The 115,343-nt window shown below is 43.0% G+C and carries 85 protein-coding genes and 1 tRNA gene (2 of these 86 running past the window's edge); 41 read left to right on the forward strand and 45 right to left on the reverse strand.

Going from position 1 to position 115,343, the window contains the following annotated elements; genetic code table 11:
- From ACP2AF_RS06460 to ACP2AF_RS06475, 4 genes are all read right to left on the reverse strand, one after another.
- Positions 1–2,775, reverse strand: partial view of a histidine kinase gene (locus ACP2AF_RS06460; protein ID WP_425235416.1) — the 5' portion only. 393 nt of this gene lie to the left of the window's left edge; 2,775 of the gene's 3,168 nt are visible here — the first part of the coding sequence; the start codon lies at positions 2,773–2,775; its stop codon lies beyond the left edge, outside the window.
- A 3-nt stretch (positions 2,776–2,778) separates the two neighbouring features.
- Positions 2,779–5,946, reverse strand: coding sequence for a histidine kinase (locus ACP2AF_RS06465; protein ID WP_425235417.1), 3,168 nt, complete (start codon positions 5,944–5,946; stop codon positions 2,779–2,781).
- A gap of 259 nt (positions 5,947–6,205) precedes the next feature.
- On the reverse strand, positions 6,206–6,850 hold the full coding sequence (locus ACP2AF_RS06470) for an HAD family hydrolase (RefSeq protein ID WP_425235418.1): 645 nt from the start codon (positions 6,848–6,850) through the stop codon (positions 6,206–6,208).
- 51 nt (positions 6,851–6,901) lie between these two features.
- On the reverse strand, positions 6,902–8,707 hold the full coding sequence (locus ACP2AF_RS06475; protein WP_425235419.1) for an alkaline phosphatase: 1,806 nt from the start codon (positions 8,705–8,707) through the stop codon (positions 6,902–6,904).
- Positions 8,708–9,274: 567 nt separating this feature from the next.
- Between ACP2AF_RS06475 and ACP2AF_RS06480 the strand changes: the two genes are divergently transcribed.
- The 12 genes from ACP2AF_RS06480 to iolG all read left to right on the forward strand — a co-directional run bounded on the left by ACP2AF_RS06480 (position 9,275) and on the right by iolG (position 27,950).
- On the forward strand, positions 9,275–12,253 hold the full coding sequence (locus tag ACP2AF_RS06480) for a SusC/RagA family TonB-linked outer membrane protein (RefSeq protein ID WP_425235420.1): 2,979 nt from the start codon (positions 9,275–9,277) through the stop codon (positions 12,251–12,253).
- 19 nt (positions 12,254–12,272) lie between these two features.
- Entirely contained in the window at positions 12,273–14,027 is a 1,755-nt protein-coding gene (locus ACP2AF_RS06485; protein ID WP_425235421.1) for a RagB/SusD family nutrient uptake outer membrane protein, read from the forward strand.
- 303 nt (positions 14,028–14,330) lie between these two features.
- A complete protein-coding gene (locus ACP2AF_RS06490; protein WP_425235422.1) occupies positions 14,331–16,646 on the forward strand; it encodes a GH92 family glycosyl hydrolase in 2,316 nt (771 codons plus the stop codon).
- A 197-nt stretch (positions 16,647–16,843) separates the two neighbouring features.
- On the forward strand, positions 16,844–17,899 hold the full coding sequence (locus tag ACP2AF_RS06495) for a LacI family DNA-binding transcriptional regulator (protein WP_425235423.1): 1,056 nt from the start codon (positions 16,844–16,846) through the stop codon (positions 17,897–17,899).
- A gap of 113 nt (positions 17,900–18,012) precedes the next feature.
- On the forward strand, positions 18,013–18,954 hold the full coding sequence (locus ACP2AF_RS06500; RefSeq protein WP_425235424.1) for a class II fructose-bisphosphate aldolase: 942 nt from the start codon (positions 18,013–18,015) through the stop codon (positions 18,952–18,954).
- 8 nt (positions 18,955–18,962) lie between these two features.
- On the forward strand, positions 18,963–19,835 hold the full coding sequence (gene iolB, locus ACP2AF_RS06505) for a 5-deoxy-glucuronate isomerase (RefSeq protein WP_425235425.1): 873 nt from the start codon (positions 18,963–18,965) through the stop codon (positions 19,833–19,835).
- 5 nt (positions 19,836–19,840) lie between these two features.
- Positions 19,841–20,854, forward strand: coding sequence for a 5-dehydro-2-deoxygluconokinase (gene iolC, locus ACP2AF_RS06510; protein WP_425235426.1), 1,014 nt, complete (start codon positions 19,841–19,843; stop codon positions 20,852–20,854).
- 12 nt (positions 20,855–20,866) lie between these two features.
- Positions 20,867–22,726 (forward strand): 3D-(3,5/4)-trihydroxycyclohexane-1,2-dione acylhydrolase (decyclizing), encoded by a 1,860-nt coding sequence (iolD, locus tag ACP2AF_RS06515; protein ID WP_425235427.1) that lies wholly within the window; start codon positions 20,867–20,869, stop codon positions 22,724–22,726.
- A 15-nt stretch (positions 22,727–22,741) separates the two neighbouring features.
- Positions 22,742–24,340: a solute:sodium symporter family transporter gene (locus tag ACP2AF_RS06520; protein ID WP_425235428.1), complete on the forward strand. Its 1,599-nt coding sequence runs from the start codon at positions 22,742–22,744 to the stop codon at positions 24,338–24,340.
- Between the two features lie 199 nt (positions 24,341–24,539).
- Positions 24,540–26,015 carry a CoA-acylating methylmalonate-semialdehyde dehydrogenase gene (locus ACP2AF_RS06525; RefSeq protein WP_425235429.1) on the forward strand — a complete coding sequence of 492 codons (1,476 nt, stop codon included), beginning with the start codon at positions 24,540–24,542 and terminating at the stop codon, positions 26,013–26,015.
- Positions 26,016–26,022: 7 nt separating this feature from the next.
- Positions 26,023–26,928, forward strand: a complete 906-nt coding sequence (locus ACP2AF_RS06530; protein ID WP_425235430.1) for a sugar phosphate isomerase/epimerase family protein — start codon at positions 26,023–26,025, stop codon at positions 26,926–26,928.
- Positions 26,929–26,942: 14 nt separating this feature from the next.
- Positions 26,943–27,950, forward strand: a complete 1,008-nt coding sequence (gene iolG / locus ACP2AF_RS06535) for an inositol 2-dehydrogenase (RefSeq protein ID WP_425235431.1) — start codon at positions 26,943–26,945, stop codon at positions 27,948–27,950.
- Positions 27,951–28,068: 118 nt separating this feature from the next.
- Here iolG and ACP2AF_RS06540 read toward each other — a convergent pair whose 3' ends face one another.
- Entirely contained in the window at positions 28,069–30,021 is a 1,953-nt protein-coding gene (locus tag ACP2AF_RS06540) for a metallophosphoesterase family protein (RefSeq protein WP_425235432.1), read from the reverse strand.
- A gap of 325 nt (positions 30,022–30,346) precedes the next feature.
- Here ACP2AF_RS06540 and ACP2AF_RS06545 point away from each other — a divergent pair, with 325 nt between their 5' ends.
- The 6 genes from ACP2AF_RS06545 (at position 30,347) to ACP2AF_RS06570 (ending at position 43,433) form a co-directional block, all read left to right on the forward strand.
- Positions 30,347–32,008, forward strand: a complete 1,662-nt coding sequence (locus ACP2AF_RS06545) for an L-lactate permease (protein ID WP_425235433.1) — start codon at positions 30,347–30,349, stop codon at positions 32,006–32,008.
- Between the two features lie 18 nt (positions 32,009–32,026).
- Entirely contained in the window at positions 32,027–34,897 is a 2,871-nt protein-coding gene (locus tag ACP2AF_RS06550) for an FAD-binding and (Fe-S)-binding domain-containing protein (RefSeq protein ID WP_425235434.1), read from the forward strand.
- 52 nt (positions 34,898–34,949) lie between these two features.
- Positions 34,950–36,065: a pyridoxal-phosphate-dependent aminotransferase family protein gene (locus ACP2AF_RS06555; protein ID WP_425235435.1), complete on the forward strand. Its 1,116-nt coding sequence runs from the start codon at positions 34,950–34,952 to the stop codon at positions 36,063–36,065.
- Positions 36,066–36,320: 255 nt separating this feature from the next.
- Complete coding sequence (locus ACP2AF_RS06560; RefSeq protein WP_425235436.1) at positions 36,321–37,946, forward strand: sodium:solute symporter; 1,626 nt, start codon at positions 36,321–36,323, stop codon at positions 37,944–37,946.
- 811 nt (positions 37,947–38,757) lie between these two features.
- A complete protein-coding gene (locus tag ACP2AF_RS06565) occupies positions 38,758–41,874 on the forward strand; it encodes a SusC/RagA family TonB-linked outer membrane protein (RefSeq protein ID WP_425235437.1) in 3,117 nt (1,038 codons plus the stop codon).
- Between the two features lie 14 nt (positions 41,875–41,888).
- The gene (locus ACP2AF_RS06570; RefSeq protein WP_425235438.1) at positions 41,889–43,433 is read left to right on the forward strand and encodes a RagB/SusD family nutrient uptake outer membrane protein; all 1,545 of its coding nucleotides are present in this window, start codon (positions 41,889–41,891) and stop codon (positions 43,431–43,433) included.
- Positions 43,434–43,753: 320 nt separating this feature from the next.
- Here ACP2AF_RS06570 and ACP2AF_RS06575 read toward each other — a convergent pair whose 3' ends face one another.
- Together ACP2AF_RS06575 and ACP2AF_RS06580 are read right to left on the reverse strand one after the other, a co-directional pair.
- Complete coding sequence (locus ACP2AF_RS06575; RefSeq protein WP_425235439.1) at positions 43,754–47,092, reverse strand: VCBS repeat-containing protein; 3,339 nt, start codon at positions 47,090–47,092, stop codon at positions 43,754–43,756.
- 139 nt (positions 47,093–47,231) lie between these two features.
- On the reverse strand, positions 47,232–48,497 hold the full coding sequence (locus tag ACP2AF_RS06580) for a multiheme c-type cytochrome (protein WP_425235440.1): 1,266 nt from the start codon (positions 48,495–48,497) through the stop codon (positions 47,232–47,234).
- A 247-nt stretch (positions 48,498–48,744) separates the two neighbouring features.
- Between ACP2AF_RS06580 and ACP2AF_RS06585 the strand changes: the two genes are divergently transcribed.
- Entirely contained in the window at positions 48,745–50,130 is a 1,386-nt protein-coding gene (locus ACP2AF_RS06585) for a sulfatase family protein (protein ID WP_425235441.1), read from the forward strand.
- A gap of 136 nt (positions 50,131–50,266) precedes the next feature.
- Complete coding sequence (locus ACP2AF_RS06590) at positions 50,267–50,923, forward strand: 3-keto-disaccharide hydrolase (RefSeq protein ID WP_425235442.1); 657 nt, start codon at positions 50,267–50,269, stop codon at positions 50,921–50,923.
- A gap of 105 nt (positions 50,924–51,028) precedes the next feature.
- Here the strand turns inward: ACP2AF_RS06590 and ACP2AF_RS06595 are convergent, their stop codons facing one another.
- Both ACP2AF_RS06595 and ACP2AF_RS06600 read right to left on the reverse strand, forming a co-directional pair.
- Positions 51,029–52,501, reverse strand: coding sequence for a DUF1501 domain-containing protein (locus tag ACP2AF_RS06595; protein WP_425235443.1), 1,473 nt, complete (start codon positions 52,499–52,501; stop codon positions 51,029–51,031).
- A 10-nt stretch (positions 52,502–52,511) separates the two neighbouring features.
- Entirely contained in the window at positions 52,512–55,055 is a 2,544-nt protein-coding gene (locus tag ACP2AF_RS06600; RefSeq protein WP_425235444.1) for a PSD1 and planctomycete cytochrome C domain-containing protein, read from the reverse strand.
- 226 nt (positions 55,056–55,281) lie between these two features.
- Here ACP2AF_RS06600 and ACP2AF_RS06605 point away from each other — a divergent pair, with 226 nt between their 5' ends.
- The 9 genes from ACP2AF_RS06605 (at position 55,282) to ACP2AF_RS06645 (ending at position 64,526) form a co-directional block, all read left to right on the forward strand.
- On the forward strand, positions 55,282–56,004 hold the full coding sequence (locus ACP2AF_RS06605; RefSeq protein ID WP_425235445.1) for a carbohydrate-binding family 9-like protein: 723 nt from the start codon (positions 55,282–55,284) through the stop codon (positions 56,002–56,004).
- Positions 56,005–56,170: 166 nt separating this feature from the next.
- Positions 56,171–57,937: a PQQ-dependent sugar dehydrogenase gene (locus ACP2AF_RS06610; protein WP_425235446.1), complete on the forward strand. Its 1,767-nt coding sequence runs from the start codon at positions 56,171–56,173 to the stop codon at positions 57,935–57,937.
- Between the two features lie 107 nt (positions 57,938–58,044).
- Positions 58,045–59,211 carry an amidohydrolase/deacetylase family metallohydrolase gene (locus ACP2AF_RS06615; RefSeq protein ID WP_425235447.1) on the forward strand — a complete coding sequence of 389 codons (1,167 nt, stop codon included), beginning with the start codon at positions 58,045–58,047 and terminating at the stop codon, positions 59,209–59,211.
- Positions 59,212–59,221: 10 nt separating this feature from the next.
- On the forward strand, positions 59,222–60,346 hold the full coding sequence (locus tag ACP2AF_RS06620) for a bile acid:sodium symporter family protein (protein WP_425235448.1): 1,125 nt from the start codon (positions 59,222–59,224) through the stop codon (positions 60,344–60,346).
- 6 nt (positions 60,347–60,352) lie between these two features.
- A complete protein-coding gene (locus ACP2AF_RS06625; protein ID WP_425235449.1) occupies positions 60,353–61,270 on the forward strand; it encodes an RraA family protein in 918 nt (305 codons plus the stop codon).
- 115 nt (positions 61,271–61,385) lie between these two features.
- A complete protein-coding gene (locus tag ACP2AF_RS06630; RefSeq protein ID WP_425235450.1) occupies positions 61,386–61,862 on the forward strand; it encodes a RidA family protein in 477 nt (158 codons plus the stop codon).
- 14 nt (positions 61,863–61,876) lie between these two features.
- A complete protein-coding gene (locus tag ACP2AF_RS06635; RefSeq protein ID WP_425235451.1) occupies positions 61,877–63,091 on the forward strand; it encodes an aminotransferase class V-fold PLP-dependent enzyme in 1,215 nt (404 codons plus the stop codon).
- A 23-nt stretch (positions 63,092–63,114) separates the two neighbouring features.
- Positions 63,115–63,693, forward strand: a complete 579-nt coding sequence (locus ACP2AF_RS06640; RefSeq protein WP_425235452.1) for a RidA family protein — start codon at positions 63,115–63,117, stop codon at positions 63,691–63,693.
- Positions 63,693–64,526 (forward strand): alpha/beta hydrolase, encoded by an 834-nt coding sequence (locus tag ACP2AF_RS06645; RefSeq protein ID WP_425238012.1) that lies wholly within the window; start codon positions 63,693–63,695, stop codon positions 64,524–64,526. The genes ACP2AF_RS06640 and ACP2AF_RS06645 overlap by 1 nt, the downstream gene beginning before the upstream one ends.
- A 1-nt stretch (position 64,527) precedes the next feature.
- On the opposite strand, the gene ACP2AF_RS06650 is transcribed toward ACP2AF_RS06645, so the two are convergent.
- The 5 genes from ACP2AF_RS06650 to ACP2AF_RS06670 form a co-directional block, all read right to left on the reverse strand.
- Positions 64,528–66,366 carry an FAD-dependent oxidoreductase gene (locus ACP2AF_RS06650; RefSeq protein ID WP_425235453.1) on the reverse strand — a complete coding sequence of 613 codons (1,839 nt, stop codon included), beginning with the start codon at positions 66,364–66,366 and terminating at the stop codon, positions 64,528–64,530.
- A gap of 29 nt (positions 66,367–66,395) precedes the next feature.
- Positions 66,396–67,757 carry a sulfatase family protein gene (locus ACP2AF_RS06655; RefSeq protein WP_425235454.1) on the reverse strand — a complete coding sequence of 454 codons (1,362 nt, stop codon included), beginning with the start codon at positions 67,755–67,757 and terminating at the stop codon, positions 66,396–66,398.
- Entirely contained in the window at positions 67,754–68,863 is a 1,110-nt protein-coding gene (locus ACP2AF_RS06660) for a glycoside hydrolase family 10 protein (RefSeq protein WP_425235455.1), read from the reverse strand. Before ACP2AF_RS06660 ends, ACP2AF_RS06655 begins: the two co-directional genes overlap by 4 nt.
- 64 nt (positions 68,864–68,927) lie before the next feature.
- A complete protein-coding gene (locus ACP2AF_RS06665) occupies positions 68,928–70,088 on the reverse strand; it encodes an AGE family epimerase/isomerase (RefSeq protein ID WP_425235456.1) in 1,161 nt (386 codons plus the stop codon).
- A 51-nt stretch (positions 70,089–70,139) separates the two neighbouring features.
- Entirely contained in the window at positions 70,140–71,069 is a 930-nt protein-coding gene (locus tag ACP2AF_RS06670) for a DUF4434 domain-containing protein (RefSeq protein WP_425235457.1), read from the reverse strand.
- Between the two features lie 182 nt (positions 71,070–71,251).
- Between ACP2AF_RS06670 and ACP2AF_RS06675 the strand changes: the two genes are divergently transcribed.
- Positions 71,252–72,223, forward strand: a complete 972-nt coding sequence (locus ACP2AF_RS06675; RefSeq protein ID WP_425235458.1) for a sugar phosphate isomerase/epimerase family protein — start codon at positions 71,252–71,254, stop codon at positions 72,221–72,223.
- Here ACP2AF_RS06675 and ACP2AF_RS06680 read toward each other — a convergent pair.
- Genes ACP2AF_RS06680 through ACP2AF_RS06700 form a run of 5 tightly spaced genes read right to left on the reverse strand, consistent with a single transcriptional unit; the run spans position 72,220 to position 77,804 of the window.
- On the reverse strand, positions 72,220–72,984 hold the full coding sequence (locus ACP2AF_RS06680; protein WP_425235459.1) for a glucosamine-6-phosphate deaminase: 765 nt from the start codon (positions 72,982–72,984) through the stop codon (positions 72,220–72,222). The two genes, ACP2AF_RS06675 and ACP2AF_RS06680, sit on opposite strands and share 4 nt — an antisense overlap.
- A gap of 9 nt (positions 72,985–72,993) precedes the next feature.
- Complete coding sequence (locus ACP2AF_RS06685; protein WP_425235460.1) at positions 72,994–74,235, reverse strand: Nramp family divalent metal transporter; 1,242 nt, start codon at positions 74,233–74,235, stop codon at positions 72,994–72,996.
- 3 nt (positions 74,236–74,238) lie between these two features.
- A complete protein-coding gene (locus ACP2AF_RS06690) occupies positions 74,239–75,450 on the reverse strand; it encodes an N-acetylglucosamine-6-phosphate deacetylase (RefSeq protein ID WP_425235461.1) in 1,212 nt (403 codons plus the stop codon).
- Positions 75,451–75,471: 21 nt separating this feature from the next.
- Complete coding sequence (locus ACP2AF_RS06695) at positions 75,472–76,443, reverse strand: Gfo/Idh/MocA family protein (RefSeq protein WP_425235462.1); 972 nt, start codon at positions 76,441–76,443, stop codon at positions 75,472–75,474.
- A gap of 17 nt (positions 76,444–76,460) precedes the next feature.
- Positions 76,461–77,804 (reverse strand): Gfo/Idh/MocA family protein, encoded by a 1,344-nt coding sequence (locus tag ACP2AF_RS06700; protein WP_425235463.1) that lies wholly within the window; start codon positions 77,802–77,804, stop codon positions 76,461–76,463.
- Between the two features lie 234 nt (positions 77,805–78,038).
- Here ACP2AF_RS06700 and ACP2AF_RS06705 point away from each other — a divergent pair.
- Positions 78,039–78,110, forward strand: a tRNA-Arg gene (locus ACP2AF_RS06705).
- Positions 78,111–78,726: 616 nt separating this feature from the next.
- On the opposite strand, the gene ACP2AF_RS06710 is transcribed toward ACP2AF_RS06705, so the two are convergent.
- The 5 genes from ACP2AF_RS06710 to ACP2AF_RS06730 form a co-directional block, all read right to left on the reverse strand.
- Entirely contained in the window at positions 78,727–79,257 is a 531-nt protein-coding gene (locus ACP2AF_RS06710; protein WP_425235464.1) for an SRPBCC family protein, read from the reverse strand.
- Positions 79,258–79,308: 51 nt separating this feature from the next.
- Positions 79,309–79,899 (reverse strand): carboxymuconolactone decarboxylase family protein, encoded by a 591-nt coding sequence (locus ACP2AF_RS06715; RefSeq protein WP_425235465.1) that lies wholly within the window; start codon positions 79,897–79,899, stop codon positions 79,309–79,311.
- Between the two features lie 5 nt (positions 79,900–79,904).
- A complete protein-coding gene (locus ACP2AF_RS06720; RefSeq protein WP_425235466.1) occupies positions 79,905–80,504 on the reverse strand; it encodes an SRPBCC family protein in 600 nt (199 codons plus the stop codon).
- A gap of 63 nt (positions 80,505–80,567) precedes the next feature.
- Positions 80,568–81,071 (reverse strand): SRPBCC family protein, encoded by a 504-nt coding sequence (locus ACP2AF_RS06725; RefSeq protein ID WP_425235467.1) that lies wholly within the window; start codon positions 81,069–81,071, stop codon positions 80,568–80,570.
- Positions 81,072–81,178: 107 nt separating this feature from the next.
- On the reverse strand, positions 81,179–82,051 hold the full coding sequence (locus ACP2AF_RS06730) for an RNA polymerase sigma factor (protein WP_425235468.1): 873 nt from the start codon (positions 82,049–82,051) through the stop codon (positions 81,179–81,181).
- A gap of 241 nt (positions 82,052–82,292) precedes the next feature.
- Here ACP2AF_RS06730 and ACP2AF_RS06735 point away from each other — a divergent pair, with 241 nt between their 5' ends.
- The 4 genes from ACP2AF_RS06735 (at position 82,293) to ACP2AF_RS06750 (ending at position 86,729) form a co-directional block, all read left to right on the forward strand.
- Positions 82,293–82,868, forward strand: coding sequence for an SRPBCC family protein (locus ACP2AF_RS06735; RefSeq protein WP_425235469.1), 576 nt, complete (start codon positions 82,293–82,295; stop codon positions 82,866–82,868).
- 10 nt (positions 82,869–82,878) lie between these two features.
- Positions 82,879–83,616 (forward strand): alpha/beta hydrolase, encoded by a 738-nt coding sequence (locus ACP2AF_RS06740; protein ID WP_425235470.1) that lies wholly within the window; start codon positions 82,879–82,881, stop codon positions 83,614–83,616.
- 500 nt (positions 83,617–84,116) lie between these two features.
- Positions 84,117–85,181: a DUF2652 domain-containing protein gene (locus ACP2AF_RS06745; RefSeq protein ID WP_425235471.1), complete on the forward strand. Its 1,065-nt coding sequence runs from the start codon at positions 84,117–84,119 to the stop codon at positions 85,179–85,181.
- 840 nt (positions 85,182–86,021) lie between these two features.
- Positions 86,022–86,729, forward strand: coding sequence for a sulfite exporter TauE/SafE family protein (locus ACP2AF_RS06750; protein ID WP_425235472.1), 708 nt, complete (start codon positions 86,022–86,024; stop codon positions 86,727–86,729).
- On the opposite strand, the gene ACP2AF_RS06755 is transcribed toward ACP2AF_RS06750, so the two are convergent.
- The 18 genes from ACP2AF_RS06755 to ACP2AF_RS06840 all read right to left on the reverse strand — a co-directional run bounded on the left by ACP2AF_RS06755 (position 86,726) and on the right by ACP2AF_RS06840 (position 106,876).
- The gene (locus ACP2AF_RS06755) at positions 86,726–87,820 is read right to left on the reverse strand and encodes a hypothetical protein (RefSeq protein ID WP_425235473.1); all 1,095 of its coding nucleotides are present in this window, start codon (positions 87,818–87,820) and stop codon (positions 86,726–86,728) included. The genes ACP2AF_RS06750 and ACP2AF_RS06755 overlap by 4 nt on opposite strands.
- A gap of 1 nt (position 87,821) precedes the next feature.
- On the reverse strand, positions 87,822–88,883 hold the full coding sequence (gene hypE, locus ACP2AF_RS06760) for a hydrogenase expression/formation protein HypE (protein WP_425235474.1): 1,062 nt from the start codon (positions 88,881–88,883) through the stop codon (positions 87,822–87,824).
- A gap of 10 nt (positions 88,884–88,893) precedes the next feature.
- The gene (gene hypD, locus ACP2AF_RS06765) at positions 88,894–89,988 is read right to left on the reverse strand and encodes a hydrogenase formation protein HypD (protein WP_425235475.1); all 1,095 of its coding nucleotides are present in this window, start codon (positions 89,986–89,988) and stop codon (positions 88,894–88,896) included.
- A gap of 2 nt (positions 89,989–89,990) precedes the next feature.
- The gene (locus tag ACP2AF_RS06770) at positions 89,991–90,266 is read right to left on the reverse strand and encodes a HypC/HybG/HupF family hydrogenase formation chaperone (RefSeq protein ID WP_425235476.1); all 276 of its coding nucleotides are present in this window, start codon (positions 90,264–90,266) and stop codon (positions 89,991–89,993) included.
- A 3-nt stretch (positions 90,267–90,269) separates the two neighbouring features.
- Positions 90,270–92,528, reverse strand: coding sequence for a carbamoyltransferase HypF (hypF, locus tag ACP2AF_RS06775; protein WP_425235477.1), 2,259 nt, complete (start codon positions 92,526–92,528; stop codon positions 90,270–90,272).
- 9 nt (positions 92,529–92,537) lie between these two features.
- Positions 92,538–93,233 (reverse strand): hydrogenase nickel incorporation protein HypB, encoded by a 696-nt coding sequence (hypB, locus tag ACP2AF_RS06780; RefSeq protein ID WP_425235478.1) that lies wholly within the window; start codon positions 93,231–93,233, stop codon positions 92,538–92,540.
- Positions 93,234–93,293: 60 nt separating this feature from the next.
- Positions 93,294–93,641: a hydrogenase maturation nickel metallochaperone HypA gene (locus ACP2AF_RS06785; RefSeq protein ID WP_425235479.1), complete on the reverse strand. Its 348-nt coding sequence runs from the start codon at positions 93,639–93,641 to the stop codon at positions 93,294–93,296.
- A complete protein-coding gene (locus ACP2AF_RS06790; RefSeq protein ID WP_425235480.1) occupies positions 93,641–95,122 on the reverse strand; it encodes a hypothetical protein in 1,482 nt (493 codons plus the stop codon). The genes ACP2AF_RS06785 and ACP2AF_RS06790 overlap by 1 nt, the downstream gene beginning before the upstream one ends.
- Entirely contained in the window at positions 95,097–95,354 is a 258-nt protein-coding gene (locus tag ACP2AF_RS06795) for a hypothetical protein (protein ID WP_425235481.1), read from the reverse strand. The genes ACP2AF_RS06790 and ACP2AF_RS06795 overlap by 26 nt, the downstream gene beginning before the upstream one ends.
- Positions 95,351–95,671, reverse strand: a complete 321-nt coding sequence (locus ACP2AF_RS06800) for a hypothetical protein (protein WP_425235482.1) — start codon at positions 95,669–95,671, stop codon at positions 95,351–95,353. The genes ACP2AF_RS06795 and ACP2AF_RS06800 overlap by 4 nt, the downstream gene beginning before the upstream one ends.
- Positions 95,668–96,147 carry a hydrogenase maturation protease gene (locus tag ACP2AF_RS06805; protein ID WP_425235483.1) on the reverse strand — a complete coding sequence of 160 codons (480 nt, stop codon included), beginning with the start codon at positions 96,145–96,147 and terminating at the stop codon, positions 95,668–95,670. The genes ACP2AF_RS06800 and ACP2AF_RS06805 overlap by 4 nt, the downstream gene beginning before the upstream one ends.
- A gap of 76 nt (positions 96,148–96,223) precedes the next feature.
- On the reverse strand, positions 96,224–97,816 hold the full coding sequence (locus ACP2AF_RS06810) for a nickel-dependent hydrogenase large subunit (RefSeq protein ID WP_425235484.1): 1,593 nt from the start codon (positions 97,814–97,816) through the stop codon (positions 96,224–96,226).
- 24 nt (positions 97,817–97,840) lie between these two features.
- Positions 97,841–98,803, reverse strand: coding sequence for a hypothetical protein (locus ACP2AF_RS06815; protein WP_425235485.1), 963 nt, complete (start codon positions 98,801–98,803; stop codon positions 97,841–97,843).
- Positions 98,804–99,189: 386 nt separating this feature from the next.
- Complete coding sequence (locus tag ACP2AF_RS06820; protein WP_425235486.1) at positions 99,190–100,605, reverse strand: c-type cytochrome domain-containing protein; 1,416 nt, start codon at positions 100,603–100,605, stop codon at positions 99,190–99,192.
- 6 nt (positions 100,606–100,611) lie between these two features.
- A complete protein-coding gene (locus ACP2AF_RS06825; protein WP_425235487.1) occupies positions 100,612–101,526 on the reverse strand; it encodes a hypothetical protein in 915 nt (304 codons plus the stop codon).
- 25 nt (positions 101,527–101,551) lie between these two features.
- Entirely contained in the window at positions 101,552–102,976 is a 1,425-nt protein-coding gene (locus ACP2AF_RS06830; RefSeq protein ID WP_425235488.1) for a DUF1501 domain-containing protein, read from the reverse strand.
- A 20-nt stretch (positions 102,977–102,996) separates the two neighbouring features.
- Positions 102,997–105,972: a PSD1 and planctomycete cytochrome C domain-containing protein gene (locus ACP2AF_RS06835; RefSeq protein WP_425235489.1), complete on the reverse strand. Its 2,976-nt coding sequence runs from the start codon at positions 105,970–105,972 to the stop codon at positions 102,997–102,999.
- Between the two features lie 202 nt (positions 105,973–106,174).
- Positions 106,175–106,876: a hypothetical protein gene (locus tag ACP2AF_RS06840; RefSeq protein WP_425235490.1), complete on the reverse strand. Its 702-nt coding sequence runs from the start codon at positions 106,874–106,876 to the stop codon at positions 106,175–106,177.
- 318 nt (positions 106,877–107,194) lie between these two features.
- Between ACP2AF_RS06840 and pta the strand changes: the two genes are divergently transcribed.
- The 3 genes from pta (at position 107,195) to ACP2AF_RS06855 (ending at position 111,045) form a co-directional block, all read left to right on the forward strand.
- Positions 107,195–109,288, forward strand: coding sequence for a phosphate acetyltransferase (gene pta, locus ACP2AF_RS06845; RefSeq protein ID WP_425235491.1), 2,094 nt, complete (start codon positions 107,195–107,197; stop codon positions 109,286–109,288).
- 77 nt (positions 109,289–109,365) lie between these two features.
- Positions 109,366–110,556, forward strand: coding sequence for an acetate/propionate family kinase (locus ACP2AF_RS06850; protein WP_425235492.1), 1,191 nt, complete (start codon positions 109,366–109,368; stop codon positions 110,554–110,556).
- Between the two features lie 183 nt (positions 110,557–110,739).
- Positions 110,740–111,045 (forward strand): hypothetical protein, encoded by a 306-nt coding sequence (locus ACP2AF_RS06855; protein WP_425235493.1) that lies wholly within the window; start codon positions 110,740–110,742, stop codon positions 111,043–111,045.
- Here the strand turns inward: ACP2AF_RS06855 and ACP2AF_RS06860 are convergent.
- A complete protein-coding gene (locus ACP2AF_RS06860; RefSeq protein WP_425235494.1) occupies positions 111,042–111,983 on the reverse strand; it encodes an NAD-dependent epimerase/dehydratase family protein in 942 nt (313 codons plus the stop codon). The genes ACP2AF_RS06855 and ACP2AF_RS06860 overlap by 4 nt on opposite strands.
- Positions 111,984–112,048: 65 nt before the next feature.
- Between ACP2AF_RS06860 and ACP2AF_RS06865 the strand changes: the two genes are divergently transcribed.
- The gene (locus ACP2AF_RS06865; RefSeq protein WP_425235495.1) at positions 112,049–112,546 is read left to right on the forward strand and encodes a hypothetical protein; all 498 of its coding nucleotides are present in this window, start codon (positions 112,049–112,051) and stop codon (positions 112,544–112,546) included.
- 43 nt (positions 112,547–112,589) lie between these two features.
- Positions 112,590–113,678 (forward strand): DUF2652 domain-containing protein, encoded by a 1,089-nt coding sequence (locus ACP2AF_RS06870; protein ID WP_425235496.1) that lies wholly within the window; start codon positions 112,590–112,592, stop codon positions 113,676–113,678.
- Between the two features lie 2 nt (positions 113,679–113,680).
- Here ACP2AF_RS06870 and ACP2AF_RS06875 read toward each other — a convergent pair whose 3' ends face one another.
- Together ACP2AF_RS06875 and ACP2AF_RS06880 are read right to left on the reverse strand one after the other, a co-directional pair.
- Entirely contained in the window at positions 113,681–114,004 is a 324-nt protein-coding gene (locus ACP2AF_RS06875) for an ArsR/SmtB family transcription factor (protein WP_425235497.1), read from the reverse strand.
- Positions 113,994–114,422: an SRPBCC family protein gene (locus tag ACP2AF_RS06880; protein ID WP_425235498.1), complete on the reverse strand. Its 429-nt coding sequence runs from the start codon at positions 114,420–114,422 to the stop codon at positions 113,994–113,996. The genes ACP2AF_RS06875 and ACP2AF_RS06880 overlap by 11 nt, the downstream gene beginning before the upstream one ends.
- Positions 114,423–114,683: 261 nt before the next feature.
- Between ACP2AF_RS06880 and ACP2AF_RS06885 the strand changes: the two genes are divergently transcribed.
- Positions 114,684–115,343 carry the start of a WD40/YVTN/BNR-like repeat-containing protein gene (locus ACP2AF_RS06885; protein WP_425235499.1) on the forward strand. Its footprint extends 2,574 nt past the window's final position, so only the first 660 of its 3,234 coding nucleotides appear in the window; the start codon lies at positions 114,684–114,686; its stop codon lies off the right edge, out of view.

Consider the following 115,343-nt stretch of genomic DNA (forward strand, 5'->3'; position numbering starts at 1 on the left):
GTGCTTGCTCTTGGTATTGGTAAGGGCCACATAGCTCTCGATGTAGCGTATTTCCTTGGAGAGCAGGATGTTCTCGTTCCGGGTGAGGTCCAGCGTCAACCGCATAAGGGAGGAGAAATTGGTGATATAGTCGTCCAGCTTGGATAGCTTGCCCTCCTTAACGGTCTTGCGTATCCCGTTCAGGGCATTGAATATAAAGTGCGGGTTCATCTGTGCCCTTAGGGTCTTGCGTTCCAGTTCCACCAGGGTAAGTCGCACTTCGTGTTTTTTCCGTTCCCTTTTCGAATGGTTGTACAAGATCAATACGACCAGGGCAAGGAGAAAGAGCACTGTAATGGCCTGGACCCAGGACCGTTTGTAAAAGACCTGGGCCACATGGATGTTATAGCGCAGTTCATTGGACGATTCGACTCCTGCCGGATTGGATCCCTTGATCCTCAGAACATGATCCCCGGGAGGCATGGACAACAGCTTTAAGGTGGTCTGGTTCCCCAGATCCACCCAATCATCGGTGACCCCATCCAACTTATAGACATATTTGTTGTTCTCGGTATTATAGCAGTCGTTGATGCTATAGGTTACCGAGAAGGAATTTTTGGCAAAAGGTAAACTGAAACTGTAATCGTCCTTGTTCAAAACCTCAAGTTCAACATCTTTTTTTTCATCCCTGTCATAGTATTCGAATTTGGTGGGAAATATCCGAAGGTCGTGGGATTGGACGGGATTATCAATATGGTCAAAAGCGACCAATCCCCTAACACCCCCAAAGAACAAGGTGTTGCTCGAGGTTTTGTAATACGCATTTTGATTGAAATCGTTAAAGGGAAGACCGTCTTCCACATAGAATGCGGTGACTTTTTTTAAATCCTTTTGGTACCGGTAAAGCCCGTCATAGGTGCTGAACCAGATATTTGCTTGGGCATCTTCCAAAATTCCCACCACGTTTAAATTGGTAAGTCCGTCCGCGCCATCCAGTACGGTTGTTTTTTTCAGGTCCTTATCAATATAAATCGCCCCTTTATCAGTACCCAGCCATACATTTTCCTCTTGGTCCGTGAGAATGGTATAGATTTTATTGGTGGGAAGTGTCAAACCTTTATTGATAGAATCATTGACTAGGTGCAAAAAGGTATTGGAATTCAAGTCTTGTATAAAAAGCCCATTTGCATCCGTGCCTATGTAGAGTTTGTCCCCTGTCCTATGGAGATCTCTAATGAAAAGTTTTCTGGCATTTTCAACAGGGGGAATGTTTAGTTCACGGAACTTTTTCTGTTTGAGGTTGAATTCCTGAAGACCAAAGTTGCTGGCAAGGAACAAGGTGGAGTCCGAGGGTTTTAGAATATCATAGTATCGCAATTGGCCCAACTCCCAATCTTTGTCAAAGTTGTACTGTCCGATAATCGTATTCTCCCTAAAATTTATTTCGCTTATCATTCTGTTCTCCCCGAGGCACCACGCCGTAGAATCGCTGGCTCTTACAAAAGACCTGAGGTAGGACAATTGAGGAAAAACATTTTCCGTAATGTATGGGCTTTGAATAAAATCATTTTCGGAAGGTGCAATCTTAAAAACCCCCGAATAAGTGGCTGCAAGCATCTCGTTATTGGGAAGCTCCAGCAATCCCCTTGTACTTATAACGCTCTTGCCGTTCCCGTATAGGATCCTGTCAAAATTATTCTTGCTGAACTTTATTTTACTGATCCGGTCATAGTTGCTGACATAGATGATATCGTTTTTATCGATTACAACGTCATCGATTACATTGGGGAATGGAATTTCATAGGTTTTTTTGAGATGAAGACTCCCGTTTATTTCTATTAGCTTGAATAGAATCAAATTTTTTTCAAGGCCATCGGTACTGATGAGGTCGGCGTAATTCTTTAGGATGGGATTGCTATCCTCGGTAATGGGGATCATCTCTTGCATGGGCAGATTAAGCACCTGTATATCCATATCTTTTATAAAATGGGTCTTAAATGTTTCTCCCTTATAGGTATACTGTGTCTCAATAGATTCCGGGAGGATGTCGCCGTTATCCGTAACCAGTAAGCCATCTCCGCCATTTAGGGGCCATTCGGGATAGAGGTAATCCGCCCAACTGTGTTTGATAGAGTCGGAATAGTCCGCAATGGGCGTTGTGGTTCCGTTATCAAAGATATAGAGCTTTCGCCCCTGTCGAACGAGAAATTTATCGCAGTCGATTCTTCGTTCAAAAAAAAGATAATTCCTTTTGTAATATCTATCTTCCAAGAATCTTGGTCCAATTCCCGGAACTTGATACTCTTTGACCTCGAAGAAGGAATCTACCTTTAAAATAATATTGTCCCCACTGTTATAAGCGATTATCCAAATGTTTCCATTGCAGTCCTCCAAAAAGGAGTTTGCCTCAAGTTCCTCTCCTTTTAATAATAGGTTGAACTTTATACGATTAAAACTATCGTCCAAGCTTTCGTTGGACACGAAAATTCCGGCCTGGGTGGAAACCCACATCCGCTGTCGGCTATCAATAAAAATTGTAAACCCTATTTTGGGAGGGTTATCTCCGTTTTCACCCATAAAGGGCGACAGTACATTGTGGGTCTCAAAATCCTTTACTACTCCATTGTATGTAGAGTACCATAGAAAGCCATCATTATCGATTTGTATGATATTAATGCCTTTATGGGATTCGCCATTGGGATTCATTTCAATATCCCGTATCGTATAATCCTGGGCACGTAATACACTGAAAACCAATGCATTTAAAATGATGATATATGTAATTATTTTATGCATTTACTACTTCTCATATGGAATTTTAATGGTAACCACGGCCCCTGTCCTTGTTCCGTCCATGATGTCCTTTATCGCAATCTCATAGCCATGGTCCTTTTTGCGGATCTGGTTCAGGAGCTTCAACCGCTCGTGCAAAATCTGGGTGGCATAGGACTGATGTCCCCGATCGGCCTCACTTTTCTTTTTCGCCCCCGAAATCCCTATCCCGTTGTCCTCGACAGTAAGCACTAGCTGTTTTGTTGCCTCGGACCTTTCGATTCTCAGAGTTATGGATTTTTCCCTTTGGCCGTCCGTAAAACCGTGTACGATGGAGTTCTCAACTACGGGCTGTAGGAGCATGGAGGGGATAAAGGTATTCTCCACATCGATGTCCGACCCATATTGGACTATGAGGTCTATTTTGTGTTCGCCCTTGGTATTGGTGAGGGCCACATAGTTCTGGATGTAACGTATCTCCTTTGAGAGCAGGATGTTCTCGTTCCGCGTAAGGTCCAGGGTCAACCGCATAAGGGATGAGAAATTGGTGATATAGTCGTCCAGTTTGGAGGGCTTGCCTTCCTTAACGGTCTTGCGTATACCGTTCAGGGCGTTGAATATGAAGTGGGGGTTCATCTGCGCCCTCAGGGTCTTGCGTTCCAGTTCCACCAGGGTAAGGCGCAGTTCATGTTTTTTCCGTTCTCTTTTCGAATGGTTGTACAAGACCATCGCCACTATCCCAAGGAGCAACAATAGGGTAAGGGCCTGTATCCAGGGGCGTTTGTAAAAGACCTGGGCCACATGGATGTCATAGTTCAGTTCGTTGGCGGATTCCACCCCTGCGGGATTGGATCCCTTGATTCTAAGCACATAGTCCCCCGGGGGTATGGACAGGAGCTTCAAGGTGGTCTGGCTTCCCAAGTTCACCCAGTCCTCGGTAAACCCGTCCAACTTGTAGGCATATTTGTTGGTCTCGGTATTGTAACAATCGTTGATGCTGTAGGTTACCGAGAAGGAATTTTTGGAATAGGGCAGGTCGAAACCGTACCGTCCTGTGTTTAGGGCGTCGAGCTCCACGTCCTTTTCCCTATCGGTATCGTAGTACTCGAATTTGGTGGGGAATATCCTGACATCTTGGAATCGGGAAGGATTATCGATACTGTCAAAGGCAATCAGGCCCCTGAGCCCTCCGAACAATAGGGTGTTGGTGGAGGTTCTGTAATTCGAGTACGGGTTGAAATCGTTAAAAGGCAGGCCATCCTCCACATAGAACGCGGTGATTTTTTTTGAGGTCTTTCCATACTGGTACAGCCCGTCATAGGTGCTGAACCACATGTTCCCATCGGCGTCCTCCAAAATCCCGACTACGTTCGAATCGGTAAGCCCGTCTGATGTATCTATCACTTCGGTCTTGTTAAGACCCTTGTCAATCTGTACGGCCCCCTTATCCGTGCCCAACCATATATTCTCGTATCGGTCTAAAAAAATGGTATGAATCTTATTGGTGGGGAGGGTCCAACTATCGTGGGCCTTTCTATTGCTTATGTGCACAAAACTATCGGAATTCAGATCTTGTATAAAAAGCCCGTTTGCATCAGTCCCTATATAGAGTTTGTCGCTAGTCCTATGAAGGTCTTGGATAAAAAGTTCCCTATTGTTTTCAACAGGGAGTATGGGTAATTCGCGGAACTTTTTCTGTATGTAATTGAATTCCTGTAGGCCAAAACTACTGGCCAACAATAGGGTGGAGTCCGAATGTTTTAGAATATCATTGTAATGCAGTTTGGCCAATCCCCAATGCGAGTTAAAGATGTGGATTTCTTCGATGGTATTCTTTAGAAAATCGATTTCCCAAAGCCCTTTGCTTCTTCCCAGACACCACATCTTGGAATCGCTGGTCTTTGCAAAAGCTTTAAGAAAATTAAGCGATGGAAAAATATTTTTAGTTTCATAGGGGCCTTCTCCATAGTCGGCGCCCTCATTGGGTGAAAGCTTAAAAATCCCAGAATTGGTCGCAGCAAGAATCTCCTCGTTAGGTAGCTCCAAAAACCCATAGGTATTCATGTCTTGTTTCTCGTAATGATTCAGGACCTTATCAACATTGCTGGTACTAAATTTTATTTTGCTGATGCGGTCATAGTTGCTTACATAGATTACGTCGTTCTTATCGATGACCAGGTCCTCGACCCAAAAGGGGAACGGAATTTCATAGGTCTTTTTTAGCTGGAAGTTCCCGTTGATTTCTATTAGTTTAAATAGGGATACATTTTTTCCAAGGCCATCGATACCAATAAGATCGGCATAATCCTTTAGTATCGGGTTACCCCTTTCCGTAATAGGAATCATTTCTTGAAAAGGTAGATTGGTAACTTGTATATCCAGGTCTTCAACAAAATGGCTTTCAAAGACTTTTCCTTCATAGGTATATTGAATTTCCTTGGATTTAGGCAGGAGTTCCCCATTAGACGTAATGAGGATTCCATCACCACCATTGAAGGTCCATTCCGGATGGAAATAACCCATCATTTCATAATTTTTTGTGGAAGTATAATCGGCAATTAAACGGATTTCCCCCTTTTCGAGAATAAACAGTTTGCGCCCTTGCCTACATAGGATTTTATCGCAGTCGATTATTTTTTCAAAAAACAAAAACTCCCGTTTGTAATAGTCAGATAGGGCATAGGTGGGCTTAAGAGCTTCAATTTGATATTTTTCTACCGCAAAGGAAGAGTCGACTTTTAAAATAACATTGTCCGCCCCAACGATCCAAATGTTTCCGTCACAATCTTCCATATAAGAATTTCCGGAAAGATTTTCTCCCCTTAAAAAAGGTTTGAATTTTATATGATTGAAACTATCGACCAAATTTTTGTCGGATACGAAAATTCCGGTCTGGGTGGAAACCCACATCCGCTGTTGGCTATCGATGAAAATTGTAAACCCTATTTTGGGCGGGTTCCCTCCGTCTTCATCCACAAAGGTAGAAAGCACACTGTGGGTTTCGAAGTCCTTTACTATTCCATTATAGGTAGAATACCACAGGAACCCCTCATAATCTACCTGTATTACGTTAATGTCCTTATGGGATTCTCCGTTGGTGTTGACCATTATATCCCGTATTGTATAGTCCTGGGCATATAACGCATTGAAAACAAATGCAATTAAAATGATAGAATAAGTAAGTATTTTACGCATTAATCCATAAACAAACGGGGGATAAAAAGTTGAAAATTTTAGACGTAAGCATTGGACAAATTAATCCAGGCCAACATCAAGTAAAGTATACGGAACTAAAATTAAGAAAAAACAGCCGGCCTTAAACAGAGCGAATAAAACAAATTTAAAGATTCTTTTTCACCAGATTTCTGAACTAAAAATGGTTGACCGAAGAACCTCGAGAAATATGGAGACCCTAGTTTTTTGCAAAGTTATTAGGGATTGCTTAAGTACGACATTATAAGGACTGGGAAAGCAGTGATTTCAATTCGCTCATATCTTGAAAGACAAAGGTCTCCTGCACCCCAACAGGGTAATCATGACTGTTTTTAGAGTATACAAAGACATCAAATCCTCCTGCCAAGGCTGCACGAATCCCAACGCTGCTATCTTCGATAACAGCGCATTCCTCTGGCCTAAAACCCATATGTTTAGCTGCATGAAGGAAAATATCCGGATTGGGTTTCCAACTTTGTATTTCATAGCAGCTAAACATTCTATTTTCAAATTTATCGATTAAACCGGTGGTCGCTAAATTGGCACGTATTTTTTCCAGAGGGCCGCTTGAAGCTACACAAAAGGGGATTTCAAGACTCTCGATAACTGAACGGACGCCCTCTATCGGCTTAAGCTCATTCTTAAAAGCTTTGAAGGTTTTTTTCCGATATTCGGATTCGAAGTCCGGGGGCAATCCCCCTTTGGTAAGCACATCGAGATATTGCATGATATCGTTTAAAGACTTTCCCAAAAACTCACCTACTACAAAGTCCAGGTCTATGTGCAATCCCAAATCTTTTCCCATTGCCACCAAAACCTTTGCGGTAATCAACTCGCTGTCTACCAGGACGCCATCGCAATCGAAAATAATACACTTGTATTTCATTTGGTGGGCCAATATTTATTTAAGCAAAATTACAAAGAAACCGTGCCCAACTCAATCTACCTTAATTTTGAGCACTTTTATGATTTTATCGTACACCTCGGTATTCTCATACACGCCTTGAAATTCTTGGGAATGTGGGCCGTATGCAAATATCGGTACCATGGTACCCGTATGATCATGGGTGGTAAAATCTCCTTCCACCATTCGTTTTTCAAGATTTCCCTGTGGCATACTAAATCCGGATGTTTCATGGTCTGCAGTGACAACCACAAGTGTATTGCCCGTTACATCCGCAAATTTCAGGGCTTCGGTTATGGCCCTGTCAAAATCTATTCCTTCCGAAACTATACCGGGTACATAGTTCTCATGGCCGTAACTATCTATTTTCGCACTTTCTACCATTAAGAAAAAGGGAGCGTTCTTGGTCTTTAAAAAAGCCAATCCATTTTTGGTCACCTCAGCCAATATCGCTCCACGGCCTTCAAGAATACCCGGAACACCGTCCTTTGAGATAAAATGTGCGACTCGTTTTTCTTTACTTTGGGCCATTCCACCCGTATTTTCCAGAATAGAAAAACCCATTTGATCAATTTCAGTTTCAAGGGCATTTGAACCTCCACCGACAAGCAGTGAAAGTTTACTTTTTGATAGATCCGAAATAATACCCGCTTCATCCGATCGATCTTTACGATGCGCATAAAAAGCAGCTGGCGTGGCACCTGTAATATCATCCGTTGTAATGCATCCAGAGTTAAAACCGTTTTCATTTAGGAGTTCAGCAATGTTTTTCAAGGAATTGCCCCTATCATCCATTCCTATTGCGCGATTGTTGGTTTTTGTCCCCGTGGCCAACGCTGTGCCTGCGGCCGCTGAATCGGTCGTGAAATCATCAGCGGATTGTGTTTTTATAAAGCCTATACTTTTTAATTGTGTAAGTGTCAAATCCCCGCCATTGGCCAAAACAGAGGACGAAATCTGTGTTAACCCGTTACCATCACCAATGAGTAGGATGACATTTTTAACAGGCCTGTCTTTCTGGTCCGATTCGAAGGTCGGGGTATAAACCTCTGATGAAACCGTATTGTAATAGACACGTTGCTCCATCGTATTTAAATAGGAAGCCGATGCATATGGCAAATCGGTATTGATAAAATCCACACCCATATCGCTAAATGCTTTCCAAGCGGTTTTGGAATCGGGCGCACCCCAAAATCGAAAAGGTTTACCATAGGAATGGGCTTTATCAATTATGGCCTTTACTTTCTTGTAATCCTCAGCTGTCAATCTTCCTTTTCCGTTCCAAGGCGAAAACTTTTTAAAGTTTAGGCTAATCAAAGCTACTTTGTCCCAAGTTTTATCACGCTGTATATCTTCTAGTTTTTGATAATCAAAATGAATGTATCCAGGATAATTCACATACTCATTTACTTTCGGCCGATTGCCGGATATTACAATGGAAATAGTTCTGTTGTTGGTAAGGGCCGGATAGTTTTCCAAGATGGATATCAGTTTTTCCAAGGTGGCATAGGGCTCTGATTTTATATCTACCAGTAACTGTAATTCTTGCGGCTGTCCTAATTTTAAATCCATAGCTTTTTGAATGGGTTGCAGATATAGATTCTCCAAGCTTCGGTCTTGTATAATTTCAGATTCCCCATGGGTAACGTAAAGCTTGTCATTCTTTAAAAAAACGTCCACTTCTATGGAGTTTAGGCCATTGGCATAGGCACTCCAAAAAGGGACTTTTTGAGCATAATCATTATGCGAGTGTATTTTTACCCGATCCACGGGTTGTGCCATTAAAGCGATGGTCGAAATGCAAAGTAGAAGAATTAGGAGGAGGTTTTTTTTGGACATGACAGGGATTTAACTTGTTAAACTATTGTTGTTCAAAAAAGGATTTAATTATAGAATTCCATTTGGATAGGTAAAATCGGGATTGGAATCATTATTTTTATACGAATATAGGACTCCTAAGGGGTAACGATAAGGAGAAGCTTATGCAAAGGTTTGCATAAGGAAGCCATAGGTGCCAAATAAAGAAGCATTGCCCCTCCTGTAAGGAGTTCTTACTATCGAGAAGAGTCTAAAAATCAGGAGTTTTGTCCGTACTTTGGGACAAGCTTGCCGAACAGTCTGCAGTTCCCCTTTTTCTTAGCGAATCATCCCTCTATACCTAAGGTTCACACCCAAATCATTTTCTCTAATTTTTTAAGAAATTCTTCCCAACATATTGCTTTTTTACCAGTTTTAAAAAGCCCTAAATAGTTATTTGGGAATAAGGTTCCCTAAAGTTTAAATAAGGCTTAAGTCCATGTAAATCAATGCAAACCTTTGCATAGACTTTTGGCTGCGAATAATTTTAGGCATCGCTTTTTTATTGTTATTTGGCTTAAGAATTAACTAACGCAAAAACAGCCAGATATGAAGAAAATTCGATTTTTAATGCTGATTTTCCTGCTCGGAATCGTTTCGGTTTCTTGGGCACAGACTACGGTGACAGGTACGGTCACCGATGATCTAAATGCTCCCCTTCCCGGGGCAAGTGTTATAGAGAAGGGAACGACCAATGGTACCACGACCGACTTTGACGGTAATTTTACGATAGAAGTCTCAGATCCAAATGCTATCCTAGAAGTTTCCTATTTGGGATACACTACTGCGGAAATACCCTTGGAAGGTCAAACTAACGTAACGGCTCAGTTGTCCGAAGATGCCACTCAGTTGGAAGATGTTGTAGTTGTAGGATATGGTGTTCAGAGAAAATCGGACATAACAGGAGCCATAGGATCCGTAAAAAGTGAAAACTTCAACCGGGGTGTTGTTGCAAACCCAGGTCAACTTGTACAAGGTAAGATAGCCGGTGTAAATGTCACCAATGTTAGTGGTGAACCCGGAGCTGCCCAGAATATAATTATTAGGGGTGTCGGAAGTCTTCGTGCGGGGACCACTCCTCTTTTTGTAGTGGATGGTTTTATAATTGACAATTCAAGCATTGGTGTTGCAGCTGGCGCTAACCCTCTAAACTTCATCAATCCACAGGATATAGAATCAATGGATGTTTTAAAGGATGCGTCCGCGACAGCGATCTATGGAGCACGTGCCGCCAATGGGGTTATCGTAATTACGACCAAAAAAGGAAAAGCCGGTAAGACAGAGATGAATTTATCGGTTTCCACTGCCGTATCTTCCATAGCAAATCCTATGGATGTGTTTAGCGCCAGTGAGTTTAGAAATCAAGTTCCCGCTGTAGGGGGAACATTGGCCGATGGCGGTGCAAATACCGACTGGCAGGATGAATTGACCAGAACCGGGATTTCCAAGAATGTTAATTTCTCCATGAGCGGTGGGGTTGTGGACAGGTCCTCCTATTTTGTGTCGGCCGGCGTGGATGATCAGGAAGGTACGTTGAACAACAGCTCCTTAACGCGATATTCCGGACGTGTAAATTTGAATCAAAAGGCACTTCAGGGAAGGTTTAACGTGGATTTTAATTTGACCGCTTCCCGTACCGTAAACGAAAGGCCGGACGCTAATGCTATTATTGTGGATATGTTGCAATTGAATCCCACCTTTCCCGTTTTTACAAATGGGGAGCCTACATTCTTTGATGAACGTTTAAATCCGGTTGTCCGTAACCAGATTTTTACGGATGAGGCCAACAGCAACAGGATTTTGGCCAATATTTCACCTTCTTTTGAAATCATTAAGGGATTGACCTATAAGTTGAATCTGGGGGTGGATTATGCTTCTACCACCCGCGATGTGCAAGAGACCCCATATACTTTGTTGGAAGGCTTTGAGCAAGGTACTTTGGACTCAAGGGCAACGATAAATACCAACACCTTGGTAGAAAATACGCTGACCTACACCTTTACTAAGGGCAAACATAACCTAACGGTTTTGGCGGCCCATTCCTACCAGGAAACAAAATTCGAGCAAAAAAGGTTTGAATTGGAAGGATTTGCCAATAATGGGATAGAGCCTAGATATCAAGATCAGATCAGTACCGAGACTTTCCCCACCACTTTAGGGTCCGAAGCTTTTATAAATGAGCTACAGTCTTATTTTGGTAGGGTAAACTACGGGTATGATGATAAGTATTTGTTGACGGCAACGATGCGGGCCGATGGTTCGTCCCGCTTCGGTGCGAACAACAAGTATGGCTATTTCCCGTCCGTAGCTTTGGGTTGGAATATAAGCAAGGAAGATTTTTTGGCCGATAATGCAGTGTTCAGTAACTTGAAGTTGCGTGCAAGCTGGGGTCAAACAGGTAATCAAGATGGAATTCCCAGCAAGGTTAGCTTGGCAAGTTTTATCGATTCCAGAACAGAAAATGATACCTATCCCATTAATGGAACAGAGGTTTCCCTAGGCGATTATCCATTTGGGACAGTTCCTGTCCGTACGGCGTTTCCAGATCTCAAATGGGAAGTTTCCACACAAACCAATATCGGTCTTGATTTTGGTTTGTTCGGCAATAGAATAACGGGTACTTTGGATTATTTCAACAAGGTGGTGACGGATGTGGTATTATTTGCAAATAGAATAGATCCCATTCAACCTACCGAAAAAGTTTGGACAAATATTCCCGACTTGGAAATTAAAAATACCGGTTTTGAACTTTCTCTTGATTATAGGGGCAATTTCACTGAGGACTTCACCTTTAATGTGGGAGGTAACATATCCTATACGGATAACAAGGTTTTGGATTCCCAATTTGCCGTTCTTACCTCCGGTGCTGCCGTAGGGGCTGGGCAAACAGGTGCTACTATTAATGGGTATATCAATGATGAGCCCATAGGCACCTTCTTCATGAAAGAATTTATTGGTATCGGGGCCGATGGGTTAAACCAGTTTAGGGATGTTAATGGGGATGGGGAGTCCTTGGATAATGACCGGATTGCAGTTGGTAGTGCACTCCCCGATATTATTTATGCCTTCTACTTGAATTTCAATTACAAAAACTGGGATTTAGGGCTTAACTTTAATGGGGTTTCCGGAAATAAGATTTATAATCATACGGCCATGACCATATTTTCCAATAGCCAATTGAGTAGAAATTTAAATACCACGGATTTTGCCGTTCAATTCCCAAATGAGGACCTGAGCAATTCCAACGAAGTTTCTACCCGTTATCTGGAAGATGGTAGTTTTTTGCGATTGAACAATGCCACCTTGGGGTATACCCTTGATCCAGCAGTACTTGGGCTAAGCGATTGGGTGAGCAATTTTCGCTTTACGTTAACGGGACAGAACCTATTTGTAATAACGGACTATTCGGGCTTTGATCCAGAAATCAATACTGGAAACGATATCGATGGAATCCAGACCTTTGGTATAGACCGTTTTACCTATCCGTCTCCAAGGACTTTATTATTAGGCTTAAACGTAACATTCTAATTAAAAAATTGTTTCAATCATGAAAAATAAAATTTTAATTCTAACATTTGCTTCTTGTACCTTGTTCAATTGGGGATGTACCGATTTGGAAGAGGAACGAATCGATGAAGCTGAATTTGGGGGTCAGGCAGAAACCATTAGTGGTGCCATTGCTCCGGCCTATGGTTATGTTTCCTGGACTTGGAGACATACACATTACTATGGAATGCAATTGGTAGCTTCGGATGAGGCCATCCTACCCTTTCGTGGGGGAACGGACTGGTTTGATGGGGGCAAGTATATAGCTACCCATGCACATACCATTACGCCAACCAATGATTTGATCGGTGATAGCTGGAATGAGCTCACGACCAATATTTCCAGAACTTTGGCGGCTATTGAAGTCTTGACTCCACTAGCGAACGGCGGTGACAATGAAGCACTTGGTGCCCTGCACGAAATGCGGGCGTTACGAGCTTATCTAAACATGTTGATGTTGGATAGTTGGGGAATGGTGCTTAGAAAGGAGTCTTCCGCCGAACTATCCGAGGTTTTAAGGACGCAAGAAGCCATAGATTACATAGAAAGTGAACTGTTGGCGGTTGTGGATGTCATCAACACGAATAGGGGCCCTGGTAGAATTACCCAGGCCGCCGTTTGGGGCTTTTTGGCCAGATTGTATTTAAATGCCGCAGTGTACAGAGATCCTTATGGTACGCCGAACTTTACCACCGAGGACATGGGCCGGGTAATACAGTATACGGACAACATTATCAATTCCGGTGCCTTTTCATTGTCCCCGGAGTACTTTGACTTGTTCAATGATGACAACAATGGCAATCCAGAGTTGATTTTTGCCTTGGATCAACGGGGGCAGTTACGAAGGGAGCACAGCAGATGGGCATATTGGCCTATTGCAGGTTCCATGTTTCCAAGACCGGAATTCCCAAGTGCGGATGGTACGGACGGGCCCGCTATTACATCGGATTTTTACCAGACTTGGGTAGATGCCTATGGTGCCGTGGATCCGGCCGAAGCAGATGCAAGGTTCTATCAAAGAAATACGTTAGTTCCCGATGCACAGCTACAGGACCTAGCAAATCGGGAGCCCTTACTGGCTACGGAAACCGAAGATAGCTATTACTGCGTTGAACCCACAGTCTTTGAAATGGATAGGGGAATTTTACGGGGGATTCAATGGGGCCCTAGAAAAGGTGATGACGGAGCTTTTTTAACCTGTGATGGTGGTGTTAGGATTTATCCCATACAACAAAGAAAAGGGAACGGACCGGATCGGGATGTGGGCTACGTAGACCATACCCTGGAAGTTGACTTTACCAATGAAGGTTCCTTGCACAACAAGGGTTATCGGCCCTCTAAGTATCAATTTAGCCGTACGTCGCCGAATGGCAACAACTTTAGCAGCGTGGATTTGGTATTACTACGTCTGGCAGAGGTGTATTTGATGCGAGCAGAGGCCAAATTGCGAAATGGGGATGATGCGGGTGCTTTGGCAGACGTTAACATCGTCAGGACCTCAAGAACCGCCCGTCCAGACCAAACCCCGGAAGCATGGACCGCAATTGACTTGGACATTCTATTCCGTGAGAGAGGTTTTGAACTGTACTGGGAAGGTTTTAGAAGAGGAGATCAAATTCGTTTTGGAAAATATGAGGATTCTTGGACCGATAAGACAGATGCCGATCCCAATAAAAGATTGTTCCCAATTCCGCAAAGCGCCGTTGATGCCGCTTCGGGAATTGATGGTTTCTTGCAACAGAATCCAGGGTATTAACGAATTGTATTTAGGGCGAGATCAATGTCATCATGATTCCGGCCCACCTGGTAATTCGTTTGGAAATAGAATACGACACTGGTAATAGTGTTGGTTATTCGTAATTAGTTTGTTTAAGTTTGAGTTAGTTTAGTAAAGGCAGGCAAATATTTGCTTGCCTTTATTTTTAAGAATTGGTATAAATTTTAATATCGACCGCCTATAGCTGTTAGCCCTAAATTGTTTGTGTAAACCGTATATTTATGCAGATAGTGGTATTTACATGGGAAAGGTAGGCCAATGAAGATTAATTTTCCAAATGGTATGAAACCAAATGAATCCTTTGTTTTAAGAGGTCTGGGAGTATTTCTAGTGTTTTTTTTGATAAGCTCATGTGATAGGGAACGGACAAGTTCTTCGAAGATGGTGGAATACGATACCTCTCCAGTAAACAAAGTGTATACCCAATTGGATACCGAAAACTCCCGCTGGTTTTTGTTTTCATCCGCATGTCGCCCTTTTGGCATGGTCAACCTCAGTCCCGACACGCAGGTTGGTGGCGCATGGGGTAGCGGATATCGGTACAAAACTGATACCATTAAAGGGTTCAGTCATATTCACGGCTGGCAGATTTCAGGGCTTTCTATAATGCCGGTCGCCATTTCGGAAGAGAACAAGCAAACTATTTTTACCGATTTTTATTCAAAGTTTTCCCACGATACGGAAAAGGCCGTTCCGGGATACCATGCATTGGAACTCGAGAAATATGGTGTTAAGGCTGAGTTGACCAGTACAAAACGCGTAGGGTTCCACAGATACTCCTTTCCATCCGAGGGGAAACCTGCCATATTGTTCAATTTAAATGGCGTGCTGGGCCCTTGTGAAAATAGGAACGGCACCTTATCAAAAGTTGGTGACAATGTACTTACGGGTGAGTTTGAGATGGCGCCTACCCATAGACGCCCCAAACCTTTCAAGGTATTTTTTCATGCGGAATTTGATTCAAAAATCGATTCTATCATTCAAGACGAGGGGACAAACAACCACCTTGTTTTTACGGATCAAAGTAAAAAAACCATAAAGCTAAAAGCTGGGATTTCATATACTTCGATTGAAAACGCAAAAAAGAATTCAACCACTGAACTGGATCATTGGGATTTTGAAAAGGTAGTCAGGGAATCCAAGGAGGAATGGAACAGCTTATTGGGAAGAATTAAGGTCAGCGGAGGTACCAAAACCCAACAACGTAGGTTTTACACTGATCTTTGGCATGCCCTGCAGGGGCGAAGGGCCATCAACGATGTTAGCGGCAGTTACCCGGACAACACGGGAGATAGCTTCAGGATAGGGCAATTGCCTTTGGATGTTAAAGGTAAACCCAAGTTCAACCATTATAATTCCGATTCTTTTTGGGGAGCGCAATGGACCTTGAACACACTTTGGGGTCTGGTCTATCCTGATATTAAAGAAGAATTTGTGCATTCCCTGCTGCAATATCATAAAGATGGTGGACTAGTCCCAAGAGGGCCTTCGGGAGGAAATTATACCTATGTAATGACAGGTGCATCAAGCACGCCTTTCATCATAAGCGCGATTCAAGAAGGAATAGTAAAGGATAGTTTGCTAAGCATCTACAACGCAGTAAGGAAAAACCATATGCCCAATGGTATTATGGAAAAGGCAGGCTATGAACACAACACAAATTTGGGTGGAGGGTTTAAACATTATCTGGAGAAAGGCTTTGTACCCTACCCCATTCCCGAAGGAAAATTTGGAGGTCATCAAGATGGGGCTAGTCTCACCTTGGAATATGCCTATCAAGATTGGACCTTGGCCCAACTTGCAAAAAAATTGGATCAGGAAGAGGACTATCGCTATTTTCTTGATCGATCAAACAATTACAAACTCCTTTTTGACCAACAATCCGGTTGGATTCGGCCAAAGAATTCCAATGGGGATTGGATGGAAAACTATGACCCCTATGTATATAAAAATGGATTTATAGAAAGTAACGGAGCACAATCCACTTGGTTCGTGCCCCATGATATAAAAGGTTTGGCCCAATTGATGGGTGGACCAGTTAAAGCCGCGGAAAAATTGAATACTCAATTTCAGGTTGCAGAGAAACTGGATTTCACCTCAGGGAACTCGCATGATGTTGAAATGCATCCGGAATATAGTCGCGTTCCGATCAATTACGGCAATCAACCTTCCATTCAAACAGCATTTGTTTTCAATCAACTCGGCAGACCAGATCTAACCCAATATTGGTCACGGAAAGTAGTAGACTCGGTTTTTAGCGGTTTAGACCCATCAACAGGGTATAATGGCGATGAGGATCAAGGACTTATGGGGAGTTTATCAGTCTTGTTAAAAATAGGATTGTTTCAAATGAACGGAGGTACGGAAGAAGACCCAGTATACCAATTGGGTAGCCCTATTTTCGATGAAATCAAAATCAGCCTGCATCCCGATTATTACCTAGGAGAGTATTTCATAATCCAGACCAAGAACAATAAAGAAGGCAATTGGGCCATAAAAAATACATTTCTAAATGGGGAAATGATTCAGAAAATGGCCATCCCGCATTCACAGATTATCAAGGGCGGGGAATTGGTCATGGAATTTAAAGAAAACTAAACATAGTTTATTTCGGTTCAATAAATTTTAGTTGTTCCTTTACGTGGCCACCTTCATTTTTTAAGGGATAAGATGGCAACGTTTTTTTTGTATTTTTCTAAGAGGGTTTCAATAGCATGTAAAGGTCGTGTACAGGATAGGATACTGCCATTGGATGTCGACAGATATATAATGAAAAGGATTCAAAATCGCCGATCATGAAAAAGGGTAGGGTTACGATTATCGATATTGCCCGTGAGTTAAGGATTGCTCCTTCCACGGTTTCCAGGGCCTTAAAGGATCATCCGGCCTTAAAGAAAGAGACCAAGGACGCCGTCCGGGCATTGGCCAAAAAGTTGGACTATCAGCCCAATTTGCTTGCCTTGAATCTTTTGCAAAAGAAATCGAATACCATTGGGGTAATTGTCCCGGAGATTACAAGCCACTTTTTTTCAGCCATAATAACCGGTATTCAAGATGTTATAGGGGACTCTGAATACAATATTATGATCTGTCTCTCTAACGAATCCTACGAAGAGGAGGCGGTAATCATCAAAAAACTACTGAAAATACAGGTAGATGGGGTTTTGGTATCCCCTACTTCAGAGACCAAGAATTTCGATCATTTTCGAACACTTCAAAAAAACGATATCCCTGTTGTTGTCTTTGATAGGGACTGCCCGGGATTGGAGGCGGACAAAGTTTTGGTCGATGATTATGCGGGAGCTTTTCAAGCAGTAGAATATCTTATTAAATCGGGCTGTACCAAAATTGCCCATCTAGGGGGGCCTTTAAATCTGAGTACCACAAAACATAGACTTCAGGGCTATTTGGATGCCCTGGAAAACGCTGATATTCCCATTAGAGAGGAGTACATTGAGCATGTTCCCGGGTTTTCCCATGATGATGGACTTAAACCTGCCGAAAGGCTGTTGAAACTTGGAGATTTACCTGATGCAATTTTTGCTATGAACGATAATATTGCGATTTCTGCCATGCATATCGCCAGAAAGATGGCTTTGAAAATACCAGATGATATTTCAATAGTAGGTTTTGATGATGAACCGCATTCTTCCTATTTTAGACCTTCTTTGTCCACGGTTTGGCAACCGGTTTACAGTTTGGGCATGCTCTCGGCGCGAATCATACTACATAGATTAAATGATGAGGTTCCGCAGAAGAATTTTCGACAAGAAGTCTTTAAACCGGAGCTTGTTATAAGGGCATCTTCAAAGGAATGTACATCTAAGATAAATGACAAAATAGAGTTGTAGGAAAATGCAAACCTTTGCATAGTATTTTAGTCCAGCATGCTTTTCAACATCGTTTTTTTATTGTTTTTTTATGATGTTAGGAGGTCCTAGCGATTTCCGTAGAATGAACTAATATGGTTGTTTCGCCAAAGGAACTCTTTACAAATTGCTACGGTAAATATGCGATTGCCGCTGTAAATGTATTTACCATGGAACAAGTGCATGCACTTTTTCGGGCCGGGGAGAAGGCCAAGGCACCTTTTTTAGTACAGATTACGCCAGTGGCACGGAATTATGCATATTCCGAGATGTTGTCGGCAATGGTCCAGGCTGCGTCCAAAATATATCCGAAAGCGGTTTACGCCGTCCATTTGGACCATGGTAACGAAGAACACGCTTTGGATGCTATAGCTTCCAATACATATAATTCGGTGATGATAGATGCGTCGCATGACAGTTTTGATAAGAACGTTGAAAGAACAAGGGCAATAGTAAAGGAAGCCCATAAAAAAAATGTCTTTGTGGAAGCGGAGTTGGGAGTACTTAGCGGAGTTGAGGATGATATCTCGGTCGATGAAAAAGAAGCAAGATATACAAAGCCTTCCGAAGTTGAAAAATTTGTACAATTGACCCAATGTGATAGTTTGGCCGTGGCAGTGGGCACAAGTCATGGAGCCTATAAGTTTTCTGGAGGTCAGGGCATACAGTTTGACATTCTGGAAGAGATACAAAAGCGTCTTCCCCATTTTCCAATAGTGCTCCACGGGGGTTCGGCAGTAAATAAAGAGGAGATTTCTAGAATAAATAGTAGCGGTGGTGCCTTGAGCGAAGGTACGGCCGGAGTTTCTCCGGAAGAAATAGTCAAATCGATTACTTATGGGGTATGCAAGATTAATATAGCCACGGACACCAGACTTCTTTGGGCAAGGGTGCACAGGGAGTTTTTTAAGGATACCCCAGAACTTTTTGACCCTATAATTCCGGGGAAAGAGTATATGAAGGCGAACGAAGCATTTATGCTGGAGAAATTTGAACTTTTAGGAGCCACGGGTAAAGCAAATCAATTCATCCAATAGATAACAGTATGGGAGCAAAATCTCCATTAGTAGTAAAGCCTAAAACAGGATCAAGGGTTTATCATAAAATAACCCCTGAATCGGCCCAGTGGGAATATCTTTCCTTTGAAGCTAGGGAAATGGTCCGGGACGAGACCTGGGAATGGAACACGCAGGAAAATGAGATGGTCATTGTATTGTTGAGCGGTAACTTCAAGGTAGATAGCGATAAAGGAAACTGGGAAACCTTGAATGGACGTAAAGATGTATTCAGCGGAGTGGCCCATACTCTATACTTGCCAAGGCATACAAAGTTTAGGTTGAAGGCTACCAGTGATGCCTTGGATATTGCCTATGGTTGGTGCAAGGCAGATGAGGATTTTCCGGCAAAGTTTGTTACACCTGAAGAGACTCCCGTAGTTATTTTTGGTGGGGACAATGCTACGCGGCAGTTCAATGATCTAGTGCCTCCAGGCTTTGGGTGCCATAGTATTGTTGTACGGGAAGTCTATACTCCTTCAGGTAATTGGAGTTCCTTCCCCGCGCATAAACATGATGAACGCATTCTTGCAGAGGATGGCACCGTTCTGGAACCCATTCAAGAGGAGACCTATTTCTATAAATTTCAGAAGCCCGAAGCGTATGCAATTCAGCAAGTTTATACCAAAGATCGGTCTTTGGATGAGATTGCGAGACCTCGGCATAATGATGTGGTTATGATACCAAGGGGTTTCCATCCGGTTGTAGCCGAACATGGTTTTCATTGCTACTACCTCAACTTTTTGGCGGGAACAGATCAATGCCTTGCCAATACCACCGATCCAGATCATGAATGGATTTACGATTCATGGACCTCAAAAGATAAAAGATTGCCTTTGGTAACGGCAGAAATGAATAAATAGGGAACATGGCCAACAAAAAATATGATGTAATTACCTTTGGAAGATCTTCCATAGATCTTTATTCCCAAAACATCGGTTCCACTTTCAACAATATTAAAGGGTTTGATGCCTTTGTGGGCGGCTCTCCGTTAAACATTGCTGTGGGCTGTGCACGATTGGGCGTTAACACCAGTCTTTTAACAGCTGTTGGAAATGATAAAGTAGGAGAGTTTATTGTAAACTTTCTAAACAAGGAAGGTGTCAATACACAATGCATTCCTGTAAAGAATTCCGCCCGTAGTAGTGCCGTTGTTCTGGGTATTGAACCTCCGGATAAGTTTCCATTGGTATTTTATAGGGACAATGCCGCGGATAGCCAAGTGGACATTGATGACGTGGACCGGGCCTGTATTCCGGATTACCGGATTTTATTGATCAACGGTACCGCCATGAATAGGGAACCCTCCAGAAGCGCTACTTTTTATGCTGCCGAAGTAGCTAACCAAAATAAGGTCGACGTAGTTCTTGATCTAGATTTTAGGGCAGATCAGTGGCACGACTATAGGGCTTATGGCATAACCATGCGTGCCGTGTTGCCCAAAGTAAAAACTGCCATAGGCACGGAGGAGGAAATATTAGCGGCGACTATGGTAAATACATCCCAGGTTACCATTAAGCATCAACAAATATCGGCCCCGGAAATTTCGGGAGATATTAACGAATCCATACAACGTTTGCTGGCTACGGGCATCGAGACCCTGATCGTAAAGAAGGGCAAAGATGGGGCAAGTATCTGTAGAAAGGATGGGTCTATGCAAGATGTTCCCGGATTCCCGGTAGAGGTGCTTAACATTCTAGGTGCCGGTGATGCCTTTGCCAGCGGATTCCTTTATGGCGTATTAAAGGGTTGGGATATGTACAAAGCCTGTCGTATGGGTAATGCCAGTGGGGCGCATGTGGTGACCCAAAAAGGATGCGCCAACTTTATGCCGACCTTGGAACAATCGTTGACTTTTATAGAAAAAAATGGAGGATTTTAAATTTTGATCAAGATGGAAGTAAAAAGACTTACAGTTGCACAGGCCACCATAGAATACCTAAAAAATCAATATGTGGAAAGGGATGGTATCCAAAACAAGTTTTTTGCGGGTTGTTTTGGGATTCTAGGGCATGGCAACGTTGCAGGAATCGGGCAGGCATTGCACCAAAATCCGGATTTTCCTTTTTACGTGGCACGAAACGAGCAGGCCATGGTACATACGGCCGCGGCCTTTGCCAAGGTTAAAAACCGATTGCAGACCTTTGTATGTACTTCCTCCATTGGTCCGGGAGCTACCAATATGGTTACAGGTGCCGCTGCGGCTACCATCAATAGGATTCCCGTTTTATTAATTCCAGGCGATATTTTCGCCACACGCCATGTTGCCCCCGTTCTACAGCAATTGGAATCTGCTTCGACCCAAGACATTTCGGTGAACGATTGCTTTAGGGCGGTATCCAAGTATTGGGACCGTATCAATCGTCCCGAACAACTGATCACGGCCTTGCCCGAAGTTATGCGTGTATTGACCTCTCAGGCTGAAACTGGGGCCGTCACCTTGAGTATTCCCCAAGACGTTCAGGCGGAGGCGTACGACTTTCCGCTAGACTTTTTCCAAAAAAAGGTATGGCATATCGGTAGAACAATGCCAGATCAAAACTTTTTGGCAAAGGCTATTGAACGGATAAAGGAAAGCAAAAGACCATTAATAGTTTCAGGTGGAGGTACCATTTATAGCGGTGCGACCGAAATATTGAAAAAATTGGTCAATCGGACAGGGATTCCGGTAACCGAGACTTTTGCGGGCAAGGGGTCATTGAATTATAACGAACCCCAAAATTTGGGTGCCGTTGGTGTAACAGGAACTCCGGGAGCTATTGAAATCGCAAAGGAAGCCGATTTGGTCATCGGCCTAGGAACACGTTATAGCGACTTTACCACGATTTCGAAATCGGCCTTCCAAAATCCCGAGGTGCAGTTTGTGAATATCAATGTTACCGAGTTCGACTCCTTTAAGCATGGGGCATTACCATTGATAGGTGATGCCAAGGCAATTCTTGAAGAAATTGACGATCATTTGTCCGATTATGAGGTCAGCACCGATTATCGGGAAAAAGTGGAGAGCTTCAATACAAGCTGGGATGAATTTGTTTCAGGAATCTATTTGGAAAAGAACGAAACACCGGCTTTTCAAGGCGAGGTCATAGGTGCCGTAAATACTTTTTCCGATGCCAACGATATTATGATTTGTGCCGCGGGAAGTCTTCCCGGAGATTTGCACAAGTTATGGAGAACACGGAATCCAAAAGGTTTTCATTTGGAGTATGGATACTCTTGCATGGGTTATGAAATCGCTGGCGGATTGGGTGCCAAAATGGCCCATCCAGAAAGCGAGGTCTATGTGCTGGTAGGCGATGGCAGTTACTTGATGATGTCTCAAGAAATCATTACTTCTATTCAGGAAAGACAAAAACTAACCATAGTTCTCCTAAATAACGATGGGTACTCCAGCATTGGAGGGCTGTCCGCTTCTTTGGGAAGTGACGGCTTTGGTACGTATTACCGTTATCGCAATGAGGAGACCAACCAATTGGACGGAGGGCTTTTACCTATCGATTATGCCGCTAATGCCGCTAGTATGGGTGCGCATGTAATTAAAACATCCAATGTGGAAGAACTAAAAGCGGCCCTCAAAAAGGCAAAGACTATTGATCATACTACCTTGATTTATATTGAAGTAGACCGTAAAAAAGGAGTCCCAGGTTTTGCATGGTGGGACGTGGCCGTGGCGGAAGTATCCGAGAAAGTGGCCGTAAGTGAATCCCATAAAACCTATCAAAAAAATAAGAAGACCCAAAAATATTATCTCTAAACCATCACCCACTCAATGAATACCGATTTGATTATCACGCTGGTCTCATTTATCCTTTTTACGGGAGGAGTGGCACTCTTCACTTGGTATAGCCTGCGAAGGACCAATTTAGGATCTTCCGAAGGTTATTTTTTAGGAGGGAGAAGTTTAACCGGCACCATAATCGCAGGATCTATGTTGTTGACCAATATCTCTTCGGAACATCTGATCGGGATGAACGGAAATTCATATGTCAATGGGTTTATCGTGATTGCCTGGGAGGTTACCTCGTCCATAGCACTGGTAATCGCTGCTATCTTTTTCGTGCCCAAATATCTTAAAATGGGTCTCACCACCATTCCCCAATTTTTGGAAAATCGGTTTGATGGCATCACACGAACCATGGTGGCTTCCATATTAATTTTCTCGTTCGTGGTTACCCTTTTACCTATTGTACTGTATTCTGGGGCTATCGGTATTGAAAGTCTGTTCGGGGTTTCCGATTTTTTAGGTGTCGATACGACCCAGGGACTCTGGATTACCATTGTGGTCATCGGAGCGATAGGGTCCATTTATGCTATTTTTGGAGGATTAAAGGCTGTAGCTTATTCCGATACCATCAATGGCGTTGGACTTTTAATAGGGGGACTATTGATACCCATCCTTGCGCTAATGGCCATTGGCGACAACAATATTATTGATGGTTTAGTAAAGGTTTATGAGTTCGCTCCGGAGAAATTTAATGTGATAGGCAAGCCCGATTCTGTTTTGCCTTTTGAGGTGCTGTTTACAGGATTGATCATCAATCAACTTTATTTCTGGGGGATGAACCAGGCCATTATCCAAAGGGCATTGGGCGCCAAGAATTTAAAGGAAGCCCAAAAAGGGCTATTGCTAACAGGCCTTTTTAAAATATTGATTCCTTTGGTCATTGTGCTTCCCGGTGTTATCTGTTACTTCTATTTTCAGGACACTTATTTTGATCAACAGGATTCCGTATATCCGCAATTGGTAAAAAAGGTACTTCCTGTTTGGTTGATCGGTTTCTTTGCGGCCGTAATCATGGGGGCGGTTCTAAGTACTTTTAATTCAGTTTTGAATTCGGTGGCTACTTTGTTCAGTGTCGATATTGTAAAGAAACATCTCAATAAAAATATCAGTGACATCCAACTGGTTAGAATTGGTAAGGGAACATCAGCTGTATTGGCTGTCGTGGCCATTTTCACGGCACCTATGGTCGCCAATGCCTCGGATGGATTGTACCAATTATTACAGGAACTGAACGGTATTTTCTTCATCCCAATAGCTTCTATTTTATTGGCAGGATTCTTTATGAAAAAAGTTTCGGCCTTGGGCGCCAAGGCCGCCTTGATTTTTGGCCTATGTTTTTACATCTTTATGACCTGGGGTTATACAAGTCATGGTATTCATTTTGTGCATTTATGGGGCATTGAGTTTGTATTGAATGTAGCCATCATGTATGGAGTTTCCCATTTTTACCCGAGAAAGAACTTGTATGAAGTTACCGATGTAGGTGCCGTTAATTTGGTGTCCTGGAAGTATACCAAGATCATGTCCATAGGGCTATGTGCCATTACGATTTTAATTTATGTTTTATTGGGGAGCAATGGATAAAAAGCAGTTTTTTAACTAAGAAATTTATGATTCCACATCATCGTACCAGTCTTGAATCTAACTGTCACATCGAGCGTAGTCGAGATGTTTTTGTCGACCTTTCGACTGCGCTCAAGGTGGCAAAAAGCGCATTTCAAACATCTTATTATAGCTACTGCAACAATTACAGATATACAAATAAGTTTTAAGCATTTAAAAAATGAGCATTTTAAAGAATTATATAAATAGCAATTGGCAAAGTAGTACCTCCAAGGAAACGATTGATGTAGTAAACCCTGCGGATCAGCAGGTTTTAGCAAAAGTGCCGTATGGTCCGGACACGAAAAATGATGTGGCCGAAGCTGTAATTGCTGCACAAAAGGCATATAGGGAATGGAGCAAGGTGCCCGTAATGAAAAGGGTTCAAGCGCTATATCATTTAAAATCGTTGCTCGAGGAAAACTCGGAGGTTTTGGCAGAGATCATTACCAACGAGTCGGGCAAGACCAAGGCGGAATCTTTTGGAGAAATACAAAGGGCTATTGAGAATGTTGAGGTAGCCTGTGGTACGCCCATGCTCATGGCCGGTGATGTTATTGAGGATATTGCCACGGGAATAGACGAGATGATGATTCGTCAGCCCTTGGGCGTTACGGCCTGTATTACGCCCTTTAATTTTCCAAGTATGATCGTATTCTGGTTTTTGCCTTATGCGATTGCGACCGGGAATGCCTTTATCGTAAAACCCTCCGAAAAAGTGCCCTTGACCATGATGAAGATCTTTGAGTTCATCGATCAATTGGATGTTCCCAAGGGCTTGGTTAATCTGGTTCATGGCGGAAAGGATTCCGTAGATGCCATTTTAGAGCATCCACAGATCAAGGCCATTAGTTTTGTAGGTAGTACACCGGTAGCCCGATATATTTATTCCAAGGGAACGGCCAACGGGAAAAGGGTACAGGCCCAAGGAGGAGCAAAAAACCCTGTGGTCATATTGCCCGATTCGGATATTGAGATGTCTACAAAAATTATTGCAGACTCTGTGTATGGCTGTGCAGGGCAGCGGTGTTTGGCGGCCTCCACGATAATCACGGTAGATGACAAGCGGCGAGAGATAAAGGATGCCCTTTACGAAACCGTAAAAGCTAGGACTACCGGTTACGGCTGGGAGGATGGGATAAATATGGGTCCTGTGATTACCCCGGAGAGTAAAACGAGAATAGAAGGATTGATTCAAAAGGGAATAGATGAAGGGGCCCAAGTGCTTCTTGACGGTAGAAATGCCTCGATTTCCGGATATGAAAAAGGGAATTTTATTACGCCCACCATTCTGGAAAATGTGGCGTTGGACAAGGAACTGATAAGAACAGAAATCTTTGGTCCTGTAATGAGCCTTATTTCTATGGCGACTATAGACGAAGCTTTATCGTTTGTCAATAGTGGAAACTATGGTAATATGGCCTGCCTGTTTACCGGAAGTGGTGCAAATGCAAGAAGGTTCAGAAACGAGGCGGATGCGGGCAATATTGGTATTAACATTGGAGTAGCGGCCCCAATGGCACAATTCCCTTTTAGCGGTTGGAAGGATAGTTTTTTTGGAGATCTCCATGGACAGGGAAAACATGCCATTGAGTTTTTCACCCAAACCAAAGTAATTATAGAGCGATGGCCCAATATATGGTCGCGTAAATTTTAAAAAGAGGATGATTAAAATAGCAAATGCCCCTTGTTCTTGGGGCGCCCTGGAATTTGACCTGGAGGAAAAATCTGAAGAGATCGGATTTGAACAAGTTTTGGACGAAATAAAGGAGACGGGCTATATGGGTACGGAACTTGGCGACTGGGGATATATGCCTACAGATCCGAATCTCTTGCGCCAGGAAATTGAAAAGAGAGGGTTGGAGTTGCTGGGGGCCTTTGTTCCGGTAGCCTTGGCGGATGAAAACACCCATGAAGCGGGAGTCGATACCGCATTGAAAGTGGCTCAATTGATGCATAGAGCGGGGTATACGAATGCATTTATTGTTTTGGCCGATGACAATGGAACCGTCCTGGATAGGACACAATACGCAGGCAGGATAACTCCGGAAATGGGACTTTCGGAAGAACAATGGCAAGTATATGCGGTAGGTGCCGAAAAAGTAGCCAAAACTGTAAAGGACAAATATGGACTACGCACCGTTTTTCATCACCATTGTGCCGGGTATGTGGAGACCCCACAAGAGATAGATACCCTTATGGCCTTGACCGACCCTGAAGTATTGGGACTCTGTCTGGATATGGGACATTACGCCTTTGGCGGAGGTAATCCGATAGACGCAATAATGAAGTATTCAGATAGGATATGGCATGTTCACTTTAAGGACTATGACCCTGAAGCGGCCAGGCTATCCCGCCAAGAAAACGGGGACTATTTCGATGCCTTAAAAAAAGGAGTGTTCTGCGAGCTTGGAAAAGGATCGGTAGATTTCAATACGGTTGTAAAACTTTTAAAAGACAAGCGCTACGAGGATTGGATCGTTGTTGAACAGGACATACTTCCAGGTATGGGAGAACCCAAAAAATGTGCACAGGCCAATAGGGACTACATAAAAACATTGGGACTGTAATTAATTAAGAACATATGACAACACTAAAATTAGCCATAGCAGGATTGGGAAGAATCGGAAAAATCCATTTAGACAATCTGCTTCAAACACCGGATGTAGAGGTCGTAGCGGCCACAGATCCGGATAAGGATTCCCTGCAATATGCAAAAGACAAAGGCGTACCCTATACTACCAACACTTTTGAGGAAATGTTGGGCGGTACCCAGATCGATGCCGTTTTGATCTGTTCCCCTACCAATACACATGCGGATTATGTGGAGCTATCGGCTAAGGCGGGAAAACATGTTTTCTGCGAAAAACCGTTGGATCTTTCATTGGCAAGGGTTTCTGAAGTATTAAGGACTGTCAAGGAGGCTGAAATAAAGTTGATGTTGGGCTTTAACAGAAGATTTGATAAGGAATTTAGGAAGGTAAAGGAATTGGTGAAAAATGAAGCCGTAGGGATTCCTCATTTGGTCAAGATTACCAGTCGCGATCCCGGTGCTCCGCCGGTAAGCTACATTGAAAAATCAGGCGGGTTATTTTTGGATATGACCATTCATGATTTTGACATGGCCCGTTTCGTTGTAGATAAGGAAGTAGAGGAAGTATATGCCAAAGGTGCGGTTTTGATCGACCCGGCCATCGGGGATGCCGGAGATATTGATACTGCCGTGGTTACACTTACCTATTCAGATGGTACAATGGCCATAATAGATAATAGTAGGGAGGCGTCCTATGGCTATGATCAACGGGTAGAGGTCTTTGGATCAAAAGGCATGGTACAATCCAACAACAATTTCCATGATTCACATAAATTGTACAACAATCAAGGCATACACGCCGCTTTGCCCTTGCATTTTTTCTTGGAACGCTATCAGGAGGCCTATAAAACAGAAATGAAGGATTTCATTAAGGGTCTTTCCAACGGTACCATGATGCCCGTTGATGGTAACGACGGGCTGCAATCCCTAAAAATAGGACTCGCCGCTATTAAGTCCATTCGGGAAAATAGGCCGGTAAAAATATCGGAGATCAGTTAACTCCCATTTAGCGCTCGGTTCTTCATTCTATATTGTTGAATAGGTTGGGATTAGGTCCTTCTTGATTTCTGAAGTCCAACAACCGTTATAGCTCGGCGTCTTGTCCTGTAAACCGGATTCAATCTGTTCGTTTGTTATTCAGTGGTATCACTTTCCCGGTTTTTAGCTGTATTTGAAAATGATCCGAGGGCTCCCCAGTCATAAATTTTTGAAACATTTTTAGCAACTCGAGCATGCTGCTTCGCATTGGGTCATTATCCGAAATTGGTTTTCCCTGTTGTATGAATGATTCGATAATAAGACGGTATTGGTCCAGCCGTTCTTGGCCAATATCATTGAAGGCCAATTCATCGGCACTTCTAAGCCGGTATAGGTCGAATACCAAATCAGATCCTGACCAATCGATGAACCGATTAAAATCTAGATTTGCCTGGCTGGCACTTTCTTGTGCCTTTATCCAATAATCCGAAGCTTTGGTATGATTATTCTTGATTTTTATTAACGATTCTTCAAGAGGCTCCGAGGTATTTGTTTGCGAGAGCACCAGCAATTCCTTACCGGAAATAGGTAAAAGGAAGGAAGCGAATTCAGATGGCCATTCGGATTTCAGGAAGCGTAATCGAACGAGTTCCCTTAAGTGCCATGTCATAAACTCATGATAGTTTTTTGAAGTTAAAACTGCCTTATTCCAGGTATTTTGGTCGCCTATACTTCTCAAAAATGTGTGCTCCTGTTTGTATAGGTTGAAAAATTCATCAAGCCTAGGAACGGAATCCAAGGTTATCGTCTCCACCTCCATAATCTCCTTTTCCCTTATGGTAAGCAATTTGTAGGCCGGCTTATAGGCTGCCAAGGAAGGTACTTGAACATTCACCAACGTATTTCCCTTTTCCGTGGTGGTGATTCCCGTATCGTTTATATGTATGTGACCCCCAAAGTGAAGCTTTAGGCCGGCATCGGCAAGTACTTGAGCTACTTTGTTATTGGGGACCCGTCTTAATTGCATTTGGCTGCCAACCAATAGATCATCAATTTCAGAGGTAGCACCGTTTGTAAAATCTACCATGGGATAATGGCTAAAGGCAATGAGTGTCTTCCCTTGTTTTTCTGCAGTTTTAACTACTCTTTCCACCCAGTCCAAGAGGTATTTTTTAGTTTCAAGGAGATTGTCGTGGCCAATTCCGGTATTGGGGTAATCCTTAGAATCTGTTTTCTTTCCCGATCTTTCTTTTTTTAAATATGTATTTGCGTCAAGGGCGAGCAACCAGAGCCCTTCAATGGGTTCTACTAGATAGCTGGTGTCCGGAATGGGAATATCATTTGAAGGGAGCAAAAGACTTCTTTTTTTTAGCGACCCCTGTTCTTTGGCCATTTCGAAACTGTAGGTGTCGTAAGTATAATCGGAAAATGGGGATTCCCAATAGATATAGTCCGCTTTAGGAAAAAACCCAAAATCGGCCAGGAGGTTCGTACATTCGTAATACCCTAAATTTTGAATATCACTGGTGAGGACGACAGGATGCTCCTTGATGGTATCGGCTACGTGCATTTGCGAATGTGACATAATGGGTTGTCGCTTGCCGCCTTCCCCCAAGAAATCTACTTTTCCATCTTTGCGGTTAAACGGCCGTACAACATCATGGTTGCCATGGATCAAGTAGAATGAAAGCCCATGGTCTTCGGAATACTCTTCCAAAATTTGTTTTAGTCCGCGCAGATGGATAGGCTGTCCGTCATCCGAGAAATCCCCAGGGAGCAATACATAGTTTACCCCTCTTTTGACCACATCATCAAGGGCGGCCAAAAATGCAAAGTAATTTTCGTTGAAAATCCGGGTAGACTTCAATTGACTTCCCATGGTTCTGATAAGTACGTAATTCCCATTTTTAGGATTTTTTATGCCACGATATTCACTATCCTGAAATTCTCCGTAAACATCTTGGAGATGTACATCCGCAATTACGGCAATCTGTAATTCTTGGAGACGTAAGCTTTTTTTTGGGGCACAAGAAATCCCGATTGTTAGGACAATAAATGGGAGCAGATATTTTATGTTTCTTAAGAAGTTCATGCCCTATTCAAATAAGTTTTAATTTGTATAATTCCCCGATGGCCTTGCCTCGGGGATACCTGTCCGTCCGGTCAAGGCGGGGTCGATTTCAAGAAATTTTTTATTATCAATTCAATGTAAAAATAGGGGTTGTGGAAAGGATAGCAGTACCGATCTTATGCAAAGGTTTGCACATGGAATGGATGTCCAAGATAGTCGGGTTTTCTTTGTCTTGAACTTGGGGGCCAATAAAGAATCTTAAGGACTTTCCCAATTCCAAACCTATTTGTATTATTTTTAAACAAATCGCAAAGGTTTAACTTGTAGAACAAATACTGAATCGGATATGTCACCATCGTTATTGGCATTTCTAGCGGTCGTTCCTATTCTTACGGCCGCTATACTTTTGGTAGGATTAAGAATGCCAGCAAAAAGGGCTATGCCTATTTCGTTTTTGGTCACTATCGGTATCGCTTTCTTAGTCTGGGATATAGCCATTATCGATATCATAGCCTCCACGATTCAAGGCTTGTTCATCACCTTCGACATTCTGTATATTGTTTTTGGTGCTATCGTGCTCTTAAATCTGCTTAAGTATTCAAGGGCGCTGGGTGTAATCCGCGAAGGCTTTGCCGATATATCCAAAGATCGTAGGGTACAGGTGGTCATCATCGTATGGCTGTTCGGGTCCTTTATCGAAGGGGCTGCTGGATTTGGTACACCAGCGGCAATTGTAGCACCCTTATTGGTAGGGTTAGGCTTTCCGGCCTTTTGCGCTGTGATGTTGGGGATGATGGTACAGAGTACCGCAGTGTCCTTTGGGGCTGTGGGGACTCCTATTTTGGTTGGGATAAGTGGAGGTGTCCAAAGTTCCGAATTTGACGCCGAACTGGCCGCTACCGGTCTGGAACTTTCCGATTATATACAACTGGTTACCTCCGAAGTAGTACTCCTACACGGCATAACAGGAACGCTCATGCCAACGCTTATGGTCTGTATGATGACCCGTTTTTTTGGGAAGAACAGATCTTGGAGGGAAGGATTGCAAATACTGCCCTTCACCATTTTTGGGGGACTGGCATTTACGGTTCCCTATGTACTAACGGGTCTCTTTTTAGGGCCGGAGTTTCCATCTTTATTAGGGGCATTGGTCGCAATCCCCATCGTAGTGCTTGCAGCAAAACGGGGTTTTTTGATTCCGAAAAAGACATGGGAATTTGATTCCCAAAAGGACTGGCCTTCTACTTGGTTCGGCACTTTGAAAGTAAAATTGAAAGATGATGACGGCGGGAAAAAGATGTCATTGGCCAAAGCATGGATTCCCTATCTTACTATGGCGGCCCTTTTGGTATTGTCAAGACTTCCTCAGCTACCTCTAAAGGGTTGGCTTGGCAATATAAAGATAGTATGGCCAGAAATTTTGGGCACCTCTATCTCGGCGTCCAGTAGCCCCTTCTACTTGCCCGGTACTATTTTACTTTTGGCGGGAGTGATTACCATTGGGTTACACCATATGAAATGGGACAAGGTTCGGATTGCCTTCAGGGATAGCACAAAAATGTTATTAGGCGCTGGTTTTGTGCTCGTTTTTACAGTACCCATGGTTCGTATCTATATCAATTCAGGGACAAACCTTGCCGGTATTCCCGGTATGCCCATTGCGATGGCGGAATGGGTTGCGGATACCGTAGGCCATATTTATCCGATGTTCGCTCCTACCATCGGTGCGTTGGGAGCCTTTATTGCGGGGAGCAATACGGTAAGCAACCTTATGTTCGGACTGTTCCAGTTCGGAGTAGCGGCTAAATTGGCAATGCCGTCTTTTGTAGTATTGGCACTGCAAGCAGTTGGAGCGGCAGCGGGCAACATGATTGCCATTCACAATGTAGTAGCGGCTTCGGCCACTGTAGGCTTTCTTGGAAAGGAAGGCATGGTTCTACGTAGGACCATTATACCCACTCTATATTATTTGTTGGTGGTTGGTATATTGGGACTTATATTTATTTGATAAAAGAACACTATTGGGATGAAGGCTATTTTGGGTAGTTTGGACAAATCGATAAAGGGAGAAGTGCTGGTAGATGATTACTCTTTGGGCATGTACGCCACTGATGCCAGTATCTACCAAATAAAGCCCGTTGCGATAGTGCTGCCAAAGGATGCCGAAGATGTAAAAAATGCCGTTGCCATTGCACAAAAGAATAAGATCAGTATACTTCCCAGAGGAGCTGGGACAAGCTTGGCCGGACAGACCGTAGGGGAATCCATGATTTTGGACTTTTCCAAATACATGAACGCTCTTCTGGAAATAAATGAATCGGAAAAATGGGCACGGGTACAACCGGGCATGGTAAGGGATAACCTTAATGCGGAACTAAAGTCCTACGGATTGCATTTTGCACCGGATCCCGCTACGGGAAGCAGGGCAAACGTTGGGGGAATGGTCGGCAACAATTCCTCGGGCACCAAAAGTATTTTGTTTGGTAAGACCGTGGATCACGTTTTGGAGGCTACGGTAATGCTAGCGGATGGGACCATCTTACACCTAAAAAACTGCTCACCGGAAGGATATGATGAAAAAGCGGCGAAAAACGATCGTGAAGGGGAAATCTATACCTCTTTCAAAAGATTGGTAGATGCCCATTCCAAAGAAATCAAGGAACGCTTTCCCAAGGTAATGCGAAGAGTGGGGGGATACAATTTAGACGAATTCGTATATACCGACCAATGGAACTTGAGCAAATTGATCTGCGGTAGCGAAGGCACTTTGGCAACCACCTTGGAGCTTAAACTTAACCTTGTAGACCTGCCCAAGTATAGATCGGTCTGTGTAGTGCATTTTGCGGAAATTTTGGAAGCCATATCCGCGGTGGAATCCATGTTGCCCTTTAGCCCTTCCGCCATTGAAATATTGGATAAAACGGTTATTGGCCTTAGTAGGGAGAACCTCACTACGAAGCATCATTGTCACTTTTTAGATGGAAACCCAGAAGCTATATTGATTGTGGAATTCTATGGGGATACCTTGGAAGATGTCATGGACAGGCCCCGGCAAATGATAACACAATTAAAGACCAATGGATTCGGGTATGCCTATCCACTTTTCCCGGAAGGAGAGGCCTATGAAGATGTGTGGGTCATCCGTAAAAAAGGTTTGGGATTGATGTTGGGGCTAAAAGGAAACAAAAAGCCTCTGGCGTTTATCGAGGATGCTGGAATACCATCCCAACACTTACCGGAGTATATCGATAAGGTTTTAAAAATTTGTGAAAGGCACGATACCAAGGCGGCCATGTATGCACACGCCAGTGTTGGGGTAATCCATGTACGCCCCATATTGGATCTTAGATTGGAAGAGGATATCCGGAGGCTGAAAGCGATTACCGATGATACCTTTGAACTGGTGATGAAATACAAAGGTTCCTGGAGCGGTGAACATGGGGACGGTTTGGTAAGGAGCGCCTACAACAAACGTTTTTTTGGTGAAACCCTATACGGAGCCTTTTTGGATATCAAAAGGCTATTCGACCCGGAGAATCTGATGAATCCAGGTAAAATTGTTGAGGCACAGACCATAGAGCATAATTTGCGGTATGGGACGGCCTATCAAGACCAATCCGTAAAGACGGAATATCGATATCAAGTAGAGGGAGGTTTTGAGGCCTCGGTACATATGTGCACCGGAGTTGGGGAATGCCGAAAAATATTGGGTGGAACCATGTGCCCAAGTTTTAAGGCCACAAGGGATGAAGAGCATTCAACAAGAGGTAGGGCCAATGCACTTCGCTTGGCGATGTCCAATCAATTTGGAAAAGAAGGTCTGGCCAGCCAACGTCTTCATGAGGTTATGGATCTTTGCCTTTCCTGTAAGGCCTGTAAATCCGAATGTCCCAGCAATGTGGATATGGCGAAGATGAAAAGCGATAGCCTACAAATGTATTATGATGAACATGGTATTTCGCTCAGGGATAAGCTTATACGTGATTCTGCAAAGGCCGCAGCGAATATATCGGGGTGGAAGGCAAGTATGGTCAACCCCCTTCAAAAAACAGGGCTTTTCCGATTCATTTTAGAACGAACCGCAAAATTTGATAAGCGAAGGAAACTACCTGATTTTGCAGAACTACCCTTTTACAAATGGTTTGCGAAAAACGCTCATAAAACCAACAAGGGCGATAAAAAAGTGGTACTTTTTGCAGACACCTATTTGAATTATCATGAACCACAAGTAGGGATCTCCGCCCTTAAACTTTTGAATTCCTGTGGATATGAGGTTATCTTGGCCCATGTGGGTTGTTGCCAACGACCTAAAATCTCCCATGGTTTTTTACGGGATGCCAAAAGGAAAGGAGAACAAACAATAGACAGATTAAAAACGTTCCTAGATAAAGGATTAAAGGTGGTGGTTTGTGAACCTAGCTGTGCTTCAGCGCTAAACGATGACCTGCCGGATATGATTGCCAACACGGATACAGCGGAACAGTTGAAAAAAGGCATAATGATGATCGATGTATTCTTGAACGATGAATTGGAAAAGGGCCGTTTGAATGTACGTTTTGAACCCATATCCGAAGCTATGGCAATTCATGGACATTGCCATCAAAAAGCATTATACGGTACCAATGCTATGAAAAACTTGGTAAGGGATTCGGCAAAGGAGATTCGGGAAATACCATCAGGTTGTTGTGGTATGGCCGGTTCTTTTGGCTATGAGAAAGAACATTATGACCTTTCCCAAAAAATTGGGAACGAAGTCCTGTTTCCAGAAGTAAAAAAGCTACAAAAAGACCACGAAATTGTGGCCTGCGGATTTAGTTGCCGTCACCAGATACACCATTTTACGGAGGCAAAGCCCAAACATTTTGTAGAGGCCATACGGGCCGTGAAAAATAATTGATATATTTCAGAACACGTTATAAACCATCCTTAGAAAAACGAAAATTATCACAATGGGAAAAATCGATGAAATGAAAACGAGTACAAGGGTACTCATGGGGCCAGGGCCAAGTGATGTACATTCAAGGGTATTGAGGGCCATGGCCACACCACTGGTAGGGCATCTTGATCCCGAATTTTTGAAAGTGATGGACGACATTAAGTCTATGACCCAAGAAACCTTACAAACCAAAAATCCGTTGACCTTTGTAGTCTCCGCTCCTGGAAGTGCGGGCATGGAAACCTGCTTGGTTAATCTATTGGAGCCCGGTGATGAAGCGGTAATTTGTATACATGGAGTTTTTGGGAACCGGATGGCCGATATTGCTGAGCGCTGTGGGGCAAAAGTTATTAAAGTAGAGGCGGACTGGGGAAAACCAATTCAAATTGAGGACGTAAAAATTGCATTGGAGAGCTGCAACCCAAAATTATTGGCTATTGTACATGCCGAGACATCAACAGGTGTTTTACAACCTTTGGAGGAAATTAGCAGGTTGACGAAAGCGGCCGGAGCTTTATTCGTTGTAGATGCGGTGACCTCGTATTGTGGTGCGGAGTTGAAAGTGGATGAATGGGGTATCGATGCCCTATACTCGGGAAGCCAAAAATGCTTGAGCGCTCCTCCTGGATTATCCCCGGTTACCTTTAGCCAAATGGCGATAGATGTATTGGACAAACGAAAGACCAAAGTACAAAGCTGGTTTTTGGACTTGTCCTTGGTTAAAAATTACTGGGCCGGGGCCAAGAGAGCGTACCACCATACGGCTCCCATATCGTCCATGTATGCCATGCGCGAGGCCTTACGTATTGTTCTTGAGGAAGGTTTGGAAAACCGCTTTGCACGTCATCAAAGAAACCATGAGCTATTAAGGGATGGACTAGAAGGTATGGGTTTTGAATTTCTGGTAGAAGAGCAATACCGTCTACCCATGTTGAACGCTGTGCGTATTCCTGAAGGGATAGATGATTCAACGGTAAGGAGCAGATTGTTGGAGGAATACAATATTGAAATAGGAGGAGGTCTTGGTCCCTTTGCAGGGAAAATATGGCGGATAGGTCTAATGGGTGAAAGCTCCGATGCCAACCATGTGAATATGTTATTGGCCGCATTGAAGAATATCATTCTATAGGAACTTGATTTTTCCCCCACAAACTATAACAAAGACATTGGGAGCAAGAAGGTATGGTGACATTTCAAAGGACCAGTTTCGTCAGTATGCCTTGGATTAATAAGAGGGATTAACCCCATGTAACGGTCAATTTACAAGGGGACATCACATGCTCTTCTTAATGAATTCCCGTGCCAAGTTCGTTTTACAAAATGGTAATACTGTCAATTTGAAAGCCAATGAAATTAAATACTGAAAACCAACTAGAATAAACTTATGAAAGGATTGGATACATTGGATTGGGTCGTTATTACCGGCTATTTTATGGTCTTGCTAGGAGTGGCTTGGTGGGTCATAATGCAGAAGCAAAAGAACACCGAGGATTATTTTTTAGCCGGTCGAAACATCGGTTGGTTTATGGTAGGCGCCTCCATTTTCGCCTCCAACATAGGTTCCGAGCATGTGGTGGGTCTTGCAGGTAATGGGGCAGGAGATAAGATGCCATTATTAATTTATGAACTCCACGCTTGGCTAGTATTGATGTTAGGGTGGGTATTTCTTCCATTCTATGCCAGGAGCGGGGTCTTTACCATGCCGGAGTTCCTGGAAAAAAGATTTGATGCACGCTCCAGATGGGTGCTGTCCGTAGTTTCGTTGATCGCTTACATTTTGACCAAGGTCTCCGTAACCATCTATGCCGGTGGGGTAGTGGTCTCCGCTTTATTGGGAATCCCCTTTTGGATAGGCGCTGTGGCCACCGTGGTGCTTACAGGTCTCTATACCGTTTTGGGCGGCATGCGAGCCGTAGTATATACCGAAACCATTCAGGCTATCGTACTGGTATTAGGTGCCGGAATTCTAACTTTCTTGGGTTTGGATGCTGTTGGCGGATGGGGCGAACTCAAAGAAACCGTTGGTGCCGATTACTTCAATATGTGGCGACCCAATTCTGACCCCGATTATCCTTGGCTGCCCCTTTTTATTACAAGTACCGTAGTTGGGATTTGGTATTGGTGTACTGATCAGGTCATAGTACAACGTGTATTGACCGCCAAGAATATCAAGGAAGGTCGCAGGGGGAGTATTTTTGGTGCTTTGTTAAAGCTGATGCCGGTATTCCTATTCTTGATTCCCGGCGTTATTGCCTTGGGTTTAAAAATGCAAGGGAGATTGGATTGGGACAGTCCGGATGAAGCCTTTCCTGTATTAATGAGTAATCTAATGCCATCAGGGTTAAGAGGTCTTGTGGCAGCAGGGTTGCTGGCCGCCCTTATGAGCTCCTTGGCCTCTGTTTTTAATTCTTGTTCCACTTTATTCACCCTGGACATTTACAAAAAACTGAAACCGGAGAAACCAGAGGAAGAATTGGTAAAGACAGGACGTATAGCCACTTTTTTTGTGGTCGGATTGGGCTTGTTATGGATTCCTATTATTACTACACTGTCAGATGGATTGTACGAATACCTTCAAAATGTACAGGCCTATATATCACCTCCAATTGCAGCAGTGTTTTTACTGGGAATCTTTTACAAGCGGATTAATGCCAATGGGGCCATAGCCACACTCATCGGAGGATTCATCATCGGTTTTTCAAAATTGACCTTGGAAATCTTAAAATCGAGTTTTGCCGAAGGTAGTTTCCTTTTTACAATCGCGGATATCAATTGGCTTGTGTTTGGAGCCTATTTCTTTGCTTTGTGTATTGCCATAGCTATTGGTGTTAGTATGTTCTATCCTGCCCCATCCCAAAAACAATTAGCGGGACTGACCTTTGGTACGGTGACGAGCCAACAAAAAGCTGAGAATAAGAACAGCTATACGGTTTGGGATATTATCGCATCTGTAGGTGTGGTATTGATCGTTATATATATTATGGTTTCCTTCAGTGCACTGAGTCTTTAAGATGGGAAAAATTAAGGATGCCAGATGTAGGCAAAAATAAAATTTGATGGGTTATGGGAATCCAACATCCGTAAAGTTCGGAGGCACTGAAGATAGCAACTGGTTATTGCAAAGAAATGACCAAAAGTTTCAATAAGGATAACAAAATTCCGTAACCATAATTTTCAACCCCATTATTAAGACCGCATCGGAATAAATGATTTATATGAGGAGGTGCCTATCACAATTGTTTAAGTCAAAATATAAGTGTGGAGTCCGTGCAAAATTTTGCGTAGCTCATGAATATCGAATTTCTTCTGATTGTTGAGAAAACGGATTTATATAGTTCCAAGTAAGAGTTGAGGTGGAATGATGCAACCTTTAGATAACCTGCCCGAAGTTTGTCCACCCTGAGATTGTCTACTTTACCCTCAATTTCTTTGGGATTCGGCTTTTTGAGGACTCCTTAGAATCATTAATCGGCAAAATGTATTCGTGTATACTTTCCCAATGTTTCGGAGATTATTTGTAGATAAAAGTGCAATTATATGAAGATGGGATGAAATAAAATCATGAAAATTTTTCTGACCTTGGAAATGACCTAAAACATGAAACTATTCCTTAAAATAGCATATTTATAAAAAAGCAAACTTCTTTTGATGGATATTTTAATAAAACAGATCTGTAATTTTATGATTCGCAATTGACAAAATACAAGAAATCAAAAATCCCTTTTTACTATAATTTTATAAATCGGGAGAACTTGATTCCTGATTAGTATTAGGTTTGGTAGAATAGAATACGTTTTAATTAACCCAACAACTCAACTATTATGACGCAAAAACACAAGAAACATTTTTTATGGCCACAGGCGAGAAATCATGATTTTCTCAAATCGTGGCTCTTATCCCTACTGCTTTTTCTGGGCCTTCAGGTGGCTTTGGCCAGTGAGGCGGAAAATTTGGACAATCCCAAAACTGCAGTATTTCAATCTTCGGTAACCGGTACGGTGACCGATGATACCGGAGCACCACTACCTGGTGCAAGTATTGTAGAAAAAGGTACCACCAATGGTACCCAAACCGATTTTGACGGTAACTATACCATAAATGTGGATAGCGGTGCTACTTTGGTTATAAGTTACATAGGTTATGCTGCTCAGGAAATACCTGTCAATGGACAGGCAACAATAAATGTAACGCTTCAGGAAGATGCCAGCCAATTGGATGAAGTGGTACTGGTAGGATACGGTACCCAAAGCAGGGCGGCCGTAACCAATGCCATTTCCTCCGTAACCAATGAGGATCTGGTGGAAACTCCGGCAATTGGTGTGGAACAAGCCCTACAAGGAAGGGCAGCAGGGGTACAGGTAACCAATAGAGGTACTCCTGGAGCCGCACCTTTGGTAACAATTCGGGGATTGGGAACTTTTGGAAACAATCAGCCTTTGTTTATCGTGGATGGAGTACCTACCGGTAACCTGAATAATATACCTGCAGAGGCTATTGAATCAGTGGATATCCTAAAAGATGCCTCCAGTGCCGCCATTTATGGATCTAGGGCATCCAATGGGGTGGTTTTGATCAAGACCAAGGGAGGTAAAAAGGGAAGGACTAGTTTTAGGGCCAGCACATATGCAGGTCTTTCCACGATTCCCAAAACCTTGGATGTACTAAATGCCGATCAGTACCGACAATATGCGTCGGAAGCTTATGACGCGGATCCAGTGGTACCAGGGAACCAAATTTATCCTGGATTGCAGCCTGGCAATTTTGATCCAGCGGTAAGTACCAATTATCAAGACGAAATCCTTAGGACTGGGCTATGGCAAAATTATGATATTGAAGCTTCCGGAGGTAGCGAAAATGCTACTTACAGTGTTCGTTTAGGGTATTTGAATCAAGAAGGAGCCTTGATAGAATCCCGATTTGATAGGTATTCCGTGGGTCTTAACACCACTATAGACTTGAGCGATAAGATTACGATGGGCCAGACTTTGAACTTAGGGATATCCAGGACCTTTGGGGGTGACGGGGGCACTATCTTGGGCAATGCCACTCGTTTTGATCCCACCCGACCTGTTTTTGACGAGGAGACCAATTTCTATTCGGAAATTACCACTTCCTTCAACGGTCAGGATATTGAAAACCCGGTACGGCTTAGGGAAAATGGAGAATTCTTGACCACGCAGACGAGTTTAGTCGGATCGGTTTTTGGTAGTTATGAAATCATTCCAGGTTTAACTTATAAATTGACCATTGGGCTGGACCATTCCTTTACCAATCAGGACAATTTTGAACCTTCCATTCCTACGGGCTCAAGAACACGCCTGTTTTCAGAGACCCGGGATAACAGGAGGAGAAATCTGAGCACGGTGGTGACCAATACACTTAACTACAATACGACTATTAACGACAAACACAATTTGGATGTCTTGGCGGGTTATGAGCGCAACCGAACGGTCTTTGATCGGATCGATGCCTTTACCATCAACCCTTTGACGGATAATGTACAGAACCTTAATCCCAATGAGGTAGAGAACTTGACCAGTTCCGAGAATGAGAATAATCTACACTCCGTATTTGGAAGGATTGGTTATGATTTTGATCGTACCTTCTTTTTAAGCGGTACCTTAAGGGCGGACGGATCTTCAAGATTTGCGCCAGGCAACCAATGGGGTTATTTCCCCTCAGTATCTGGAGCGGTCAATTTGGCGAACCTCCCTTTCCTACAGAATAGTGAGGACCTATCAAGCTTGAAATTGAGAGCGAGTTGGGGAATTACCGGGAACAATAACATTGGAAATTATCAGTTTCAGACGGGACTGTTGACCGATTTTAACTACGTTATTGATGGTGCCTTGGTCAGTGGTACACGGCCGGCCAGAATACCTAATGAACAATTGCAATGGGAGGAACTGACCTCTTTGAATATAGGTGCGGATTTGGCCTTTTTCAATAACGCCTTGACTATATCTGGAGAGTATTTCAAAAATGAAAGTGATGGGCTTCTGGTTGATGTTCCTTTGCCATCCTCTTTGGGTGCAACCACTGCCAACCAGACCCGGAATGTAGGTGGTACCGAACTGACAGGTCTGGAATTCACAGTAGGTTATAAGGATTTTGAAGGAGACTTCACTTGGGGAGCCAACTTTAACATGTTTGCCACCCTCAACCAAGAGGTAACTTCATTAGGTAGTGTAGATGCTATTTTTTCTGGAAGTTGGTTTCAACAGTTACACACAAGACTTTTGGTAGGAGAGGCACCCTTCCACTTTTTTGGATTGCGAACCGATGGCATTTTCCAAAACCAGGCTGAAGTAGATGCGCATGCTACTCAAAACAATGCCGAACCGGGGAATGTCCGATACGTGGATACCAACAATGATGGAGCCATTAATGCCGATGACAGGGTGGTTATCGGTAATCCCAATCCGGATTTCCAATTGGGGGCCGATTTCAATTTTAAATATAAAAACTTGGATTTCTCAGTTTTCCTAGTTGGGGAATATGGTAGGGATATTTATAATGGTTTCCGACTTACTTTGGAACAACAGGCCAGATTATTTAATATGAGTACTGTGGTCTTAGATCGTTGGTCGCCGACCAACCCTTCCCAGACCATCCCTAAAGCTACCCCTGGATTTACAGGGAATGAACAGGTTTCCGATCGTTTTATCGAGGATGGATCATTTACACGAGTGCGAAGTATGACGCTGGGGTATACTATTCCTAGCAGAGTTTTGGGCAACTTTGCCAATGGATCCATAAGCAGTTTACGGTTTTACGTAAGTGGTCAAAATTTAATTACTTTCACTGACTATTCGGGTTATGACCCAGAAATTGTACCAGTTTTAGATAATGGCACTGATATTAACACCATCGGATTGGACCAGGGCCGTTTCCCACAGGCGAGGACCGTTTTGGCAGGATTACAGATAGAATTTTAAAAAAAAAATTAGAGATGAAGACAAAGAAAATAATTATAACATTTGTAGCGGTATTTGTGGGTATGGTAAGCTGCAAGGAAGAGGAGTTGGAACTCCTAGACCCCAATGTTATCGTTCCAGAAACCTTTTTCCAAAATTCCGGGGAACTGCAATCTGCTGTTAATTCAGCCTATTCGTTTTTGCAGTCGCAGGGAATGTATGGTAGAATTGCGTTTTTCCTTTTCGATAATTTGTCCCAAGAGAATCTGGGTACCGATGCGCTTCAAGGCGGTCTAAAAGCTTTTATGGACTACACTTTTGACCCTTCCTTAGGGGAATTCTTTACTTTTTGGACGGCGGCCTATAGAGGAATCAATAGTTGCAACTTTGTACTTGAGGCCGCGGAGGAAGGATTGATACAGAACGTTCCGGAAAGTGAAATTAATCAACGTTTGGGTGAAGTTCGCTTCTTGAGGGCCTTGTATTTCTTTAAGTTGACCAATCTTTGGGGAGGCATTCCACGTCCTACTTCTACGGTAGCCTCGGAGACCGGAGGAGTGCCAAAAGCAACTCAGGAAGAAGTATATAATCTTATTTTTGAGGATTTGGCCTTTGCGGTTGCCAATTTACCCGAAGTGGGCAGCACGCCACAAGGGAGGGCTACTAGAGGTGCAGCGCAAGCTCTTAAAGGGAAGGCCCATTTGTTTAGAGGCCAGTGGGCAGAGGCCAAGGCCGAGTTTGAGGCTATCCAGGGGTATACCATAGTAGGGGTTAATCCCCGAGACAATGGGAATATAGCCGGGGAGTTCAACTCGGAATCCATATTTGAAGTAAACTATAGCCAGGAAATTGGAGGTGATCAGTGGAACGCAACAGGAAATGGGGTCCGCGAAAGTACATTCCGTGGCATTGAATATTCCCCTTTGAATTTTGCAAATATTATTGTACGGCCAAATCTATTGGATGAGTATGAGGATGACGACCCACGTTTTGATGCCTATTTCTATAGTGATGGAAGTGTCTTTGGAGGCCAAACCTTTCCCCCAGGATCGGAGCTACCAATAAATGGTCCAGTGGCATTTGGAGATCCTGACGCCGATGGAAACTTACCTTTGGTGTTTACCATAGCTTCTCCTGCATGGAGAAAGTATCAAAATTTGGATACGAGAACCACGGATGGATTTGAATATAGTGGAATTAACTTTAGGGTTATTCGTTATGCTGATGTATTGTTGATGTGGGCCGAAGCAGAAAATGAATTGGGCAACCAAGCAGCTGCTATTTCCTTGCTTAACCAAGTTAGGGATAGGGTTGGGATGCCTAACTATGGTACGGCTGAAATGGATTCCAGAGGGTATCCCGTAGGTTCGCAACAAGAGGTGTTCGATGCCATAGTGCACGAACGTGCCGTGGAACTGGCAGGCGAACAGGTGCGCTACTTTGATTTACAACGATGGGGCTTGGCATCCCAGGTATTGGAGAACTACCAAACTGGCAAGCATGAATTTTTGCCCATTCCCCAAAATGAAATCGACGGTAATCCGGATTTGACCAATGCGGATCAAAATCCTGGATATTAATGAGAATTTTTTGAGTTAGTTTTATTATAAGTGATTTTTCGAGAGGATAATAGATTCTATTATCCTCTCTTTTTTCATGAAGATGTCTTGTTAGGGCAATCGATAGTACAATGAATTTTTACCTCAATGATCAGATTGTAAAACTTGAACTACACAGTGATAAATTTATTGCCTGGAATAGCAAATTCCATTATTTTCTAAAACCATTTTATTTCGCGAAATAATGGGGAGGGTTGGGCACTTAGTGAAATTAGTTTCAGGGAAATGTATATTTAATATTTATTAAGGCGATCTGTTTTTGATGAACCTTTATTGCCGCGCTACTTCCAAGAAAAGATTTTTATCTCTTCATTATTCTGTGTAGCGATAATCCAAGGATATCCCTCCGTATCCAAGAATTGCTCCAAATGATGGGATTGTCCGGGAACATAAAAACCGGAATCAGAGCTAGAGATAGGGGTAAAACCGCGACTCTTATCCTGTTTTAAGAACAGTCCGGTAAGGGCGTCCGCTTTTCCATACAGGGTCTCGGAAGAAAAATCGTTTCCTACCAAAAGCGCATCAAGCTGTCCATCATCATTAAAATCATCCACTAAAATTTCATTAACGGGAGCAATTTGGCAAATTTCCGGAAGCGGGGAGAGGTCAAAAGTTCCATTCCCCAAATTTTCCATATAACTACTTTGAAATGTAAAGGCCCGTAGGGTTTCCTCCTCAAGATTGGATATGTTCAATAGCTTGGCGAAATCTACCTTTACAAAGGCATCATAGGTAAGGTACCTCTTTTTTAAACTGACCAACTGGGCTACAATATCATCCCGCGTATGTATGGGTAATAGACGAGGTTCATTTTCGGTATCAAAGTATTGTGCCAGAATGGGGTCAGGGCTTCCATTTTGGTCGAAATCCCCCTTATAAATATACAATGGTTTGTCCTGTGTAGGATTCATGAACCCATTTAACCCTTGATTACCCAACAAAAAATCCATATCTCCATCGTTATCAAAATCGGCCGGGACAATACAATTCCACCACCCCGCTGTGTTCATTGATTTGTTCTCGCCGCTTTTAAATGAAGAATCCATTGGTTTTAAGTTACCTGCGTCATTTTTAAATATAGTAATAGGCATCCATTCGCCTACCAAAACCAGATCTTCCCATTTGTCTCCGTCCACATCTACCCACTGTGCATCGGTAACCATACCAACCCTTGAAATGGATGTATTCCTGGTTTCTACCATTGCTCCATTTTCATTGATCAACAAACGACTTTTGGGAGCCTCCGGATATCTATCTGGAACATTTCTTGATCCCACAAAGAAATCCATATCCCCGTCATGGTCAAAATCAAACGGCCTAACGCAATGCGTACTCTCAAGAACTTCGGGAAGCCATTTTTCAGTTTTTTCCAATTGCCCCTGGCCATTGTTAAGATACAATCGATCCAAATAGTTTTGGGAAACCTGTCCAAACTCTGTGCCCCCACTAGCAACGTATAAATCTAAATCACCGTCGCCGTCAATATCCACAAAAGCAGCATCGGAATCCTCATATTGGGAATCCAATTCCTGGGTTACCTGATAAGAACCCGAATTACCCTGCGTCCAAATCGTCCCGGACTGACCATTACTTCCTCCTACAAACAATTCATCTCCAGGTTTGCCATCCAAATTCCCAACTGCTAGGCAGGGTCCCTGTCGGGAGTACTGGCGCACAAGCAAACGTTGCCGGTCAAATTCGTTGAAGCTATTTTCGGAGTGGGTATGCTCCAACAGTCCATCATTGGTTTTGAACAAAAGCTCACTTCCACGATCCGGAACAGGATTCGCTTTGGCACTTTTTATGCTAAGTGTCAACGTTTGATCGGCTGGAAGATTTCGAATCATTTGGACTTTCCCATTGGGCCATACAATTTGCAGGGAGTCTATAAGGGTATCCTTTACCCCAAAATGTAAAATAGGTTCCATGGAAGATAAATACCCTCGAATAACTGATTGAAACTGATACTGTGCCTTGCCTTGGTCCCAAAGGGTTATTTGGGATCCGATGCCGTGGACGTTTTTTGGGTTTCCTTCTAGTCGCAACCGAAAAAAATGTGTATCAGAATCGTCCGAAGTCCTATTTTCCAATACAAAGGCCGCTTCGTTAATGTTGTTGATTACCAGGTCCAAATCCCCATCAAGATCCAAATCAGCATGGGCTACCCCGTTGGAATATGAAGGCTTTTCGGTAATCCAACTAGCAGAAACATCAGAGAAACCTGCTGATTCCTTATTTTCATAAATGAAATTCGGTAAATAGATGCTATCCAGATTATTGGCAAACTCAATTTGCTTGACGATACGTTCCTCCGTAGTACCGAACATATTGTTTAAACCGGAATAATTGATGTAATCCAAGTCCGCCACATCTTTCACATAACCGTTGGAGATATAGATATCCTTGTCGGAATCGTTGTCCAAATCCAGCATTAAGGGCGCCCAACTCCAGTCTGTGCTGGCTATTCCCTTAAGAAAACCAATTTCACTGGATTTGATGGTTTTTCCGTTTAATTGGCCGTTATTCATTTGCAAGGTGTTACGTACATACTGGGCGCTGTAGTCGTTTTTTAACGAAAGCAGATATTTTTCATAATTCATCATTCCCAACATTTTCTTGTGCCTTTCATAATCCTTCGGCAACATATCCACGACCAGGATGTCGGGACGGCTGTCATTGTTCAGATCGTTAAAATCCATGCCCATGGAGTTGTAAGTTTCATGACCTAGAAATTCCTTGCTCTTTTCCAGAAAAAAAGGCATTGTGCTATCTGGATGATTCTGTTGAATATACAGGAGGTCCTCGGTAATGAAATCGTTGGCCACGTAAATGTCCGTCAACCCATCTTTGTTAAAATCGTTTATGCCCAGACCCAGGCCAAAACCGCTATGCGTAATACCAACGCTGTCGGATACATTGGTGAATACCGGATGTGGAATATCTGATTTGGTGTCATTTCGAAGCAGGAAATCCTTTAGATGGGGCGGTAGATATTGTTTAGGAAATGGGTTGTTTTTGTCAATATTGGAATTGCCGTTGTGCGCTATATAAACATCCAAGTCCCCGTCATGGTCAAAGTCAAAGAATACTGCCTGTTGTGAGTAATTGCTATCATCCAATCCATAGGCCTTTGCCTCTTCAGTAAAGGTGGGGATTCCATTGGCTTGTACTCCTTGATTTATAAATAGAAGATTGTTGCAATTATTCTGGCAATCTGCTCCACCAACATTTAGATAGATGTCGTCCAACCCATCGGAGTTAATGTCAACTATGGACACTCCGGTCACCCAGGAGGAGGTCCTAAAATTTGCTTCCTCCGAAATATCCGAAAAGGTGAGGTCACCTCGGTTCAAATAGATTTTTGAGGAAACCTGGTTTCCGGAAAATACAATGTCCGGAAGACCATTTTGGTCAAAGTCACCAATACCCACTCCGCCTCCATTGTAGCAGTATTGGAAGTTTACCACGTTAATACTATCATTCTCGGTAATTTGGTTAACGAAGTTTATGCCCGTGGCTGTAGCATCCAAATGGACGAATCTTCTTTGTGTGGATTTGTTTTCGGAGCATCCTGAAAATAGGAAAATCAGGAACAATACCCCCCATACATTTTTAAACATATGCAATTTTTTTTGCAGTCTCTAAGGTACTGAATTTGTACTATGGAAAGGGCAATACCAATGGGTTTTCTGATGATTTTTGAAAGTTAAAAATACGGGTAGAACCTGACAAAAAAATACCGAAGCTAAAAGTAGTTCTTTACATTTTTTCATCTATTGTTTCGGCAGTGGATTGCGCATAGATATCAATTAAATGTGTACGCACCTTTACCGGAACTTTCAGACTATCCCGGCCTATTTGCATAATCATGGATTTGGATGGGATAAGCGGCATATGGCAAGCGATGCAATTTGTATTTTTCTGGTTAGAAAGCGAGGAATCGACATTACAGAAAACGGAGTTCACGGAATGGCACTCCATGCATTTCTTGTTAAAGGATACGCTATCTCCTCTTTCACTCTTGTGGGGGTCATGACAGCTGGTGCAATCCATGCGCTCTGTCTGTTTAAAACACTTACTGGCTCTTAAAAGATCATACTGGTTGCCATGTACATCCACTTCTTTCAAATCTTTTACATTTGAATCCGGAAGGGAATATTCCGATAGTTTATCCCCGGTCAAAAAAAGAAAGGCAGGCTGTATGTCCATCCTAACTCCTGAATGGCATAATGCGCAGGCATCCAAACGCTGTAGTTGGGATAGGGTATCATGACTTATAACGAATCTGGCTTCGCTGATTTCGGGATTGTCTTTGTGAAAAGTTACATGTTTCTGTGAAGGCCCGTGACAGCGTTCACAATCGACGCCATAAACTATTTGAGATTTATCATAGGAATTGCCCATACCGTATAAAGCCGTATTTTTTGCAAATGTGGTATGACATTCCAAACATTTGGCATTAGCGGGGCGACGGTGTTCCATTAGTTCCATTGGAATACCGGGACTATTGGTCCAACTGTTGGTGGGGTTAAAATAAGAAACCTGTAGTTGATATAGCTTATCATCATCCCATGATAAATAGGATTGTCCCTTGGTTCCTGAACCGATAACCACATCAATTTTGGATCTGGACATCTTTTCTTGGGCATTTATATTCCAGGCCTCTTGATATATTTCTGAATCTTCCAAGAGCATTTTGAATTGAATACTATCGTTTAATCGGTACAGATTTTCATTTTCTTTAAAGCTCCCTTTTACTAAAGCGGGATTGGCCAAAGACGAACTTTGGTAATGGGCGGTTTCCAAATGTATGTGGTAAATATCCGCATGACATTCCTTACATGCTTCGGAACCTACATAGTTTTCCCCATTGGAATGGGTCGCAAGGGGCTTTATATCCTGATAATTGGATTTTGATATTAAAGGTCTACGGAAATAGATATATATTCCCAATAATAGAATGAAAAATAGCCAGAAAAACATCCGGATAGATAGAAACCGGTTTTGGAATTTGTTCTGGCTCATTGTGGCATTTTACATTTTTGGGCTTGTTTATCCCCATCAATATTAGAATTAAACCTTATTGGTTAATATAAGGCCAATTTTAGAGAAGAGGCGGAATTTTTTTGATCAAATTACCAGAATTAAGTAGTTTTTTATACGCGATACAGATTCCTAAATAACGTTTTATTATGTAGATACTTTTTTGTCCGGATACAAAATGTTCTTATCTTACAAACAAACCACACCACAGTTCTATTCCAAAAACATTATGTATTCATCTTTCAAGGGACATGTGAAGATTGTTATTTTGGCACTTGCTATCCTGGGTTGTTCCGAGAAGCCTGAAAAGGTAAAACCGGCCCCACCCAATATCATCTATTTACTTACAGATGACCAGCGTTGGGATGCTCTGGGTGCTATGGGGAATACCATAATCCAAACACCACATCTGGATGAATTGGCCAACAATGGACTACTTTTTAAGAATGCTTATGTCACGACTTCCATTTGCGCCGTTAGCCGTGCCAGTATGTTAACGGGGCAATATGAATCCAGACACGAAATCCATGATTTTAAAACGGGTCTTTCCGCAGATGCCTTGGAGGATACCTATCCCCTTGTATTGAAAGGCAACGGATACAAAATTGGCTTTATTGGCAAATATGGTGTCGGGGAGGCCAAGGTACATCCCAAAGCTTTGTTCGATTTTTGGGCTTGCACTGAAAAAGGTCAACCCGATTATGAAAATACCGATGAAAATGGAAACTATATTCATTATACGGATGTGGTTGCCAATAACATTGAGACTTTTATCAATGAAGTAGATGACCGGCCTTTTTGTCTTTCGGTTAGTTTTAAAGCACCCCATGTGCAAGATGGCGATGAACGGCAATTTATACCCGATCCGGTATATGCTGACCATTACAAAGATGTCGAAATCCCCGAACCAAAAACGGCGGACCCAAAATATTGGGAGTCTTTCCCCGACTTTTTCCGTACCGATGAAAATATTGGGCGCGAGCGTTGGAAACTTCGGTTCAATACCCCTGAAAAGTACCAACGTAGTGTTAAGAACTACTACAGATTACTGACCGGAGTGGACGATGTGGTAGGGGCTCTCAGACAGCAGTTAGAAGAAAAAGGATTGGACAAAAATACCGTCATTGTTTTTATGGGGGATAATGGAATGTTTCTGGGAGAGCATGGTCTAGCCGGAAAATGGTATCCCTATGAGGAATCGGTTCGTGTTCCCCTCATTATATATGATCCAAGGGAAGGCAGCCTTAAAGGGAGAAAAGACCAGATTGCGTTGAACGTAGATATTGCTCCCACAATTTTAGGATTTGCCGGAATTGACCCACCAGAATCCATGCAAGGACTGGATCTTGTTGCTATAATGAAGAACAACGGCAGTACCCGTTCTTCTTTTTTCTACGAACATTCTTTTTTTGGAAGCCCAAAAATACCTGTATCGGAAGGGGTAATAAGTACTGGGCTTAAGTATATTAAATATACAGAATACGATTATGAAGAGTTGTACGATTTATCCAATGATCCTCTGGAAGAAATTAACCTGGTCTCAGATCCCAAATATACCAATGTGCTGGAGAATCAACGCAGTCTCTATGAGAATCTAAAGAAAATGGCAAAATAGATTCAAATGGAACTGTTGCATAAACAAACCTAAGGTCATCCATGTCATTATAAAACTATTTGCATCACAGATCTTATATCATTACTGATTTATTTTTTATACTTTGTGAAAACATTATAAGTAAAAATAAAAGCAAATGAAACACACTTTAAAATATGCCTTATCGGGATTGATATGCTTAGGATTTTTTACTATGGCCTTAGGCCAGAAAATGGAAAACAACAACGCTAAAGGTTGGGTTTCCCTGTTCAATGGAAAGGATTTCGACGGCTGGAAAGTAGGTAATAATGCCTCTACGTTTTCTGTGGAAGATGGTGCCATTAAAGTAGCCGGTCCCAGAGCTCATTTGTTTTATGCGGGCGATGTGAAAGGCCATAACTTTCAAAATTTTGAATTTAAAGCATCTGTAATGACCAAACCTGGTGCAAATTCGGGAATCTATATCCATACAAGATATCAGGAAGATGGATGGCCTGCACACGGGTATGAGGTCCAGGTCAATAATTCGCAGGAAGATTGGAGAAGAACAGGTAGCTTATACGCCATTGTAGATGTCAAGGAAAAATATGTAAAGGACGATGTCTGGTATACGGAGTACGTCAAAGTAGAAGGCAAACGGATAATAGTCAAAATAAATGATATCGTAGTTGTGGATTATACGGAACCGGAAAACCCGAACAGGGGGGAAGGGGACAAGCACCGTATCTTAAATGGCGGAACCTTTGCGTTACAAGGACATGACCCGAAGAGTATTGTGTATTATAAGGATATCATGGTCAAGGTCTTGCCATAGTGCAGTGGCTATCGGTGCCTGATGTTGATTTAGTAATCTTGCAGTAAGTCCAAAGATTGATATGGGTTTCAAAACGATTCCTTTCCAATAGTTTGTTAATAGCCCCTAGGCTAGGATATCCTTCACCACATGGCCATGAACATCGGTTAGCCGGTAGCGTCTTCCTTGGTGTTTAAAGGTAAATTGTTCATGGTCTATGCCCATCAAATGCATTACCGTGGCCTGAAAGTCATGTACATGTACATTGCCCTCTACTGGGTTGAAACCAAAATCATCGGAAGCACCATAAGAAATACCTGGCTTTACACCCGCTCCGGCCATCCAAATTGTAAATACATAAGGGTGATGGTCACGGCCCCAATTGCGATAGTCGGCGATGTTTCCCTGTAAAAAGGGGGTTCTGCCAAATTCCCCGCCCCAAATTACCAAAGTGTCCTCCAACATACCACGTTGCTTCAAATCTTTTATCAGTGCAGCACTGGGTTGGTCCGTATCCTGACATTGAATTTTTAGTTGGTAATTAAGGTTCCGGTGCTGGTCCCATCCGGCATGCATGCATTGAATAAAACGTACATCCCTTTCGGCAAGGCGTCTTGCCATGAGACAGTTATAGGCAAAACTACCCTTGCGGTATACATCGGGGCCGTACATATCTAAAATATGTTGGGGCTCATCGGAAAAATCGGTAAGCTCTGGTACACTCATTTGCATTTTATAGGCCATCTCATATTGTGCAATACGGGTCTTTATCTCCGGATCCCCAAACTCCTCAAGATTATGTTGATTAAGGATTTGCATATCATCCAGAATCTTACGGCGCATTTCGCGGCTCAGCCCCTCAGGGTTTTTTAGATAAAGTACGGGGTCGCCTCCGCCCCGAAATTTTACACCTTGAAACTTGCTGGGCAAAAACCCACTACCCCAATAATAATCGTAGAAAATCTGTCCACAGCTGGCCTCTTTATCCCGTGATGTCATGGCAACAAAATCAGGGAGGTCTTTTGCGGTACTTCCAAGTCCGTAGGTAAGCCAAGACCCCATACTGGGTCTTCCAGGTTGTTCGGAACCGGTTAGGAAAAACGTTATGGCCGGGGCATGGTTTACCGATTCGGTGTACATAGACTTGATAAAACAAAGCTCATCGGCAATTTTAGCTGTTTCAGGCATAAAATCGGAAACCCAGGCACCGCTTTGGCCATGTTGGGCGAAATTGGCAATTTCAGCGATTACAGGTCGCTCGGTCTGTTCTCCGGTCATGGTTGAGAAACGCTTTCCTGCGGTCAGTGAATCCGGTATTTGGGTGCCGTGCCATTTTTTGAGAATCGGCTTGTAATCAAAAAGGTCGATATGTGAAGGTGCCCCATTTTGGAAAAGATAAATGACCCTTTTGGCCTTGGGGGCAAAATGGGGGAGTCCCGATTCGTTCCCTGTTAACCTTGCTCGGCTGGAGTTTGAAGCCAAGGCCGATAAAGGATTTAGCATGCTTCCCAAGGCGGCCACACCGATGCCTTGTGCCATTTTCCCAAAAAAATTCCGGCGGGTCATGCCCGCTTGATATTCCTCAAAAGGATGTCTCATCTTTTTTCCATTATTGTCTCGTTATCGTTTCGTCCAAATTGAACACCAAGGAACTCAATGCGGTGTAAGCGGCATAATCCGCTACGGCCAAGTCAGGGTTTAAGGGATATTCGCCAATTGCAATAAGCTTCCGGGCCTCTTCGGGAAGGGAGGTATAATCCGAACGAAGTTCAATCAATCTGTTTTTCAAAATCTTAATTTCCTCAGCATCTGGAGCTCTGGCCGTGGCCCATTCAAAAAGATAACGGATGCGCTCGTCATCTGTGGTCTTTGCGGTTAGTATTTTTTCTGCCATTACCCGTGAAGCTTCCATATAGGTGATGTCATTTAGAGTGGTGAGGGCATGCAAAGGTGTGTTGGTGTCTGGCTTTTTTACGGTGCAGACCTGTCTTGGGGAATTGTCGAATATAAAGGTAGGGCCAACAATTCGCCTCCAAAAGGTGTACAGGCTTTTTCGGTATAAATCATCCCCATGGTCTTGTTCGTATGCAATAAACCCAAAGGTTGCCTCCTCCCAAATTCCTTTGGGTTGATAAGGCTTAACGGGCTTTCCGCCAATACTATCCACCAAGAGTCCACTCATATATAGCACTTGGTCACGAAGCATCCAGGACGGTAATCGCATTCTTGTGGCCCTGGCCAGATAGCGGTTTTCGGGATCCATTTCCAGCAATTCACTATTAAACTTGGAGGTTTGCCTATAGGTGGCACTCATCACGATTTTTTTAAACAAGGCCTTTAGATCCCAGCCGTTTTCCTGGAAGTCCACGGCCAACCAATCCAACAGCTCCGGGTGACTCGGTAATGTACTCTGAACACCAAAATCGTCTATGGTCTTTACAATACCCTTTCCAAAAAAGGCTTGCCAATACCGATTTATGGTCACCCTTGCCGTCAATGGTTGCTCCTTGGACACGATCCATTTTGCCAATGCCAAACGGTTATTTCTGGTATTTTCTGGTATTGGGGGCAATATTGCGGGTACATCCCGGCTTATCGGTTCGCCCATCCTGGGTTTATCATAGCCACCGCGATCAAGAATATAGGTGATTCGGGGTTCTTTGGCGTCGTCCATAACCATTACCTGAGTGGCGTTGACGGTGGCCTGGTCATAGGTCTGCATGGCCTTGTATACTTGATTCAATAATTGACCATATTGAGGGTGCACATTCCTAAAATAATTCGCCAGTTGCTTATAAGCTCCAGTACCCCTTTTATCTGGTGGATTTATCAAGATACGCGTATCAAGTCCCTTAACTTTTTTAATGGCCTCTGCTTCGGACATGGGTACTCCAGGATCCCGTGGATAGTTTTCATCCTCAAAGACTTTTACCTTGGCGATCAATTCATCTACATGGGCCTGAAGTCTTTGATTTTTCCTAAATTCTTCTTCCGGACTTAAATCGAGCAATGGCTTTAATTTTCCTCCCCAACCTCCACCTTCTTCCGAGGTCTGGTTGAAGTAATCGAACATCTGATAATACTCTTTTTGGGTGATTTGATCGTACTTATGGTCATGGCAACGTGCACAATTCATAGTAAGCCCCAGCCAGGCGGTTCCTGTGGTTTCTACTCGGTCAAAAACATTGGTGACGCGGGTTTCCTCTGGTATACTGCCACCTTCCGTATTATAGGTATGGTTGCGATTGAAGCCGGTTGCCAAAATATCGTTCCGGGTGGCGTTGGGCAAAAGGTCGCCTGCCAGTTGCTTAATAGTGAATTCATCATAAGGCATATTATCGTTAAATGCCTGGATTACCCAATCTCGCCAAGGCCACATATTACGGGTGGCATCACCCTGAAACCCATTGGTATCCGCATAACGGGCAACGTCAAGCCATTCCCAGGCCCATCGTTCACCATATCCCGGAGAGGTCAAAAGCCTGTCCACCAACTTTTCATAGGCATTGGGTGACGTATCGCTCTTAAACGCATGGACTTCCTCTGGGGTTGGTGGAAGTCCAATAAGATCCAAGGAGAGCCGTCTAATCAATGTTTCTTTATTAGCCTCCATAGAAGGAGACAATCCTAAGGATTCCAACTTGTCCAACACAAAACAATCGATTTCGTTCCTGGCCCAAGAAGGTTCGTTTACTTTGGGAAGTTGGACTTTTACTGGGGCGGTGAAGGCCCAATGGGTTTTCCATTCGGCCCCTTGTTCCACCCATTTTAGCAAAGTGGCCTTTTCGGTATCGGTCAGGGTTAGATTGCTTTCGGGAGTAGGCATAATGATTTCCGGATCATCATGAAGGACACGCTCAATTATCTCACTCTCTTTGGGTTTACCCGGTACGACCGGAAACGTTTCTTTGCTCTCGAGCATCGAAAATAGCCCTTCTTTGGTATCCAATCTAAGATTGGCCTTTCTTGCATTTTCGTCTGGGCCATGGCAGGCGAAACAGCGATCTGATAAGATTGGCCGTACATGAAAGTTAAAATCGATTTTCTCTGGAAGTTTTTCGTAAGCGGTTTTTAGCGTCTCCGGCATTTGAGGGCCACAACCCATAAACCCCATAAGAATCGTCCAAAGAAATAAATATTTTGAAAATTTCATAACAATCTTAAAATCGCCGGGAATAACACCTCAATTTACTGAAATTTAATGGGATGCCCTTCTATGATAGTCATATAAGCCTATTAACCGGAAAGTCCTAAGTTCGCACCCGATCATCCGCGAATCGACCAATAAGAATAAACGTTAATCTGATGAAAAAATACAGTAGAGCGGGAAAAGCCTTTAAAGTTATGTATCTTTCTTATCCAAAAGGAACTATTACAAAATGAAGTTTGTCCCTATCCTATTCTTTTTGTTTTTTTTCACGGTATACGGTCAAACCGAAACGGATACTATGAATTCCCTGGTCGTTAAAAGAATAGAAAGTAAAAAGCATATAGATTTGGAAGAGGTCTCCCGCTTGTTGGAAGAACAAACCGAATTGCAATCAATAAATGTGATCAATTGGGAGAAGTTTCCTTATTTGCCGGAGGTTAAGTTTAGGATTGCACATAGCAACAACCAAATTTGGCTGAAATATTATGTGAACGAACAAAATATTCTGGCTGCGCGCACGGAGGTCAACAGTTCGGTATCCCGTGATAGTTGTGTAGAGTTCTTTTTTGATCCCTTAGGAGACGGAAGCTATTACAACTTTGAATTCAATTGTATTGGAACGCCACATCTGGCCTATGGACCGGATCGCCATACCCGTGAGTTCGTGGCTCCCAAAAAAATTGAACGGCTTATTAAAAAGGAATCTAGCCTGGGAGATTTACCTTTTGACGAAAAGGGCGGAGGCCATCAATGGGAAATGACCATCGTTTTGCCAGCTGAATTGTTGACGTCCCATAAAGGAATTAAGCTTGCGGGGCTTACATCAAGATCTAATTTTTATAAGTGCGGGGACGATACGGCCGAAAAGCACTATCTTTCTTGGAACCCAGTTGGTACGGAGCGTCCAGATTTTCATCGGCCCGAATTTTTTGGAACCCTTATTTTTGAATGAAATTCAGCTAGAATATCTTTTTAAGCTATGGCTGTTAAACAAACCAATTTGACCCTTTGGAACTCAGGGTGTGCTCGAGCACATTTTGATGTTTTCGCTTGTTTTCTAGATAAAAGAATTTTACCTTGACCTAGTTCAAACTAACTACCACTGCCTTACACTAAAGATGACTAAATTTATATACCGTTTAAAAATAGGTGCCGTATGCCTCAGTACGCTCCAATTCTTTTTAGGATGTAGCCCAAGTGGCCAGGATGGTGGCCTATTTCTTCCCGAGGGTTTTTCGTCCCTAGTTGTTATCGACAGTATTGCCGAGACCGTCCGGCATATGGATGTCACGGATGATAACATCCTTTATGCCAAGTTGCGCAATGCGCATGAAAATGCTTCAGTAATCGCTCTAAAGGATACCAACGGAGATGGCTATTCGGATATCACGGAAAAGTTTGGGGGCAAACATCAGCGAGCGAGATGGAGTTATGCAACCGCCATGCGTATTTACAATGGCTATATTTATTACAGTTCTGATTTGGTGGTTTATAGGCATAAATTAAAACCAGGTACTTTGATTCCGGAAGGTGATGCCGAAATTGTAATGAGAGATGATCATGAACACGGGAAGCACGAACATATTGGAAAACCCATTGCATTTGATAATAAAGGATATATGTACGTTCCCTTTGGGGCACCTTCCAATGCCTGTCAAGATCCCAAAAGAACACCTGGGGCACCTGGTTTGGACCCGTGTCCTCAACTTGAGGACCATGGGGGCATTTGGCGTTTTGATGCCAATAAATTAAACCAGACCCAAAAGGATGGATATAAATATGCCTCTGGAATCAGATCTGTTGTAGCCATGAATTGGAACCCCGTTGATGAGGAGTTGTATGTAGTCATGCATGGCCGGGATGATCTTTTGCGCTTGTGGCCCAATACATTTTCATCTTGGCAGAGCGCAATGCTTCCTTCGGAGGAATTTATGAGGGTTACGGAAGGTTCCCATTTTGGCTGGCCCTATTGCTATTACGATCAGATGTCGGGCAAGAAGGTATTGGCCCCGGAATATGGTGGTGACGGAAAGATTATTGGCCGGTGTGCGGAATACGATGATCCGGTTATAGGCTTTCCCGGGCATTGGGCCCCAAACGATTTGATATTTTATCAGGGTGATACATTTCCAGAACGTTATAAGAACGGAGCTTTTATTACCTTTCATGGTTCTACCAATAGGGCACCCTATCCACAATCGGGTTATTTTGTGGGGTTTGTTCCTTTTAAAAATGGCAAACCTAGTGGGGAAGTCGAAGTTTTTGCCGATGGATTTGCCCAGGTAGACCCTATAGTAGATGTTACGGATGCCGTACATAGACCTATGGGTTTGGCCGTTGGACCCGATGGGGAAATGTACATTTCCGATTCGGTAAAAGGTAAAATTTGGAAAGTGACGTATGATGGGGACAGGGAGACTTTTGGACAGGAAGAATTGGCTCAAATGGAAGAGCGAAAAAAACTTTCCCATATAAGGACTCCCGATAAGATTACGGATAACTTGATGGAGGAAGATGTTTCAGGCGGTGAACGCATCTACTATCAATATTGTAGTGCCTGTCACCAAAAACAGGGTGGAGGGGCACCGGGAAGGTTTCCCCCGCTTTATGGGACCGATTGGGTTACCGGGGATAAGGAACGGCTTATTGAGGTAATGCTAAGAGGGATGGAAGGGAGCCTTAAAATAGGTGAAGAAGTCTATAACGGGGTAATGCCGCAACACAGTTTTTTAAGTGATAAGGAGATTGCCGAAGTACTTACTTTCATCCGGTCCAGTTTTGGAAATGAAGCAAGTGCTATAGACGAAGAGGAAGTGGCCAAAATGCGTAAAAGCCAAGAGGCCTCCGGAACACCAGTTACACCGATTCAAGTTACTACGGAATAGAGAACATTAAAGCGAACACCAATATGAAATCAACAGTCTTAAAATTCTTGTTTTGCTACGGGGTATTCCTTTTAACAACCCCGACGTTTGCAGCCCAAACCTATGATATGCTTATAAAAGGAGGCCATGTCATTGATGCCAAAAACGATATCGACAAAGTGATGGATGTGGCCATAAAGGAGGGAAAGATTGCCAAAGTAGACTCCAATATACCAAAAGATAAGGCGGAGGTTGTGGTGAATGCCAAAGGATTTTATGTAGTTCCGGGTCTATTGGACATCCATACCCATAACTTTCACGGTACGGTCCCTTTTGGATATTTGAACAATAGCTTTAGTGCCTTGCCCCCGGATGGGTTTACCTTCCGTAGTGGTGTGACCACAGTGGCTGATGCCGGTAGTTCCGGTTGGAAGGATTTTAGGAAATTCAAGGAACAGGTGATTGACCGTTCAAAGACCAGGGTACTGGCCTTTTTGAATATCGTTGGTCTGGGAATGAAAGGAGGGGCTATTGAGCAGAATGTGGCGGATATGGATCCCAAATTGACGACTATGGTTGCCGAGCAATTCCCGGATATTGTGGTGGGGGTAAAGTTGGCACACTATAACGGATTTGATTGGACACCGACAGAACGAGCAGTGGAAGCTGGTAAACAGGCGGGAATTCCCGTCATGATAGATTTTGGAGGTAGTGAACCCGAACTGTCCATAAAGACCCTGTTCTTGGAAAAGTTGAGACCTGGGGATATTTTCACACATGCCTATGCAAATGTAAAGGGCAGGGTCCCAATTGTGGATGAAAACGGAAAGGTTAGGGATTTTGTTTTTGAGGCCCAAAAACGCGGAATCCTATTTGATGTTGGCCATGGCGGGGGTAGTTTTCGTTTTGACCAAGCCATCCCTGCTATGGAGCAAGGACTAAGCCCCAATTCTATTAGTACAGATTTGCACACAGGTAGTATGAATGGGGGCATGAAGAGCCAAATCAATGTAATGTCCAAGTTTCTGAATATGGATATGCCCCTACAAGAGGTTATTGCTGCTTCAACATGGCGACCTGCACAGATCATCCAAAGGGAGGACCTGGGCCATCTCTCTGAAGGTGCTGTGGCGGATGTGGCCGTTTTGAACCTGCTCAAAGGGGACTTCGGTTTTATAGATGTCCAAAAAAAGAAAATGATGGGCAATCAAAAATTGGAATGCGAACTTACTATTAAGGACGGTATCGTTATGTACGATTTAAACGGTTTGGCCAGCAAACCGTGGAACGAATAAACAAGCCTTCATGAAGAAAAAGACATCTATTATTCTATTTGTAGCCGCTATGGTTTTTCTATTGGTTACAATAATACTCTTGATTATGGGTATGGGGGACCGGACCGGGCCTTCCCTAATTCTTTTTCTATTATTATTGGCGTTATCGGCTAGGGGCCATCATTTTTTTAAGGGCTTTTCCTTTACCATATTAATATTTGCCGCTGTTTCCTATGCCATGTTCTATCCTGGATATTTAAGGCAGATAGGGGATTTTCAAATGAAATTGTTGATTGTGCCTCTTTTGCAGGTCATTATGTTCGGTATGGGTACGGCCATGAGTATCAAGGATTTCTGGGGTGTCGTAAAAATGCCCAAAGGGGTTTTGGTCGGTGTTGTCTGCCAGTTTACGATAATGCCCTTGCTAGGACTTGGTCTTGCCACTATTTTTGGATTTCCCCCAGAGATTGCGGCAGGTGTTGTTTTAATAGGGTCTTCCCCTAGTGGATTGGCCTCCAATGTAATGTCTTATTTGGCAAAGGCCAATGTAGCTTTGTCCGTTACGCTGACAGCGGTATCCACGCTTTTGGCTCCTTTAATGACCCCCTTGCTTATGGAGACTTTTGCCGGGCAGTTTGTTCCTATTGATTTTTGGGGAATGATGCTGAGTATATTAAAAATTGTAATCGCACCAATAATCGTGGGATTGCTCTTTAATCATTTTTTTCACGGAAAGGCGCAATGGTTGGATAGGGCCATGCCCATAGTCTCTATGGGGGGTATTGCCTTAATCATCATGATCATAACTGCTGCAGGTAGGGATAATCTCCTAACCATAGGTTTGCTGCTTGTGGTAGCGGCCATTGTCCACAATGCTGCCGGCTACTTTCTTGGATATTGGGGATGCCGTTTGTTCAAAATGAATGAGAGGGATTGTAGGACTATAGCTCTGGAGGTAGGGATGCAGAACGGAGGGTTGGCTTCCGGCATTGCTTTGGAAATGGGAAAAGTGGCTACGGTAGGTCTGGCTCCGGCCGTGTTTGGCCCATGGATGAACATTTCAGGTTCTTCCCTAGCTACCTATTGGCGGGATAAGGATGCCTCCAAAGAGACGAAAAAACCACTGGAAGAAATACAAATCGATACTAAAAATTAATTACGGATGAACTGGACTAAATCTTTATTTCTGATGCTATTGGTAGGCCACCTAACCTGTGGCCAAACGGCTTCCAAGGACTACATGATGTTCCTTACCCCGCAATGGGAAGGAGAACGTTTTGAAGATGGGAGACCCAAAGTACCCAATAGTGTTTTGGAACGGATGAAAAGTGTCACGATCGAGGAAGCTTGGGGAACCCTTAGAAATGAGGGATACCACAATCAATTTGAAGGAGGGTGGGAACCCTTACATGATGATGTGCCCATTGTAGGTCGTGCCCTTACCGTTCAATACATGCCCAATCGTCCGGACGTTTCAGATCAAATTAAGAAAAAGGGATTGGATGAGGGCCAGATTGGCAATACGAATTCATGGCCGATCGATATGCTTGTTGAGGGAGATGTGTATGTAGCTGATGGCTTCGGAAAAATTGTAGACGGCACGTTGATCGGTGATAATTTGGGCAACTCTATCTATGCAAAGTCAAAAAACGGAGTGGTTTTCAACGCTTCAAGCCGAGATATGGAAGGGCTATCCGAAATAGAGGGCTTCAATGCCTTTGTAAGGGGTTGGCACCCATCTTTCTTGCAAGAGGTAATGCTGGAAAGTATTAATTCCCCTATCCGAATTGGTGCCGCTACGGTTTTACCTGGGGATATCGTTTTGGCCAAAAAAGAGGGTGTCGTTTTTATACCGGCCCATTTGGCCGAAAAGATAGTGGTCACTTCGGAAGTAGTGCGCTTGCGGGATTTGTTCGGAATTGGTAGGCTCAAAGAAGGTAAGTATACTCCGGGACAAATTGATAATAAGTGGACGGATGAAATAGAAAAGGATTTTTCACAATGGCTTAAAAGTCATATAGATGAACTCCCCGTACCCAAGGAGCAAATACAGGAATTATTGAAAAAACGGACTTGGTAAAACACTAAATTCAAAGGAAGCTAATCTCCTCAAAAAAGGGAGGGTATCCTTACAGTAAATCGAAGCAGGGTGGTCTCCATCCTACATCTTGAATTAACTAAATAAAGACAGAATTATGACGAACAAAAAGACAACACGAAGGGCATCCTTTAAAAAAATGGGAATGGGTATTGCCGCACTATTCGGTATAGGCACGGTTAACGCAATGGATAAGAATACAAGAGTAACAAAAGAGGTGGTTGGTGATATTGTGACCGATCAGGATATTCCACTTTTTTCCGGTGCCGTAAAACATGGGAATACATTGTATATTGCAGGAAAAGGGGCACATGTTGAACCCTTTGAAATCAAAGCGCATACGGAGATAGTATTGCAGGAATTACAGAAGGAACTGGAACGAAATGGTTCCTCCATGGAAAAAGTATTGAAGGTAAATGTATATCTGGCCGACCTCCAGGATTACAAGGGTATGAACGAAGTATTCCGGGGGCGTTTCGGAAAGAACCCACCAGTCCGGACAACGGTTGCCACTTATGGCGGCGTTCCTGGTAAGTCGTTGGTGGAGATGGACTGTATCGCGGCAGTGGACTAATAAAAAAAGAAATCATGAGTAGTAGAAGAAAAGTATTGAAAACGTTATCTGCCCTTCCTTTGGTCGGTGGCCTATTGGGACCTGAATTGCTCAGGGCAAAAGTGGTGGAAAAAACCATTACTAAACCCTTGGCGCGGGATTTTTTCAAAGAATTGGGAATACGCACTTTTATAAATGCTGCGGGAACCTATACTTCAATGACAGGGTCATTGATGCCAAAAGAGGTTACCGATGCCATAACTTATGGTACATCGGACTACGTTAACCTGGATGAATTACAGGATAAGGTCGGGGAGCGGATTGCTCAATTATTGGATTGTGAATATGCCACGGTATCATCCGGGTGTTTTGGTGCCATGAGCATTGGAATGGCCGGCGTGTTATGTGGAACGGACCAGGAAAAGGTGAAACAACTGCCCAACACTGAGGGCATGAAAAATGAAGTCATCCTTCAGGAATCCCATAACATAGGATATACCCAAGCCTTGACTAATACCGGTGCAAAACTGGTTCGGGTAAAAACGGCTAAGGAACTGGAAAAAGCCATTTCTAAAAAAACGGCCATGCTCTGGTTTTTAAACGCGAACACCGAGCAAGGGGAAATTAAATGGGAGGAATTTGTGGCACTTGGCAAGAAGCATAACATCCCCACCTTTATTGATTGTGCGGCAGATGTTCCACCGGTGGAGAACCTCTTTAAATTTACCAAAATGGGTTTTGATCTGGTAGCGTTTTCGGGAGGTAAAGGTATCCGAGGGCCTCAAAGTGCAGGGTTATTACTGGGCAAAAGAAAATATATAGAAGCTGCCCGTATGCATACCCCACCTAGAGGCACAACCATAGCCCGAGGGATGAAAGTTAATAAAGAAGAGGTTTTAGGGATGTTGGTAGCCTTGGAACTTTATTTGGCCAAAGACCATAAAAAGGAATGGCAACTTTGGGAAGACCAGATTAAACTGATCAGTGATAATGCCAAATCCGTAAAAGGAGTAGAAACTGAAATCCATGTTCCGCCACATGCCAATCATGTACCCAGTCTAAGAATACGATGGGATGAAAATGTGGTGAAAATCTCAAAGGATGAAATGCGGAAAAAACTTCGCGATGGACATCCTTCCATTGAGACCGTTGGTAACAAAGAAGAAGTGGGAATCACTACTTGGATGATGGAACCTGGACAGGAACGCATTGTAGCTGCCCGTGTTAAGGAAATCCTGGAGAATGCTTAGAATTAACTTCTAAAAAACCTAAAATGAAAGTAGTTTTATCCACCGCCGCCCTGCTCTTGCTTATTTCCTGTCAAACAGTTCAGGAGAACAAGCAAGCCGCTGAAACCGAAACTAAGATAGAAAATACGGTGCCGGATGGTTACAATCCCGAGGCAAAGCTATCTGAATTGGGCATTCAGCTTAGCACGCCCTCTGCTCCAGTGGCCAATTACGTAAATGCCGTACGGACGGGAAACCTAATTTTTTTAGCAGGCAAGGGCCCATTGAAGCCGGATGGTGAGAACATTACCGGGAAATTGGGGGGCAACCTCACTATAGAAGAAGGTTATGAGGCTGCGCGTATTACAGGAATCAACCAACTTTCCGTACTTAAGGCGGAATTGGGCAATCTAAATAAAGTAAAGCGCATCGTAAAAGTATTGGGTATGGTCAACAGCACTCCTGATTTTACAGATCAACCCAAAGTCGTTAACGGATATTCCGATTTAATGGTGGCCGTTTTTGGAGAAAACGGCAAACACGCCAGGGCAGCCGTGGGGATGGGAGCTTTACCAAGTGATATTGCCATAGAGGTAGAGATGATCGTTGAGGTTTACGATTGATAAGGATCCTGGTTCAAATACCGACTTTTGTTCTTATCCTGTGCGGGACCTTTGTATTCGGGCAAAACGTAACCCATGTCCTTGAAAAGGATATTCCGTATTATGATGAAAAAACGCAAGTTTCCGACCCATATGTAAAGGAGCGTTGTAAACTGGATGTGTACTATCCCCAGGATACGGTCAATGTTTCTACGGTTGTGTGGTTTCACGGTGGAGGACTGGAATTTGGCGAGAAACATATTCCTGAAGGTTTACTGGAAAAAGGCGTTGTGGTCGTAACCGTGAATTATAGGATGCACCCTAAAGTTAAACATCCGATATATATTGAAGATGCAGCTGCCGCTGTGGCATGGACATTCAAGAATATTGAACGATATAACGGGAACCCCAAAAAGATTTTCGTTACTGGACATTCCGCGGGAGGCTATTTAGCCAGTATGGTTGGGCTCGATAAGCAATATCTCGAAAAACATGGAGTCGATGCAAACGATATTGCAGGATTGATTCCTTTCAGTGGACATACCATAGCCCATTTTACCATTAGAAAAGAAATGGGAATCAAAGGTACGCAGCCTATTGTAAACCCATACGCTCCACTATTCCATGTTCGAAAGGATGCCCCACCTATGCTGTTGATTACTGGTAACCGTGAATTGGAACTATTGGGTCGCTATGAAGAAAATGCCTATTTCTATAGAATGATGAAAGTAGTGGAACATCCGGATATAGAACTCATGGAATTAGATGGTTATGGTCATAATATGGTGTATCCCGCCATTCCTTTGTTGTTGAATTTTGTCAATGAGAAATCCAAGTTAATGGATACGGAATAACTCAATTTGAAATGAGTTGACCCTCAAAATCGACTTCTAAAGCAAATGGATTCAGAGTTCTATCTATAAGAATACTTATACTTCTGCGGGTTAGTTCTACGTTCTCATTATGTTCCTGATAGACATCCCAGGATTCCCATTGGTTTTGGACTGAACCCCAAGGATAATCTGGATTTATTTTTTCAACTAGTTGCTGAACAAATTTTGGTGTAGCCCCTGTCCCTGAACCATGTATTTTTTCTATTTCGGGATAGTAGGGGAGTAATCCTTGTTTTAATTCGTACTCGGAAACGATGCGTTCCGGGTAAAACCAAGTCTGGTTGGCCCATTTATAGGGTACACCAACCCCTTTTAAAATTCCGGTGGCCCCCATACGTTGCATCTCGGCAAAAGCGGAATCTTCGCTCTTTACATCAATGAACGGCATAACATAGGCCTTGCTTTTCAATAGGGCATTTTGCACTTGCCGGATAGATACTTGCGAGGGCTGTTGGTTCTCCATTATTGCGGTCGCTGCCAAGGTGCCTGCCGCTTGCCCGATACCCAAAACCACGGGCTGCAGACGGGTTGCGCCGTTTACAATGTTGGAAACGCTAATGTTCTTTTCGGCCACGATAAAATTTTCCAAATCGGCCGGGACTAAACTACCCAAAGGCACGTTGTAGCTGGGCACTTTTATATTGATAAAATCGATTTCAGGGGCGTCGGGATTTTTATCATGATGGTGGTCTATGGGATAATCGCCTACGGCCACTCCCGTACAGTACAGGGTAAAATCATACGGCCTTTCCACATGGTCCACGGTTAAAAAAACCTTCCCCTTTGCCCTTCGGGCCTCACGGTCGTAGGGAATCATTGGGAAATTATCTTTAGTCGGGAATTCTTTGGCGACCCGAAGATTTTTAAAACCTAGTTCATTCTGAATGTAGTACACAAAGCCTTGGGTAAATTCCTTGGCCTCTCGCAATCTTTCCGTTCGTTGTTCGGAAGTCAATTCAGGCCAATTGAGATAAAAGTCATTACCGCAATTAGGCCAGTTCATCATGTACTTGTTATTGGGAAGTTTACCATAATCCAACATTTGTTGGCAGTTGGATACCCCTCCAAACATTTCACCGTCCTCGCGTTTACAGGCACACTCATAGTTTTTTGGATCGTAATTTTTTGGCTTTTTCACCAAACCACGCCTTCCCCGTGCACTGCCAACATCCTCCAAAATCAGAACATAGGTTAAATCCTGGACAATGCTATTGGCCGTTTCTGGAGCTTCCTTTTCACCGGTATCGCTTTTGGAATCCATTCCTAAACGAAAGTCGGCCCCTACAAGGGGTAAAAGTTCCCCAATCTCGGTAGCGTCGATCAAGATTTTGGCCTGGGTCGTATATGTTTTTCTATTTTGGACATAGGTAACCTGCCAGCCCTTCCCTTCTTTTCTGATATCGGTATATTGGGCGTTAAAGGCAATATCCAGCTTAGGGATATCGGCCATTTTTTGTAAGATTTGATTTCCTATGGAAGGTTCAAATAAGGTGTGGCTTACCCACCCTGTGGCCAAAGCTTTGGCGCCACCATAATGGTCTCTAAGTTTTTGACGGAACTCCCCCCAAATGCCCGATGGCATTTCATGATTGCCATCAATAGCGGAAACCCCTGCAGATGTGAGCATTCCTCCAAGCCAGGGTGTCGCTTCGATAATCTGAACTTTTGTACCCATGCGAGCAGCTTGGATGCCGGCAGAAGTACCCCCGGCACCGCCACCTATAATTACAATATCCGCTTGATTTTGTGCGTGGGCAGCAAGCAAGCAAAAGAAGAGGAAGGAAATGATTGTTAATTTCATGGTTTCATGGTTTCATGGGATTTCATTTATTACTCTAATTTTGAATAAGGCCAATTGGTATATTCGGCCATTAATTCAGCTACTTTTTCTGGATATTGGGTGGCTAGATTGGTCATTTCCGTAGAATCCATAGCCATATTGATTAAAAAAAGTTTGTCCTTTTCAGGATCAAGCCTCCCCTTATCCGAACTATCCCAAGGGTCACCTATCAATTTCCAATCATTTTTACGAACGGCCCAAGAGCCATTATTTTGCCAGATAAAGGTTTGGTGCTCGGAAGGCATAGTATTGTTTTTAAGAATAGGCACAAGACTTCTTCCTTCTAGGTTAGCGGGTGCCTGTATGCCACAGAGTTCTGCTATGGTTGGAAACCAATCAATATTAAGAGCCATTTGATTTCGGCTTACGTTTTCGGGTAAATGTCCTTTCCAGCTGATGATGGCCGGGACCCGTATACCCCCTTCGAACAGACTAAATTTTGCCCCTCGGAACGGTCCGGCACTACCACCGCCGCCAAAGGTGCGTTCTTCCTTGGAGTATCCATGATCCGATTGAAAAATGATAACCGTGTTTTCCCGTAGGTTATGGTCGTCCAGTTTTTTAAGGAGCTTGCCAATCCGTTCATCAATGGTGGATACGAATGCGGCATATTCTTTTCGGGGGGAATTCAGGTCTTTATAATGCGCACGCCATTTTTCATCAGGTTGTAGCGGGTAGTGCGGAAGATTAACAGCGTAGTACAAGAAAAAGGGTTCCATGCTATGTTGATCGATAAAGGCTTCTGCCTGGGTTGCCATCAGATCGGGAAAATATTTTCCATCGGCCCAGATTTCTTTGCCATTTTCCCAAAGATCATGGCGATTGGGACCATGCCAATAAAAGAAATGGGAATAGTTATCGATGCATCCTCCCATATGGCCATAGGAATAATCAAATCCCTGCCCATTGGGCATGGTCTCAGGCGTATAGCCCAAATGCCATTTCCCCACATGACCTGTAGCATAACCGGCCTGTTTCATCATTTCGGCTAAGGTAAAACGATCGGTTGGCATACCTTCCTCACCTTTGGTAGAGGAAGCATTCCCAGGTAGACCTGCTGCATGCGGATTCATCCCGGTCAACATGGAGGCCCTGGATGGGGAGCATACGGAAGCAGCTGCATAGAACTGCGTGAATCTTATACCCTCTTGTGCCAGTTTATCCATATTGGGGGTATAGAGGTCCTTGGAGCCATAGCAGTTGACATCGGCCCATCCTTGATCATCCGTCAAAATTAGGATGACATTGGGTTTTCCCGACACTTTTTTTTGACCTGAAACAAAAAATACCGATAGGAACAAAAGGTATTGTATTGTGCTATACTTTAGTAATTGGTTTAATTTGAATGTCACTGCTGCTTTACATTTAGTTTTGGGTATAATTTACTAAAAAACCGCTCGTGTTCCTTTAATCCCTCGTAAAAGAAAAAGACCTCACTGTCCAGGCCTAGTTTGCGATTGGTTTTTATCATTTTCCTCAAAAATCGTTTTGAGGGTGTATAGTCGCCTACTTTTAAAAGTACCCCAGGTATTAGTTCGGTTTGCCGATTTTTGGGCATGAATTCCAGATTGGCATCCAAGGTGCTGCTATAGGCTTCTAAGTTATAGCGATATACCTGTGGGATAATGGCATCTACCCAACCGTTTTGGACCCATGTCGGCCAATCCTGTAGATATTCTTCCTTGCTCCAAGGAAAGATACTAGGGGCCATAGTCACCACAATATCTGGCTTTACGGCTTTTACCGTTTCATAGATTCTTTTGGTAAAAAGATTCAACCGTTTGGCACGCCAATCGACCCAATCGGGGTCTTTATAATCTTGGGGAGGCGCTTGGCCATTGTGCTCTTTTTTGTACAAGGAAACGGTGAGTTCATCGTACCCCGCTGTAGAAGGGTTGGCCGGTAGGCGGTCATCACCTTGAATACCATCGATACCATAGTTTTCTACAACTTCGGAAATTAGGGAAAGTAGAAAATCCTGTACTTCTGGGTCAAAGGCATTCATCCACTGGAAACCATTTTTTGAGACCAGCTTCCCCTTGTTATCCAGAGCTTTCCACTTGGGTCTTGCCCTAAGGATATGTCCACCATCCTCTTCTTGGTAACTGCTCGAAAATCCGAATTCGAACCAGGCATGGACTTTCAGTCCTTCGGCATGAGCAATGTCTATCAGCTCTTCTAAAATATCCCTGTCCGCAAATCTAGGCGAGACTTTTTTCCCAAATTCCCTTTGCATCACTTCACTGGGGTAAAGCGTGTGACCTCGGTTCCATACAACCACATAAACCTGATCAATGCCATATGTTTTGCACCGCCGAACCACTTCTTGTATACCCTCCTCGGAATCCAGGGCCTTACTGGCCACATCGGTAAGCCATACACCCTTTTGGGATTGAGAGAAGCAAAAGGAACCCATACATATAAAGCAAAAAATAGAAATACACCTAATCGTGTTCATGGGATTTGACCATTTCGAGTTTGTGCTTGGCCCTTTCCGATCAAGCCTCACTTTAAATATAAAGCTAGAAACCATTTTCCAAGGTTTTCCATACCTCTAGCAGTGCTCGGGGTACGTGGAAACAACCTTTCCATTTACCACCCTTCAGGTCGGATAGAATTTCCCCTTTCCGGTTCATGTAACCAAACCACTCGCCGCCATTTTGTTCATCGCGAAAATGATTCCAAGCGTACTCATGTACCTTTTCGAACCACATTTTTGCCTTGGGATTTTGGTTATAGGCATAGGTCTTTGCCAAGGCGACCAATGTTTCCAAATGCACCCACCAAAGTTTTTGATCGTATTCCAATTGCTGTGGAGGATGACCTTTGAAATCCATAAAGTAAAAAATACCCCCATAGGTTTTATCCCATCCATGTTCCAATTGTTGGAACATGATTTTTTCTGCCTTTTCTATTAGTGTTTTATCATTTTTGCGGATCCCCATGTTTATTATAAACCACATGGCCTCAATGGCATGGCCTGGATTGAGCAACCGGCCTTCAAAACTGTCCACAAATTCTCCGGTATCGGAAATGTTTTCCAGTACCAGCCCGCTTTCCTGGTGATAGAATTTGTTCATGACCAAATCGATTATGGAATCTGTCACATTTTTTACCTGTTCGGCACCTAGCAAATGCTCCAGTTCCAAGGAGAGGTTACAGAGAATCATGGGTAGGGCGAAGTTTTGGAGATTGCGCGTACCTGGATAGATTTTATTGTATTTTCCTTTTGGATTTTCTTGGCGTTTTAGAATGTTTTCAAAGGTGGTTTGGGCAATCTCCGCATAGCGCTCCTTGGGTTCTATGTCGTACAAGGCACCAAAAGCCATGGCAGCAAAGCAATCCGAGAAAATATTATAGGGCTGTACAAGAGGTCTTCCCCTCTGATTTAGGGAGAAATACCAGTTGCCATGGGTGTCTCGCCCATTTTTTTCAAGAAAATCCGCCCCCAAAAGCGCAATTTCCTTCCAGGGCTCCTTTTTTTGTACTTTTTGGTATATAGCGGAAAACGTCCAAATCTGGCGGGCTTGCAACCAAATAAACTTATCGGTATCATACACGTTTCCTTTGCCGTCAAGACAGGTAAAGTAACCACCGTGCTCTTTGTCCAAAGAATACTTTTCCCAGAATGGAATAATCTGGTCAAGCAGTTCATTTTTATATAACTCCGCGTACTGTTTCAAGAATTTCAGTTTTTTTTATCATATCAATCTCAGTTGTACCAACTATCCGTACTACATTTTAAAGTACTCCATATACCGATTATATAAGTGTCCGGCCTGTAAAAAAGCTGATTGCGGACTCATAAAATGGGAGAACTCAAAAGTAATTGCCTTCTCGCAGCCGGCACGTTTAGCCGCTTCCAGTTTCAATATTAGTTTTTCAAATTTTATAGGAAGGAATTTAATGGGCATATCCCTGTCGAATGATTCGGAATTTGTCCAGGATCGCAATCCATACTTGTCCGCCAAGGATTTGTTTACGCTCAAATAACCCTCCAATTCATTGTAGCCCACATGGCCATCTTGAAAAGCAACAATATCAACACTATTTTTAATCCCATCAAAAATCTCATCCCATTCTTTTTCATGCTCCTTGAGTGAGATACCGGAAGCTTTCATAAGTTGCCCTTCTGTTGCGGCTATTGCTTTCTTCCCATCTATCCATGGGGAGATCAACACGGGCAATCCGCTACTTACGGCCTTGCAATGGTCACCCAATCGTGCAATGGATTCTACTGCACCCTTGGTCTTACGACTTAATTCCAGACTTAAATACCAACCGCCAAAACTTTTGTAGTGGCCATAGGTTTCGTAGACTTCCTCAATGACGTGAAGATTTACCTCTATTTCGTGCCGCATATCACCTGTCTCCCAATATTTGCCACTGTCATAGGTGCCAAAATAAAAGGTCATACCGTACTTTTCGGCAAGCTCAAGGAAAAGTTTGACCAAATCAACAGTGGGACGAAATCGCTTGTGTTTTTCAATCAAATATTCTGAAGGATAAGTCAAAAATTGATGATACCCACAACGAATTAGAATCACGGTATCGATACCCATTTTTTTCATATGGGCAAAATCGGCATCCCATTCTTTAGAACCCCAATTCTGATGGGGGATATCGTGACTTATCTCGTCAAGGAAAGTTCCGGTGATTTGCATTTTTAAAGTATCATTTTTTTCTCCATGAAAACAGAGAACAATTCGCTGAATTCTAATGGCCTTTGACCGATTTTGCGCCTAAGATAGCCAAAGTTTTGTAGTGGTTTTTGTACTGGGGTCGCTTTTAGGTAAATCTTTTATTATTTGATATATTTATGATGAATTAGTAGTAGGATAGCATCATGAAAAGAAACGACTTTATTAAACAATTTGGCCTTTTATCGGCCGCTGGCGTTCTGGGAATGGAACAACTGATCGCCCATTCATTTACAAAACCGGTCATGGATACTATGGATAAAATTGGAATACAATTGTTCTCATTGCCCGCCTTGTTGGAGAAGGACTTTGAAGGGGGAATTCAGATGCTCTCCAAAATGGGCTATACCGAATTGGAAATGTTCGGGCCTTTCGAGTTTAGTGCGGAAAGTGCAAAGAAAGGTTGGGAGGCCATAACTCCTATGTTGGGTTTTACCGGAAGCGGGTTTTTTGGACATTCGGCTGATAAGGTAAAGGCAATCCTAAGTGAGAATAAAATGTCGGTGCCATCGGTGCATAGTGATTTGGATACCTTGGAAAGCAATATGGAAGCTTTCGCCCCTGTCATGGAAACGTTGGGATTCAAATATGTAACCCTACCCGCCATACCGGATGACCGGCGTAAAACTATGGACGATTATAAAAAGATGGCCGATACTTTCAATACCATAGGGGAAAATGCAAAAAAGCTTGGGCTTAAATTTGCTTATCACAATCATGGATATGGATTAAATGAAGTTGATGGTCAAATACCGTTCGAAGTGATGATGGATGCTACCGACCCGGATTTGGTATTTTTGGAAATGGACGTTTTCTGGACAACTGCAGGAAGGGCAAACCCTGTGGAATACTTAAAAAAGTACTCTGGGCGTTATCATATGATGCACATTAAGGATATGAAACCTATTACCCATTTTTCTGGTGATGGTTCCGATGCTCCACAATGGATGGAACTCTTTCCATTAATGACCAATGCGGGTGACGGTGATATGGACTTGGATTCCATTATAAAGACTGCCCAAGAACATGGGGCCAAACACTTTTTCGTAGAGCAGGATATTGTAAAACAGCCTGAAGTCGCCTTGAAAGTAAGTATAGATTACTTAAAAACGGTTTAGTCCGCTAGCCTCGAAGCGGATTTGGTATCCAAAAACAATTGGGTATCCGAATGTGTTCTTAAAATGGTAGCCGGGCATTTTGTTCCGATTTCCCCGTATAATGTATTGTGGATTGCAACTGCCTTGCGTTCATCCGGTACCACACAACTAATAGCCTTACACCGCATAATTGCTGGAACGGTAAGTGTAAGGGCCTGTTCGGGAACATCATCCAAGGTCGGAAACCACCCTTCTCCCAATTGCTGTTTTCTACAGTCCTCATCCAAAGAAACCAATTTCACCCATTTGGGGTCGTTGAAGTCGGCAACGGGAGGATCGTTAAAAGCAATGTGGCCATTCTCACCAATCCCGATGCAAGCGATATCTATGGGATGTTGTTCCAAAGCCCTCGTGTAATTGTCCATCTCCTTTTCCAAATTTGGGACATCACCATTCAGAAAATGGATTTTTTTAGGAACTACGGCATCCAGGATTCGTTCCCTTAAATACTTCCGGAAACTGGCCGGGTGTTGGTCTGAAATGCCTTTGTACTCGTCCAAATGAAAAACCGTAATTTTTTTCCAGTCGATTGTTTTTTGCCGTAAAGCTTTCAAAAAGGAAAACTGTGACGCCCCGGTGGCGAGAATAAGGTTTGCTTCACCTCTTTGTTGTATGGCCTCGTGCAACTTGCTTTTTACGAAATCGGCCGCAGCCTCTCCCATTTCGGTAGGGTCACCGTAAACGGCAACCTGCAGTTTGTCAATTGTGAACGATTTTGTCATTTTGAAGAGTTATAGAAATTCAACGATGGCAAACCATGTGGTAATCAAGGAGAACAGAATTACCAGGAGAATTCCAAAATTTAATTTTTTGCTGGCTCTATGGTCGTGCATCAAACCTTTTTTATTGATCAATACAAAAATAGGAATGGCTACTGCGGGAAGGATGCAAGCCTGAAAGGCCTGTGAGAAAATCATTAACGCAGGTGGCCTTTCTTCCAGGAAAACGGTACCAAAGGCAAAGAGCATAGCCCCAAAAATAAGCCATCTGGACTGTGCCGAGTGTATGTTTCTGGGTCTTCCCGTATAATCGGCTACCAGCCAGGGAGCGATCAATACTATGGGAAATATAGTAGAAAGCCCTGCCCCGGCAATTCCTATGATGAGTATAAAAGCGGCCAATTTTCCCCCGATTGGCTCAAACAGCTCGATCATTTCTATCGTATTCTCCAATTTGAGCCCAGATATGTGCAGTGTGCCTGCGGCTACGGCCATGATTACACCGCTCAATAGAAGCATCATAGTTGCGGATACAAATGCATCGTGCTTTTCGGTATTTAGGTCATTAATGCCCCAACCTTTTTCAGATACTACTGTACTTCTCATAATGAACACCGCGGCAGAACAGGTAGTTCCGGTGATAGCGGCAATAAGGCCAAGGGCTCCAGGGGTGTTTGGAATATTGGGCACAATGCCTTCCACCAATGCCGAAAAATCGGGTTTTACCATGAAAAAAACCACGATAAATGAAAGACCCATTACGATGACCAATACCGTCAATACCTTTTCGAACGTCTTATAACGACCATACCAAAGCAAAAAATAAAGGATGATGCTAAAAAAGAGAATGATCCAAAAAGTTTTAATGACCAGTCCATCAAAAGCGAGGCGAATACCTTCCTGAACCAAGTCTGCCACAATACCCATAACGCCCATTAAAGCCAATAGTTCCCCGATGATAAGTGCAATGATAATATATAGTGATAGGATCCATCCCCATCGGAACTGCCTCTTGAAATTGAATAGGGCGGTCTTGCCACTGACCAAGGTCACTTTACCATACGCTACCATGAGGATGTAGGTAAAAATACAGGAGAGCACCAAGGCCCAGAACAGTCCCATACCGTGTTCGGCCCCAGTTTTGGCCATGGTGGTAACACTACCGGTGCCGATATTGTACCCGATAAGAAATAGACCGGGACCAACGGCAGCCAGGGCCAAGAGTAATTTTCTATAAAAGGGTTTGTTTTTCATGGACTATTCCCGGTTGTATACCAATTTCCCCCCAACATAGGTTTGTTCAATCACCATTTGATTGTCCTTTATGGAAAAAAGAACAAGGTCCGCTTGTTTGCCCACTTCAATTTCCCCCAGTCCATCCAAGGAAAATAACCTTGCCGGATTGGTACTCGCCATCTGAACCGCATTTTTTAGGGAACATCCGGTATAATCCATTACCACACCCACACATTTACTGATAGGGGAGGCGGCGCCTGCCAAAACATTTTCCTTGGGAAGTTTCACGACATCCGGAGTAAGTAGTAATTTCCGTTCCCCTCGGATATACTCGCCGGGTGGAAGACCGGCCAAATCCAGGGCATCGGAAACCAAAATGGTATTTTCAACCCCTTTGGCCTTATAAAAAGTGCGTACTTCCTCCATGGTCAAATGAAAGCCATCGGCGATTATACTGATCGTAATGGCATCATTAGACAATTGAGGCCAAATAGGGTTGTGGTGACGGTTGATTTCATTGGCACATCCATTTCCCAAATGTGTGCCCATTTTGGCACCTGCATCGACCGCACGCTGTATTTCTTCTGCTGAGCCGTTGTGGTGTCCCAAGGAAACAATAACACCGCTTTCCAAACATTTGCGAATAAAAGGAATCGCCCCATCGATTTCCGGGGCAACGGTAATCAGCTTTATGCCATTTTCCGCCGCTTTTTGGATTTCTTGAAATTCCTTCCAATTTGGCTTCCTGATGTATTTTTCTAAATGGGCCCCACGAAAACCGGCCAAAGGTGAGATATAGGGTCCTTCCAAATGAAATCCGGGAATGGATTGCCCTATTTCAGGATTTTTACGGGCTTCAGCCAAAATGGCGAAGTTTTTTTTGATCCGGTCTACGTCACTTGTGATAATGGTCGGAAAATAGGTGGTAACCCCGGCCTTCCATAATGCTTTGGTCGCTTTTACAACTCCTTCCACGGTTAGGTCCGGTCCGGAAAAATCGACCCCGACATACCCGTTGATCTGTATATCGATCAAACCTGGAGCTATATACAAGGAGGTTCTGTCCGCTTCTGGCGCCAGTGGTTTTAATGCGGTAATCTTTCCGTTTTCCAAGGAAATCGAAACTGGATTTTCATCCCAATAGCTAATGCCTTGGAGCGTAATCGTATCGGAGGATTCAAAAGGAACCATTGGTGCTAGTATAAAGATGATGCATAAGGTCAAAAACTTCATTGTACTATTTTTTTGTTAATCCTAATCGGCCACATCTTCCCATTTTCCACTTGCCACGGATTTTTCAAGAGCTTCCAGCACGGCCACACAATGAATGATGCTCTCGTGGCTCCTAGGTTCTTCACCTGTTCTGAACATGCGAACCATATCCACATAGTTTTTAGCAGGCTTTTTTTCTTTTACCCTTGCTTTTAATTCCTGTATGCCATCATCCGTTTCAACAAAGGTGCGCCATCCGTATTTTTTGGTGGTGAAAATCAAGCTGGCCAACATCCCATCCTCAAAAACAAGACTGGCGCTACTGTTTTTCCCATTTTTTTGTACCTGTACTTTTTTTACCGTATTCCCGAACATATACAACAAGGGCTGGACAATGTGTGCCCCGTAGAAAAATATGCCCCCATACTTGGATTCCAAATCTACGGGCCCATAGCGGACCACTTGGTTGAGGTTCCCCATATGTTGTAATTGTTCCCTAATATCAAAAGTCTCGTAACTGTGGGCAATGGAACTAAAGGAGGTTGCCGGCGTACCATATTTGCGAGCCATTTTTAAAAATTCCTTTCCCTTTTCGGCACGATAGCAGAAAGGTTTGTCAATAAAGGCGGGAATTCCTGCCTTTATAAAAGGAATGGCCGGCTCCAGATGAAATTTTCCGTGTCGGTGGTCGACAATAAGGCCATCTATCTTTCCGAGCATTTCATTGGGATCTTTGACCATTTTGGGAATATTACCTTTTTCCATGGCCGTTTTAGCGAATTCCTCGGTTTCCCCCCAAACATATTTTACTTCCATTCCAGGGAAGGCCTTATCCGTATTGAATAACTTTCCAAAGCCAGCGGTATGTGAGTTTTCGGCACCTATAATGCCAATAATAAATGGTTTGGAATGGTTCGCCCGTTGTGAAACCAATCCCAGGGGGGTGGTCAGTGCAGCTGCGGATAGGAGTGCGCCTTTCCCGGTTTTGTTTAAAAAAGATCTTCTTGTAATCATATCGTATTCTTGGGGGCCTAGAGCTTCATTTCCCATCCCGGTTCGTAAGAACGGCCCCAGAGTTTCTGGGCATCGGTATTATTCAGGATATGGCCATTTTTGGAATCAATTTCCAATGATCGGCCCACGCGCTGGGCAATGTTCCCCAGCTGTACGAGCAAGGTACTCTTATGGCCCGAATCGATATCGGAATTCAGTACCGTCCCACTTTTTATGGCCTCGAACATATTTTGAATATGAAAGGCATCTAATTTTTCTGCAGGATTCATTTTGTTCCGCGCATCGATTTTCATGGTGTTCTTTACCTCTTTTACGACTTTACCTTGAAGGTCGAAAATTGTATAACTGTCACCTCCGGGAATCAGCATACTGCCATTTTCTCCGTAGAAAATGACCCCTACGGAACTTCCCTCTATATTTTTCCCATTACAACTTCGGCCTTCCCAGGACATGGTCATGCCATTATCAAAATCCAGATTTATAATTTGGGTATCCGGTGTTTCCCAATCGTCCTTATAGCGATAGCGCCCTCCATTGGAACTTACCTTTGATGGATAATCCACCTCCATGCCCCATCGTAGTAGATCGATCATATGTGTGCCATTGTTCAAAGCTTCTCCTGTACCCCAGTGCCAGTGCCAGTGCCAATTGTAATGGATGAGGTTGTCCTTAAAATTCTTTCTTGGTGCTGGGCCCTGCCAAAGTTCCCAATCCAACCAATCGGGGACTTCAGTTTCTTTACCTACTCCAATTGAGGGTCTGTTGTTGGAATACCAGCCTTTACCGAAATATACACGACCAATTGCCCCGGCTTTCAAGGCACTGATGCCTTCCACGACATTAGGCCATGAACGACGCTGGTTGCCCATTTGTAATACCTTTCCATATTTTTTGGTGGCTTGGACCAGGATTTCACCCTCATTGGGATTATGGCTACAGGGTTTTTCTACATAAACGTGCTTGCCGGCCTGCATAGCCAATAACGAAGCCGGGGCATGCCAATGGTCCGGAGCGGCAATGACCAGGGCATCGACATCCTTGTCCTCCAGGGATTTCCGAAAATCCCCAAAACCTTTTGCCTTAACGGTCTGTCGCGCTTTGAGGGCATCGATACATTTTGTGATGGCCCTTTGATCTACATCGCAAATATGGACTACATCACAGTTATCCTGACCTGCAAAATTTTGGGCAAGGGCATTACCACGACTATTTACACCCATGACCGAAGCAAGGATCCTTTCGTTAGCTCCTAAAATTCGGGCATAGCTCTTGGCACTGAAATGGGGTAATATTCCACCGGCCATCAATGCCATTGAACTTTTTTTGATAAAGTTTCTTCTTGGGTTGGTCTTGTTCTTCATACCTCTGGTTTTACTATAGTACAAGATATGATTTTGTACGGGAAAGAAATGATAGGAATATTCTTTTATCTATTGGAATGGCTCAAAATCTACATCAAATAAGTTGTTGCCGATTTTCAACTCTCCCAAAAAAAATTTTACTTTTGCACTCTTGATAAATTGGCCACATAGCCTGATCGTGGAAGTAGGGTTCAATGGATAGAATAGAAGCCTGCCTGCGTGCCGATTTAGTAAAGCCCTATAGTTCAAGGGATAGAACAAAAGTTTCCTAAACTTTAGATCCAGGTTCGAGTCCTGGTAGGGCTACTACGGCAGGCAGGTTTCCTAAACCCCGCCTGAAAGATTACAGTCGGGCAGGTTTAGATGCAAGTTCGATTCTTGCCGGGGCTACTTTTTAACTTCCCAGACAGTCTTCAAACTACTTAATTGATAGACTTACACTAATTTACGGTTTTTTGATTTCAAATGACTTTGTCTGAAAGCACTTATTTGAGTTCATAAATCGTCAATATTTTTGCTGCAAGTCCTTCCTAAAAAACGTTTGTATTATAGGACTAATTGAAATTCGCCATTACTTCAAACCCTATTCTTTTTCGAATAAACTGCAAATAATATATATTTATCGCCTAATCTTCAGCTTTCTTTTGAACTAGAGCCCACACCGTGAAACCTCATGCATCCAAAATCTCATTCGTATTATTGTCTTTAGTATTGCTGTGTTCATAGCAATTGGGCAGGTTTGGATTCGTATCTTGAATTTGGGAAAGTAGACTTCCGTAACAAAAAGATTTTTAGAGGAATTCAAAAAAAAGCGCAAGCCCAAGGGCTTGCGCTACCATTTTCATAGCCATAGAATATTCCATCATATCAAAACACTAATCAATGAAAAAACCAGTCCATTCGTATGACCAGAAAATTATGATCACATTTTGGCTTCCATTTTGGCCTCTGCAATAACATTCCCAACCATCTCATTCAAACTCAGATCAATGAACTCAAAGAACTGCTCTTTGGTTATCTGAGGGTTTTCCATGAACTCCTCGAACTTGGAGGTCCATACAATCATCGATTTATTGTACCCAAGATCCACTACGTTCCAGGTGTTGACCATTCCTTTGATTGGTACGCCTTCAATAACGGAATAACTGTAAGTTCTATTGACATCGCTGTAATCAACAATGTTCTCCTTAAAGAACCCTTGGTTGTCCGGAGCATAACATACTCTTTGTCCACCTACGTCCTTTGGCCCTTTCCATTCCAATCTTACAATACCCTTGGAATAGTTCTGGATCTCGTCCATTTTTCTTAGGACCGACCATACCGCATCCGCGGATGCATCCACCACTTTGGTATACGTTTTGTTGGCATCGGCACTTTGGGCCTGGACGCCATTATAGCCCACGGCCATTGCAATTGTTGCTACTAACGAAAAAATTGTCTTTTTGATTTTCATTTTGTTTCTACTATTTAATTGTTATTTAATATTTGAAAAATGATTTTAGGTTTACCGATATACCGCCTCGGTATTGAAAAGGCCATCCGCCAGAGGCGCAAAAGGTTCGTCCACATCCGTTATCGCCAATTGGTTGGTAAGGTTTGACATAACCTTTGCCCCGATGTTGGTAATGACCTCTATCGCCTGGGCCTTGTCATAACCTGCCGTTAGGAAACCGTTGAGCACTTTATCGGATACCCTTCCCTTTCCCCTGTACACATCAAGGGTAAAGGAGCGGAGGGCATCGAATTTTTCATTTGGGATGATATTCTCGTTCCTAATGGCCTCAAGGTCCTTTTCGTCCGACCCAAAGAACGCACCACCCGCCATTTGGTGGCCCGAAGTACAATATTTACACCTGTTCTCAACGGCCACGGTCATTTGGATGATATTATGTTCCTCTGGGGTCAGCGTCCCGTGCTGCGCCAGTTGCAATTGGGTGAGCCAATAGGAACGCAGAGCTGCCGGAGAGGCGCTCAAGACCTTTGTTAGATTGGGTACAAAGCCAAAGTTTTCCTTGTACCAATCAAAAACCTCTTTAACTTCTTGGGGCTCATTGGGCGCTTCGTCCATCTTAAAGCCTCTACTTGTCTCTTTCATAGTTGTTATTTTGTAAATGTTACCTCGTAATCTTTCCTAATTTCCTTGATTTTCTTGTTGAAAGGGGTCACCTGTTCCCCGGTCTCCACATAGTGCTTCAATCCCTTTAGGTTGTTGGCCAAGCTCTTTTTGAAGCTTCCCTTCATCATACCTGTCATAAATGCCGGCTTTCCGCGGAACTGCATGAGATAGGAGGCCGTGGAGGTTCCATTGCCATTGTCCTTTACACGGTAATAGGCCTGGGTGTTGTCTGCGTCCAATGGAAACTTAGCCCCATCCAGAATGATGTTCCGCATTTCCATTTTTTTCTTGTCGATGTCCGCTATCCTTTCATGTACCCATCGGGTGCCATTGGCATTGAGGTCACATTTTCGCTCGGCCCCTTTTACACCGGATAGGGAACCGTTTTCGTAATTGGCGGCATAGATATAGGGAGACCAATTGGATATGGCCCCATAGTCCTGTACCATCGCCTTCCAGACCTTTTCGGCTGGGGCGTCGATATCGATGGCCACTTCTATCGATTTGTACTTCTTGTCCATGTTCTGGGCCGAAATGGTGAGCCCCGCTGTCATGAACAACATTAAAGCAAGTGTCTTTTTCATGATTTCTTTAAATAGATTTTAGTTACTCCCTTTTGATACCCCATGCAAAGAGGTGTTACAGAACTAGGCCGCCTTTTTGGAGAGTTTTAACAGTTCCTTTTCTTTTTCGGGACTTGGGATGCCCCTTTCCACATAGTGTTTGAAGTCCTGGATGACGCCCTCAATGGTCTTGTTCAGCTTCATTTTCATCATTGGCCCCATTATGATTCCCATAATCCCCTTGGTCTCCATTTTTAGGTGCATGTTGACCTTGGTGCCGTTCTCAAGTTCCTCAAGTTTCCATGTGTTGATGGCAGAGGAAATGAAACCGGGAAAACCTTTCACGACCTCGTAGGACAGCACATGGTTCTTACTATCGAACATTCGGATCTCTTCCTGTATGGTTCCGAAACCGGGCACTTCACAAGTACGGTTGTTACAGCTGGCCCCATCGAAGATGGGCTCCCCATACCCCTTTGAATGGTCTAGGCCCCTTGCCCATTTATAGGCATTGCTGAACTGGTTTCCGAGAACGTCCCAGGCTTCCTGTATTGGTTTGTCCACCATTATCTCTTTGAATATTTCCATAGGTTTAAATTTTATAGTTGTCCCTTTGATGCAAAGAGTGATCATGTGTTACAAAACAAAAACCCGAAGAAATTATCTTCGGGCCTTTATTTGAATTCTGAGATAGATCAGTTGAGTTCAAAAAAATCAAGGAGTTCCTTATCCCCCAGTATTTCATCCAAAACTGTCGTGCTGTCAAAATTGTCCTTGGCAGGAACGTCACGCAACAGTTGCAGGTGCTTATGGTCCACGATATCGGCGACCATATCAAGGTTTTTTTCCGCATAGTCGGCCACTTTCGTTTTGTACCCGACATTGAACATGCGCTTGTCATCGGTAAGATATCCCCTTTGGTGCATGGTCTTTGTCTTTTTGGCACATCGGCAGGGGTTTTTTGGATTCATGAGCCCGCACTTGTCCTGCATAAAGTTGATGATGTCCTTTCTGGCCCTGTGGAGTTTTATTCTGTAATTCTGCTTGGAAAGATCAAATATCTCGGCACCGATGTTATGATCGACACCGAAGGTCTCCCCCACAATGAACAACAACCGTTGCTCTCGGGTCAGGCACATGATCATTCCCGAAAGGCACCTGTAGCGCAATTCCTTTATTTTCTCCTCAAGGTCCCTTTCCTCTTGCTCGCTGACGACAGTGTTCTCGATGGAATCCAATCGTTCCGCTTGGTCCTCGAAGTTGGTGAACTGTTTTTCCCCCCTCCTTCGTTTGGACTGTAGGAACTCGTTGAACACAATGCGGTAAAGCCACGTCCTGAACTGGCTCTCAAACTTGAACTGTGATAGTTTGGTGATCACCTTGATGAGAGCCTCTTGGGTGAGATCCTCCGCGTCCATTGGGTCAAAGGTGAATTTCCAGGCGATATTGTAGATGTAGGACCGATGTAATTTTATCAATTCGTTCAAGGCGTGCTTATCGCCCTTAAGGGAGGCCCTTACCAATTCAATGTTCCGGTCTTCCGAATAGTTTTCACCTAGTGGGTTCATATGTTCTTTATGGTTTAGATGCATTTTGGACCGTGGTGTTACAAAAGTGTATTCCACTGGACTATTTCATTTTCTTGGGACAACCCAAATCGGTCATATCATCGCTTTTGACATTTACTTTAAGATAGAAAAAAGCATTGACATCCTTCAAGACCGAGAAGCAAAATTCCATCGAATTTGTAACACCATGCCAAAATTGGAATCAAAGCGGTAAACATAATATTCAATAAAAACTAAAATTATGAAATTGACAACGTATTTCGCCATGGCCGCTATCCTGCTTATGGGCTGTAAAAAATCCGAAAAGAACGGTGATATGGAACAGGACATGGATATGAATGAACCAAACACCGAAGTCTATTCCATAGGGGAGGATGCACGGTTGACGCGGACCCTTATCATTGATGCTAGCGCGGACAGGGTATGGGGTTTGTTGCGAGAACTGGATGATGTGGACAAGTATTCCTCGACCATTGCCAAAGTGGAATTTACAGGGAATAAGGGGGTCGGCGGTGAAAGGTTGTGCACTTCTGCCGACGGAAAAGGGTTCTTCAAGGAAAAGATCGTGGCCTTTGATGACAGATTCCGAACCTACTCCTATTCCTTGGTGGAAGGGGTTCCAGTGAAGGGTATGGTGAACACCTTCAAAGTGGTGAACCTTGGCTACGGCAAAAGTGCACTCATATGGTCGTCAAACTTTGATCAGTTTATGGAAAACCCCAATATGACAGAAGATGAGTTTATGGCCTTTATGGATTCGGCATCCAAAGAGACCCTTCAAAAGATAAGTGAGGCCGCCACTTCCGCTCCAATGTAAGGACATGTTAATGGGTACGAGGTTATTCACCGTTTTACCGTTTTTTCTGTTATTGGGCTTCTGGACCTCACTTGGAGCCCAACAGCAGGATTGGACATCATTGCACAGTGAGGTCCTGGGACTATCGGTCGACGTGAAGATTTACGGTGCTGGTTCCAATAGGAGTGAAAAGCCCATTGTTTACCTGACGGATGGTAGAAAGTTGCTCGATAATGGCGCCATGGATACCATATTGAACCTCACACGGAAGGGTATAATCCCTGAGGCGATCTATGTGCTGGTGAGTACCATAGAAAGGGTATCGCAAAAGGACCTGCGCAACCAATTCTTCTTTTGTAATCCGGACTATCTAAGGTTTTTCGAGACTGAACTTATTCCCTTCGTTGAAGCCAAACATGGGAGCCTGCGATCTCCCTCTGAAAGAGGCCTGGTGGGTATTTCCTTTGGCGGACTCAATGCCGCCTATTTTTCGGCCAAGACCAACCTTTTTGGAAACTACGCCCTGCTCTCGCCCGTGACCTACCCCTGTAAAGGTGTGATTGCCGATATATCCTTTTCAGCAGGCAAGGACCTGAAGATTCTCCTTTCCACGGGCAAGAACGATGCGGAGCGATATGTGGACGAACTGGAAAAGACATATAGGTCAAAGGGCCATATACTATCTACTATTGAGACCAACGGGCAACATGACTTTGAGAACTGGAACGGACAATGGAAACATGTATTGGGTTTCCTGCTTACGAAATAAAGGGTTCGGATTGAAGGAGATTTTTACGATTCCCTCAAAATTTATAAGGAGTGAAATATTTGACCGGGGCCCATATTCAAGGCCCAACACATTTGGTTCGAATTGGGATAAGAGAAATCTTCCAGTTGTACGTCAGCTCTGGTAAAATCAAAAGATTTTCCTTTGATGATTCCTTCAGTACCTGCAAAGCCAGGTTAGCGGCTCCCATGTTTTTCAACATACCTACAAAGCTGTTCATAATAATCAAAATATCGGAAAACAGATCCATTGTCCAGGGAGTTAAGGTTAATGTTTTTTTGGCCCATGGGAATTCAAGGAAAAAACATTGTTTTGTCAATCGTGCATTTCAAAATATTTACTGCCTTTTTTTAAGACCGTTTGCGAATATCTGGTTATGTGACTTAAATACCAGGCTGGAAAAGTATAACAGATAATTAGAATCTTTTGAAAGGAAAATAATCAATTAATAACTAATAAAAGTCTACGACAGCGTTGCTAAAATGGCCAAATCAATTTTGTTCCTTCCAGATATTTCGGGTTTTACAGAGTTTGTGGAAGAGACCGAGGTAAACCATAGCCAGCATGTGATAGCAGAACTTTTGGAAATCTTGATCGAGTCGAACATCGCCGAGATGGAACTGGCCGAAATAGAAGGTGATGCCCTTTTCTTCTATTCCGAAGAATCGATACCCTCCCAAGAAATCCTACTTGCCCAAATCACCAGTATGTTCACCGCGTTCTATAGCCACCTTGACCTGTTCAGGGAAAATAGGGTATGCCCTTGCAATGCCTGTGCTAAAGCCCCTGACCTTAAACTCAAGATCATTGCGCATTGTGGGGAGGTCGAACATATTGTGGTGAAGGGAAAACGAAAGCCCTTTGGCAGAAAGGTCATTGAAGCCCACCGGCTCCTGAAGAACACGGTTAAAGGTGACAGCTATGCATTGCTCACGAAGGAATTGGCGGAGGAAGTGGACCTGTCGTTTTATTATTTCAGCAAGATTTTTCATTTCAAGGAGGGTGAAAACAAATATGACGGGAAGAACCTGGAATATATTTATTCATTCATTGATCCCCTGAAACTGAATCTAAAGCCTGTTCCCACGGTAAAAACTTTTGTGCCGGATAAAAAGCCCAATATTCACTTGCATAGGCGAATGAACCGTTCGGCGGCAAAACTACATTCGTTAATCATGGACTTTTCCATTCGCCCACAATGGATAAAAGGGGTGGACCGGTTTGTTTTTGACGGGAATAAGGTAAATCGGATGGGTACACGGCACCTTTGTGTGATCAATGGGAAAAATCTAAGTTTCACCACTATCAAAAAGGCGGTAGAACCTTCGCAGTTGGTCTATGGTGAGCATACAACCGACGCCAGTCCTTTCAAAAAGTACTACCAGATTTATATCATCACCCCGATATCTGATATTGATTGCAAGCTTAAGGTAGAGGTATATTGGACCATGAAATGGTCCATTTTTGGTCGGATACTGGAACCTTTGGTAAAAAGAAAAGTGAGAAGAAACATTTTGGAATCTTTGGAACTCTTGGATGCCATTTAATCCAATGGAACAAGAATATTCGATTATTGGGATTGAAGTATATCAAAATCTGTCAAACCAGAAACAAAGATCTATATTGACCATTAAAACCGAAATATTTTTGAATTCCGCAGAAGAATAAACTACAATTATTGGCCCAGTCCCATTTCTGGGCTTTTTTAGTAGTATCGTTCCTTCACTTTTTTTGGGACGGTTTCTTAACAATTTTATGTTTTATTCGCTATTTTGATTCTAATCAATGCAAAGCAGCAATAAATCTTATTTCTAATAACCTCATTTTCTTTAAATTTTGAGATTCAATAATTTACGGAATCTTTTGGTCGGATATGACGAATGAGAGGTACACAAGGTATTTACATTTTTGGTCCTGCCAGCAGGACGAAGAATGTAAAGCAAGAGGGTAACACGCTAACGCGATGTTACAATTTTTAGTTGTTTGATAATCAATGATTTCGTGAAAAACACTAGTTGTCACAAAAACTCTGGGGACGCCAGTATACACTGGATTTTTTTGGCACAAAAAATAATATTTGCTATGCAATGTAACCATTTAGATTACCCTTTTTCACGGATTTAATTTGATATTGTTTGATACTAAATGAAGGATGAAAAAGCAGTAAGTTTTGAAATAGAAAGAAAATTTTGAAAAAATAGCAAGTGCGCCCTATTCCGATTTTACTTCACGCTTATCTCCCGGAACGCCATAAAATCGGAAAAGGATCCATGCGCAAAGTTTAGGGGTAAGAATTTGGGATTAAAGTATTTGGAGTAGATTGAATTTTCTTAAAATTATTGATTTTTCTTTCCGAAAGTTAAATAGTTAATTTATATTCAATTGATATGTTTCAATTTCCATTAATAGCGGGTACATTGTCGGCAATACTTCATGTAATTTCAGGTCCAGATCATCTTGCTGCGGTTACTCCTCTAGCTATTGAAACCAAACGCAAAGTTTGGAAAATCGGTTTACTTTGGGGCTTTGGGCACTTAACGGGAATGCTATTAATTGGTTTGCTCTTCCTTTTGTTCAAAGAATATATTCCGTTAGAGCAGATATCTGAATACAGTGAGCAACTAGTAGGAGCGGTATTGATTGCTGTAGGTCTTTGGGCACTATTTAGTATTTTCCATAAAAGCAAAAGCCATAAACATCCTCATATTCATGCTGGCGAAGAGCCTTACATTCATGTTCATGAGCACGAACATGGTGAAAGCCAATTAAACCATAGCCATTCCCATCGGAAAAAAATAAAACAAAATTTGTGGTCTTCTTTTGCTATAGGGGTTCTACACGGGTTGGCAGGAATCGCTCATTTTATTTTATTGCTTCCCGTCTTGGGTTTTGAGCAGCCGATGGATAGTGTTCTATATATTTTAGGCTTTGCCCTTGGAACCGTACTGGCCATGACCGTTTATACGCTATTACTTGGTTTATTGACCAGCTATTCAAAACACAAAAACAATACGTCCCTTTATACAACCATAAGAATTTCTGGAGGGCTGTTTGCTATTGCTGTAGGAGTCTATTGGATTTATTTAAGCTTTTAGAATTTTAAATGCGTAATAACAATCCTATGGTTACCTGTATCAGCGACGATAAGTGTATTCCCTTGGGTGGTAATGGAAAATGGCCAATACAAAGAGCTTGAGGTACCCATTAAGGTTTCCTTGTTTTCACTGCCCGATTTGAAATCTCGTTTTCCGATAACCGCTGTTGCTTCTGCACTATTTTCTGACGGAACGGTTTCAAACCAAAGTATTCTGCTGTTTCCCGTGTCGTTTACAAGTATTCCTTCTTTGTAAAAACAAGCGTCATATGTCCAGTTTAATGATTTTCGGGAAGGAAATAGTCCAAACTGATTTTGTCCACAGGCGTCAAAATTAGGCTGACCGATGATGACATTCGACGGTTTTGAAAATGCTTCTTCTGCATTTGTCCAAAAGAGATTTCTATAAAACTGGGTATCGGCGACGACCATCTGGTTCTTGGAATTTACCTTAACCGAATACGGCCAAATCGGTTCATGATTTTCATAATCCCGGGTGGTAAAATTCGGCTTTCCTATAACTTTGTCGGCAGGGAGGTAGTTGGTTTTGGGAATAGTTTTATAAAACAAAATTCTTCGATTGCCCGTATCGGCAATCCAAAGGGATTGACCATTGGAGAAAACTCCATAGGGCCAGTTCAAAGTCTGTGCAGAGGGGTCACTACCAATACCTTTCACATTGGGACGGTTCGAAGTGAAGTTGGGCTGCCCTAAAACAACATCGGCCGGTTGTCCATTTTTAGTTGGCATGGCATGCCAAATGAGTACCCTGTGATTCCATGCGTCGCTAACTACGATGGTTTCACCATTGCTCCATATTCCTGAAGGATACTGAAAGCTGCCTGCGGAAACCTCTCCTCCAGAATTCCTGCCAGTCTCGGACACATCAGATTGCCCTAAAACAATATCAGGTTCTTGAAATTCTGAGGTGGGTAAATCTTTCCAAATAAACACACGGTTTCTGCCGGTATCGGAAACAAGGAGATGGTTCTTTGCCGCAAAAACCCCTCTCGGTGCCAAAAAGGGCATTTTTCTAGATCCATTGAAAATATAGGAATTGGCAACGTGTTGGCCGAGGGTCTCGAAATTCATGCTAGCAAATTCTCGGCAATTGTTCTCCAGGAAGCATGCTAACGATGCGTTTACCACCAATGGCGCTTTCCAGTATTACTTGTTTCGGATGTTCTTCTACCACATGGCCAATAATCTGGGCATTCTTCCCATTTTCATCCTGTTTTAATGTTTCAAGAAAGCCATCGGCACTTTCCCTGGAAACAAAAGCAATAAACAGCCCTTCATTGGCTACATACAAAGGATCCAAACCGAGCAGTTCGCAGGCACTGGACACCTGTTCGGCTATCGGCAAGTCTTTTTGAAAAATATCAAAACCCTTATCGATAGATTGTGCAATTTCTTTCAATACGGTAGCCACACCACCACGGGTGGGATCGGTTAAGAGACGGATATCAGAGCCAAATTCTTCAATAAGGTTGGAAATCGTATGATTAAGATTAGTGGTATCACTTTGAATCTCTGAATCGAATTCCAAACCTTCTCGAACGGACATGATGGCCATGCCATGTGAGGCCACATTACCGCTAATGATAATTTTGTCCCCGGAGGTAATATTTTTTGCACTGATATTCGCTTTGGGATGAATAGGGCCGACTCCAGAGGTATTGATAAAAATCTTATCCCCCTTTCCCTTTTCCACTACTTTGGTATCTCCCGTAACAATTTTCACCCTTGCTTTTTCGCAAGCAAATTTTATGGCCACCAGAATATCCCAGAAATCCTTTACTGGGAGGCCTTCTTCAATAATAAAACTTAGAGACAAATATTTAGGTATCGCTCCACACATCGCTAAATCGTTGACCGTACCGTTTACCGCTAATTCCCCAATATTCCCGCCAGGAAAAAAGATGGGGGAAACCAAAAAACTATCGCTTGAAAAGGCCGTTTTTCCATCGAGTTCAAGAAAAGCACCATCATGACGCTCGTCCAAAATATCATTGCTCAACAGGTCAAACACCCCACTATCCAACAACTTATTGGTCAACACACCACCACTTCCATGGCCCAAAGTGATAACATCAAAGTCCAGTTTGGGCATAGGGCATTGCAACTGCATGCGTATTTTTTCGTTTTCCGACATTTGAAACTGATTAGGCTTCCACCATTCCTGAAAAATGATAATAAGCTGCACAGGCCCCCTCGCTGCTGACCATGGGTGCACCAAGTGGATTAGTTGGCTTACAGGTCTTGCCAAATTGTGAACATTCGAAGGGTTTTTTAATCCCCTTCATTATCTGACCAGAAATACAGAGGGGATTTTCAGGAGCTTCTTCTATGGTAACCTCAAATTTTTTGATGGCATCGTAGGCGGCATATTTTTCTCGAACGGCATAACCGCTATTCGGTATTTCACCAATACCACGCCACATTTGATTGCGTACTTCGAACACTTCAGCAATGACCTTCTGTGCTTCGGTATTTCCTTCTTCCCGCACGATTCGAGCATACTGATTTTCAACTTCTGATTTGCTTTGTTCCAATTGACGGATAACCATCAGAATACCTTGTAAGACATCTAGAGGTTCAAAACCAGTAACCACAATAGGTACTTTGTATTTCGCAGATAACGGATGGTACTCGGTATTTCCCATAATGGTACAAACATGACCGGCTGCCAAAAATCCATCAATCTGGCTTTCTTGGTCATCGATGACCGCCTTAATAGCAGGAGGCACCAAAACATGAGAGGCCAAAATGGAGTAGTTCTTCACGTCCCTTCTATGCGCATGTATAACTGATAAAGCATTGGCGGGAGCCGTGGTCTCGAACCCTACAGCAAAGAAAACTACTTTTTTATCAGGATTGTCCTCAGCAATTTTTACGGCTTCCAAGGGGGAATACAAAACTCGAACATCAGCACCTTCGGCCTTAGCTTCCAGCAAACTTTTTTGTGAACCCGGCACCCGCAACATATCACCAAACGAACAAAGAATTACCCCTTTATCCAGGGCTAAATAAACTGCTTTGTCAATTAGGTTGAGCGGGGTAACACAAACCGGGCACCCAGGTCCGTGAATCATGGTGATTTTATCTGGCAACATTTCTATAATGCCGTTCTTCACCAAACTATGGGTTTGTCCGCCACAAACTTCCATAATTGACCAGGGCCGTGAAACGGTATTCTTGATTTCTTCCAAATATTTTTTCGCTAACTCGGGGTCCCGATACTCTGACATATACTTCATCGCTATTCTGATTTAGGCAAATATTCATCAACATCTTCCAGTTCACCCAACTCACCAATCTCTTCAAGGTATTTAAAGGTTTTCTGTGCCTCTTCTTCATTTACTTTACTAATGGCAACCCCGACATGTACCAGTACATAGTCGTCGACATCTGCATCTGGCAACATTTCAAGACTTGCCTCTTTGGTAATCCCTCCAAAGGAAACCTTGGCCATACGTACCAACCCATCGTACTTGGTTTCTATACTCTTAATTTTTCCTGGAATTGCTAAACACATATGCTAATTTTTAATGTGCTGATAATAGCACAATTGACCGAATGAAATGTTCTCATCGTTACTTGACAATATACGATTAATTTTAAACCCAATCCCCCTGTTTTTAGCTAGTTCGAGCAATTTTTCGATTAATAAAGCATTTTGAAAAACACCGCCACTTCCTGCTATAGTTTTAACGCCACCTTGCACTGCAACACGAAGTACTACCAAGGCCAAAGTGTGAATAAAACTATGAGCAATTTGTGAATCCGAAACACCTTTCCTTTTCGCTTGCAAAATGTTGCCAATGAGTACTTTGGAAGGAATCTTTTCGTACTCAACACCTTCCAAAAAATCAAAGTATGTATTCCCCTTGTATTGCCCTGCAAGATTTTCTAAAAGCATAGCTGCCTCACCCTCATATGAAGTTACGTCAATGATATCCAAAAAGGAAGCAACAGCGTCAAACATACGCCCTACAGAAGACGTTTTGAGGGTATTATTTTCTAACGCCTTAGTATACACTTTCCATTCCGTTTCTGAGAATTTATGCTTGGCACCATGCCTTTCGTTTTCAGGAAGAAAACTTAATAACGACAATCTCGGTTCTCGCGCCATTTTATCTGCGGCTATCCAATCCACATACTCGAAATGAGTCAAACGTTTGATTTCATGGTTTTGATAGCTAAAAAACTCGCCTCCCCAAATGGCATTATCTTCTCCATAGCCCGTACCATCCCATATTATTCCGAGTATTTTTTCATGACTATCGAATAAATTATGTTCCCCCAAAACACTAGCAAAATGTGCCATGTGATGCTGTACCGTGATGAGCTTGGCATTCCACTTTTCGGCCAATTCCTTACCAAGAATACTGCTTTGATATAGTGGGTGGGCATCAATTAAAATAACTTCAGGTACTATTTGAAACAGCTCAATGAATTGATCGAGACTTTCTTGAAATCGTTGAGAAACCTCATAGTTATCTAGATTTCCAAAATATGGCGTCACGTAGCTAAGTTTATTGGGAATGAAAGTGAAAGTACTTTTGAGATGTCCCCCCATGGCCAACGTTTTTCCTCCATTAGCATAGGAATGTCCTATATAGTTTGGGGCCATACCTCGAGCACGTCTTAAAATTAACTGATGTTCGTCGGAAAATCGCACTACTGAATCATCTTGCGGAAAAGAGATATCCAGATTATGGTGTAAAAAATAATCGGCAACCTTGGTCAGATTGCTAATGGCATCCTCTTCTCTGGAAATTATGGGGGAACCATGGACATTGCCACTTGTAGCGACTATTGGGATTTGCAACGCATCCATCAAAAGCGTTACTAGGGCTGATGACGGAAGCATCACCCCAAATTGTTGTAGACCTGGGGCAATGGCTTCTTGGGCCAATCTGCTAATTTGTTGTTTCGGCTTTAAAATGACTATAGGGGCAACATGAGACAAAAGGGCTTGAGTTTCGGCGCTGTTGATTTTAAAATCATTTTTAACCATTTCTATGGACGGATACAATAGGGCGAATGGTTTAGTAGGGCGTTGCTTTCTTTCCCGCAAGCGTTGAATAGCCGAACTGTTGTTGGCATCACAGCACAACAAATAGCCGTTTGTGTTTTTTAATGCGATGATATTCCCGTTTCGAATTAAGGAAGCCATCTTCCTTATAATAGCTTTCGAAGTTCCGCTATGGGTTTTCCCTTCTGCGTCATCTAGCCTTAACTGAACGCCACAGTCATTACAGGTATTCGTTTGCGAATGGAACCGTCGGTCTTCTGGGTTGGAATATTCTTGTTGACATGTATCGCACATGTCAAATGCAGTGACCGTGGTATGCTCCCTTTCAAATGGAAAACTAGTCGTAACAGCATAACGCGGGCCACAATGGGTACAGGTTGTAAAGGGATAGCCATAACGACGATTGCCCGTATTCCTGATTTCTGCTTTGCAGGCTTCACAAATTGAAAAGTCCGGAGTTAAGGGTATATTGATTCGGTCATTTGCAACTGAAGGAACGATTTGGAAATCCGGATATTCTTGATACGGAACTTCAGAAATTGTATGCGATTGAATACGGGTAATAGCTGGGGCCTTTTCCAAAACAGATTCTAGAAAAACCTGGGCCTTTTCTTTGGTAGCAGTAATATGAACTAGTACTCCGTTCTCATTGTTGCTGACCGTTCCCTTGAGGCAGTTTTTATTGGCAAGTCTATAAACAAAAGGGCGGAAACCCACCCCTTGCACCTGCCCTGAAATTATAATTTGAAAGGTTTTCACACAAAAAGCCTATCCTTTTTTCTGTCCAACCTTTTCCAAAAGCCAGTCACACCATTCATCAATGCCCTCTTCGGTGAGCGCAGAAATTTGAATGACCTCCAATTCATGGTTCACCTCTCTCGCATCTTTGGTCACTGCTTCTACTGAAAAAGGCAAATAAGGCAACAAATCTGCCTTGGAAACCAACATCATATCACTGGTCAAAAACATTTTTGGGTATTTCTTGGGTTTATCATCGCCTTCTGTGGTTGCCATTAAGGTCACCCTAAAATCTTCGCCCAAATCAAAGGACGAAGGGCAGACCAAATTTCCCACATTCTCAATAAATAGGAGATTGATAGTTTCTAAATCGAATTGATCAAGCACTTGATGTACCATTTGTGCCTCGAGATGGCAAATACCTCCGGTAACTATCTGCAAAGCCTGAATTCCCGTTTCCCTAATCCGGTCTGCATCGCGTTCGGTTTCCAAGTCGCCGACCATAACGGCTATTTTAATTTTGTCTTTCAGCTTCTCTGCTGTTTTTTGCATCAAGGTGGTTTTACCGCTTCCGGCAGAGGAAGTAATATTGATTAAAAGGGTATTGGTTCTTGCCATTTCCCTTCTGATGATATCAGCGACAAAGTCATTGGCCTTTAGTAAATTGATATTAGTGTTTTCGCACTGCACCGTTCCCCGTGCAGCTTTTGTTGATTTTTCTATCATAGTTTTTCTTTTTTTAATTTTTAAAATCTCGATTGATTTTTCGTTTGTCCAGTAAATGCTTCAATCTTCAAACTCTACTTTATGAATGAGCATTTCTTCTCCTTGTATCACATTCTTGCTTGGTCTTTCACAATTTTCACATATAAACCGATACTTCTTGACATCCGTGATATGGTTACAGATTTCACATTGAATTTTTAAACTTGTTGATTCAACATGTAATTTGACGTGATGGTACTGTGGATGTGTCAAATGATAAGCACTATAGGCATTATATAGAAGACGGGGTTCTATGTTCGACAGAATACCTACTTTCAAATGAATAGCCTTCATTTTATTCAATTTTTCAGCCTCAAATTCTTGTTCAAGGGTTCTCATAATACTATTTACAATCGACGTTTCGTGCATTAAATCAGACTTTTTACCTTTTCTAATTCCGTTAAATGCTCATTAGCCTTAAAAATCAAATCGGCGTCGTTGACCAAGCTTTTAATCTCTTTCGCCTTGGCTTTCATTTCTTTATATTTCCGTAATTCTTCAGAACTATTCTCGTTATGGGTCAACCACCACAACTCCAATTGGTTTAGCAGCGTCAAGGCCCTTTCAAAAGGATAATCTGTAGTCGTCCGAATTGCCAAAGCCTCTTGGAACAGCCCAGAAGCTTTTTCTAGGTTATTGTGAATTTTCGCAGGAGGAAAGTGCATCAAGGCCGTGGCGTAATTATGACATGCCATAGCGTACTCATAGGGATACTCCTCTTTGGTATAAAACTTGAGAACTTCTTTAAAAGAGGATGCACAGAATGCAGTCCACATGGGTTTTTCTTCAGGACTCACGGGAATTTCGGAATAAATCAATGCCAGATTGTGGTGCACATCCGCAAATTTCTGTGGATGGGTATCTCTTTTGAACACCTTTAGCACATCTTGAAAAGCGTTGATGGCTGCCTTATAATATTGCGGACTACCATTCTTGGACCAGGTGTATAACAATGTTGCCTTTTTAAACCCTGCTTCCCCCAAAAACTCAGGAACATCTTCTTGTTTAAAATATTGAATCGCCCTGTTTATAAGTTCTTTAGAGGAGATAAAATCACTTTTGAAATTGGCTAATTCAGCTGCGTCGACCAATAGCATTCCCGCCTGTAAGGTTAGGCCTCTTTCCTCAGAGTAGGTTATGGCTCGTTGTTGCAAATCAAATACTTCTTCTATTTTTTCATCGCTATAAGGCACTTTCAACAGCCTCATCAAAATTGCAGCCAAGTGGGTGTCCATCGCAAATTTGGCATCATCTGAAATGGCTATACTTTTTTGTTCTTCCACCAATTGCTTGGCTACCCTTAGTTCCCCCACATCCAACAACAAGTTCAAATAATGTTTTGCTGTAAATACCCTTAACTCATCATTTTCAGCTTTCGACAAAGCTTCGGAGAATCCCTTTTTAAGGGCATTATAATTCTGAGGATTTTCCGAAACGCCGTAGTAATTCAAGATTGCTGAATTATGAGCAGAGGTATTTCGGCAGAAATCAACCATATTGGAAGAAATCTCATATCCAAATTGCAAATGTGTAGCTATCAAAAGATGATGGTATTCAGGTGTTTCCTCAGAAACAAATTCAAAAGCTTTTTGATGATTCCCCAACTTATAAAAAACAAAAGCCAGCAGATTATCTAGGGTAAAAGGTATCGAGGGAAAAACGTAAGGCGGTTCCAAATCATACCAATCCAAAGGAGTACTGATTTCGTTGGCATCCACAACCAAGGTTTTTAAATCCCGAATGGTTTCCGGCTGAGTTGTTACGGTCACCAATTCATTCAACCGTTCAACGAATGCAATTGCCTCATCAACCTTTGGGACGTTATTAATTGTTGTTAATATCGTAAGCATCTTTGTTTACCCTTTGTGTGCCGCGTGGGTCTTTTGCGGCCGTTTGCTGCATGTTTCTCCCATAAATTTCCGCAAGGCGTTCTGTTCTATAATCTCCAATGGTTTGAACCAATATTTGATTGGGGTCTTTGGTATTGATAAAGATGAGCGAAACTTCCCAACGGCCTTTGACCGGGATGACCTTGTATTGCACCTCAGCATCAATAAGCCAGTCGTTTCTTTTATTCGTCATACAATGCTCACCTTTATTAAATTGGTATTTTCAATGACCTCATACTCTAAATTTCTATCAGTCACATCCAAATCATTATCTATTAAAATCTCCAGAATGGCTAGTGTCTTATCTCCCTTTAAATTACGCGATTTTAATAAGAATTGTGTGGGTTTGTATATTTTAACAAACCAACTACTGGTAACAGGAGTTATCAAAATCTTATTTTGTTGTTCAACAAAGGTGACATATGCGAAATTGACTTCTCCAAAAACGGATGCAACTAGTTCACTATCAAGATAAATATGCGAAGACCTTAAAGCAAGCTTTGTGTTCAATTGACAATGGATTGACTTAGGTCTTCGAGAATATGTTGTACTACTTTATCACCTGCCTCTTTTACATGATCACTCATATCGATTTCGAGCTTGGTATTCTCGATTGCTACCAGATAGACTTGTATATCATCTGGATATTCATCCTGCAATATTTTCTTGGTATAGGATAAGGCTTGATCCCATTTCATTCCATGAAGAAAAACCAAAGGATCATCTTGTGGAGCTTTCATTACCTCTTCTGCCGGAAGTTTAAAAAGTGTTCCCACAGGTTCATCGCTATTCAAAACGGCGTCGACCAGTATAATTTTACCATGTCCTTTAAGTCCAAAGAGCACCTCGAAGGCTGCCGTACCCATGTCAAAAATGCTAATATTTCCAGATTTGGGTAGTTCTTTACGCAATTGTTCAATTACATAAATGCCTACTGCATCATCGCTACGCACTGGATTTCCGAATCCCATTATTGCCGTCTTCATATCCCTTTGATTTTATTAAAGAAAAAACTTCCCTGAGGTTTCCTTCAGAAAAGCTTTTCAAAACGGTATTTAAAACCTAAAGTTTAAACTTCGATAGTTCTACTCCGGTTTCTGCATCATGGGCGTGGACGGTACATACCAAACAAGAATCAAAGGAACGCGCAACTATTCCTACTTCAACGGGATCAAGAGGATCCTCAATGGTAGTTCCCAGAAGTGCTGTTTCGATAGGTCCAGGGTTATCGTTGCCATCCTGCGGACCAACATTCCAAGTGGTTGGTGCCATGACCTGATAGTTCTTGATGACCCCATTTTTAATCTCTATCCAATGGGCTAGCGCACCACGGGCGGCTTCTGTTGCTCCAAAACCTTTTCCATCTTTTTCTACAGGTTTGGTATAGAACTCGCCATCCAAATCTATTTGTGATAACCACTCTTCAATGAACTTATAGATTCTAGGAGCCTCATGCACTCTTGCCAAAACTCTGGTAAATACGCTTGGACCCAATTTTTTGATGATATCTCCAAATAAGGGATCTCTAATTTGATGTTCCTTATTAGCCGGATTGGCATTCATAACAACGCGTGCCAATGGTCCAGCCTCAGCAGCATGACCGTCATAACGTGGTGCTTTCGCCCAACTGTATTGGGAATCAAAATTACTGTCGTGCAAGGTTTGTGATTTTGCGGGAGTGGGCAGTGGTTCGTCCCAAGGATGAAGCCCATCTTCTTGGTCATTGTACCATGAATGTTTTACGTGTTCACTGACCTTCATATGGTCAAATTCATGATAGTTTTCACCATCAAAAAATCCACTGGATGAAATCAAAGCTGCATTTCTGCCCTCTATTGTTGGGTTATTATACATGTCTTTATGAAGGTAGGTACCTGTTGCCAAAAACTTACCAACCCCTTGGCCGAATTTGTCTAATCCGAATTCAAGTCCTGCACGGATCAACAAACCTAAGTCACTGTTTTTTTGTGATTCATTTTCTTCCACCCAAGCTAGCATATCATCCCACGTCTTGATTTCCATATAGCGCTCAATTGAGCAGCCTAACCATACTGGTTCTAGCCAATCATTTTTGAACTGTGCCAAAATTGCATGCGCTCTAGTAATATCTTTTAACGTAGGTGCACACATGACTCCACCTGGCACCATATAACTTGAATGTGGCCACTGACCACCGAACAAAGCGTAAATTTGAACAGGTAAACCACTTGCAGTCAATCCAATCTGAAATGTTTCCCCAACATAGGCAGACCAACGTTTTACCACTTCTTTATATAAAGGCTTGTCGGCATATTTCTTATTGGCCAAATCTGTGGCAAAAATGGCATAGTACCAACGGGGAATGCTCTGCAAGGTTTCCGAAGCTTGTCCAATAGCCCTAAGCAATAATGCATTTGGAGTCAACTTTGTGCCCCAAGCTGTATCCAGTGCTGAAGAGGCACAATATAAATGTGACCCTCCACAGATACCACATATTCTTGGGGTAACAATGAGCCCCGATTGTGGATCTTTGCCCTCCATAATCTTTTCAAAACCCCTGAACATAGCTGCTTGAGTGTGGGCTCGCGTAACCTTTCCGTTATCGATATAGACTTTAACATCCAAATCACCTTCAACACGACCTACCGGAGATATGTTTAATTCTGTAACTGACATTTTGTATTTTCTTTTTCGTTGCTATTATTTTGAACCTTCTTGAACCCTATGGTTCGTTGGCATTAATTTTTGGAAACCAGCTTCCAAATAGTAAGCTACCCTGTTTCTACCTTCGGGCACTTCCATAGGGAAGCCCCCTACATATTTCATGGTCTTTAAAACGCTTCCCTTTTTGAGATCGTGGTGAGGGAAACCAGGTTCCGTACATCCAAGACAGGGGTGATTGGCCCTCGTTTTACTAGACTGCCTGTTCCATAAAATATTATTACAACTTGCGCGGGTCATTGGACCCCTGCATCCTACTTCATAGAATAAGCAACCGTTACCGCGTTTACCAAAACCTCCATCCACTTTTTGGGCAAAGTTTACGACATTGGTACAGCCAGTCTGTACAAAATCCGTAAAAAATGTTTTTGGCCTATGATAGTCGTCAATTACCACATCACCTATTCGGCCAACTGATATGGCCACAAGAATTTGGGTAATCCAATCTGGGTGCGCCGGACATCCCGGAATATTGATGACTGGTAATCCCCCCTTGGAAACATAATCTGCCCCGAGAAAACCGCCTTTCTTCTTTTTATGAAACTGTAATCCCGTCGACTCACTAGGATTTGGCGGTACCGCTGGGATACCTCCCCATGTGGCGCAATCACCAATGGCAACTACATATCCGGCTACCTCGGAAAGCTCTTTAATCCATTCCATCATTGGACGGTCTGCGAAGAAATTCATGGAACCTGTATTGTTTGGCCCTTGGACCAATGAACCTTCATATACAAGAATATCCATTTGTACTTTTCCGGCAATGATATCCTTTAATAAGTCCTGTACTTGATCCCCTATTTGCAGACCTGTGGTAGGGTGCCATAAAATGTTTAATCCGAAGTCAGTGATGAGTTCCACTACCGTGGGTTCTTCGGCATTTAAAAAGGACATGGTGTTGCCACTACAAGCACCACCTTGTAACCATAAAACGTTAGCCATAATTTATTCGATTTGTTAAGAAAGCGCCTAGAAGTTAGGTTATATGAAATTTTTTAACAAAAAAAATAGGAATATTAAAGCTATTTATTTCTTTTCTAAATAATCTGTTTGATGGGTTGGAAAAAACCATTAAACAAAGTGGACAAAATTTATATTTACAATCTAGTATTAGATAAATTTTGAAGCTTTTTAGAAATCTTTATGTGGTTTTATCTTGACGAAAGTAAAATCATCAAAAAAGTTCACAAATCGTCAACATTGAAATTCATTGAAAGCTGAAAGCCTTTTAAATGTAGGGGTCTAGGGCAAAGGTTCAATTCTTGCCGGGGCTACTTTTCGATATAACAAATAGCGAGCATTGCTGTTGTGGTTTCCAAGCAGGCATTTTATTCGAAGGCCTCCCGTTTATAAACAATAGCAATATTTTTAAACTCTTCCTGAAGTCGAACGGCAAGCGTATCATTGATATGGGTTTTCCAGAGATAAATGCTTTTAAGGCGATTGAGTTGAGGGAGAATGTTTAGCAACCCCTCGGAAATTTGCGTGTTATATAGATTTAGGGATTCCAGATGGGCCAACTTTGATAAATGTTGAATTCCATCGTCCGAGATTGCATTTCCGCTAAGATTCAATTTTACAAGATTCTCCAACTGTCCCAATTGTTGAAGATGCGTATCTGTTACTCCTGAATGGCTTAGATCCAGCCAAACCAATTGTCCTTTAAGGCCTAATAACAAATCCAGGTCGGGTTGGGTAATTTCTCTTTCACTAAGGCTAAAGTTGGCATCCAGAAAGTAGTTATCCCGCATAAGGCGGTTTACAACAAAACCGCTGTCCGTTAGAGAATCAATGAGTGAGGTATTCGGAGGATCTACGGTTTGGCTAAAAATAGTGTTCTGGTCCAACCCAAGATAGGTATTGACAGTTTCGACAATTTCCTTTTTGCTATCAAGTTCGGTAACATATCCTTTGGGCAAGGCCCCGGCAGTAATCCAGAATTCAATGATATCCACTTCTTCTTCGGTTAAAGGCCTTTTACCTTCGGAAGGCATAAAATCATCATGGTTTTCGGGAAGCGTAATCCGTCTGAAGAGTTCACTTGCCTCTGCATCGCCAACCGTTACCACTGCTCCATTTTCACTCCCTTTTATCAGCTCGGGATAGGAGGTCAACAGTAAATCTCCTTTCTTTTTCCCAGGATTGTGGCAGCTGATGCATTTGGCATCCATCATAGGTTGTACCAAATCCAGAAAGATATCGGCGGAATCCAAAAGTGTCACTTTGGGTCTCGGTTCTTTCTTTGGGGGGAGACCGGCCATACCTCTGATGGGATTAGGGGCGTATTCCAGCAAATAGGTAGATCCGTGGGTAAGATTGCCTCCCAAATGACCAGTATAGGCAATGGTGATGACAACCAAAACAACCAGGGACCATTTCACAACTTGGATACTTTTACCTTGCCTTTTAAAAATGAAATAGCAGGCCAATGACAAGACCAAAACCATTATTCCACTCCATTGATGCCAGAATAAGGTATCCGTGTCATAATCTCCCGAAAGGGATAATAAATAGCCGAACAATATGGCAAAAAATGCGCTGATGGCACCGAGGGCCCAGAGGTAATGGAGAAAAGGGGTTATGGGCAGGAATTTGGGCCAGCGACTGGCAAATTGTGCAACAGCGGCCAGCAACAAAAACCCGATGGGCAAATGTACCACCAGCGGATGAAACCGCCCGAAAAAAATAAGGATGTCCGCAGGGTCTTCCAGAAAACCAAAATTGAGCATCGCAGTCAACTCCATTCAGTTCTATTTAAGAGGCTTTCCTAACAAAGGCTTTCCATTGGTAGTGAGTATTTGAAAATGGTGAACGTTATGACCGGAATAGGTCCAAATCATTTTTTTATACTTGTCCAGCTCTAAAAGTTTTACGCCTTCCTTTGCACCATAGCTTGCAATGACCGTATTACCGTTGGGCAATCTTTGGGCGCCGCATGGATCCGCCAAGGGGTTTTCTTCTAAATCGGTATTGTCCACTTTCCATACTACTTTTCCCTCCGGATCCATTTCGATGATTTTATTGCCGTGCGTAAGTGTAATTACGGTATTGCCATTTGGTAATCGGATGGCTGTAAAAGGCCAATTCTCATCCGCTCTTCCTCCCAAATCCTCTAAATCCGTTCGAAAAGAATGGATTACTTCACCGTCACTATTATATTCCTTAACTGCAAACGCCAATAGATGGGGAACCAGATAGTTGCCGTTTTCCAATTTTCTTGCCATACGTGTTTGCATATGTACATTGTCGGTTTCTGGTAGCAGGGGAACGCTTTGGACCACCTTTCCCTTTGTATCTACTTCAACTATCCTGGGTCTGGCACCTGATTCTGTAATCATTGTATTTCCACTTTGAAGCCGCACAGCGGTTCCCAACTCCATTGATTTCTCAGCTCTTTTATAGGAGAAAACAACTTCTTTTTTGGTGTTATATTCCAATACCTCATCTGCCCAGCAGATCAATATATTTCCACTTTCCAAAACATATCCATCCCTTGCTCCCGGTCTTCCGGAATTCCAAAGTTCTTCCCCCGCTTCGTCAATGATACCCGTAAACTGTGGCCCGGCCATAAAGAATGAATGCTTGATGTCCATAGTCTTTTGACCTATCAAAAGCATGGGCAACAAAAGAAAAATGAATATTCCTTTTTGAGAAAAGTTGTGCATATTAGTTTTTCTTTTGTTTAAAGTTTTAAGCTAAAATATCTTTCATAACATGCCCATGAACATCGGTCAAACGCATATCACGACCCCCAAAACGAAAGGTCAATTGTTCGTGGTTAATACCCATAAGATGCATAATAGTGGCATGTAGGTCGTGAATGGTTACTTCGTTTTCTATGACCCGATACCCATACTCGTCAGTTTTGCCGAATATAGTACCGCCTTTCACTCCGGCCCCTGCCATCCACATACTAAAGGCCGATGGGTTGTGATCGCGTCCGTCGGTGCCTTGAGCAAAGGGAGTCCGCCCAAATTCGCCGGTCCAAACGACCAGGGTATCCTCTAACATACCGCGGGATTTTAAATCCTTTAATAGTCCGGCAATGGGTTGGTCCACGGCATGGGCATTGCGCTCATGTCCGTCCCTTAGATTGCTATGCTGGTCCCAACGATCTGCCGCTACCTTGGGGCAGGTTAGTTCAATAAACCGAACTCCTCGTTCTACCAAACGTCTTGCCAATAGACACTGGGCCGCATAACCTTGGGTGTGGAGGTCATCGGAATCGAACCCATATAACTTTTTGGTTGCCTTGGATTCTTCCTTGAACTCGGTCAATTCAGGAATGGAAGACTGCATCTTATAGGCCAGCTCGTAATTGGAAATGGCCGATTCCACGGCATCCGCCTCTCCCATTTTTTCGATGAGGCTATTGTCCAGTTGTTTGATAAACTGCAATTTTTCTTCCTGTAGGTTCTTGACCTTTTCCAAAGGTTTAATATTGGCCACAGGTTCTGCCCCGGCCCTTAAGATGGAAGCCTGATAGGAGGCCGGTAAAAAGCCGTTCTTAAAATTGTCCAGGCCGCCGGGAGGAATCAAACCACCATCCAAAACCACATACCCGGGAATATTCTTGTTCTCGCTTCCCAGACCATAGGTCATCCAAGATCCCATACTGGGCCGTCCCTGAATACCGCTACCGGTATGTAAAAAGTAATTGGCATTGGTATGTTCCGGAAAATTGGAGGTCATGGACCGGATCAATGCGATATCGTCCACACAGGTAGCGATATGGGGAAACAACTCGCTCACGGGCATACCGCATTCACCATACTGCTTGAATTCCCATGGACTCTTCAAGATTTTCCCGACGTTATCGAATTGAGTGGCATCTACCTTGAACTTTTTTCTGGGATCTTGACCATTTTCCTTGGCAAGTCGAGGTTTGGGGTCGAATGAATCTACTTGGGATACCCCGCCATCCATATACAAAAAGATGATGTTTTTGGCTTTGGGCATATAATGCGGCCCGAGGTATAGGTCAGTTCCGGCAGTACTAGTTTTGGGCCGATCACAACCAAAAGGTAAAGCCCCGAACAGACTAGTAAAAGCAAGCGCACCAAACCCTCCTTTACAAATACCCAGCATTTCACGACGGGACAGGGGACGTTGCATAAAATTATCGTATAGGCTCATTAGATCAAGTATATAAATTCCTTTAGATTAAAAATACTATGGCAGAAATCCTTCCAGATTAAGATTTCACTTTCCGAATCGGTTTCCGTTGATTCCATTTTCTGTAGTCCGCCTATAAATTGCTTTGCTTTGCTTATTTCTTCTGGATTAGGTTTTCTGGAGAAGGTCCGCATATAGATCCATTCTATTTTTTGATCAAAGGTCAGTTCTTTTTGGTCGAGTAGTTTCTCAGCCATTATCTGTGCCTGCTGCACTATGAAGGGGTCATTCATTAAAGTCAGCGATTGTGCCGGTACGTTGGTTACATTGCGATTGCCAAAGGTGCTGAACGGAATGGGGCGGTCAAAAGTGACCATCATGGGCTCCAAGAAATTACGGCGAACTTCCTGGTAAATGCTTCTTCTACCTGCACCGTCCATAGGTCCGGATTGGTTGGGACGTCCCCGGCCTTGCATAAACTCGGTAAGATAGGTCTTTACAGGAGGGCCATACATGGTAGAATCCAAACTCCCCGAAACAGCCAACACTCCATCACGAATGGCCTCGGCCTCCAATCGCCGAACAGGGAAAGAAGCCAGATAGATATTGTTCGGGTCTTTGTTGGTGAGTTCTTCATTACGGGCCGTACTTCTCTTGAACGTTTCGGAAGTAACGATGCTACGGACCATCTTTTTTATGGACCACCCTTCCTTTTGGAAGGTAATGGCGAGATAATCCAACAAATCCGGATGGGAAGGCAATTTGCCCTGTAATCCAAAATTGTCAACGGTCTCTACGATACCCTTACCAAAAAGATGATGCCAAATACGATTGACCATTACTCGTGCTGTTAAGGGGTTGTCCTCGTTCAGCATAGCTTCGGCCAATTCCAGGCGTCCACTTCCTTTTGATGTAAAAGGGACATTGCCCAAAGGTAGTGCGGACAAAAATCGTCTGGGAATATCGCCCTCTAAAAGGTCGTTATGATCCCCTCTATTAAATACAGGACTATTGATGCCAAAACCATCGGTAATGGCATAGAAGAAAGAACCGCCCTTAATATTCTTGATTAGTTGGTGACTACTGTCCAAAGCGGTGGTCAATTCCGGAAACTTTGAGGGAAGCTTCCCTTCCGCAAGTCTTTGATTTAGCCCATTGACCAAACCTGCTGAAAGGTCCAAGGTGGCCCAATGTTCTTTTTCTATGGACTTCCCGCTAATCGGCCGCTTCATTTCAACAGGCCATTCCGCATCATAGGCAACGGCATACTGGGTTTCAATAAAAGCATCCTCGGGCAAGCTATAATGATGGCCTTTGTAGCCGCCGGGAAGAATTTCGATATAAGCTTTGTGGCCTTTCCAGGGACTGATGTCGAAAACGTAATTGTTCCAGGCTTTGGAATTGATTTGCTGCTCGAGTTCGCCATAAATGGGATCTTGGATCAATTGAAAATTATCTATGATAATCCTGATTGTACTATGCATGCCTCGTGCCCGGACCCCAATGTAATCCTTATCCAGAATAAAATTGGGAGATTGTAGGGAACCTAACACTCCAGTACCCAAGGTTTTGCTGGAAGCTCTACCTTCATCCAGTCCCAACAGCTTTCCGGAGGTCTTGTCCAACAAAGGATTTCCCAAAGTTGTTCGTTTCCCAAAAGCTAACCCGTTCGTTATCCATCCATCAAAATCGGAATTTCTAAAATCACCGATAATTATGAAAGATGTATCCTGGGACAAATTCTTTTTTTGCAATGCCCCAGAGGCAATTATTCCCTGTACGCCTTTTTCTGTCCAGGAATCGGCTACTATTTTTCGCATGTACAGATTCAAATCCTGAATTTCCTTGGCGGTCTGTTGGGTGGTTATGGGAACATCGGCAATGGGTGCAAAGCGGGTACTCTCCATTATTCCATAAAGAGCATAATAATCGGCTGCCGAAATGGGGTCGAATTTATGATCGTGGCATTTGGCACAGGAAACCGTTAGACCTTGAAAGGTTTTACTGGTTACATCTATCATGTTATCAATGCGGTCCGCTTCTTCTTTTTTGATATCCACAGGGCTATGTTTGCCTTCGCCCATTACGTAGAATGCCGTTCCTATAGGTGATTCGGAAACACCTATTTCCTTATTTACACGGGCCTTTTTCAATAAATCCCCGGCCAAATGTTCCTTTAAAAGTTGGTCATAGGGTACATCTTTGTTGAAGGCCCGTATGAGGTAATCACGATACTTATAGGCCCCTACAATAGGATAATCAAATTCATGGCCTTTGGTCTCCGCATAACGGATCAGATCCATCCAATGACGGGCCCAACGTTCGCCATATCCTGTGGAATTGAGGTAACGATCTACCATATTTTCGTAAGCATCCTTAGAGGTATCGGTAATAAAATGTTGCACATCTTCGGGTGAAGGAGGCAGACCCGTTAGCAGGTAGGATACTCTTCGAACAAGCGTATTCTTGTCTGCCTGGGAAGACATCACTAAACCTTTTTGCCGTATTCGTGTATCGATCAATGAGTCAATAGCATTATTGTCGTTATGGGCAATCTCGGTTTCGGGTTTTATAAATGCCCAATGGGATTTCCATTCGGCGCCTTGATCGATCCACTTTTCCAATAATGCCTTTTCCCGTTCGGTCAATTTGTAATTGGAATCCGGTGGGGGCATAACCATATCTTCGGCCTCATGATTTATGCGGTAGATCAATTGACTTTTTGACGGCTTCCCTGGGGCTATGGCTTGCCCACCTTCCTTTAGGAGAGCTGTTGCCCCTTCAAAGGTATCCAGTCTCAGCTCGGCTTTTCTACCGCTGGCATCAGGCCCATGACATAAATAACAATTCTGAACTAAAATAGGTCGGATATGAAAATTGAAATCCACCGTTTCCGGTAATGGTTCGGAAAATTGTTTGTTATCACCACAAGAGGATATGAGGAGACACAATGACCCAATCGCAATTACGATATTTCTTTTTTGGGAGAACATCATTCCGGTTTATTAAGGCTTCCTATCAAATATAAAGATTAAAATCTTAGGATTCCATTACACCGGGTACCCAGGATGTTACTTTTCCAAAATTTGGGAAATTTATAAATGTCAGGAGGAGATGACTATTTTAAGCCTACATGCATCATGGGAATGGGAGTGAACGCGGATATGCTGATGCAACGGAGGAGATTGTTTACATAATCTATTTTCGTCTCGACCAAATTTCATACATAGGTTCGCCCTTACTATTCTTACCTTTATGATGCCAATCCACATCCTTGATTTCATAATTGAATTGTAGGGATGCCCCGACGCGGGAGTTGTCCCTGGAAAAATACTCAATGTTCTCCGTATAAATACCATCTTTTGAAGAGAAGGAACCGCCACCGGTACCGAAGAATTTCATGGTTTCCGTATTATAGGCAATCCATTGAAAACGATCGCCCTGAAGGTACTTCAAGGTCTTTCTGGGATTTTCTTCACCACGTCGTTCTTGCCCATTATCCGGTCCCCGTGTAGCGAAAAGCCATGGGCCGTCCAGATCCTGTTGCGTTTCCCCGGAAATGGTGAAACTTAACGCTTGATCACTTTCTAGGGTAAGCTTTTCCCCCATTATCGAATAGGGCAAGGTTAGCTCGGTAAGACCATCCGCGTCATGGTTGGAGTTAAATTCCAACTTCACTTTAAGGTTGTCGCCTACAACAGTATAAAACCCACCTAAAGTTTTAATGAATTTAGCCGGGGATTTTTCATAAACGGAGTGGATCAAGTAGTTCCCATTTATTTTTAGTTCGTGATGAACGTTGTCCGCATTGGCATGATAAATACCGGGAGTAATTTGTCCGGTAATAGACCAGATGGGTATTAACAAGCATATCCATAGTAATTTTTGTGCCAGTTTCATTTTCTTTGGATTTAGCGTTGGAACTTAAATACATACATAGGCAGTCCTTAAATTCTCAGGAATTCCTCAAGAACCAAAGTACAAAAGAATTGTCAAATTTGTAAGGTGTACGGATAGAAAAGCGGTCTTTTTAAGATTTCATTTACTTAACAATATTCCTGCTACGTATTCTTTTAAATCCAGATAAATTACCAGCTGGATTTATGTACGAAATCGGATTGTAAAAACAACCTATGTTAAGCTTTCGATCTTTTACGTTTTCCACTGCAATTCCCCAGTAAGAATGCCATAAATTTGCAATTTCAATAGCATAGATCCATGAATAAGGCAGTTTATATTGCAACCACACAGCCCAAGAGCGGCAAATCCATCGTTTCCCTAGGCCTTATGCAGGTATTGCTGGGTAGGGCTGCCAAAGTGGGTTACTTCAGACCTATTATCGATGACTATGATTCCGGCAAAATGGACAATCATATAGAAACGGTGATATCCTATTTCAATTTAGATCTGGAACATGACGATGCCTATGCCTTTACCCGTAGCGATGTGGTAAAAAAACTGAATAAAGACAAAGAGGATGAAGTACTGGATAAGATTATTGAAAAGTATAAGGCCATTGAGGAGCGTTTTGACTTTGTCCTGGTAGAGGGTACGGACTTTACAGGTGAGGGAGGTATTATCGAGTGGGACATCAATGTTTTAATGGCCAAGAATCTAGGTATCCCAACCATAATTGTTACCAGTGGGGTTAATAAGACATTGGACGAGTTTATTGGGGATATGTATTTGGCCTATGATTCCTTTAAGGAACAGAAGGTGGAAGTATTAATGATGGTGGCCAATAAGATACAACCTGAAAACATTGGCCTTGTCACGGAAGCTCTTAAAAAAGACTTGCCCAAAGAGGTTTTGATCGGGGCCATTCCTTTAAATCCTGTTTTGGGAAACCCTACCATTAAGGAAATCGCGGATGAACTGAACGGAGAAGTTTTGTTCGGGGCATCTTATTTGAATAATCAGGCCGGGCATTTTGGGGTAGGCGCCATGCAATTGCGTAACTATTTAAATCATTTAAGGGATGACGGGCTTGTCATTACTCCAGGTGATCGGGCAGATATCATCCTAGGAGCTTTGCAGGCCAATATCTCCACCAACTACCCGACCGTTTCCGGGATCATTCTTACAGGAGGGTTAAGACCGGAAGAACCGATAATTAAACTTATTCAAGGACTTTCGGAAGTAGTGCCCATTATTTCCGTAAAGGAAGGGACCTTTCATATTACCAACCGAATAGGGGCCATAGCACCTAAAATCTATGCCAAGAACACCAAAAAGATAACGGCTTCCATTCAGGATTTTGCAAAATTCACGCCGGAAGCAGAACTAGCGGAGCGTTTGGTAACATTTTCTTCAAACGGGATTACCCCGAGAATGTTCCAGTACAATATTGTAAAAATGGCCCAGGCGAATAAAAAACACATCGTGTTACCGGAAGGTACGGACGAACGCATCCTTAGGGCCGCACAAGAATTGTTGGACACCAATGCCGTTGATATTACCTTGTTGGGTCCTATTGAACAAATCAAGGAAAAAATAGTGCAACTGGATCTGGAATTGGATTTATCCCAAGTCTCCATCGTTGACCCGGCAAAGGCCAAATCTTTTGATGAATATGTAGAAACCCTTTATGAATTGCGGAAACATAAAAATTTAAACCGCACCATGGCGAGCGACCTTATGACCGATGTTTCTTATTTTGGTACCATGATGGTCTACAAGGGCCATGCCGATGGAATGGTTTCCGGTGCGGTCCATACCACACAACATACCATACGACCGGCACTTCAATTTGTAAAGACATTACCAGGAGTGTCCTTGGTATCTTCGGTTTTTTTCATGTGCCTTCCTAGTCGTGTGGTGGTTTTTGGCGATTGCGCCATCAACCCAAACCCAACCGCAGAACAACTGTCGGAAATTGCCATTTCCTCTGCCGAATCGGGCATTGCCTTTGGCATTGAACCCAAGATAGCGATGTTATCCTATTCCTCAGGGAGTTCGGGAACCGGAGAGGATGTGGAACGGGTGCGCCAAGCTACCGAATTGGTTAGAAAGAAGCGCCCCGACTTAAAAATAGAGGGACCCATACAGTATGATGCCGCAGTGGACTTACGGGTAGGAAAAAGCAAACTCCCCGATTCCGATGTTGCCGGGCAGGCGACTATATTTATTTTCCCTGACCTTAACACAGGGAACAATACCTATAAGGCCGTGCAACGGGAGACAGGTGCCCTAGCCATAGGTCCTATATTGCAGGGGCTTAAAAAGCCTGTGAACGATTTAAGTAGAGGTAGTACCGTGGAGGACGTAATTAATACCGTAATCATCACGGCCATACAGGCGCAGGCCATGTGAATCAAAAAAAAGTAGAAAATTTTCCTAGAACCAGTGAAATTGCGGTATGTCCTAAAGAATACTACTATTTTTAATCCATGAATATTTTAATTCTAAATTCCGGAAGCTCATCCATAAAATTCCAGCTGATACAAATGCCCTCGGAACAAATTACCTGTTCGGGAATCGTGGAACGCATTGGTTCTTACGAGGCTACCTTAACCTACAAGGGCAATGGTAAAACATTAAATCATGTGGATAGCATAAAGACCCATACATTGGGTTTGCAGAAAGTTTTAGAAATTCTTTTGGATACCGAAAATGGGGCAATCGGTAATGTCGATGAAATTGATGCAGTAGGGCATAGGGTAGTTCACGGGGGAGATTCCTTTGCCAAAACTACCTGGGTTACCAACAAAGTAAAAAAAGAAATTCGGGAGTTTTCAACCTTGGCACCGTTGCACAACCCCCATAATCTAGAAGGTATTCTAATTGCCGAACAGCTGTTCCCAAAGGCCAAGCAAGTTGCGGTTTTTGACACAGCCTTTCATCAAACAATCCCTGTTAAGGCGCACAAGTATGCCATCCCCAACAAATTTTATACAGATTATGGTATCCGGTCCTATGGGTTTCACGGAACAAGCCATAAGTATGTTTCCGAAAAGGCCATGGATTACTTAAAAAAAGAGAAATCCAAAATAATTACGATCCATTTGGGAAATGGATGTAGCATTACGGCTTTGGTCGACGGTAAAAGTGTTGACCACAGTTTGGGCTTTGCGCCTTCCAATGGGCTCATTATGGGTTCTAGAAGTGGGGATATAGACCATGCCCTTATTTTTCACCTAGTGAACACCTTGGGATATTCTTTGGATGAGGTAAATCATCTATTGAATGCGGAAAGTGGTATGTTGGGTCTGACCGGTCATAGCGATTTGCGTGATATTCAATCGAAAGCCGAAAAAGGGGACAAGGACTGCCAACTTGCCTTGGAAATGAATGCCTATCGTATTAAAAAATACATTGGGGCGTATACCGCTATAATGAATGGCTTGGATGCCATTGTATTCACGGCAGGAATCGGTGAAAACTCTACTGTGCTAAGGAAACTTATTTGCACGGATATGTCTTATTTGAACATTGCCTTGGACGAGCATAAAAATGAAATTGGTTCCGCTACGTTACGTGAAATAAACACAGTTACCTCGGAAGTAAAGATACTTGTAGTTGCCACCAATGAAGAGCTGGAAATAGCCAAACAGACCTTTGATTTGTGTTCCAAGGCTTGATGCCCCTCACGAATTTGAAAAGACTTCTTTAAAATTTTCTACCATAGTTCATATTTCAAGGTAAGCAACAATACAACTAAACCATTGCTTAGCATGAATTGGAAATCGACATACTTGGTTTTTTAAAGTGATTACCCCTATTGCTCTAACCCTGATTTTTGCTTAACTTTTAGTCTCGTAATTATGGACAGCCTAAGAAGAGTCATAGTAGATTTCAAAAAACTTACCCCTGAGGTTCTCAAACTTTTAGTGGATAAATACCCCGATGGGTACGATGATCGCAATATCATCACTTTTAAAAATGCCCAAGGGGAACGTATTGAAGCTGTGGAGGTTACTACCGAAGATACCAAATACTTGGTGAAGATCAGTGCTAAGCTGGAGTATACCATGGAGAATTATGATGAGGACGATTACGAGGATTTTGCAGTGGATGATCCGGCCGCCGTGGTCGACCCCAAAGAGTTGCTGGAAGAAGATGAGGATTAAACCTTTAAATTTCCCAACATCTCTTTCGTAGTTTTCTCCAAATCAAAATCGTGTTTCCAACCCCAGTCCTGTCTTGCTTTGGAATCATCAATGCTGTTGGGCCAAGAATCCGCAATGTCCTGTCTAAAATCGGGTTCATAGGAAATCTCGAATTTCGGAATATGTTCCTTGATGTTTTGGGCTATTTCCCTTGGAGAAAAGCTCATGGCCGATAGGTTATATGAGGAGCGTATCCCGATTTTTTCCGTGTCGGTCGCCATAAGTTGTAGGGTAGCCCGAATCGCATCGTCCATAAACATCATGGGGAGTTTGGTGTCCTCATTCAAAAAACAGGCATATGAGCCTTCGGTCAAGGCCTTGTGGTAAATTTCCACGGCGTAGTCTGTGGTTCCACCACCTGGCTGTGTCTTCCAACTTATTAGTCCAGGGTAACGTAGGCTACGTACATCCACCCCAAATTTGTGATGGTAATAGTCGCACCAGCGCTCGCCGGACTGTTTGCTTATACCGTAGACCGTACTGGGCTCCATTATCGTATTTTGGGGGGTGTTCGTTTTGGGGGTATTCGGACCAAAGACCGCAATGCTCGACGGCCAGAAAATCTTTTTTATCTTTTTATCCTTGGCAAGGTTCAAGACATTGAAAAGAGAGTTCATGTTCAGGTTCCAAGCCCGTTCCGGAAACTTCTCGGCCGTTGCACTGAGCATAGCTGCCATAAGATAAACCTCATCTATTTCATAATAGGCCACAACTTCCTCCAATACATCATAGTCCGTGGCATCCAATAGTTCAAAGGAACCAGAGTCCATCAAGTTTTCACTTCCTTCCCTAATGTCGCTCGCAATTACGGATTCGTTTCCGTAGGTTTCCCTAAGGGTAAAGGTGAGTTCCGTGCCTATCTGCCCGCAGGCCCCCAAAATAAGTATGGATTTATGCATTTAAAATGAAGTTAAATGGATACGGGGGTAAAGATAACCGATTCTAAAATTTGTACATTCGCGTTATGTTAAAATTCTTTGTTTTAGGTGTTTTTATCCTAGTGTTTACTTCCTGTGGATCCGGCAATAAACAGGAAGAAACAACGGAAACTTCGATGTTTGATATATCCACGGAAAAATGGCCAAAAAAGACTCCGATACATTCCAAAGCGATGGATATTTTGAAAGGCTGGTCGGAATTCAACGCACTGGAAACGAGTTTTGATGCGCTTTATTCGGTTGAGAACAAAGAAGATCTTAAGTTGGTTATTGAGGATTTAATAGAAAAACAAAAGCTACTGGCGGATTCAGAATATCCGGAACCTTTTGATATTTCCCAGATAAGGAGTAGGCAAAAAGTATTCAAAACCTATGTTTTAAAGGCTAAAAACTATTTGGAGTTTCAACAGGATTCCCAAGAACCTACTTTGGAGATGATCAACGCCTACAATGGATTTCGGAATCATTTCAATATTATCATCAATAATACCCTGGACACCAAGCTTATATTGGAAGAAGGATAGGAAAATTGTTTAATGGTTGTTGAGGACTACTTGCATTAAAATTATGTCAAAGTCACTTCTTTTTATTCCGGATATTTCCGGTTTCACCAAATTCGTCCAGACGACCGAGGTTGAACACAGCCAACATGTAATTTCCGAGCTGCTGGAGGTACTTATCGATGCCAATACCCAAGAACTTGAATTAGCCGAAATAGAGGGAGATGCCCTTTTCTTTTACAAGGAAGGCGAAATACCCTCGCAGGAGCGGTTATTGGCCCAAATAGAGACCATGTTTACCGCGTTTCACAGTCATCTAAAGTTATTGGAAAAAAATAGAATATGCCCCTGTAATGCCTGTGCTACGGCTCCAAACCTTCAACTTAAGGTAGTGGCACATTGTGGGGAATTACAATATATTGCCGTAAAAGGCAATCGTAAGCCATTTGGTCAACAAGTAATAGAGGCCCATAGGTTGCTAAAAAATTCGATTGACAGCGATAATTATGTGCTGATCAGTAAAAAACTGGCCAAAGAAATAGGATTGCCCATTTATTACTACAGTAAGGTTTTTAGGTTTAAAGAAGGGAAGGACAGCTACGATGACAAGGAAGTAGAATATATCTACGCGTTGATCGATCGGGAAAAACTTACCCTAAACGAATTTGCCCAGGCCAAGAAAGTTGTTTTTGACAGACCTCCAGACTTGATTTTGGATAAACGATTTCCGGTTCCGGCCTTTGAGCTCATGGAATTTATTACCAATTACAAATACCGCCACCAATGGGTCAAAGGGGTGGATGATTTCGAGTTTAATGAAAATGAGGTCACACGTTTGGGAACCGAGCATGTGTGTGTCATTAATGGCAAACATCTAAATTTTGTTACGGTGACCAAGGAAGTCGATGTGGGAGTACTGGTTTATGGCGAGATGACCACAAGCGCCCCTCCTTTGGATGCCTTATATCAATTTTATAGTATTACCCCTATTTCACAAACCTCGTGTAGCCTAAAAAGCGAGGTATATTGGGAAGCCAAGTCGCCGTTGAAAAAATTGATTATTTTTCTTTTTGTTCGCCGTGCCTTAAAGAAAAATACCCAACAGGCATTGGATGGCCTCTACCAATTTATTAATACAAGACCTTTACTGTCCTAGGTTTAAGATTTACTGTCCAAATAGGAACCAAGGTTGCCCAGGGCATCGTTCCAGAAATGCTCGTAAAACTTAAGCCATTGGCTTACTTCTTTAAGTGGTTGGGCATCCGCGTAGCAATAGCGTTCGCGACCTTTAGCATTTATTTGCACCAATCCCGCTTCCTCCAAAGTCTTTAAATGTTTGGTAATACCCTGTCGGCTAATTTCAAATTGACCGGAAATTTGGGTAATGGGCATTGCGGTTGCCGCCAAGACCAAGGCGTGAAAAATTTCACGCCTTGTAGGGTCGGCAATGGCCTTTAGAATTTTGGTGATTTTATCTTGCATGGACTTCCTGTATTAGATACTTGGAAAGCTCCGATACACAATTGTCCCACCCGGCGTTAAAGCTGGTAAACATTTGTACCGCGCTATCTCCGGGATATTTAGATATTCCCGAATGCTCCAAATACAGTTTGGTCTTACCCTCTACTTCATTCAATTCCCATTTAACCGTAGTTTCGGTTTCCGTGTTCTGTACTGTCCAAGTGTACACCAGTGTATACGGATCTGCCTCTTTTACCACCCCGGTTATTTGAGTGCAACCGTGTTCTTCATCCGCAGTAAACGTGTAGTTGTACCCGGTCTCTGCCTTAAAATCGGCATCAATGAACCACGCGGAGATTTCCTCGGCTTTGGAAATAGCATTCCATACCTTGTCGATGGAATGATCAAATAGGTGCTCTTTTGAAATTACATCTTTCATGACTGTTCGTTTTTTTAGATTAATATGCAACTATATGGTTGCAAATATAGTCAATATTTTTAAATACGCAACTTTTTGGTTGCATAAAATTGGATTTTGCATATACATAGACATCAAATAGAGAATGACCTAGGTAATAAATCTATTAAACAGGCATATTCAGGGCATTAATTCTATCAATACTATGTAAGAAAATAGGCGCAAATTGTTTAAATTGCTTGGATTGACTAATTCGAAATACTGAGAACTAATTTTAACACAATGAGAAAGCAAAAAATACTTTTTTGTGCTTGTTTTTTGGTACTTGCCCAGTTGGGTATTGCACAACAAATAAACGAAAAGACTTTTGAAGGACTTGAATTCAGAAGTTTGGGACCGGCATTGACTTCCGGTAGAATAGCCGATATTGCCATTCATCCCGAGAATGAAAATATCTGGTACGTGGCCGTGGGATCTGGGGGGGTTTGGAAGACGGTCAACTCGGGGACCACCTGGGCCCCAATTTTTGATAAACAGAAAAGTTATTCCATAGGTTGTATCACTATAGATCCTAACAATCCACATACGATTTGGGTAGGTACCGGTGAAAATGTGGGAGGCAGGCATGTAGGTTTTGGTGATGGAATCTATGTAAGCCATGACGACGGGAAAACATGGAAGAACATGGGACTGCAGAAATCCGAACACCTTTCCAAAATTATTGTCCATCCAGAAAATTCAGATATCATCTGGGTAGCATCGCAGGGACCCCTATGGAACAAAGGGGGTGAACGAGGGATTTATAAATCCATTGACGGCGGTACCTCATGGATAAGGACGCTAGGGGACGATGAATGGACGGGAGCTACGGATTTAGTATTAGACTATTCTGACCCTAATGTGTTATACGCTGCTACCTGGCAGCGCCATAGAACTGTAGCA

This window comes from Ulvibacterium sp., assembly GCF_965248315.1.
Classification (GTDB): domain Bacteria; phylum Bacteroidota; class Bacteroidia; order Flavobacteriales; family Flavobacteriaceae; genus Ulvibacterium.

Coding starts and splice junctions, on each gene's coding strand:
- ACP2AF_RS06465 (WP_425235417.1), bottom strand. CDS start 5,946: ATGCGTAAAATACTTACTTATTCTATCATTTTAATTGCATTTGTTTTC.
- ACP2AF_RS06470 (WP_425235418.1), bottom strand. CDS start 6,850: ATGAAATACAAGTGTATTATTTTCGATTGCGATGGCGTCCTGGTAGAC.
- ACP2AF_RS06475 (WP_425235419.1), bottom strand. CDS start 8,707: ATGTCCAAAAAAAACCTCCTCCTAATTCTTCTACTTTGCATTTCGACC.
- ACP2AF_RS06480 (WP_425235420.1), top strand. CDS start 9,275: ATGAAGAAAATTCGATTTTTAATGCTGATTTTCCTGCTCGGAATCGTT.
- ACP2AF_RS06485 (WP_425235421.1), top strand. CDS start 12,273: ATGAAAAATAAAATTTTAATTCTAACATTTGCTTCTTGTACCTTGTTC.
- ACP2AF_RS06490 (WP_425235422.1), top strand. CDS start 14,331: ATGAAACCAAATGAATCCTTTGTTTTAAGAGGTCTGGGAGTATTTCTA.
- ACP2AF_RS06495 (WP_425235423.1), top strand. CDS start 16,844: ATGAAAAAGGGTAGGGTTACGATTATCGATATTGCCCGTGAGTTAAGG.
- ACP2AF_RS06500 (WP_425235424.1), top strand. CDS start 18,013: ATGGTTGTTTCGCCAAAGGAACTCTTTACAAATTGCTACGGTAAATAT.
- iolB (WP_425235425.1), top strand. CDS start 18,963: ATGGGAGCAAAATCTCCATTAGTAGTAAAGCCTAAAACAGGATCAAGG.
- iolC (WP_425235426.1), top strand. CDS start 19,841: ATGGCCAACAAAAAATATGATGTAATTACCTTTGGAAGATCTTCCATA.
- iolD (WP_425235427.1), top strand. CDS start 20,867: ATGGAAGTAAAAAGACTTACAGTTGCACAGGCCACCATAGAATACCTA.
- ACP2AF_RS06520 (WP_425235428.1), top strand. CDS start 22,742: ATGAATACCGATTTGATTATCACGCTGGTCTCATTTATCCTTTTTACG.
- ACP2AF_RS06525 (WP_425235429.1), top strand. CDS start 24,540: ATGAGCATTTTAAAGAATTATATAAATAGCAATTGGCAAAGTAGTACC.
- ACP2AF_RS06530 (WP_425235430.1), top strand. CDS start 26,023: ATGATTAAAATAGCAAATGCCCCTTGTTCTTGGGGCGCCCTGGAATTT.
- iolG (WP_425235431.1), top strand. CDS start 26,943: ATGACAACACTAAAATTAGCCATAGCAGGATTGGGAAGAATCGGAAAA.
- ACP2AF_RS06540 (WP_425235432.1), bottom strand. CDS start 30,021: ATGAACTTCTTAAGAAACATAAAATATCTGCTCCCATTTATTGTCCTA.
- ACP2AF_RS06545 (WP_425235433.1), top strand. CDS start 30,347: ATGTCACCATCGTTATTGGCATTTCTAGCGGTCGTTCCTATTCTTACG.
- ACP2AF_RS06550 (WP_425235434.1), top strand. CDS start 32,027: ATGAAGGCTATTTTGGGTAGTTTGGACAAATCGATAAAGGGAGAAGTG.
- ACP2AF_RS06555 (WP_425235435.1), top strand. CDS start 34,950: ATGGGAAAAATCGATGAAATGAAAACGAGTACAAGGGTACTCATGGGG.
- ACP2AF_RS06560 (WP_425235436.1), top strand. CDS start 36,321: ATGAAAGGATTGGATACATTGGATTGGGTCGTTATTACCGGCTATTTT.
- ACP2AF_RS06565 (WP_425235437.1), top strand. CDS start 38,758: ATGACGCAAAAACACAAGAAACATTTTTTATGGCCACAGGCGAGAAAT.
- ACP2AF_RS06570 (WP_425235438.1), top strand. CDS start 41,889: ATGAAGACAAAGAAAATAATTATAACATTTGTAGCGGTATTTGTGGGT.
- ACP2AF_RS06575 (WP_425235439.1), bottom strand. CDS start 47,092: ATGTTTAAAAATGTATGGGGGGTATTGTTCCTGATTTTCCTATTTTCA.
- ACP2AF_RS06580 (WP_425235440.1), bottom strand. CDS start 48,497: ATGAGCCAGAACAAATTCCAAAACCGGTTTCTATCTATCCGGATGTTT.
- ACP2AF_RS06585 (WP_425235441.1), top strand. CDS start 48,745: ATGTATTCATCTTTCAAGGGACATGTGAAGATTGTTATTTTGGCACTT.
- ACP2AF_RS06590 (WP_425235442.1), top strand. CDS start 50,267: ATGAAACACACTTTAAAATATGCCTTATCGGGATTGATATGCTTAGGA.
- ACP2AF_RS06595 (WP_425235443.1), bottom strand. CDS start 52,501: ATGAGACATCCTTTTGAGGAATATCAAGCGGGCATGACCCGCCGGAAT.
- ACP2AF_RS06600 (WP_425235444.1), bottom strand. CDS start 55,055: ATGAAATTTTCAAAATATTTATTTCTTTGGACGATTCTTATGGGGTTT.
- ACP2AF_RS06605 (WP_425235445.1), top strand. CDS start 55,282: ATGAAGTTTGTCCCTATCCTATTCTTTTTGTTTTTTTTCACGGTATAC.
- ACP2AF_RS06610 (WP_425235446.1), top strand. CDS start 56,171: ATGACTAAATTTATATACCGTTTAAAAATAGGTGCCGTATGCCTCAGT.
- ACP2AF_RS06615 (WP_425235447.1), top strand. CDS start 58,045: ATGCTTATAAAAGGAGGCCATGTCATTGATGCCAAAAACGATATCGAC.
- ACP2AF_RS06620 (WP_425235448.1), top strand. CDS start 59,222: ATGAAGAAAAAGACATCTATTATTCTATTTGTAGCCGCTATGGTTTTT.
- ACP2AF_RS06625 (WP_425235449.1), top strand. CDS start 60,353: ATGAACTGGACTAAATCTTTATTTCTGATGCTATTGGTAGGCCACCTA.
- ACP2AF_RS06630 (WP_425235450.1), top strand. CDS start 61,386: ATGACGAACAAAAAGACAACACGAAGGGCATCCTTTAAAAAAATGGGA.
- ACP2AF_RS06635 (WP_425235451.1), top strand. CDS start 61,877: ATGAGTAGTAGAAGAAAAGTATTGAAAACGTTATCTGCCCTTCCTTTG.
- ACP2AF_RS06640 (WP_425235452.1), top strand. CDS start 63,115: ATGAAAGTAGTTTTATCCACCGCCGCCCTGCTCTTGCTTATTTCCTGT.
- ACP2AF_RS06650 (WP_425235453.1), bottom strand. CDS start 66,366: ATGAAATTAACAATCATTTCCTTCCTCTTCTTTTGCTTGCTTGCTGCC.
- ACP2AF_RS06660 (WP_425235455.1), bottom strand. CDS start 68,863: ATGAACACGATTAGGTGTATTTCTATTTTTTGCTTTATATGTATGGGT.
- ACP2AF_RS06670 (WP_425235457.1), bottom strand. CDS start 71,069: ATGCAAATCACCGGAACTTTCCTTGACGAGATAAGTCACGATATCCCC.
- ACP2AF_RS06675 (WP_425235458.1), top strand. CDS start 71,252: ATGAAAAGAAACGACTTTATTAAACAATTTGGCCTTTTATCGGCCGCT.
- ACP2AF_RS06680 (WP_425235459.1), bottom strand. CDS start 72,984: ATGACAAAATCGTTCACAATTGACAAACTGCAGGTTGCCGTTTACGGT.
- ACP2AF_RS06685 (WP_425235460.1), bottom strand. CDS start 74,235: ATGAAAAACAAACCCTTTTATAGAAAATTACTCTTGGCCCTGGCTGCC.
- ACP2AF_RS06690 (WP_425235461.1), bottom strand. CDS start 75,450: ATGAAGTTTTTGACCTTATGCATCATCTTTATACTAGCACCAATGGTT.
- ACP2AF_RS06695 (WP_425235462.1), bottom strand. CDS start 76,443: ATGATTACAAGAAGATCTTTTTTAAACAAAACCGGGAAAGGCGCACTC.
- ACP2AF_RS06700 (WP_425235463.1), bottom strand. CDS start 77,804: ATGAAGAACAAGACCAACCCAAGAAGAAACTTTATCAAAAAAAGTTCA.
- ACP2AF_RS06710 (WP_425235464.1), bottom strand. CDS start 79,257: ATGAAAATCAAAAAGACAATTTTTTCGTTAGTAGCAACAATTGCAATG.
- ACP2AF_RS06715 (WP_425235465.1), bottom strand. CDS start 79,899: ATGAAAGAGACAAGTAGAGGCTTTAAGATGGACGAAGCGCCCAATGAG.
- ACP2AF_RS06720 (WP_425235466.1), bottom strand. CDS start 80,504: ATGAAAAAGACACTTGCTTTAATGTTGTTCATGACAGCGGGGCTCACC.
- ACP2AF_RS06725 (WP_425235467.1), bottom strand. CDS start 81,071: ATGGAAATATTCAAAGAGATAATGGTGGACAAACCAATACAGGAAGCC.
- ACP2AF_RS06730 (WP_425235468.1), bottom strand. CDS start 82,051: ATGAACCCACTAGGTGAAAACTATTCGGAAGACCGGAACATTGAATTG.
- ACP2AF_RS06735 (WP_425235469.1), top strand. CDS start 82,293: ATGAAATTGACAACGTATTTCGCCATGGCCGCTATCCTGCTTATGGGC.
- ACP2AF_RS06740 (WP_425235470.1), top strand. CDS start 82,879: ATGGGTACGAGGTTATTCACCGTTTTACCGTTTTTTCTGTTATTGGGC.
- ACP2AF_RS06745 (WP_425235471.1), top strand. CDS start 84,117: ATGGCCAAATCAATTTTGTTCCTTCCAGATATTTCGGGTTTTACAGAG.
- ACP2AF_RS06750 (WP_425235472.1), top strand. CDS start 86,022: ATGTTTCAATTTCCATTAATAGCGGGTACATTGTCGGCAATACTTCAT.
- ACP2AF_RS06755 (WP_425235473.1), bottom strand. CDS start 87,820: ATGAATTTCGAGACCCTCGGCCAACACGTTGCCAATTCCTATATTTTC.
- hypE (WP_425235474.1), bottom strand. CDS start 88,883: ATGTCGGAAAACGAAAAAATACGCATGCAGTTGCAATGCCCTATGCCC.
- hypD (WP_425235475.1), bottom strand. CDS start 89,988: ATGAAGTATATGTCAGAGTATCGGGACCCCGAGTTAGCGAAAAAATAT.
- ACP2AF_RS06770 (WP_425235476.1), bottom strand. CDS start 90,266: ATGTGTTTAGCAATTCCAGGAAAAATTAAGAGTATAGAAACCAAGTAC.
- hypB (WP_425235478.1), bottom strand. CDS start 93,233: ATGATAGAAAAATCAACAAAAGCTGCACGGGGAACGGTGCAGTGCGAA.
- ACP2AF_RS06785 (WP_425235479.1), bottom strand. CDS start 93,641: ATGCACGAAACGTCGATTGTAAATAGTATTATGAGAACCCTTGAACAA.
- ACP2AF_RS06790 (WP_425235480.1), bottom strand. CDS start 95,122: ATGCTTACGATATTAACAACAATTAATAACGTCCCAAAGGTTGATGAG.
- ACP2AF_RS06795 (WP_425235481.1), bottom strand. CDS start 95,354: ATGACGAATAAAAGAAACGACTGGCTTATTGATGCTGAGGTGCAATAC.
- ACP2AF_RS06805 (WP_425235483.1), bottom strand. CDS start 96,147: ATGAAGACGGCAATAATGGGATTCGGAAATCCAGTGCGTAGCGATGAT.
- ACP2AF_RS06810 (WP_425235484.1), bottom strand. CDS start 97,816: ATGTCAGTTACAGAATTAAACATATCTCCGGTAGGTCGTGTTGAAGGT.
- ACP2AF_RS06815 (WP_425235485.1), bottom strand. CDS start 98,803: ATGGCTAACGTTTTATGGTTACAAGGTGGTGCTTGTAGTGGCAACACC.
- ACP2AF_RS06820 (WP_425235486.1), bottom strand. CDS start 100,605: ATGGAGTTGACTGCGATGCTCAATTTTGGTTTTCTGGAAGACCCTGCG.
- ACP2AF_RS06825 (WP_425235487.1), bottom strand. CDS start 101,526: ATGCACAACTTTTCTCAAAAAGGAATATTCATTTTTCTTTTGTTGCCC.
- ACP2AF_RS06830 (WP_425235488.1), bottom strand. CDS start 102,976: ATGCAACGTCCCCTGTCCCGTCGTGAAATGCTGGGTATTTGTAAAGGA.
- ACP2AF_RS06835 (WP_425235489.1), bottom strand. CDS start 105,972: ATGATGTTCTCCCAAAAAAGAAATATCGTAATTGCGATTGGGTCATTG.
- ACP2AF_RS06840 (WP_425235490.1), bottom strand. CDS start 106,876: ATGAAACTGGCACAAAAATTACTATGGATATGCTTGTTAATACCCATC.
- pta (WP_425235491.1), top strand. CDS start 107,195: ATGAATAAGGCAGTTTATATTGCAACCACACAGCCCAAGAGCGGCAAA.
- ACP2AF_RS06850 (WP_425235492.1), top strand. CDS start 109,366: ATGAATATTTTAATTCTAAATTCCGGAAGCTCATCCATAAAATTCCAG.
- ACP2AF_RS06855 (WP_425235493.1), top strand. CDS start 110,740: ATGGACAGCCTAAGAAGAGTCATAGTAGATTTCAAAAAACTTACCCCT.
- ACP2AF_RS06860 (WP_425235494.1), bottom strand. CDS start 111,983: ATGCATAAATCCATACTTATTTTGGGGGCCTGCGGGCAGATAGGCACG.
- ACP2AF_RS06865 (WP_425235495.1), top strand. CDS start 112,049: ATGTTAAAATTCTTTGTTTTAGGTGTTTTTATCCTAGTGTTTACTTCC.
- ACP2AF_RS06870 (WP_425235496.1), top strand. CDS start 112,590: ATGTCAAAGTCACTTCTTTTTATTCCGGATATTTCCGGTTTCACCAAA.
- ACP2AF_RS06875 (WP_425235497.1), bottom strand. CDS start 114,004: ATGCAAGATAAAATCACCAAAATTCTAAAGGCCATTGCCGACCCTACA.
- ACP2AF_RS06880 (WP_425235498.1), bottom strand. CDS start 114,422: ATGAAAGATGTAATTTCAAAAGAGCACCTATTTGATCATTCCATCGAC.